Source organism: Lysinibacillus sp. NPDC097868 (genome assembly GCF_044761135.1).
In the GTDB taxonomy this organism is placed as follows: Bacteria; Bacillota; Bacilli; order Bacillales_A; family Planococcaceae; genus Lysinibacillus.
Genome location: NZ_JBIWBS010000001.1, coordinates 874,055 through 989,397, shown reverse-complemented (window position 1 = coordinate 989,397; position 115,343 = coordinate 874,055). Strand labels below are relative to the sequence as shown.

The 115,343-nt window shown below is 35.7% G+C and carries 117 protein-coding genes, 2 pseudogenes, 2 riboswitches and 1 other annotated feature (2 of these 122 running past the window's edge); of the genes and pseudogenes, 32 read left to right on the top strand and 87 right to left on the bottom strand.

Annotated features, from left to right (window positions below; all coding sequences use genetic code 11):
* From ACIQXJ_RS04680 to ACIQXJ_RS04650, 7 genes and pseudogenes are all read right to left on the bottom strand, one after another.
* Nucleotides 1-445 carry the 5' portion of a sigma-70 family RNA polymerase sigma factor gene (locus tag ACIQXJ_RS04680; RefSeq protein ID WP_403050220.1) on the bottom strand. It extends 83 nt beyond the left edge of the window, so 445 of the gene's 528 nt are visible here — the first part of the coding sequence; its start codon is at nucleotides 443-445; its stop codon lies beyond the left edge, outside the window.
* Between the two features lie 221 nt (nucleotides 446-666).
* Nucleotides 667-1,092: a 3-hydroxyacyl-ACP dehydratase FabZ gene (fabZ, locus tag ACIQXJ_RS04675; protein ID WP_403050217.1), complete on the bottom strand. Its 426-nt coding sequence runs from the start codon at nucleotides 1,090-1,092 to the stop codon at nucleotides 667-669.
* 523 nt (nucleotides 1,093-1,615) lie between these two features.
* On the bottom strand, nucleotides 1,616-2,002 hold the full coding sequence (locus ACIQXJ_RS04670) for a hypothetical protein (protein ID WP_403050214.1): 387 nt from the start codon (nucleotides 2,000-2,002) through the stop codon (nucleotides 1,616-1,618).
* Nucleotides 2,003-2,172: 170 nt separating this feature from the next.
* A pseudogene (locus tag ACIQXJ_RS04665) lies at nucleotides 2,173-3,954 on the bottom strand (vitamin B12-dependent ribonucleotide reductase); the annotation flags it as partial.
* Nucleotides 3,955-4,156: 202 nt separating this feature from the next.
* Nucleotides 4,157-4,882 carry an LAGLIDADG family homing endonuclease gene (locus tag ACIQXJ_RS04660; protein ID WP_403050211.1) on the bottom strand — a complete coding sequence of 242 codons (726 nt, stop codon included), beginning with the start codon at nucleotides 4,880-4,882 and terminating at the stop codon, nucleotides 4,157-4,159.
* A 208-nt stretch (nucleotides 4,883-5,090) separates the two neighbouring features.
* Nucleotides 5,091-5,882: pseudogene (locus ACIQXJ_RS04655) on the bottom strand (ribonucleotide reductase N-terminal alpha domain-containing protein); the annotation flags it as partial.
* Nucleotides 5,883-6,084: 202 nt separating this feature from the next.
* Nucleotides 6,085-6,915, bottom strand: a complete 831-nt coding sequence (locus ACIQXJ_RS04650) for a lipoate--protein ligase family protein (protein WP_403050208.1) — start codon at nucleotides 6,913-6,915, stop codon at nucleotides 6,085-6,087.
* A gap of 124 nt (nucleotides 6,916-7,039) precedes the next feature.
* On the opposite strand from ACIQXJ_RS04650, the gene ACIQXJ_RS04645 reads away from it, so the two are divergent.
* The 4 genes from ACIQXJ_RS04645 (at nucleotide 7,040) to ACIQXJ_RS04630 (ending at nucleotide 10,869) form a co-directional block, all read left to right on the top strand.
* Nucleotides 7,040-7,423, top strand: a complete 384-nt coding sequence (locus ACIQXJ_RS04645; protein WP_403050205.1) for a rhodanese-like domain-containing protein — start codon at nucleotides 7,040-7,042, stop codon at nucleotides 7,421-7,423.
* A gap of 545 nt (nucleotides 7,424-7,968) precedes the next feature.
* A riboswitch (glycine riboswitch) is annotated at nucleotides 7,969-8,045 on the top strand.
* 166 nt (nucleotides 8,046-8,211) lie between these two features.
* Nucleotides 8,212-9,555, top strand: a complete 1,344-nt coding sequence (locus ACIQXJ_RS04640) for an amino acid permease (RefSeq protein ID WP_403050202.1) — start codon at nucleotides 8,212-8,214, stop codon at nucleotides 9,553-9,555.
* 558 nt (nucleotides 9,556-10,113) lie between these two features.
* A complete protein-coding gene (locus tag ACIQXJ_RS04635; RefSeq protein WP_403050199.1) occupies nucleotides 10,114-10,278 on the top strand; it encodes a hypothetical protein in 165 nt (54 codons plus the stop codon).
* 99 nt (nucleotides 10,279-10,377) lie between these two features.
* Complete coding sequence (locus ACIQXJ_RS04630; RefSeq protein ID WP_401017509.1) at nucleotides 10,378-10,869, top strand: hypothetical protein; 492 nt, start codon at nucleotides 10,378-10,380, stop codon at nucleotides 10,867-10,869.
* 382 nt (nucleotides 10,870-11,251) lie between these two features.
* Here the strand turns inward: ACIQXJ_RS04630 and ACIQXJ_RS04625 are convergent, their stop codons facing one another.
* From ACIQXJ_RS04625 to ACIQXJ_RS04585, 9 genes are all read right to left on the bottom strand, one after another.
* The gene (locus ACIQXJ_RS04625; RefSeq protein WP_403050196.1) at nucleotides 11,252-12,235 is read right to left on the bottom strand and encodes a glutaminase; all 984 of its coding nucleotides are present in this window, start codon (nucleotides 12,233-12,235) and stop codon (nucleotides 11,252-11,254) included.
* Nucleotides 12,236-12,334: 99 nt separating this feature from the next.
* Nucleotides 12,335-13,750: a M20 family metallopeptidase gene (locus tag ACIQXJ_RS04620; RefSeq protein WP_403050193.1), complete on the bottom strand. Its 1,416-nt coding sequence runs from the start codon at nucleotides 13,748-13,750 to the stop codon at nucleotides 12,335-12,337.
* Between the two features lie 20 nt (nucleotides 13,751-13,770).
* Nucleotides 13,771-15,000, bottom strand: a complete 1,230-nt coding sequence (locus ACIQXJ_RS04615) for an MFS transporter (protein WP_403050190.1) — start codon at nucleotides 14,998-15,000, stop codon at nucleotides 13,771-13,773.
* 435 nt (nucleotides 15,001-15,435) lie between these two features.
* Entirely contained in the window at nucleotides 15,436-16,758 is a 1,323-nt protein-coding gene (locus tag ACIQXJ_RS04610; RefSeq protein WP_403050187.1) for a hypothetical protein, read from the bottom strand.
* A 191-nt stretch (nucleotides 16,759-16,949) separates the two neighbouring features.
* The gene (locus ACIQXJ_RS04605) at nucleotides 16,950-19,826 is read right to left on the bottom strand and encodes a hypothetical protein (RefSeq protein ID WP_403050184.1); all 2,877 of its coding nucleotides are present in this window, start codon (nucleotides 19,824-19,826) and stop codon (nucleotides 16,950-16,952) included.
* Between the two features lie 445 nt (nucleotides 19,827-20,271).
* Nucleotides 20,272-20,598 (bottom strand): DUF5713 family protein, encoded by a 327-nt coding sequence (locus ACIQXJ_RS04600; RefSeq protein ID WP_403050181.1) that lies wholly within the window; start codon nucleotides 20,596-20,598, stop codon nucleotides 20,272-20,274.
* A 208-nt stretch (nucleotides 20,599-20,806) separates the two neighbouring features.
* A complete protein-coding gene (locus ACIQXJ_RS04595) occupies nucleotides 20,807-21,331 on the bottom strand; it encodes a hypothetical protein (RefSeq protein ID WP_403050178.1) in 525 nt (174 codons plus the stop codon).
* Nucleotides 21,332-21,618: 287 nt separating this feature from the next.
* Entirely contained in the window at nucleotides 21,619-22,266 is a 648-nt protein-coding gene (locus ACIQXJ_RS04590) for an SMI1/KNR4 family protein (RefSeq protein ID WP_403050175.1), read from the bottom strand.
* A gap of 286 nt (nucleotides 22,267-22,552) precedes the next feature.
* Complete coding sequence (locus ACIQXJ_RS04585) at nucleotides 22,553-23,227, bottom strand: hypothetical protein (RefSeq protein ID WP_403050172.1); 675 nt, start codon at nucleotides 23,225-23,227, stop codon at nucleotides 22,553-22,555.
* Nucleotides 23,228-23,644: 417 nt separating this feature from the next.
* Here ACIQXJ_RS04585 and ACIQXJ_RS04580 point away from each other — a divergent pair, with 417 nt between their 5' ends.
* Nucleotides 23,645-24,115 carry a hypothetical protein gene (locus ACIQXJ_RS04580; protein WP_403050169.1) on the top strand — a complete coding sequence of 157 codons (471 nt, stop codon included), beginning with the start codon at nucleotides 23,645-23,647 and terminating at the stop codon, nucleotides 24,113-24,115.
* 12 nt (nucleotides 24,116-24,127) lie between these two features.
* Here the strand turns inward: ACIQXJ_RS04580 and ACIQXJ_RS04575 are convergent, their stop codons facing one another.
* From ACIQXJ_RS04575 to comGA, 41 genes are all read right to left on the bottom strand, one after another.
* On the bottom strand, nucleotides 24,128-24,541 hold the full coding sequence (locus tag ACIQXJ_RS04575; RefSeq protein WP_403050166.1) for a hypothetical protein: 414 nt from the start codon (nucleotides 24,539-24,541) through the stop codon (nucleotides 24,128-24,130).
* Between the two features lie 95 nt (nucleotides 24,542-24,636).
* Nucleotides 24,637-25,032: a hypothetical protein gene (locus ACIQXJ_RS04570; RefSeq protein WP_403054917.1), complete on the bottom strand. Its 396-nt coding sequence runs from the start codon at nucleotides 25,030-25,032 to the stop codon at nucleotides 24,637-24,639.
* Nucleotides 24,960-25,370 (bottom strand): RHS repeat domain-containing protein, encoded by a 411-nt coding sequence (locus tag ACIQXJ_RS04565; protein WP_403054831.1) that lies wholly within the window; start codon nucleotides 25,368-25,370, stop codon nucleotides 24,960-24,962. Before ACIQXJ_RS04565 ends, ACIQXJ_RS04570 begins: the two co-directional genes overlap by 73 nt.
* Before the next feature lie 209 nt (nucleotides 25,371-25,579).
* Nucleotides 25,580-26,254 carry a hypothetical protein gene (locus tag ACIQXJ_RS04560; protein ID WP_403050164.1) on the bottom strand — a complete coding sequence of 225 codons (675 nt, stop codon included), beginning with the start codon at nucleotides 26,252-26,254 and terminating at the stop codon, nucleotides 25,580-25,582.
* Between the two features lie 92 nt (nucleotides 26,255-26,346).
* Nucleotides 26,347-26,502, bottom strand: a complete 156-nt coding sequence (locus tag ACIQXJ_RS04555; RefSeq protein WP_403050161.1) for an HNH endonuclease — start codon at nucleotides 26,500-26,502, stop codon at nucleotides 26,347-26,349.
* A 367-nt stretch (nucleotides 26,503-26,869) separates the two neighbouring features.
* Nucleotides 26,870-28,096 (bottom strand): PoNi-like cognate immunity protein, encoded by a 1,227-nt coding sequence (locus ACIQXJ_RS04550; protein WP_403050158.1) that lies wholly within the window; start codon nucleotides 28,094-28,096, stop codon nucleotides 26,870-26,872.
* Nucleotides 28,097-28,123: 27 nt separating this feature from the next.
* Nucleotides 28,124-28,990, bottom strand: coding sequence for a hypothetical protein (locus ACIQXJ_RS04545; protein WP_403050155.1), 867 nt, complete (start codon nucleotides 28,988-28,990; stop codon nucleotides 28,124-28,126).
* Nucleotides 28,991-29,459: 469 nt separating this feature from the next.
* The gene (locus tag ACIQXJ_RS04540) at nucleotides 29,460-29,882 is read right to left on the bottom strand and encodes a tetratricopeptide repeat protein (protein ID WP_403050152.1); all 423 of its coding nucleotides are present in this window, start codon (nucleotides 29,880-29,882) and stop codon (nucleotides 29,460-29,462) included.
* An 11-nt stretch (nucleotides 29,883-29,893) separates the two neighbouring features.
* Nucleotides 29,894-30,310 carry a hypothetical protein gene (locus ACIQXJ_RS04535; RefSeq protein WP_403050149.1) on the bottom strand — a complete coding sequence of 139 codons (417 nt, stop codon included), beginning with the start codon at nucleotides 30,308-30,310 and terminating at the stop codon, nucleotides 29,894-29,896.
* A 13-nt stretch (nucleotides 30,311-30,323) separates the two neighbouring features.
* Nucleotides 30,324-31,607, bottom strand: a complete 1,284-nt coding sequence (locus ACIQXJ_RS04530; protein WP_403050146.1) for a hypothetical protein — start codon at nucleotides 31,605-31,607, stop codon at nucleotides 30,324-30,326.
* A complete protein-coding gene (locus ACIQXJ_RS04525) occupies nucleotides 31,607-33,136 on the bottom strand; it encodes a contractile injection system protein, VgrG/Pvc8 family (RefSeq protein ID WP_403050144.1) in 1,530 nt (509 codons plus the stop codon). The genes ACIQXJ_RS04530 and ACIQXJ_RS04525 overlap by 1 nt, the downstream gene beginning before the upstream one ends.
* A gap of 33 nt (nucleotides 33,137-33,169) precedes the next feature.
* The gene (locus ACIQXJ_RS04520) at nucleotides 33,170-33,577 is read right to left on the bottom strand and encodes a DUF4280 domain-containing protein (protein WP_403050141.1); all 408 of its coding nucleotides are present in this window, start codon (nucleotides 33,575-33,577) and stop codon (nucleotides 33,170-33,172) included.
* Nucleotides 33,578-33,667: 90 nt separating this feature from the next.
* Nucleotides 33,668-34,225, bottom strand: coding sequence for a serine protease (locus ACIQXJ_RS04515; protein ID WP_403050138.1), 558 nt, complete (start codon nucleotides 34,223-34,225; stop codon nucleotides 33,668-33,670).
* A gap of 24 nt (nucleotides 34,226-34,249) precedes the next feature.
* Nucleotides 34,250-35,380 carry a pentapeptide repeat-containing protein gene (locus ACIQXJ_RS04510; RefSeq protein WP_403050135.1) on the bottom strand — a complete coding sequence of 377 codons (1,131 nt, stop codon included), beginning with the start codon at nucleotides 35,378-35,380 and terminating at the stop codon, nucleotides 34,250-34,252.
* Between the two features lie 23 nt (nucleotides 35,381-35,403).
* Complete coding sequence (locus ACIQXJ_RS04505) at nucleotides 35,404-36,828, bottom strand: hypothetical protein (protein ID WP_403050132.1); 1,425 nt, start codon at nucleotides 36,826-36,828, stop codon at nucleotides 35,404-35,406.
* Entirely contained in the window at nucleotides 36,825-37,511 is a 687-nt protein-coding gene (locus ACIQXJ_RS04500; protein WP_403050129.1) for a hypothetical protein, read from the bottom strand. The genes ACIQXJ_RS04505 and ACIQXJ_RS04500 overlap by 4 nt, the downstream gene beginning before the upstream one ends.
* Before the next feature lie 27 nt (nucleotides 37,512-37,538).
* Nucleotides 37,539-38,312 carry a DNA and RNA helicase gene (locus tag ACIQXJ_RS04495; RefSeq protein WP_403050126.1) on the bottom strand — a complete coding sequence of 258 codons (774 nt, stop codon included), beginning with the start codon at nucleotides 38,310-38,312 and terminating at the stop codon, nucleotides 37,539-37,541.
* 46 nt (nucleotides 38,313-38,358) lie between these two features.
* On the bottom strand, nucleotides 38,359-41,007 hold the full coding sequence (locus tag ACIQXJ_RS04490) for a molecular chaperone (protein ID WP_403050123.1): 2,649 nt from the start codon (nucleotides 41,005-41,007) through the stop codon (nucleotides 38,359-38,361).
* A 24-nt stretch (nucleotides 41,008-41,031) separates the two neighbouring features.
* Entirely contained in the window at nucleotides 41,032-41,727 is a 696-nt protein-coding gene (locus tag ACIQXJ_RS04485) for an iron-dependent peroxidase (protein WP_403050120.1), read from the bottom strand.
* Nucleotides 41,718-42,995 (bottom strand): normocyte-binding protein, encoded by a 1,278-nt coding sequence (locus ACIQXJ_RS04480; RefSeq protein ID WP_403050117.1) that lies wholly within the window; start codon nucleotides 42,993-42,995, stop codon nucleotides 41,718-41,720. Before ACIQXJ_RS04480 ends, ACIQXJ_RS04485 begins: the two co-directional genes overlap by 10 nt.
* A 1-nt stretch (nucleotide 42,996) precedes the next feature.
* On the bottom strand, nucleotides 42,997-44,637 hold the full coding sequence (locus tag ACIQXJ_RS04475) for a serine/threonine protein phosphatase (protein ID WP_403050114.1): 1,641 nt from the start codon (nucleotides 44,635-44,637) through the stop codon (nucleotides 42,997-42,999).
* Nucleotides 44,638-44,663: 26 nt separating this feature from the next.
* On the bottom strand, nucleotides 44,664-45,503 hold the full coding sequence (locus ACIQXJ_RS04470) for a PP2C family protein-serine/threonine phosphatase (protein WP_403050111.1): 840 nt from the start codon (nucleotides 45,501-45,503) through the stop codon (nucleotides 44,664-44,666).
* Between the two features lie 6 nt (nucleotides 45,504-45,509).
* Nucleotides 45,510-46,037 (bottom strand): FHA domain-containing protein, encoded by a 528-nt coding sequence (locus tag ACIQXJ_RS04465; protein WP_403050108.1) that lies wholly within the window; start codon nucleotides 46,035-46,037, stop codon nucleotides 45,510-45,512.
* 39 nt (nucleotides 46,038-46,076) lie between these two features.
* Nucleotides 46,077-46,655 carry an FHA domain-containing protein gene (locus tag ACIQXJ_RS04460; RefSeq protein WP_403050105.1) on the bottom strand — a complete coding sequence of 193 codons (579 nt, stop codon included), beginning with the start codon at nucleotides 46,653-46,655 and terminating at the stop codon, nucleotides 46,077-46,079.
* A gap of 29 nt (nucleotides 46,656-46,684) precedes the next feature.
* Nucleotides 46,685-47,116, bottom strand: a complete 432-nt coding sequence (locus tag ACIQXJ_RS04455) for a J domain-containing protein (RefSeq protein ID WP_403050102.1) — start codon at nucleotides 47,114-47,116, stop codon at nucleotides 46,685-46,687.
* Nucleotides 47,117-47,207: 91 nt separating this feature from the next.
* Nucleotides 47,208-47,633 carry a membrane-associated protease 1 gene (locus ACIQXJ_RS04450; RefSeq protein ID WP_403050099.1) on the bottom strand — a complete coding sequence of 142 codons (426 nt, stop codon included), beginning with the start codon at nucleotides 47,631-47,633 and terminating at the stop codon, nucleotides 47,208-47,210.
* A gap of 241 nt (nucleotides 47,634-47,874) precedes the next feature.
* A complete protein-coding gene (locus ACIQXJ_RS04445; protein ID WP_403050096.1) occupies nucleotides 47,875-50,043 on the bottom strand; it encodes a transcriptional regulator in 2,169 nt (722 codons plus the stop codon).
* 460 nt (nucleotides 50,044-50,503) lie between these two features.
* Nucleotides 50,504-51,427 carry a serine/threonine-protein kinase gene (locus ACIQXJ_RS04440; protein ID WP_403050093.1) on the bottom strand — a complete coding sequence of 308 codons (924 nt, stop codon included), beginning with the start codon at nucleotides 51,425-51,427 and terminating at the stop codon, nucleotides 50,504-50,506.
* Nucleotides 51,428-51,716: 289 nt separating this feature from the next.
* Nucleotides 51,717-52,193, bottom strand: a complete 477-nt coding sequence (locus ACIQXJ_RS04435; protein WP_403050090.1) for a hypothetical protein — start codon at nucleotides 52,191-52,193, stop codon at nucleotides 51,717-51,719.
* A gap of 21 nt (nucleotides 52,194-52,214) precedes the next feature.
* Complete coding sequence (locus ACIQXJ_RS04430) at nucleotides 52,215-52,688, bottom strand: hypothetical protein (protein WP_403050087.1); 474 nt, start codon at nucleotides 52,686-52,688, stop codon at nucleotides 52,215-52,217.
* Nucleotides 52,689-52,705: 17 nt separating this feature from the next.
* Entirely contained in the window at nucleotides 52,706-53,518 is an 813-nt protein-coding gene (locus ACIQXJ_RS04425; RefSeq protein WP_403050084.1) for a hypothetical protein, read from the bottom strand.
* 239 nt (nucleotides 53,519-53,757) lie between these two features.
* Entirely contained in the window at nucleotides 53,758-55,221 is a 1,464-nt protein-coding gene (gcvPB, locus tag ACIQXJ_RS04420) for an aminomethyl-transferring glycine dehydrogenase subunit GcvPB (protein WP_403050081.1), read from the bottom strand.
* A complete protein-coding gene (gene gcvPA / locus ACIQXJ_RS04415; protein WP_401010357.1) occupies nucleotides 55,214-56,560 on the bottom strand; it encodes an aminomethyl-transferring glycine dehydrogenase subunit GcvPA in 1,347 nt (448 codons plus the stop codon). The genes gcvPB and gcvPA overlap by 8 nt, the downstream gene beginning before the upstream one ends.
* A 25-nt stretch (nucleotides 56,561-56,585) precedes the next feature.
* Nucleotides 56,586-57,689: a glycine cleavage system aminomethyltransferase GcvT gene (gene gcvT / locus ACIQXJ_RS04410; RefSeq protein WP_403050078.1), complete on the bottom strand. Its 1,104-nt coding sequence runs from the start codon at nucleotides 57,687-57,689 to the stop codon at nucleotides 56,586-56,588.
* A 280-nt stretch (nucleotides 57,690-57,969) separates the two neighbouring features.
* Nucleotides 57,970-58,062: riboswitch (glycine riboswitch) on the bottom strand.
* 145 nt (nucleotides 58,063-58,207) lie between these two features.
* Nucleotides 58,208-58,723 carry a shikimate kinase gene (locus ACIQXJ_RS04405; protein WP_403050075.1) on the bottom strand — a complete coding sequence of 172 codons (516 nt, stop codon included), beginning with the start codon at nucleotides 58,721-58,723 and terminating at the stop codon, nucleotides 58,208-58,210.
* 194 nt (nucleotides 58,724-58,917) lie between these two features.
* Nucleotides 58,918-59,346 (bottom strand): competence type IV pilus minor pilin ComGF, encoded by a 429-nt coding sequence (gene comGF / locus ACIQXJ_RS04400; RefSeq protein WP_403050072.1) that lies wholly within the window; start codon nucleotides 59,344-59,346, stop codon nucleotides 58,918-58,920.
* Nucleotides 59,343-59,657, bottom strand: a complete 315-nt coding sequence (locus tag ACIQXJ_RS04395; RefSeq protein ID WP_403050069.1) for a hypothetical protein — start codon at nucleotides 59,655-59,657, stop codon at nucleotides 59,343-59,345. The genes comGF and ACIQXJ_RS04395 overlap by 4 nt, the downstream gene beginning before the upstream one ends.
* Complete coding sequence (gene comGD / locus ACIQXJ_RS04390) at nucleotides 59,654-60,094, bottom strand: competence type IV pilus minor pilin ComGD (RefSeq protein WP_403050066.1); 441 nt, start codon at nucleotides 60,092-60,094, stop codon at nucleotides 59,654-59,656. Before comGD ends, ACIQXJ_RS04395 begins: the two co-directional genes overlap by 4 nt.
* Complete coding sequence (comGC, locus tag ACIQXJ_RS04385) at nucleotides 60,091-60,432, bottom strand: competence type IV pilus major pilin ComGC (protein WP_401010370.1); 342 nt, start codon at nucleotides 60,430-60,432, stop codon at nucleotides 60,091-60,093. Before comGC ends, comGD begins: the two co-directional genes overlap by 4 nt.
* 14 nt (nucleotides 60,433-60,446) lie before the next feature.
* Nucleotides 60,447-61,526: a competence type IV pilus assembly protein ComGB gene (gene comGB / locus ACIQXJ_RS04380; RefSeq protein ID WP_403050063.1), complete on the bottom strand. Its 1,080-nt coding sequence runs from the start codon at nucleotides 61,524-61,526 to the stop codon at nucleotides 60,447-60,449.
* A complete protein-coding gene (gene comGA / locus ACIQXJ_RS04375; protein ID WP_403050060.1) occupies nucleotides 61,501-62,523 on the bottom strand; it encodes a competence type IV pilus ATPase ComGA in 1,023 nt (340 codons plus the stop codon). The genes comGB and comGA overlap by 26 nt, the downstream gene beginning before the upstream one ends.
* A 325-nt stretch (nucleotides 62,524-62,848) precedes the next feature.
* Between comGA and ACIQXJ_RS04370 the strand changes: the two genes are divergently transcribed.
* Nucleotides 62,849-63,559: a helix-turn-helix transcriptional regulator gene (locus ACIQXJ_RS04370; RefSeq protein WP_401010375.1), complete on the top strand. Its 711-nt coding sequence runs from the start codon at nucleotides 62,849-62,851 to the stop codon at nucleotides 63,557-63,559.
* A 118-nt stretch (nucleotides 63,560-63,677) separates the two neighbouring features.
* Nucleotides 63,678-63,920 (top strand): DUF2626 family protein, encoded by a 243-nt coding sequence (locus tag ACIQXJ_RS04365; protein WP_004231035.1) that lies wholly within the window; start codon nucleotides 63,678-63,680, stop codon nucleotides 63,918-63,920.
* 115 nt (nucleotides 63,921-64,035) lie between these two features.
* Here the strand turns inward: ACIQXJ_RS04365 and ACIQXJ_RS04360 are convergent, their stop codons facing one another.
* Nucleotides 64,036-64,680: an MBL fold metallo-hydrolase gene (locus ACIQXJ_RS04360; RefSeq protein ID WP_403050057.1), complete on the bottom strand. Its 645-nt coding sequence runs from the start codon at nucleotides 64,678-64,680 to the stop codon at nucleotides 64,036-64,038.
* A 168-nt stretch (nucleotides 64,681-64,848) separates the two neighbouring features.
* Between ACIQXJ_RS04360 and ACIQXJ_RS04355 the strand changes: the two genes are divergently transcribed.
* Nucleotides 64,849-65,028 carry a DUF2759 domain-containing protein gene (locus ACIQXJ_RS04355; RefSeq protein ID WP_401010379.1) on the top strand — a complete coding sequence of 60 codons (180 nt, stop codon included), beginning with the start codon at nucleotides 64,849-64,851 and terminating at the stop codon, nucleotides 65,026-65,028.
* Nucleotides 65,029-65,215: 187 nt separating this feature from the next.
* Nucleotides 65,216-65,752 carry a TlpA disulfide reductase family protein gene (locus tag ACIQXJ_RS04350; RefSeq protein ID WP_403050054.1) on the top strand — a complete coding sequence of 179 codons (537 nt, stop codon included), beginning with the start codon at nucleotides 65,216-65,218 and terminating at the stop codon, nucleotides 65,750-65,752.
* Between the two features lie 555 nt (nucleotides 65,753-66,307).
* Here ACIQXJ_RS04350 and ACIQXJ_RS04345 read toward each other — a convergent pair.
* The 4 genes from ACIQXJ_RS04345 to rpmG all read right to left on the bottom strand — a co-directional run bounded on the left by ACIQXJ_RS04345 (nucleotide 66,308) and on the right by rpmG (nucleotide 69,503).
* Nucleotides 66,308-68,203, bottom strand: coding sequence for an LTA synthase family protein (locus ACIQXJ_RS04345; RefSeq protein ID WP_403050051.1), 1,896 nt, complete (start codon nucleotides 68,201-68,203; stop codon nucleotides 66,308-66,310).
* A 289-nt stretch (nucleotides 68,204-68,492) separates the two neighbouring features.
* A complete protein-coding gene (locus ACIQXJ_RS04340) occupies nucleotides 68,493-68,702 on the bottom strand; it encodes a YqgQ family protein (RefSeq protein ID WP_340823752.1) in 210 nt (69 codons plus the stop codon).
* A gap of 1 nt (nucleotide 68,703) precedes the next feature.
* Nucleotides 68,704-69,288 (bottom strand): 5-formyltetrahydrofolate cyclo-ligase, encoded by a 585-nt coding sequence (locus ACIQXJ_RS04335; protein ID WP_403050048.1) that lies wholly within the window; start codon nucleotides 69,286-69,288, stop codon nucleotides 68,704-68,706.
* Nucleotides 69,289-69,353: 65 nt separating this feature from the next.
* The gene (rpmG, locus tag ACIQXJ_RS04330; protein WP_008408521.1) at nucleotides 69,354-69,503 is read right to left on the bottom strand and encodes a 50S ribosomal protein L33; all 150 of its coding nucleotides are present in this window, start codon (nucleotides 69,501-69,503) and stop codon (nucleotides 69,354-69,356) included.
* Nucleotides 69,504-69,660: 157 nt separating this feature from the next.
* Here rpmG and ACIQXJ_RS04325 point away from each other — a divergent pair, with 157 nt between their 5' ends.
* Nucleotides 69,661-70,113 carry a hypothetical protein gene (locus ACIQXJ_RS04325; protein ID WP_401010388.1) on the top strand — a complete coding sequence of 151 codons (453 nt, stop codon included), beginning with the start codon at nucleotides 69,661-69,663 and terminating at the stop codon, nucleotides 70,111-70,113.
* 2 nt (nucleotides 70,114-70,115) lie between these two features.
* The gene (locus ACIQXJ_RS04320) at nucleotides 70,116-70,622 is read left to right on the top strand and encodes a hypothetical protein (protein WP_403050045.1); all 507 of its coding nucleotides are present in this window, start codon (nucleotides 70,116-70,118) and stop codon (nucleotides 70,620-70,622) included.
* A gap of 135 nt (nucleotides 70,623-70,757) precedes the next feature.
* On the opposite strand, the gene ACIQXJ_RS04315 is transcribed toward ACIQXJ_RS04320, so the two are convergent.
* From ACIQXJ_RS04315 to ACIQXJ_RS04275, 9 genes are all read right to left on the bottom strand, one after another.
* Nucleotides 70,758-71,339: an anthranilate synthase component II gene (locus ACIQXJ_RS04315; RefSeq protein ID WP_403050042.1), complete on the bottom strand. Its 582-nt coding sequence runs from the start codon at nucleotides 71,337-71,339 to the stop codon at nucleotides 70,758-70,760.
* A complete protein-coding gene (trpE, locus tag ACIQXJ_RS04310) occupies nucleotides 71,336-72,721 on the bottom strand; it encodes an anthranilate synthase component I (protein WP_403050039.1) in 1,386 nt (461 codons plus the stop codon). Before trpE ends, ACIQXJ_RS04315 begins: the two co-directional genes overlap by 4 nt.
* A gap of 74 nt (nucleotides 72,722-72,795) precedes the next feature.
* Nucleotides 72,796-73,007: a binding site (T-box leader), on the bottom strand.
* Between the two features lie 57 nt (nucleotides 73,008-73,064).
* Nucleotides 73,065-74,120, bottom strand: a complete 1,056-nt coding sequence (locus tag ACIQXJ_RS04305; RefSeq protein WP_403050036.1) for a mechanosensitive ion channel family protein — start codon at nucleotides 74,118-74,120, stop codon at nucleotides 73,065-73,067.
* A 117-nt stretch (nucleotides 74,121-74,237) separates the two neighbouring features.
* On the bottom strand, nucleotides 74,238-75,110 hold the full coding sequence (locus ACIQXJ_RS04300) for a hypothetical protein (RefSeq protein ID WP_403050033.1): 873 nt from the start codon (nucleotides 75,108-75,110) through the stop codon (nucleotides 74,238-74,240).
* A 310-nt stretch (nucleotides 75,111-75,420) separates the two neighbouring features.
* Nucleotides 75,421-76,080 carry a phosphate signaling complex protein PhoU gene (gene phoU / locus ACIQXJ_RS04295; protein WP_401010400.1) on the bottom strand — a complete coding sequence of 220 codons (660 nt, stop codon included), beginning with the start codon at nucleotides 76,078-76,080 and terminating at the stop codon, nucleotides 75,421-75,423.
* Between the two features lie 18 nt (nucleotides 76,081-76,098).
* Nucleotides 76,099-76,890 (bottom strand): phosphate ABC transporter ATP-binding protein PstB, encoded by a 792-nt coding sequence (pstB, locus tag ACIQXJ_RS04290; RefSeq protein WP_403054829.1) that lies wholly within the window; start codon nucleotides 76,888-76,890, stop codon nucleotides 76,099-76,101.
* A 54-nt stretch (nucleotides 76,891-76,944) separates the two neighbouring features.
* Nucleotides 76,945-77,823: a phosphate ABC transporter permease PstA gene (gene pstA, locus ACIQXJ_RS04285; RefSeq protein WP_401010401.1), complete on the bottom strand. Its 879-nt coding sequence runs from the start codon at nucleotides 77,821-77,823 to the stop codon at nucleotides 76,945-76,947.
* 1 nt (nucleotide 77,824) lies between these two features.
* Nucleotides 77,825-78,772 (bottom strand): phosphate ABC transporter permease subunit PstC, encoded by a 948-nt coding sequence (pstC, locus tag ACIQXJ_RS04280; RefSeq protein WP_401010403.1) that lies wholly within the window; start codon nucleotides 78,770-78,772, stop codon nucleotides 77,825-77,827.
* Between the two features lie 68 nt (nucleotides 78,773-78,840).
* Nucleotides 78,841-79,818: a PstS family phosphate ABC transporter substrate-binding protein gene (locus ACIQXJ_RS04275; protein ID WP_401010405.1), complete on the bottom strand. Its 978-nt coding sequence runs from the start codon at nucleotides 79,816-79,818 to the stop codon at nucleotides 78,841-78,843.
* Between the two features lie 232 nt (nucleotides 79,819-80,050).
* Between ACIQXJ_RS04275 and ACIQXJ_RS04270 the strand changes: the two genes are divergently transcribed.
* Nucleotides 80,051-80,245, top strand: a complete 195-nt coding sequence (locus ACIQXJ_RS04270; protein ID WP_403050028.1) for a hypothetical protein — start codon at nucleotides 80,051-80,053, stop codon at nucleotides 80,243-80,245.
* Between the two features lie 91 nt (nucleotides 80,246-80,336).
* On the opposite strand, the gene ACIQXJ_RS04265 is transcribed toward ACIQXJ_RS04270, so the two are convergent.
* The 4 genes from ACIQXJ_RS04265 to ACIQXJ_RS04250 form a co-directional block, all read right to left on the bottom strand.
* Nucleotides 80,337-82,541, bottom strand: coding sequence for a peptidoglycan D,D-transpeptidase FtsI family protein (locus tag ACIQXJ_RS04265; protein ID WP_403050025.1), 2,205 nt, complete (start codon nucleotides 82,539-82,541; stop codon nucleotides 80,337-80,339).
* Nucleotides 82,542-83,107: 566 nt separating this feature from the next.
* Nucleotides 83,108-83,713, bottom strand: a complete 606-nt coding sequence (locus tag ACIQXJ_RS04260) for a superoxide dismutase (protein ID WP_401010409.1) — start codon at nucleotides 83,711-83,713, stop codon at nucleotides 83,108-83,110.
* A 195-nt stretch (nucleotides 83,714-83,908) separates the two neighbouring features.
* Complete coding sequence (locus ACIQXJ_RS04255; protein ID WP_403050021.1) at nucleotides 83,909-84,388, bottom strand: DUF456 domain-containing protein; 480 nt, start codon at nucleotides 84,386-84,388, stop codon at nucleotides 83,909-83,911.
* Between the two features lie 64 nt (nucleotides 84,389-84,452).
* Nucleotides 84,453-86,084 carry a Na/Pi cotransporter family protein gene (locus tag ACIQXJ_RS04250; protein WP_403050018.1) on the bottom strand — a complete coding sequence of 544 codons (1,632 nt, stop codon included), beginning with the start codon at nucleotides 86,082-86,084 and terminating at the stop codon, nucleotides 84,453-84,455.
* A 194-nt stretch (nucleotides 86,085-86,278) separates the two neighbouring features.
* On the opposite strand from ACIQXJ_RS04250, the gene ACIQXJ_RS04245 reads away from it, so the two are divergent.
* The 4 genes from ACIQXJ_RS04245 to ACIQXJ_RS04230 all read left to right on the top strand — a co-directional run bounded on the left by ACIQXJ_RS04245 (nucleotide 86,279) and on the right by ACIQXJ_RS04230 (nucleotide 88,983).
* A complete protein-coding gene (locus ACIQXJ_RS04245; RefSeq protein ID WP_403050015.1) occupies nucleotides 86,279-86,788 on the top strand; it encodes a DUF1189 family protein in 510 nt (169 codons plus the stop codon).
* A gap of 53 nt (nucleotides 86,789-86,841) precedes the next feature.
* Nucleotides 86,842-87,186, top strand: coding sequence for a hypothetical protein (locus tag ACIQXJ_RS04240; protein ID WP_403050012.1), 345 nt, complete (start codon nucleotides 86,842-86,844; stop codon nucleotides 87,184-87,186).
* A 96-nt stretch (nucleotides 87,187-87,282) separates the two neighbouring features.
* Nucleotides 87,283-88,398 (top strand): flavodoxin-dependent (E)-4-hydroxy-3-methylbut-2-enyl-diphosphate synthase, encoded by a 1,116-nt coding sequence (gene ispG, locus ACIQXJ_RS04235; RefSeq protein WP_401010417.1) that lies wholly within the window; start codon nucleotides 87,283-87,285, stop codon nucleotides 88,396-88,398.
* Nucleotides 88,399-88,410: 12 nt separating this feature from the next.
* A complete protein-coding gene (locus ACIQXJ_RS04230) occupies nucleotides 88,411-88,983 on the top strand; it encodes a 5' nucleotidase, NT5C type (protein ID WP_403050008.1) in 573 nt (190 codons plus the stop codon).
* A 138-nt stretch (nucleotides 88,984-89,121) separates the two neighbouring features.
* Here the strand turns inward: ACIQXJ_RS04230 and ACIQXJ_RS04225 are convergent, their stop codons facing one another.
* The gene (locus tag ACIQXJ_RS04225) at nucleotides 89,122-89,250 is read right to left on the bottom strand and encodes a hypothetical protein (RefSeq protein WP_255313805.1); all 129 of its coding nucleotides are present in this window, start codon (nucleotides 89,248-89,250) and stop codon (nucleotides 89,122-89,124) included.
* Nucleotides 89,251-89,448: 198 nt separating this feature from the next.
* Between ACIQXJ_RS04225 and ACIQXJ_RS04220 the strand changes: the two genes are divergently transcribed.
* From ACIQXJ_RS04220 to ACIQXJ_RS04195, 6 genes are all read left to right on the top strand, one after another.
* Entirely contained in the window at nucleotides 89,449-89,934 is a 486-nt protein-coding gene (locus ACIQXJ_RS04220) for a hypothetical protein (RefSeq protein ID WP_403054827.1), read from the top strand.
* Between the two features lie 184 nt (nucleotides 89,935-90,118).
* Complete coding sequence (locus ACIQXJ_RS04215; protein ID WP_403050005.1) at nucleotides 90,119-90,538, top strand: MerR family transcriptional regulator; 420 nt, start codon at nucleotides 90,119-90,121, stop codon at nucleotides 90,536-90,538.
* Nucleotides 90,539-90,569: 31 nt separating this feature from the next.
* Nucleotides 90,570-91,898, top strand: coding sequence for a hemolysin family protein (locus tag ACIQXJ_RS04210; protein WP_403054825.1), 1,329 nt, complete (start codon nucleotides 90,570-90,572; stop codon nucleotides 91,896-91,898).
* Between the two features lie 159 nt (nucleotides 91,899-92,057).
* Entirely contained in the window at nucleotides 92,058-92,462 is a 405-nt protein-coding gene (locus ACIQXJ_RS04205; protein ID WP_172772022.1) for a hypothetical protein, read from the top strand.
* 174 nt (nucleotides 92,463-92,636) lie between these two features.
* Entirely contained in the window at nucleotides 92,637-93,089 is a 453-nt protein-coding gene (locus ACIQXJ_RS04200) for a helix-turn-helix transcriptional regulator (protein ID WP_403050002.1), read from the top strand.
* A 377-nt stretch (nucleotides 93,090-93,466) separates the two neighbouring features.
* Nucleotides 93,467-94,201 (top strand): metallophosphoesterase, encoded by a 735-nt coding sequence (locus ACIQXJ_RS04195; RefSeq protein ID WP_403049999.1) that lies wholly within the window; start codon nucleotides 93,467-93,469, stop codon nucleotides 94,199-94,201.
* Nucleotides 94,202-94,240: 39 nt separating this feature from the next.
* Here the strand turns inward: ACIQXJ_RS04195 and cyoE are convergent, their stop codons facing one another.
* Nucleotides 94,241-95,191, bottom strand: a complete 951-nt coding sequence (gene cyoE, locus ACIQXJ_RS04190; protein ID WP_401010428.1) for a heme o synthase — start codon at nucleotides 95,189-95,191, stop codon at nucleotides 94,241-94,243.
* 306 nt (nucleotides 95,192-95,497) lie between these two features.
* Here cyoE and proC point away from each other — a divergent pair, with 306 nt between their 5' ends.
* Complete coding sequence (proC, locus tag ACIQXJ_RS04185) at nucleotides 95,498-96,298, top strand: pyrroline-5-carboxylate reductase (protein ID WP_403049995.1); 801 nt, start codon at nucleotides 95,498-95,500, stop codon at nucleotides 96,296-96,298.
* Between the two features lie 58 nt (nucleotides 96,299-96,356).
* Here the strand turns inward: proC and ACIQXJ_RS04180 are convergent, their stop codons facing one another.
* The 6 genes from ACIQXJ_RS04180 to ACIQXJ_RS04155 all read right to left on the bottom strand — a co-directional run bounded on the left by ACIQXJ_RS04180 (nucleotide 96,357) and on the right by ACIQXJ_RS04155 (nucleotide 103,486).
* On the bottom strand, nucleotides 96,357-97,010 hold the full coding sequence (locus tag ACIQXJ_RS04180) for an alpha/beta hydrolase (RefSeq protein WP_403049992.1): 654 nt from the start codon (nucleotides 97,008-97,010) through the stop codon (nucleotides 96,357-96,359).
* 411 nt (nucleotides 97,011-97,421) lie between these two features.
* Nucleotides 97,422-97,979, bottom strand: coding sequence for a hypothetical protein (locus ACIQXJ_RS04175; protein WP_403049989.1), 558 nt, complete (start codon nucleotides 97,977-97,979; stop codon nucleotides 97,422-97,424).
* 99 nt (nucleotides 97,980-98,078) lie between these two features.
* Nucleotides 98,079-99,260, bottom strand: coding sequence for an NAD(P)-dependent malic enzyme (locus ACIQXJ_RS04170; RefSeq protein ID WP_403049986.1), 1,182 nt, complete (start codon nucleotides 99,258-99,260; stop codon nucleotides 98,079-98,081).
* Nucleotides 99,261-99,639: 379 nt separating this feature from the next.
* Complete coding sequence (locus ACIQXJ_RS04165) at nucleotides 99,640-101,811, bottom strand: bifunctional diguanylate cyclase/phosphodiesterase (protein ID WP_403049983.1); 2,172 nt, start codon at nucleotides 101,809-101,811, stop codon at nucleotides 99,640-99,642.
* Nucleotides 101,812-102,103: 292 nt separating this feature from the next.
* Nucleotides 102,104-102,805 carry a tetratricopeptide repeat protein gene (locus ACIQXJ_RS04160; protein ID WP_403049980.1) on the bottom strand — a complete coding sequence of 234 codons (702 nt, stop codon included), beginning with the start codon at nucleotides 102,803-102,805 and terminating at the stop codon, nucleotides 102,104-102,106.
* 201 nt (nucleotides 102,806-103,006) lie between these two features.
* On the bottom strand, nucleotides 103,007-103,486 hold the full coding sequence (locus tag ACIQXJ_RS04155; protein ID WP_403049977.1) for a thioredoxin family protein: 480 nt from the start codon (nucleotides 103,484-103,486) through the stop codon (nucleotides 103,007-103,009).
* Between the two features lie 191 nt (nucleotides 103,487-103,677).
* Here ACIQXJ_RS04155 and ACIQXJ_RS04150 point away from each other — a divergent pair, with 191 nt between their 5' ends.
* Complete coding sequence (locus tag ACIQXJ_RS04150; RefSeq protein ID WP_403049974.1) at nucleotides 103,678-105,975, top strand: YhgE/Pip family protein; 2,298 nt, start codon at nucleotides 103,678-103,680, stop codon at nucleotides 105,973-105,975.
* An 80-nt stretch (nucleotides 105,976-106,055) separates the two neighbouring features.
* Nucleotides 106,056-106,562 carry a PCYCGC motif-containing (lipo)protein gene (locus ACIQXJ_RS04145; RefSeq protein WP_401010444.1) on the top strand — a complete coding sequence of 169 codons (507 nt, stop codon included), beginning with the start codon at nucleotides 106,056-106,058 and terminating at the stop codon, nucleotides 106,560-106,562.
* Nucleotides 106,563-106,898: 336 nt separating this feature from the next.
* Here ACIQXJ_RS04145 and ACIQXJ_RS04140 read toward each other — a convergent pair whose 3' ends face one another.
* On the bottom strand, nucleotides 106,899-107,435 hold the full coding sequence (locus ACIQXJ_RS04140) for a hydrolase (RefSeq protein WP_403049971.1): 537 nt from the start codon (nucleotides 107,433-107,435) through the stop codon (nucleotides 106,899-106,901).
* A 242-nt stretch (nucleotides 107,436-107,677) separates the two neighbouring features.
* Here ACIQXJ_RS04140 and serC point away from each other — a divergent pair, with 242 nt between their 5' ends.
* Nucleotides 107,678-108,766, top strand: a complete 1,089-nt coding sequence (gene serC, locus ACIQXJ_RS04135; protein WP_403049968.1) for a 3-phosphoserine/phosphohydroxythreonine transaminase — start codon at nucleotides 107,678-107,680, stop codon at nucleotides 108,764-108,766.
* A gap of 338 nt (nucleotides 108,767-109,104) precedes the next feature.
* Nucleotides 109,105-109,440 carry a hypothetical protein gene (locus ACIQXJ_RS04130; RefSeq protein WP_403049965.1) on the top strand — a complete coding sequence of 112 codons (336 nt, stop codon included), beginning with the start codon at nucleotides 109,105-109,107 and terminating at the stop codon, nucleotides 109,438-109,440.
* A 67-nt stretch (nucleotides 109,441-109,507) separates the two neighbouring features.
* Here the strand turns inward: ACIQXJ_RS04130 and ACIQXJ_RS04125 are convergent, their stop codons facing one another.
* Genes ACIQXJ_RS04125 through ACIQXJ_RS04115 form a run of 3 tightly spaced genes read right to left on the bottom strand, consistent with a single transcriptional unit; the run spans nucleotide 109,508 to nucleotide 111,557 of the window.
* Entirely contained in the window at nucleotides 109,508-109,936 is a 429-nt protein-coding gene (locus ACIQXJ_RS04125; RefSeq protein WP_172772037.1) for a Fur family transcriptional regulator, read from the bottom strand.
* Nucleotides 109,933-110,796, bottom strand: a complete 864-nt coding sequence (locus tag ACIQXJ_RS04120; RefSeq protein ID WP_403049962.1) for a metal ABC transporter permease — start codon at nucleotides 110,794-110,796, stop codon at nucleotides 109,933-109,935. Before ACIQXJ_RS04120 ends, ACIQXJ_RS04125 begins: the two co-directional genes overlap by 4 nt.
* Nucleotides 110,797-110,810: 14 nt before the next feature.
* Complete coding sequence (locus tag ACIQXJ_RS04115) at nucleotides 110,811-111,557, bottom strand: metal ABC transporter ATP-binding protein (protein WP_403049959.1); 747 nt, start codon at nucleotides 111,555-111,557, stop codon at nucleotides 110,811-110,813.
* 108 nt (nucleotides 111,558-111,665) lie between these two features.
* On the opposite strand from ACIQXJ_RS04115, the gene ACIQXJ_RS04110 reads away from it, so the two are divergent.
* From ACIQXJ_RS04110 to ACIQXJ_RS04090, 5 genes are all read left to right on the top strand, one after another.
* Nucleotides 111,666-111,902, top strand: coding sequence for an endonuclease IV (locus ACIQXJ_RS04110; protein WP_172772040.1), 237 nt, complete (start codon nucleotides 111,666-111,668; stop codon nucleotides 111,900-111,902).
* Nucleotides 111,903-112,217: 315 nt separating this feature from the next.
* Complete coding sequence (locus ACIQXJ_RS04105) at nucleotides 112,218-112,610, top strand: hypothetical protein (protein ID WP_403049956.1); 393 nt, start codon at nucleotides 112,218-112,220, stop codon at nucleotides 112,608-112,610.
* Nucleotides 112,611-112,866: 256 nt separating this feature from the next.
* Nucleotides 112,867-113,751 carry an NADH dehydrogenase FAD-containing subunit gene (locus ACIQXJ_RS04100; protein WP_401010460.1) on the top strand — a complete coding sequence of 295 codons (885 nt, stop codon included), beginning with the start codon at nucleotides 112,867-112,869 and terminating at the stop codon, nucleotides 113,749-113,751.
* A 115-nt stretch (nucleotides 113,752-113,866) separates the two neighbouring features.
* Nucleotides 113,867-114,760 (top strand): NADH dehydrogenase FAD-containing subunit, encoded by an 894-nt coding sequence (locus ACIQXJ_RS04095; protein ID WP_403049953.1) that lies wholly within the window; start codon nucleotides 113,867-113,869, stop codon nucleotides 114,758-114,760.
* Nucleotides 114,744-115,343 carry the 5' portion of a hypothetical protein gene (locus tag ACIQXJ_RS04090; RefSeq protein ID WP_403049950.1) on the top strand. 135 nt of this gene lie beyond the right edge of the window, so only the first 600 of its 735 coding nucleotides appear in the window; its start codon is at nucleotides 114,744-114,746; its stop codon lies beyond the right edge, outside the window. Before ACIQXJ_RS04095 ends, ACIQXJ_RS04090 begins: the two co-directional genes overlap by 17 nt.

The following is a 115,343-nucleotide window of genomic DNA, read 5'->3' as shown; positions in this document are numbered from 1 at the left end:
CTGGAATGTCCAAAATTTCCGCAATTTCCTCAGTCTTTAACGAATCATAATAGTATAGATAAACGACTTCCCGATACACTTTCGGAAGAGAAAAAATCGTATCTTTTATTTCCTCATTTTTGTATTTTTCGATAACTATTTTTTCTGTTGATGGGTGGATTGACTTTGCGGTTTCACTTATAAAACTTTTTACCTGGACCATTTTGTAATGCCAACTTTTTAAATAATCCTTACATTCATTAATTGTAATCCGATAGAGCCATGTTTTTATTTGTGCATCAAATCGAAACGAATTTAGGCTTTTGTAGCATTTGATAAACGTGTTTTGTACCAAATCCTTAGCAGTCTCCGAATCTTTAACATAAGAAAATGCCAACCGTACCAACTCATTCCCATATTCAATCATTATTTTTTCTAGTAAGAAATCTTTTTCTTCTCTATCCACTCTACTCCCCTCCCTTTCTACTTACTTCAAATTCGGCTATTAGACGATACGCAAATCAAAATAGGTTCAATTTCCAAAAAATATTTATTTTTACAAGCATTTTATTCTTCTCGGCAAACATTCTTATAATTATAACTGACAAAAAAACCTGTATCTAAGATTATTAAGAAATCATAGTTACAGGCTCATAATTGTTTATTATTTAATTCACTCAAATGGCTTCAGTCACCAAAGGCAAATAGTATTTCTACTTCGCAAGCTAACTCTCCGTCCACTGTAGCGATACCTTTCCCTTTTCCAATAGGACCTTTTAATCGAGTGATTTCAACCTCAAGACGGAGTTGGTCTCCGGGCTTTACTTGCCGTTTAAAACGACAGTTATCTATTCCTGCTAATAGCCCTAATCGCCCTTGATTCCCTTCTTTCGTTAACATCACAACAGCGCTCACCTGAGCTAATGCCTCTACAATTAATACACCTGGCATAACAGGGTATCGAGGGAAGTGCCCGTTAAAAAATTCCTCGTTTACAGTTACGTTTTTAATTCCAACTGCACGTTTTCCTTCTTCTAATTCCAAAATCTTATCCACTAAAAGAAATGGATACCGATGTTTAATTATTTCTTTAATTTTTTGAGTATCTAACACAATTAATTCCCCCATAACAAATTAATTAAATTCCTATTCCTTAATTTTACCACCTGATACTATTAGTTGATACTATAATATTTTTCTTCCACTTTTCTGCCTCAATAATTTATGTAATACAGCGATGCGCATTAAACAATGGCGTCTTGTTGAAAATTCCAAAATAAAAAGTAATGACTGCATACATATGTTGTAACGAAGTAAACTAAACTAATAAAGCAAGCAACGATAATTTTACGCTTTATTCGTTTAGTTTGGCTCATCAGCAGTTGGGTATTAAAGATTATAGGTAGGAAATAGTAAGAAGAGAAGGAGGGATAAAATGTTTGACCAAGTTGCGTATTATATTTTTAGAGGGCTATTAATTCTAACGGTTTTAGTTGTTGTGATTGGCATCCCTCTTGGGGATACACTGATTAGAAAAAAATAAAACTGCATCCAAATGGGTGCAGTTTTTTGATTCGGATTGGTGAAACAAATAGTAGCATATAGAACTAAAACTCATCTTAGTTTAATAAATCACTTAATTTTGACCGTAATAATCGTTAGGATTAGTGATTTCATTTTCAATAAAAAAACGTGCTGAACTTTGAACCATTTCTATAAACTCAGCATCATTTAATGTAATCCCATTTTTTAATAAACGATTTAATTTTAATGTTTCTATACTTCCATTTACTTTTGTTTCTTCGGTTAAAACATTATATTGTATACGCATATATGTCTTTCCTTTATAGGTAACATAAGCAGTGACTTCACTATTTTCCAGATTAATAAGAGGGTAATCCACTTTTATACCACTAGAAATAAAGAGAGCTTTCCCAGCCAAACACTTTCGAACATAAAAAATCGAAAAAATAGCTAATGCAATACCTACCATCTTAGTTACATTACACGATGAACGCTTCATTACTTTCTCCCCCAAATTTTATGAAGAAACCTACTTTGTAGTTTGAGGTAACTTCTTCATAATCTTTACAATGATAGTAACATAAATATCCATCAAAAAAATCATCTCACCTCTAATAATCTATAGAGGCGAGATGATTTATTTCTACATCATCTTTATATCAATTCAATTTACAAACCACATTTTAATTGTGCCCCACAGTTTGTACATGTGTTACAGCCACCCATTTCTTCGACTGTTCCTTTACGACATACTGGGCATGTGTTCCCAACATCCGACCCAATAACAGTTGTAGACTCAAGTGCTTGAATCGTATCAACCAATACGACGGGGCGTTTTGTGTGCTCTTCTACTAATTCTTCTTCGAATGATAACTGATCCATATCATTTTCTTCTGCTTTTAGTGTAAGAACTTGTGAATCACGGCTACCATCAACATAGACCGTACCACCTTTAGCGCCACCATTATATAAGCGCTCGTATACTTTTTCTACTTGTTCAACTGTATAGCCTTTTGGTGCATTCACCGTTTTAGAAATCGAAGAGTCAATCCATTTTTGAATGATACATTGCACATCTGCATGCGCTTCTGGTTTTAATTCCATTGCAGTCACAAACCATTCAGGCAGTTTATCTTCTGTAGCTTCTGGATGACGGTCTAAGTATTCCTGAACAATTTCCGCTTTTACTTCAATAAATTTACCTAGACGGCCAGAACGGTAATAAGTAAATGAGAAGTACGGTTCTAGACCTGTTGCTACGCCTACCATTGTTCCTGTAGAACCTGTTGGCGCAACAGTTAGTAGATGCGAGTTACGGATACCTGTTTCTAAAATTTGTTCTTTAATGTGTGCAGGCATTTTTTGCATGAAGCCTGTTTCAGTAAATGCTTTGCGTAAACGCGCCGTTTCTTCCTCTGTCGCTCCAACTAGGAATGGGAAGCTGCCACGTTCTTTTGCTAGCTCTGTAGAAGCCTCATATGCTGTTTCTGCAATTGTTTTAAAGATTTCATCTACAAGTTCATTGCCCGCTTCTGAGCCATATTCTTTTTCACAATAAATAAGTAAATCCGCTAAGCCCATTACCCCTAAACCAACACGGCGCTCACCAAGAGCTTGTACACGGTTTTCTTCTAGGAAGTAAGGTGTTGCATCAATTACATTATCCTGCATACGAACACCAACACGGACCGTTTCACGTAATGCTTCATAATCAACTGTCTGGTTTTCTTTATTTGCAAATTGTGCTAAGTTAACAGCTGCTAAGTTACAAACTGAATATGGTGCAAGTGGTTGTTCCCCACAAGGGTTCGTCGCAACAACACTTTGGCCATACGCTTTTGCATTTGTCATTTCGTTGGCATTATCGATAAAGAAAATCCCCGGCTCTGCAGAGTATGTTGCACATACGTTGATTAAATTCCAAAGCTCTTTTGCTTTAATCGTACGATATGTTCGAACTTTGTAGCCCATTTTCTCCCATTCACGTACGTCTCCAACTTTATGCCATTCACTGTTGTATATAGCCATTTCTTCTTTTGAATATTCTTCAACGGCAGGGAAACGCAAATCGAATTCAGCGTCCGTTTCAACAGCTTCCATAAATTCTTTCGTTAACGTAACAGAAATATTAGCACCCGTTAAAAACTCTGGGTTATGCACTGTGTACGTACCACCGTCACGTAATTTATTTTCTGCTTCACGGATAATACCACTATCGAACCCACCTAAGCCCTCGATGCCTTTATAATTAACAATGCCTTGATACATCGCTTCTTCTTGCATTGTAAGCGGCTTAAAGTTTAATTTTTCTTTTGCTAGACGAATAATCGTCTCATCTGCTGTATTTTCCATTAGGTATCGTAGAATACGTGGATTTTGCATTTTTGAAATAATAAATTCCACGATATCAGGATGCCAATCTGCCAGCATAATCATTTGTGCCCCACGCTTTTTGTTACATAAAAGTATTTTAAAATACTTTTGCGATGCGGTCATTTCTGCCACATTCTTATGCTTTCACATAAGATCAGACTATATCATCAAAGAAGGATTTGATTTTTTCATATTTGCGATTGAGTTGAATGGAGCCGTACTTATATAACTGTTGAGCAATCTTTTTCACATCATCTTTTCGAGTAATGTATAAGTCTACTCAACCTTGTTTCGGATAAAGTTTGTGGACAGATAAAGCCAGTTGATTATTATGAAGAAATTGTAGCAATGACAGGAGCATATGACTATTTCCTGTAAACCCGAGTCTTCCACGACTTGATATATGACCATCTGCATCAAAAAAACCTCTTAAATACGCCCACTGTAAATCTTCTCTTCCAAAATTAATCCAACGTTCAAAACCTGTTTTTCGTGGTGTAATTCCTAATTTAATTAAATCATTACACATTTCTGTTGAATTGATTGGTAAAGCGTATTTATTTTGTTCATTCGGCGCTGTGCGTGGTCGGAATTTAATTGCGTCCAACATACATAATTCTTTAGCGATATATTCAAGTAGTTGTCGATCTTGCTCTGCGAGTGATAACACAAGGCGTTTTGATTTTCTGCGGTCAAAAATCGTTCCATCACCTGTAATATAACCTACTAAATAAGCCTTATTCGCTGTATCAACTTGTTTAAAGTAGTTTTCATTATAACGATATTTCTTATTTTTCAGCTTACCAGCTTCACCAGGCGTTCTTGGTTTAAAAAGTTCTAATTCTTTATTCCATCTAAGAATTATTCCTCTACCTATACGAAGTGTTTTCGCAATATCTACTTGGCTCATTCCATGCTCATGTAACTCAATAATCTCTTTAATCAATCGTTCTTTGTCTCGCGCCTCGTAAGGACGTCTCCGTACATTACGATTTACTTCTTCCATGCTTCCACCTCCTAAGTGGCTTAAAAGTTTAGGAAGGTTCAATAGTCGTTGAACGTTCATCTGCATTTCCACAGATGCTTCGCTGCTGATTGCCCAATCTTTTCTTTTTTCAAGCATTCACGTTTAACTTCACAGTTTACGTTGTAGCAAGAAAAGCTCTAAGGGTGTTCCAGCAATTCACGAGATTTTAATCCCGCCGTTTTGGTTAACGGGATCCACCTTGCTCGACAAGGTGAGTCAGTTTTGCAATGTCATCTAGCCATGAAACCGAACCAGAAGATTTACCATTAACACCACGTGCTAACGTATTGCGTGGACGAAGTGTTGAACCATTCGTTCCTACACCACCACCACGGCTCATAATTTCCATTACTTGCTTACGGTGATCACTAATACCTTCACGTGAATCCGCAACAAACGGCATTACATAGCAGTTAAAGAAGGTTACATCTGTTTCAGAACCTGCTCCATAAATGACACGGCCAGCCGGTACAAATTTCAATGATACAAGCTGTTTATAAAATTTCTCAAACCACTCTTGGCGTTTTTCAGCTGTTTTTTCAACTGAAGCAAGCCCTGTTGCATTTCGTTTTGCGATTTGCTCATAAAATATTTCAAGAGGCTTTTCTAGCACGTCAATTGAACGTGTAATCACACCTGTTTCTTGCTCTTTTGGATCATCTAATGCGCTACGGTAGTCTTCCTCAATCAAAATGTCTGCTGTTTTTGTTGACATATCGATATGTTGTATTGTTCCTAAACCACGTGCAGGGAATTTTGGATCTGCCTTAACTGTTAATACGACGAAATCACCAGCTTTTAGCGTTTTCTTTTCCGTATCCTTAAATGAGTAGCGATCGATCATCACAAGTCTTGATACACCTTTATGCGTTATGTGCATATCGGGCGTAACAGGGTGAACCTGTGGGAATTGCTCAATATCTTTGTTTAACTGTTCAATTTGTTTGTTTACATCGGGTTGATGATTTGTGAGTACCATCGTTTTGCCTCCCTTATTTTAAGCCTTACAATAATAAATACACAATATCATGTGTCGGTAAACACTACATATTGTGTATGTTTCTTTTAAAAAGATACTATATATAGTTTTTTAATTCAACTCTTGCAATTTCAAGTAGATTGGTTACCGCTTGCCATTACAAGGTTTAAACGGTGAAAAAATTTTTTTCTTATACCATATTTTACTTTTTAAAGTTCCAATCATCATGTGCGTATTTTATTTCTTCTAAATCGCGCACATATTTTAATTGCTCCTCAGAAAGTGTAAATGGTTTTAATTCAATTTGCAACGATTTTGCAAAGCCATCTCGAAACGCAGTTACACATTGTTCGATAGAAACAGGTTCTTTAACAAGGCTATTAATAGCAACCGCCTTCTCTGGTAGTTTTTTGCGCATACGCTCTTTTGCCTCTTCACTAGAAAAATTAAATACAGATAATAATTTCTCTTCATCTAGATCAAGTAAAATCGCACCATGCTGTAAAATAACACCTTTTTGACGTGTTTGTGCACTACCTGCTATTTTTTTGCCTTCTACGACAAGCTCATACCAACTCGGTGCATCAAAACATACGGCACTTTTTGGCTGTTTCAAATCTGCCTTTTTTTCTTCCGTGTCAGGTACGCTAAAATAAGCATCCATCCCTAAATTATGAAAGCCTTGTAATATACCTTCACTTAATACACGATACGCCTCAGTCACTGATTCAGGCATATTAGGATAGCTTTCAGTAACAATTACGCTATATGTCAATTCATGTTCATGTAAAACTGCTCGACCGCCTGTTGGTCGACGAACAAAACCTATTCCTTGTTCACGTAACGCTTCTAAATTAATATCTCTTTTTGCTTGTTGAAAATAACCAATCGACAATGTCGCTGGCTCCCACTCGTAAAAACGAATGACTGGGGGAATTAAACCCTCACTATGCCAATCAAGCAATGCCTCATCTAGTGCCATATTAAAAGAAGGACTACATTTTCCTGAATTTAGAAAATACCAAGTTGTCATTACGTCATCTCCTACATCTATAGATCATTTCTAGCCACAATCTAGTTAATTTTATCAAACTCATTGGACTATCGCTAGCGCATCTTTTATAATAATAAAGAAGATAGAAAGGGGTAAGAAGAAATTGGATATACTTATCACAATTGGTGTTATTTTAGTAGTTCTAATTGCATATATCGGTATTAATGCAATGCGTCTAAAAAAAGCCGTAACCAACTTAACACAAGAACAATTTATTGAAGGCTACCGTAAAGCACAGTTAATCGATGTGCGTGAACAAAAAGAATTTGATGCAGGTCACATTCTTGGAGCTCGTAACGTTCCTTCTACAGCATTACGTCAACGACATAAAGAAATCCGCCCAGATTTACCAGTATACTTATACTGTCAAAATACAGGCCGTAGCGCGCGTGCTGCTCTTTACCTAAAAAAACGTGGTTACAATCAAATCTACCAGCTTGAGGGCGGCTTCCGTAATTGGACTGGTAAAATTAAAACAAAAAAATAACAATCAAAGCGAACTTAATAAGGCAAAAGCGACTATTTCAAATAGTACTTTTCTCAGTAAAGCATGTATTTCGAATAATCGACACCAATGCTTATATTCGCGCAAAAAGAATCCATTCCAACTGCCTTGGTAATGGATTCTTTTTGCTAAAATGCAGAGTTTCTTCTATATAATAGTAGTTGTCTAACGACTAACCATTTCGCCACATACAGTGAACAGTAAAATGTCAAACTGCTCTGAAGTATTGTCGAGCCCATTTACCAAAAAGCTCTTTTTGTCGTAAATGTGAATTTTCCATAGCCTCCATAGTTGTTCTAAATCTACTCTCCTCCTTTGTTGTATGCCATCTCCCATTGCAAGAAAAACATTATGTCTAAAATAACTATTTTTCGTAACAAATATATCAGCATGTACCGAATTCTTCTTTTTTTGCTGAAAACAACTGAAATTTACCCTTGAATTATTTGCTAGGCATTGATAGGATAAATAATATCTTAAAATAATGTATAGATTAAAGCTATGAATGCTATGGATCAAACTATAGCAGGAGCATTTCTGGAGAGAGCGCAATTTGCGTCGCCGAAGGGTTCACTATCTCAGGCAAAAGGACAGAGGAGTAATATAAACTTTCATCACGAAAGCTATACCACACGAATGTTGAATTTATTTTTAACTACCGAACTTTCGAACATGGTAATTGTTATTCTGACGTTTACGAGACTAGTGTCGCTACTAGTCTCTTTTTATTTTCCAGTCACAGCTTCTACGCATCTTATGGAGGAATGAACGTGGAACAACAACAATTAAAACGTGATTTAAAAAATCGCCATGTGCAACTTATTGCGATTGGCGGAACTATTGGTACTGGTTTATTTTTAGGAGCAGGTAAAGCCATTGCTTTAGCAGGGCCTTCTATTATATTGGCTTACCTTATTGTCGGAACCGCCTTATTTTTCGTTATGCGGGCGCTTGGCGAACTATTATTATCGAACGCTGGCTATACTTCATTTACTGATTTCGCCACAGAGTATATTGGCTCTTGGGCTGGATACGTCACTGGCTGGACCTATTGGTTTTGCTGGATTATGACCGCAATGGCTGATATTATTGCCGTCGGTGTCTACATACAATATTGGTTTAATATCCCACAATGGGTACCTGCAATTGGCTGTCTAGTACTTTTATTATTGTTAAATTTACTGACTGTAAAACTATTTGGGGAACTCGAATTTTGGTTTGCTCTCATTAAAGTTGTAACAATCGTTGCGCTTATAATTATTGGATTATTCATGCTATTCACTGGATTCCAAACAAGCTCTGGAACAGTAACAGTAGAAAATCTTTGGGCTCATGGTGGGCTCTTCCCTAACGGCATATACGGTTTCCTGATGGCATTCCAAATGGTTGTCTTCGCTTTTGTTGGGGTTGAATTAGTCGGTGTATCTGCTGCAGAAACCGCAGATCCCAAAAAAAATATCCCCTCTGCGATTAACAAAATTCCACTACGGATTTTATTATTTTATGTAGGGGCATTAGTAATCATCTTATGCATCAACCCTTGGTATGAAATGTCTGGAACAAGCAGTCCCTTCGTACAAGTATTTACATTAGCTGGCATACCTATTGCAGCTGGGATTATTAATTTTGTAGTCCTGACATCTGCCGCCTCAGCAGGCAATAGTGGTTTATTTTCGACAAGTCGCATGCTGTATAATCTTGGTCGCAATAAGCAAGCATCCGCTTCATTTGCAAAGCTAAATAAAAACAGTGTACCAAGTAATGCACTTATCATCTCTGCAATCGTTGTATCAGTGGGGGCATTACTTAGTAAGCTAATGCCTGAAAACGCCTTTAGTGTTGTGACAACAATTAGTGCAATCTGTTTTATTTGGGTATGGAGTATTATTTTAATCTCTCATATCATTTATAAACGCAAAAATCGCGCCTTACATGAAGCATCGATTTTCAAAGCACCATTAACACCGTTTGTGAACTATTTAGTACTCGCATTCTTTGCGTTTTTATTAGTTGTTATGTTGATTTCTGAAGAAACAAGAACGGCTCTTTTACTAACACCTATCTGGTTTATCGGACTTTTCCTTCTATACAAACGCAAAAATCGTCAACAATAAACTCCACTGTTTCTATCATCATTCGTGACAAATACACAGCAAAGACGCAATCACTAAGCATTGCGTCTTGTCTTTCATTATTATAGATGATTACACTGCACTGCCTCATTTCTCCAATTATCCAACACTACAATGTGTAGCTGTACATCTGATATTGCTATCTCAGCCGTACCCCATTCTCTTATTGACTGTACATTTAACTTTGTATCTCCTTTTTAATGCTAAACTAGCGTTATGCGTTCTAGATGACAGTCGATAATTGTGATAACAAATAAAATCTTTTCAACAACAGGCTCCCCTCTCGCATACCTAATGTTTCCAATGTAAACATATTATTAATCAAAAAAGTAACTTCCTTTTTAGACTGATTAATAGGAAGAAAAAACAGTGTAATTTCATTTATTTTTATATTGAAAATTTTTAGTTATTTTTTTATAATGTCACTAAGAAATTGGTAGCACATGTTTGAATAGTTGATGTATGTAGGTGTGGTGCAAAATTATACGAATTTGATATTCAAACATCCACTATTAATACAAAGGGGTAAAGACAATGAAAATGAAAAATCTATTGATTACATTAGTTAGTGTTGTCATTGTATTTTTCATAATAATCTTAGTCCAAGCAAGAATTACATGGCCATTACTACAAGTATTAATGATCATCGGTTTTATTATCAATCTATGTATGTCTTTATTGTCTGAAAAGAAAAAAATACAGTAAATATTAAAGGATGTTTATAAAGTTTCATATTTATAGTCCGTTCATTTTGTAGTGAGTATTAATTTGAGTAAAATTATTTCATGAATAGGGGAGATTTTAATGTTGAAGAAAAAACTATCTTTTATATTAACTACTTTACTATTAATGTTTAGTATAATAATTTTGCCACACAATACTGCAGTAGCTGCAAATTTAACATTAGACGAAGTAAGTTATATAGTTACTGAATATTTAAAACTAGATGAAATTAGCGAAACAGTTTTCATTGAAAGAGAGCAAGAATTAAAAGCACGAATCGGTGATGATTATTTTAATGAATTGGTTCAAACAATGGAAAAACTAAATCAAGTTATCGCTAGTCCAGAAGGTAAAAAGCTGAAGGATGATATTCTAAATCAAGCAAATACAACTGTTGTGATGGCAAGAATTAGTGGATGTGGAGCAGCTGCTCTTGCAGCTACAGCACATACAACAGCATTTACAGGACTTATGACACTTGCAGGTGTTAGCGGTCCAGTAGGATGGGCTCTCGGTGCTGCTATTGGAGGAGTGTGGTTAGGAGCCTCCGCAGCAGGTGGATGTTTAAATTAAAATAATAGCCTTTTAGCAGATTGTGAAACTATGTTTCAATTCTGGTGCTTTTTAGTGAAAACTTTCACTCCGCAAGCATTCAAATCAAGCTTGGCATAACTCAATGAAACACTACAAAAGAAAAAGTCATTGATTAAACAAGACTTCAAAAGGCATATGAATTTTAAAAGTACCATCCCTCTAGTACAACTAAAAAGCATGGCGATTCATTTCTATTGTTAATCAATTAAAGCTATTTTCAAAAAAATAGCCAGCGGCTTACTTGTGTGCCCACAGAAAGCGCACGCACGTAACGGAAATCAATGGCAGTAGTTCATTACTTTTAAATTTTATAAAAAAAGACTGTAGATAAAGCTTCATGCTAATCTACAGTCTTTTATCATTAAAAAATATTCATGTTCCACTCAGTCGCTACATGCTTTAGTAATTTTACTCCGGCGACACTATTTCCGATTTCGTCAATAGCAGGTCCATAAATGCCAATACCACAACCAGCTGGGAATGGCGAACCTAAACTTGCGTGACTTGGAACAGCTGCAACAATGGCGCCTGAGACACCACTTTTAGCGGGTAAACCAATAAATGCAGCGAATTTACCTGATGCATTATACATACCACACGTCACCATCAATGCCTTTGCTAGTTTTGCCACTTGCTTTGGAAAAAGCTGTGTTTGTAATAAAGGATGATAGCCATCATTAGCGATGACTAGACCGATCATTGCTAAATCTGAAACATTTACTTCAATTGCACATTGCTTCAAATATACTTCCAATGCCTCTTCTACAGGGCAATCTAAAAAGCCTGAATCCATTAAATAGTAAGCTAAAGACCGATTGCGATGAGCAGTGTGCCATTCAGATTGAAAAACCTCTTCATTCACCTTTAATTTCTTCCCAACAATTTTCTCTAAAAAATATAGAATTTTTGAAACTTTCTCTTGTGGGGAATTACCAGCAAGCATCGAGGAAACTGTAATTGCTCCTGCATTAATCATCGGATTAAAAGGTTTTCCAGGCTGATGACTTTCAAGACGAATAATTGAATTGAAGGTATCACCCGTAGGCTCAACATCTACTCGCTCTAAAACATAAGATAATCCTCGATCCATACACGCTAAAATAAACGTTACAACTTTCGAAACACTTTGAAGCGTGAAAAGTTCAGTTGTATCCCCTCCATTGATTTCGTCATTATTTGGTCCGATAATCGAAATGGCCAATTGATGAGGATCTTTTTGAGCTAATGCTGGAATATAGCTAGCACATTTACCTTCTTGTGCAAATGGTCGAAACTCCTTCACCCACTCAGCTACAAGAAGTTGATGCGGATTATCATATTTGTTGTTTGTATGATTTGTAAGCATTTTGCTATTCTCCTCTCTTGGATGAATGCTATCATCCTTTCCCTAACTAGGGAAAAACAGAGCCTTCTTAGTAAATTCTACGAAGACTCCATTTTCTATTTAACGCTTTGGAGGATTTGTTCCTTCAGGGATTAAAGAAACATAAGTTTCCCCATCTAGGCGTTCCTTCCATTCTTTTTTAGCTTCTGCAATAAGCGCAGGATTATTTATTAATTCAACTGCTGTGCAAGCCATAATTTTGGCAGCCTGTAGCATTCCTTTATGAGCAATCGGCATGACGCCCTGTGATACAACCTGCCAAGTATGAAGCGGTGTACCTAGTGCCATACAGACAGTTGTACATTGAACAGTTGGAACAATCCAGCTAACATCTCCTACATCTGTTGATCCGCCCATGATAAATTCTGGTAGGACACTTGGGATGTGATCAGCAATGACTTTATCTTTTAACTGCATCGCATCTTCTTTTTTTAGACCAACTAATGATGATGCTTGAATTTCAGGGCTAAACGTATTAAAAATAGCTTGCGCATGCTGCTCATCTTCTATTGTATAAGTTGGCATACCAATTTCAAGTATTTGTTTTTGCATTGCGTCATACAGCGTTTTGTTTGAAATAAGATTGGATGCAGCTCCCTCAAAGGCAATCTCCACCGAAGTTCCTGTCATCAACGTTGCGCCTTTCGCAATATTTTCAACACGTTGATAAATCTCTTGTACTTGTTGTTTTTTAGGTGCTCTTACTAAATAAGTTACCTCCGCATATGGTTGGACAACATTCGGAGACGTGCCGCCTGAATCTGTAATCGCATAGTGCAAGCGCGCCTCTGGAATAATATGCTCACGTAAATAGTTTACCCCAACATTCATTAGCTCAACTGCGTCTAACGCACTTCTGCCAAGATGTGGTGCAGCGGCAGCATGTGCACTTTTCCCCGTAAACTTAAAAGTTACTGCATAGTTTGCTAGAGAGCTACAAGTCATGACCGATGTAAAAGTACCCGGGTGCCAAGATATCGCAATATCGACATCATCGAAAATACCAGCCTTCGCCATATAAGCTTTACCTGAACCATTTTCCTCTGCTGGACAACCGTAGAATCGAATCGTCGCCGACTGATTATTTTGCTCTAAGTAATCCTTCACCGCAACAGCAGCAGCAAATGCACCTGTTCCTAATAAGTTATGTCCACAACCATGACCACTTCCTCCATTCTCTAATGGCTCATAATGTGTAGCACCACCTTTTTGACTCAAGCCTGGGAGTGCATCATATTCACCTAGAAATGCAATAACAGGCTTTCCAGAACCGAATGTTGCTACGAGTGCCGTTTCAAGCCCAGCAACGCCAACTTCTGTCGCAAAGCCCTCTTTTTCTAATGCAGCTTTCATATACTGAACAGATTTTTTCTCTTGAAAGTGCAGTTCAGGCACCGCCCAAATCGCATTGCTCAATGCTACACTCGCTTCACTTTTTGCTTCAATTAACGAAGATATTTTTTCATGATTACTCATATTTTCTCCTCCAATGACGTTTATAAATTCAATAGTTTTCCTTTTTGATCATTTAACGTTAGTAGTGAAATAATACAAATTCCTGCAAATCCTATTAGCATCCAAAAGGCTGCGTCAAAAGAACCGTCAAACGCATCAACCATAAAGCCGATAGCCATTGGTGTTACAAATCCTGCTAATTGACCGCCAGTATTGGCAACCCCCATTGCCGAACCTGTAATAGATGATGGTAATTTTTTTAATACTATAGCAGGTAGTAATGTAATAACAAATGCAATAAATATCGACACAACAGTTTGATAGCCAATAAATAATGTCACAGATTCTGCTGTAAACATTAAATACAATAAAATTCCAATAACTGCACAAGAAATGGAACCTAAAATTTTGTCCATTCCACGTGGTAGCTTATCAATAATAAAACCACTACCATAAACACCAATAATTGTTGTAATCGCTGGAATTGTTTGTGCCCAACCAATCGACATCAAATCAAGTCCACGATTTTTTTGAAGATAAGTTGGAATCCATGATACTAATCCCCAATTCACTGCGTAAATACAAAAATAAGCAATAATTAAATTCCACATAAGTGGCGTTTTAAGTAGCTCCTTAAAGCTAACTTTAGTAGTAACTTTCCCATCACCAACATTACCTGTTGATTCGGTTTGCTCTTGTGGAAGTTTAATGTATTTCCAGTACAGAATGGCGATAAATGCTCCTATTAAGCCGATAATAATGAACATCATACGCCAGCCAATTGTTCCTAATAAATAAGCAGAAAGAAGTGGAACGATTAACGATACAATTCCTCCAGAGGTAAGCATAATCGACATTGCTCTCCCTCTTTCTTCTTTAGGGAAAACAGTTGCAATGATTTTAGAGCTAGCTGGCTGGAAGCCACCTTCACCAATTCCGAATAAAAATCGAATAACAATCATTGCCGCTAAAGACCATGCTATAGCAGTTAAGCCCGTAAAGATGGACCACATAATGACAGCTATTAATAAAATTCGTTTCGCACCAAATTTATCTGCTAACCAACCACCAGGAATTTGCATAATCGCATAGCCTAAAAAGAAAGCGCTTAAAATAATTCCTGTAGAAGACGCATCTAAGCTTAAATCCCCTGTAATTGCTACAACTGCGTAGTTCATAATGTAACGATCTAAATTCCCCAACGACCATCCTAAAAATAATAGCGCCAGTATAATATTTCTAGATTTTTTTGTCATTTCATTTGTTGTCATCCATATCCCTCCCATGTTTCACGAAACAAATACCAGTTATGCTGTAATCGATAGTATAGGCAAAAGGTGTGTAATTTTTTATATTTCCCATACCACAATTTTTTGCTATTACTACTTTTCCACCTCTCCCTATCTATTAAAATAACTATCCCCTTTATATAGCGACATTTTCGTTATATATTCGTATAATAATCAAAATATTAAGATCTGACAATATTTTTTTGAAAATTTCTAATAGATAGTCGAGGGAGAAATCGGTACAAAATGGATTTGTCAAAACAAAGAAACCGTTGATTTATCTACATTTTCAGCATGATTATCGGAAAGAAAAATCATTAAAAATTTTTTATTGTTAATTAACTTGTAGTATCTATTCTCAAAAAAAAAAATGTCCCAAAAACCATTAATTGGTTTGGGACATTAATAAATATAAATTTAATAAGTAGACTGTTGCATGACAAGCTGATAGATTTTAATTGGTCGGCCACGTGTATGCTGTAATTCCTCACCGCACATTTTTGCTAAACCGACATTACACAAATCAGCAACGATACGCTGCGCATTTCGCTCACTCATTTGAAGCTGTGTAGCTAAATCCTTTGTCGTAAAATGCTTCCATCGCATTTTTTGGACGAGTGCCAGTATTTTTGTATAGGTTTTAATGCCGACACCACCCCTTTTTAATTTTTCAAGTATTTCAGGATCATCTGCTCGATAGGAATAGGAGAGCTCTTCGGTATTCCCAACGGATTCAATAATAGTTCCATCTTCTTGAATCATCACAATATCGATGGAATCATTTTCTTTCGTTTGTCGTACAGCTCGATGCGCATTTAATTCCGCATTAAAGACAGTCTGTGCAAAACCAATCCCCGCTGTAACCTTGGCATCCAATTCAATAGACAATTGATACATTTTTTCTGTAATAAATTGTATGTGCCCTTCAATTGCTCCCCTTGTACTAAAGATTGTATACCTTCCATTCCCTTCCTCAATTAGAGAGCCGTCAATCTGTTCACATAATTGCAGAAAGTTTTCCTTCATTCGTAATTCTAGATACTGTATACGATAGCCTTGCTTCATTCGTTCCTTCAATGAATCGAAATCTTTTATTTCGAGCATCACAGCACCAATTTGTGTTTCTTTATAATAGGACGTTTTGATTTTCTCGGTAAACAACTGCACTGTATGATAAATTTCAGTCTTTGTAGGTGAAACCCAATGTGAAGGAACGCCCATTTTTTGCAATTGTTCATCCACCGATGGATAACATGTAATCGCAAAATCAATTTTTCCATCTTGCCATAGCTCATAATGGAAATTAAATAATTCCTTTGGATCTATAGCGACATCAAATTCTTTTAAATACATTTTTTTCACGCTTTTTTCAATTTCTGCTAATCCTTCTGATGCCATTTGTGCAGGCGAAGGGATAATATCAACACTTACATGCTCAATAAATTTCTTCATTTTATAAGTTTGCTCTAAAAAGCCTTTATAGATGGCCGCCTCAGAAAAGATAATATGCGCAAGCTTATCCTTTGAAATGCTTGTCTGATTCGCAATTGTATAAGGTATGTATCCTGAAAATAGCCAAAAATCAACATCTTGATTATGAGTCTCTACAATGTGCTTTGTTTCAGTAGCAACGACATAAATATATGGAATAAACTCCATATCCTGTTCTATTTCTTGTGCCATTTCGATGATTTTTTCAACAGATTTAATTGGTCCAACAACACCTATTTTATACATCATAACTTCCTACTTTCTATTAACAAACTGCACTTTTTCTTAAGGAATTCTCGCTGCTTAAACCATTTAACTGTAAATAGTATAGCGAAAATTAGATTGTTTGGACAAATGATAGCAATATTTTCAGTGTAATACGCAAATTTTCAACTATACGAAAACCCCGAATAATAGAAAATTATCCGGGGCATTGTTTATTATTTATCAGTTGTATACATTTTATTATAAAGGATTTCTAATTTCTTGGAAAGCTTAGCATACGCATTTTGCCATGCTTTACGAGCAGCTTCATTGCCTTCAGTAGCAGGTACATAGAGCGCATGTACATCTGCAACCTTCTTCAAGTCACTCTCTGCCTGTGTTAGCTTTGAATAATTTTTTACAATATTTTTTTCAGAAGTACCAAGAGCATCATATGTTGTACGAATTTCTTTTACCTTCGGTTCTAAATCATCAATATATTCGCCATTAATAAGTAGTGAATTAATGGATTCAATTAATTTCAAAGCAATTTCATTCGATTGTTGTTGTCCTTGTTCTTTATCAATAATGGCTTGTCGGATTTCTGAACTAACTAAACTCATTTGTTTTGAAGATAGCTTGGCAAAAGCCTTAATCACTGTTGTTGGATTACTAATAAATGATTTTTCATACTGCTTTATGAATGTCTCTACTTTTTTTACATCTGAAACTGCCGCAGTTAAAATCGAAGCATTCGTAATACGTTTTTTATCATTAGCGCTTAACTTATTATATTGTGAGGAAAGCTCCATTATTTTTTCTTTTGAAACTGTATATATATCGTTAGAGATGATATTAGCAATTGCCTTATTCAAATCCACTATGTCTGGTGCATTGCCATCCACTAAACGATTGTTGAGTAAATCTTCGTATTGCTGTTTCGCTAAATGCTGCTGGTTGGCAGGTAGTTTAGCATAAGCAGTTTGTACGGTTTGAATTTTTTTAGCTTGTTTTGTAACATCTGTTTCTTCTCGTGCAGTTTGAACTTTTTTATGGAATGACTTTACTCCAGAAAGATCTTTGCTAGCAGCTGTTAATAAATAATAGTTTGTTACATACTTTCGTGCTGGAGAAGATAGGCTTTTATATGTCACGGTCGCTGCATTAACAGCCGATTCATATTGGGCAAATGTAAAGTTTGTAACGTCAGCAAGCTTTGCAACGTTTGCTTTCAAAGCTTCTGCGGCATCCTTATCAGCAGGTACCTTACCGTTTCCATCAACCGTAACATTTGGTGAATTTAATAAAAAATCATCTGCACTATAAACGAGTGATTGTTGCAAGCTAGTTAACTTATTATAAGCTTTCAACGTACTAGTATAGCTTGAATTAAGCTTGTTTTCGGCAACACCAGAAACTTCGGAAAGCTTTTTATAAGCATCCATTTCTTTTATTACTTTTTCAGCTGTTTTTAAATCCTTCTGCAACGTAACAATGCGGTCATAACCAATAATTTTTGCAGCAGAAGTTTTCGTTAGCCCTTTATATTCATTAATAATTCGGTTTACATTCGTAACATGACTTTGCCAAGAATGTACGGACGGATCGATTGGGTACATGTCTTCTGCATCACCAACGTAGGTGTCGATCTCAGCGTTTAATCTATCAATTTGGCTGTCTTCTGCGTTTTCCGCTTCAAGTAATGTCGTGACATAATTGGCTGGTACTAACTGTAATTGTTTATATGTTAGCTTTTCATAAGCTGTACGTATTGATTTTGCTGTCGTCACTTGCTTGCTAGGTGTATTATTGGGTGACAGCTTATCAAAAAGTTTAATAAACTGCTCAACCTTTTTAATATCCTGCTTCGCATCACTTAAAATGGTTTGATTTTGAACAGCTGAACGATAATTTTGAGATAATTTGGCTATATCTTTTTCTATTGCTTCCACTGCTGTTTGTAACGATTTTATGTTCGTTGGTACATACTTAACAAGAGAATTTTCATATGCTAATAATGCAACAATTTCCTGGTTTAATCGTCTAACTTCCTTAAATTCATCGATATCAGTTGGATTTTTCAATATATTTTTAATACTATTATATAAAGCATCATTGATATCCAAACTGCGTTGTAATAAATCCAACTTATCATAAGTCTCTTCAATTTCTTTTAAATATTGTGTTTGGTTCTTTTCATCAACGTCATTCAACTTATCAACTTTCTCATTTAACTTGCTCAATAGATCTATATCAGCAAGTGCTCGCTTCAAAACATCATAATTTGTCACATTAGCCTTTGCAGGTGCTGTTAATGCCTGATACTTAGCCTCTAACGCCGTAACATCCGCTTTAAATGAAGCTAGGCTTGAGATATTATATTGATGGTCATTTTTAAGCAACGTTTTAATCTCATTAATCATTGTGTTTGTTGGTTCATTTGATACTGTAATCTCATCAGAAAAATCTGATTCTACAATAGCTGTACCAACTTTTGCTTTGACCCTAACCATAATATCTTTTATATTTTCTTCTAAAGCATTTTTTGGGACTGTATATGTACCACTAGTTGCTCCATCAATAATTGTGAAAGAATCACCAACTTTATAGAACCATTGGTAGCTATATGTAATTTGACTACTTTGTAATTTTGCTCCTGCACTATCAGTAACATCGACTGTAACTTTTACTTCTTCCCCAGGCACAATATACTTTGAAGCAATTAAAAATTCTGGTTTTGTAATCGCAAGTTGTAGTGTATTTATAGTTCTTGTTGCACTCTTATATCGATTATCTGTCGTTGTGATCGCTTCTACAAATATTGTTTTCCCTGCAGCATCTACTGGTACTGTGAAGGATGAAGTAGTTGCACCCGAAATCGGTTTATTCGTAACATTATTCGTTCCATTTTCGCCCGTTGCCTTTTCAACATAATACCATTGATAACCTTTAACAATTGTATTGGCTGGTAAATTTTCTATAGAAGCTTTTAAAACTCCATTTACCATATTTTCACCTGTCACTGTCACTTCTGATTCCGCCGCTCCCGCAACCGTCGGGACAATAAGAACTGCAGGAATAGCTGCTACTGTGATAAATAATTTTTTATTCAATTTTATACCTCCTTCATACATCTATTATGTATATCGGTTATATTTCAATAATTTCTTTCGTTTTATTGAATATTTCTAAAAGGTGTAAATTCTCCTTATTAAACATTACTAAATAATAATATATTGATATTTCATTCACTAGGTTCGCTTTTCAACAAATTCTTTAGCATTAGTTAGAGGGACCCCCTCTTCAGTTTCAGAAACATTAAAATGTACAAAGTGGATTAATTTAAAAACAAGAGTATTGTCGGGCGTCTATCTTAAACATTAAAAAGCACTTGTTGCTTATTAGGCAAGCAAGTACTCTTTACTTTTTTATTTCTTTAGGAGAAATTGATTTAATTGTCAGAGGAAGGCTAAAATATATTTGGCCTTCTACCCAGGTAAAAAACATAGATAAAGAAGATGTTTATAACCTATGTTATATCTCATGTAATTTGTTTTTTCACCAATCTCTTTCTCTTAAAGCTTCTTCAATATCTATATCAACCTCAAAATATTGTAAAATTTCTTCTACTGTTATTGCGATAGAATCTCGTGCAACAGTTTCAATTTCACTATCATTTTGATAAAACTCATCCTGGAGTTCATTGATTGCTAAAGTCATTTCATCTAACTTTTCCTGAACCTCCTCAACCGAATGATTGCCTTCTTCAATAAAATGAATTACATTAATAATATTCAATTGAATTTTATTCACTAAAAACGATGGGTAATAAGAATCTTCGTACATATCCGATAAATATTTGAATTCAGAGTCAAGTTTTTTCACAATAATTCCTCCTTTGATTTTGATTATGATTATGATTATGAAAGTTTGATGCTACTCTTTTTAAGTATGATACCCAAATTAAAATTACTACAATCCTAGGTATAATATTTTTGTAAATAGTTCAGCACTTAGATAAGCAGCAGTGCTCCCTTCTGATTTACCCCTCACTAACAATTTTCTAAAGCTTCTTTTATTTTAAATAGTATTGTTAGTATATTTTCAATACACCTTTCGTAAGGTCTATTGGCGCTCCTGTATAATCTTCTTTAATTTCTCCTATCCAGCCACAAGGAATATTCCCCACCGAATAAACATCAACTAAATGCATAAAAAAGATGGGTATTTTTTTATTAATCGATAGATAATGATTTTCCATAGCAGCGCTAAGAACTATCCATGAGACATCATCTACAAACGGTTTTCCTAGGTCATGTTTATCAGCATAGCTCTTTATTGTTTCAGTTAATGTTATTAAATTTTCCTTATAATACTTTGTTACTTCATTCCAACGTTGGTATTCATTCATGTTATGTTTGTGTAAAAAAGTTGTTAATCTATTTCTTGCTTCTAAAGTTAGATCTTCCCATGACGTTGATGAAATCGAACTTTTGAGATCCTCAACTGAACTAACGATTTGAATATTTACAGGAAATTCTGCAAGAAAAAAATCCTTCCCACAATTATTAAACCAATCAATATTTTGTAATCTGTCGATAAAATTTGAATTATTCATTTTTTCTCCTTACCTACATCTAGTTATAGAAAACGAATAGTATCATATTAATCCTTAACTAATAAAATTATATAACCCATCGGCCTTCTCTTTATGAATAACTTCGAGCATATTAAATAACTTAACATTGTTACTTTTATCTGTATCAGTCAAAATGGTATAGATATAGTTATGAACTGAACACCAAAACTTATGATTTTCAGAGAGGACACAATAGCCTTTATTATCATTTTTCTCTACATGCATCCATTTCCATCCATATTCTTTTTCTATAATAGCTCCATTTATTAACCATATAAGTAATCAATAAAATTATCAGCATATTCCTCTTTTTTCAAAATACTACTTAAAGATGACTTTAACATATCAATAAAATCATCGTAGATATCGAAAGTTTCTTCATCCATTATTTCTCCTTTGAATTTATTATGTATTATTTCTAATGTCACCGCAATTGCATCTAGAAAGGCCGAAAAAGAATCTGCAATTGGAAATAAATGACTTGTTTCATAACTTGCAAAAACTGGTGAATTTTCTTGATTTGTGACAACTACAATTGGATCATCATCCTTATCAGCAACTACAAGCCAATTGGGATCCCAATTTGGATTTTCACTTTTTTCGTTTCCAATCCATCGAAATCCTTCTTGCCTTCGAACTAATTTATCTGCTGGATACAAATAAAGTGGGCTATTCCCTAAATCAATATCTGTACAATCTAATTGATAGCCATCAGGACGGATTTTACAAATTATTTCACAATGTTGATAAAAGAATATTAATTCCGGAGATAGATAGATTTTTTCATCGACATGAAGATTTGCTAATTTTGGCCTATAACGTACACCACCATTTTTTTTAACTGTGGATTCTTCTTTTGGATATTCACCCATTGCCTGTATGAATTTTAATACTGAATTTTCTAGTTGTTTCATAAATAATTCTATCCTCTCGTTTCTATTTGATATATTGCTGCCTCATTTTTGATGGTCCATGAACATAACACTCTTTAACACTTGCCATGCCTATATGTATATTCATTAACAGCACACCTTTTTATATAAATAAAAAACATATGTAATGAAAGCGTTATTTAGCGTTTTCTTTACATATGCCCAAAATAGTTATCCTAATTTTACCATAATATTAAAAAACTCTCTATTTGTAAAATAATGTTTTATTTCTTTGTACAATTGCTCTATATTAACTCAATCTTTAATACTAGCTATTTTTCCCTGGACTAATTAAAATAACATTCTTTGAATTGCGAACCTCTAAACAATTGTATTTTTGATTTATTACCTCAATTGTTTTGCCATACTTCATAAGTGTGATATCTTGGATGATCAAATAAGGTAAACTATTCAATTTTTCTCTCATATCGCGAATCGAAAGTTTCAAATTAAAAAATTTTCTTATTTCCATAATAAATTTATTTGCTTCAATTGGTTTTCTGACTACATAAACTTTTACCTCATCTATCAATTCAAGTTCGTCTGAAGTCAAATTATCTTCATCTATTACAGGATCATCTTCTAGCCAACTAAAAAAATCAATATCCAAAGAATAAAAGGGCAATGACAATGCCCCCAAATCTTGATAGTAAACGTTTAGGTCGCTATTCTTTTTTAAAAACAATCCTTGCCCTCCTCCATCATCCCCTATCAAAATATATTCTGGTGCGTAAGTACTTACTTCATACAACCGGTTTCTTTCCGTTGCGATATCAATGCCATAAATATTTATTCCGTTTTCAAACGAAACTTCATTATACGATTTCCAAAACTCAATCAATCTTGAAGGTATGATAGTTTGAAAATGACTATGGATTTTATGTTCCTCAATGTTTCTTTCTGCTCTATTGATTAAAGGTGTCGACTTAAAATTTAATATCATTTATTTCCTCCAATTAAAAGTGACCTAGCATAATAAATTGTAATAAGCTTCTCTTGCTAGCTTTTGTACTTGCTTTTTGGATACCCTTTTTGCCTCTATTCTAATTTAAATAAATGATTAAAACCCTAATTGGCTATAATAAATCTTAATTTTTACAATTTCTTCGATTAATTTCAGCCTAGATTACTGTTCTATATTTAAATAAAAAATTTGATAGACAACTATTCTATCAACTTTTCCAAATATTATCCATAAAAAAACTGAGGTGGTTTTTTATCCATTCCTTTGCAATTTTGGATTCATAACTCTTGAATCGATTTTTTAAAAAAGAGGTTGTTAAATCGATTCAAAATTTCCCTTTATAGAGTGTTAGTGCTAACAAAACAAAATTTATTATTAAAATGGAGGAATTTAATTATGGCAACAGCTAAATATTCTCGTTATGAATACAATGCAACTACTTCTATTTCTCGAGTAAATGTTACTGATATGCATCGAGCTCAAGAGGCATTCATCAATTATTGGAACGGTAAGGTTTCATCGGCAGCAACAACAACATTCCTAGGTGGACTTGCTACTGCTGCTTTAGAAAAGGTTTTTAATAAATCAGCATATACAGCTATTCCATCCCTTCTTGTATCTGCATTAACAAGTGCGAATGAGTGGGAAAAAAATGAAGTCTTACGAGTAGCAGAAGAAGGCTATAATCAAATAACTAAACTATTACGAATTTTCATTGATAATAAAACTTATGTTTCTATTGAATTTAGTGTTAACTATTTGGCATTCAAAAACCTTGCGACAGGGAACACAGACTTCACTATTATTCAAGGTAATATTATTCCTAAAAAAATTATTACATCAAGTGGCGGTTCTATTCCTTTGTAAAAAAAGCACCCTTTAGTGGGTGCTTTTCACTATTTCAAAGAATTTATCAAATACCTGTTTATTTTGTATTTCATAAGTTTTGTGATTAAAAGTTAATAGTCCGTTTTCACTGAGATAAATAACATGCAAATCGTTGTTGTGATAAATAATCATAGAGTATCCTTCGTAAGTAAAATTAGAGCTAGTTCGTTTGATTTCTAGTTTTTCAAGTGAATTTATGAAAGTTGGAAATACAGTACTATCTTTTTTGATAGTTTTAACGTTGCGCTCTGTATCTATGATACTAATATCATGGGTTTCTTCTGCTAAAGAATCTGTATCGAAAAAATCTTGTACAAGATTTTTTGTTTTGTATTCATTAAAAATATATAGTGAGACCATTGCTATTAAAAAGAAAGCCATAATAAATTTTATTTTTTTCTTCATTTGTAACAACCTCCTATATTAAAATTTTAAAATTTTAAGTTTTTTTTGTCAAAGTAGGTTGTTAAATTTCTTCGTTTTCATATTAGTTAGGTTGTTTAAGAGCATTGCCAGAAACCAGCAATGATCTCTCCTGTTTCATTATGTTTATATAAATATAATGAACCGTACATAAACACATAATCCATATTATCACTATAGCCTTCCTCTTCTATTTGCAGAAAAAAGGAATAATTATTATTTTCCAACCCGTTATAATAATAACTTTTAGGTTGAATAAGACGTGGTTCTCCAAGAACTTTAATAAACAAAAAATTATTCCCTTGATTTTCAGAATAATCGCTGATCGAGTTCATACCTAAATCTAAAATGCTTTTATCAGGATTGCTTCCCATTTCTGAGTATGTATGCTCTATAACCCTCACTTCAATTGAAGGATAAATATTTTTTTCCAATAAAGTATCAAAATCCTTATGAATAATAATAGAAAGCATAATATCATCCTTTTCTGGATGAAAAGCGTAGGATTCCCACCAGCCAGCCCAATCGGGTCAACCTGCGTATAATTCCCTTGCTCTGGGTCGTAGTATCGGAATCGGTTATAATACAAGCCTATTTCAATATCTTCATACTGCCCTTGATATCTAAATGGAATGAAATCTTTTTCACCAGTGAACTCGTTCACTCGTTCATACACATCAAGCTCAGCCGACCAAACCTTATGACCTTGTTCATCATAGTCTTCGACGGGTGTTCCTAGATAATCACTATTCTTACTTATAATCCTAATGATACAGCCTTCATGAGTGAGTTCTCTATTCTGAAAACACATCCTTGTTCTCACTTTATCCAACTACCTTTTACGCTCTAAAATATCATTTTAGTATCTTTTCTAACAGTAAGCATTTTCATGTGTCATAGCTGACCATCATTAATGAAATATACGTCCCATCACTTTTTCGTATAAGTAAATAACCTTGAAAGGCATATAGCCAATCAAGGTTAAATAGCTACTCAACATTGGGTAACCATAGTAGTGGTCTACTTATCCCAATTTACCCCAATCTCTTCAAACGAAACCATACTTTCACTCAAGCCTTCAGAACTTTCAGTTCCAATTAATTTAATCTCATTTTTTGTCAAAGTGATGGTTCCATGAGAATTATTTATTTTTCTATTATATATGGACTTTAACAATTCTAATTGTTCGGAAGTCATCTCATAATAATCTCGCCAAGCTCCAATTGCAGCGTCACTATCCATAAACTGCTTTTCTAATAAATATCCTCCACATTGAACTATTTTAATGATATTATCATTTGAAGTGATAGTATCATTATCACCCCAAATTCCAGTCGTGATAAATGGTGAAATTGTGCCTTCTTCATCCTCTTCAAGAAGATATTCTAAAGTTTCATTCTTAGCCAACTCAATGATATCTTTTGGTGCACCTGTAAAAAAATCTATAGCTGTAGGGATATCAATTCGGGGAAAATTTTCATTTCGAAATGCCCCAACAAAATAATTATCTTTGAAAGTAATAGTTCCTCTTCCTCCCGAATCATCGACAACACTATAGTTATCACCATCCCATGAATGTTCATATGATAATTCAGGATAATGAGCAACCATTATTGCATGTGCTACCGATGCAAGTATACAACCACTCCATAAATTATTTTTATTTAATTGACTATTTAGTATTATAGGCTTCATTTTTTTCTCCTTTTTGTTTTAGTTGGTGATGTTATCGTACTTGACTTATCAAGTTCCGAGGGTAACTTATTTGATTTTTCTCTATTTTCTTTTCAAGATAATACTTGTGCATTACTGTAACTGTTAGTGCCACCTTTATCTCTAGGTATAACATGATCGATTTGCCATTCATTCGGATCAGGTGTACACCTTTTTTTACTTTTTTGAGGTTTAGTTAAAATTTGACCTGTTTGATCAGATTTAACCACCCCTCCGTTTTGTTTCATATTTTCATCAATTATCTTTTTCTTTTGAGCTGCAGTAAAATTCTTCCCAGAACCTACATGTTTGGAATCTATAAGATGTGAATAAGGTCCACTTCCTATTTGTGGGTTACTTTTCTTCTCAGCTTGATGTTTTTGTGGTTTTTGAGGTTTACCCGTACCCTTAAATTACAGAACTAAGACTCACTAAAAATGGTGGTAGTTGGATTATCCAACTACCACCATTTTATCATTCACTCAAATTAACTTACTTAACACACTTTTATCTTCAGATCCTTAACAATACTCGATTGAGTCAAAATTATTGTTAAAGTCACTAAAATAGATTTTCACTGATTTCTAATCAATAAATTTACTTTACATCTTTAACAGTAACTTCATACATTTCTTTAACATTTTCATTTACTGGTATCAATGCGAAATAATTCTGATCATTATTTAATATAAATTGAACTAACTTTGTTTTTGTGTTCCACTCATTTTTCATACTCGAAAAGTAATCATCTAAATCTTCTTTATAATCCAATTGCAATATATATCCTTTTACGACCATTGCAAAAACAATTAAACTTCCCAAGAGATTTTTTTGCTCATTCTCTTCTTTATAATCTTGAATTAAGAACCAAATTTGGTCTAACCCTATCGTTTGTTTGTATTTTTCATAGAAACTACTATCATCCATAACCTCATAATCATGTATCAATTCATTGACAAATGAGTGCCATATTGGTGGAATAACCTTTTCCAATAAAGGATTATTTTCAATTCCTTCTATTATTTCAAGTTCCTCAATCTCTTGTTCATTGTCGTAGTCACTGAGAAAAATCTGCTTGAATTTCATTGAATTCTTGTAATGTGCCAAGTAATATGGATAGTGATTATTATTTATTAGGCTTGTATCATCAAGTTCTAGTATCTTCGCTAGTGCTGCGGATTCAAAGCTCCAAAACCCTACATATCCAGGCTCTTTATGTGCATTTTTCCATTCGTAATCATAATGACCTTTAAACCATTCTTTCTCCATATACGTTTGTAATCTTTTAGATGCTTCTTTCTTATCGGTTTGCGCAAGTTCTATAATTTCTTTTGTTTTTGAATATGGATTTTCTTTATAATAATCATTAGTGATTCTAGTATGTCCGATATTACTAGCATATAATAAAAAATCAATCACTGAATCGCTTATTTCTTTTTTCTCAACCACCTTACTTAATCTTTCTATATTCTTTTTATCCGTTTCTAATAGGATTCCTAAAGAAATCGTCCAAAGAATACTTAAATATCCAACTTCCCTAGTCCCTGTATGCTCTAAATCATAAATTGCATTATGAAAGTCTTCTTCTATTGCACTAATATCTTCTCCTAAAGAATATTTCGCCCTAATATCTTCCATCTCATATTTAAAAGTCCTTAAATAACTCGCTTCTATACGACTTTTATTGTCTTTGGATTTTCTTTGAATACCATTTTTGGTATCCTCCTCTAAATTTCTGATATCCTCCCTATTTTCAGCTATAAATTCTTTATGATATTCAATTCCTTCTCTACATTTTTCTTCTATACATAGATGATCCCTCATTATTTTTATTTCCTCCTTGCCTCTAAATCAAGGCCATTCTCCAATTATTTCACCCTTAGCATTTAACCTATATGTTATTACATTTCCACTATTATCGACTTTTGATAATACTCTTTCAACTTCATCTTCATCCAATGCTTTGGTGATTTTATTTGCTAGTTTTTGATCACCACCAACAGCTTTCAAAATTCTACTTTTTTCAGTTTTCGCACCTGTCAACCAATCGTTTGACATTTGTGGTCCATCTTTCGTTTTGCCTAATTGGGAACTACCAAACTTCGCCTCATCAATAACATATTTGATACTTGAATTCTTATTCGCATTTTCATATAATCCGTCAATCCCTTTTACTATTTTATCATTAATGCTTGTTGGTGCCCCTCTACCTATTGGCTTTAAATCATATCCAGCGGCTTTTATACTTTGGTTGTTTAATAAATTATCACTTGAAATTATTTCACCAAAATTACCTTTTTGTTTGTTAGTAGCTTTATCTGCATTAAATTCGTCGACACTTACTTTTTTAGGTTCAGCGTTGGAGCTATTCGATGGCTTTGGATTTGACGATGGTGTATTTTTCCCTGCTGTTCCCGCAGATTTATTAGCGTTTTTAACACCTTCGGCTATATCCTTCGTTGCATTAGCACCTTTATTTATCCACTTTCCAGCTGTTGCTGCATTGCCCGCCACTGGAATCATTGCTACAAAGGAGAGGCTAGCGTTCAATTTGTCGCCCCTTGCCGCATAAATAATGCCATACAAGCCATCCGCTACTTCTCCAACAACCGGGATGAGCCCTGCGAGATCTAGTCCTACTTGGAGCGTATTTAACAGATTTTTAGGTTGTACGGCATTTTTTATTGCTTTGGTCGTTGCTTTTGCGGCTTTTTTCATAGAAAAGCTAATCTTGTAGCTACAAAAAATTTAAACCATTTATTTTGGGATTCAGTATGTCTCATTAAAAAACTATATAAACTTTTAGTATTAATCTTAAATCTCTCAGATATCATAACTAGTGTTCTTCTTCTCGTTAAAATAATTATTTTCACTCTAATTAAAAAATGCAACGTACGGAATATCTAATAAATGTGTAGAAATCAAGTTGAAAACAAGCAAAATTCTGTAGTAAAAAATAATCAAAAGACAAGTATAAAAACGTAATTTATAACTTTTTACTCCAACAAATGTTTATTTAAATAAAAAAAAGGTGAACTTATCTCTTCTGTAAGCTCACCACTTCAATTTCTAATGCTCCCTAATTCAGTAAATATAAACTGGTTCTAGTTATCAAATATTCTTATAATATTAATATCCTTAATATTTAATAAGTATTCAAGTGTTTTAACCTATACCATTTTTCACTTTAACTTTTAAAAAATTTGAGATACTTAGTATTCTTCGGATTTCCAAAACATCTACCCTCTGATTTATTATTAGCAATGGTAAAAAAATCTTTTGCGGTTTCTAAATCACCTAATTCAAAAGCAACTTTTCCTGCTATAAATTCCTTATCACCAGAATCTATTCTTGCAAATCCAGTTAAAAATATTTTTTCTGCCCACTCTTTTGCTTTTGTTAAATCATTTACCATAAAACAAGTCGCGATTAAATCTTTAACTAAATGGTAACTCTCTTCACAATAAATACCTTTTGGATTAGGTATTATATCCCAAGCCTTTTCTAATGACACAATTGAATCATTATATTGCCCATTATGAAATTGTTCATTGCTTTTTTCCAAAAGACTTTCAAATTCTTCTTTTTCAGGTGATTGTAAAATAGCCATATAAATCCTCCTTAAATCATATCTTTTATCAATTCAAAATATTTATCATCTTCATTAAAAAATATTTTATATCCATCTAAAATGTAAGCTCTTAACAGATACTCCTTAGCTTTATCAAGCTCACCGCATTCATATAAACTCTCTCCAAGTCTCAATAAAATAAATGGATTTGAAATACCATCTGGACAGTTTAATGCATTAAATAAATTGCTTTTTGCCTTTTCATACTCACATTCTAAAAAATAAGTATCTCCTAATGCAGTATAAATCCATGTACTTGTTTCCCAATTGTTCTTCGGTAATGGAACCAAATCCAGAGCAGCTAAATAACTACCTAATGCATTAGTAATTTGTCCACTTTTAACAAAAGTATTACCCTCATTACATAATTGTACGATTTGGTCATACACTTGATCGTTAAGTTCCAATATAAATTTCCTCCTAATAATTATTTATTGGTGGCAAGTAAGTTTCATTTAACTTTGCCCCTGCGGATCTATTTAAACTATAATGATCTAATACATAATTTTTGGAATTTAACATCCATTCTCTAACTTCTGGTGACTTCGCTCCATAATATCTTCCTGTACTGTTCCACCATGAAACCGCATCAGTTAAATGAGCCATATCTGCCTGATCTATAGGATACCACTTATCATCACTTGCCATAAATTCTTTTTCTCCATCACGTGTTGTACGGATTTTGGGTGGGATTTCATCTTCCATTCTCTTTATTACTTCTTTACCCGTTTTGGAGCCTTTTCCAGGTGTACTACCCATATATTCCAAACGTCTAGAGATGTCCTTTGGTTCAGGTAAACCCATTTCTTTGTTACTTGCATACCCTCCATCAGGACGATGCCATTTTCCATTTGCATCTTGATAATAGCCTTTAGGATCTTTACCCGTACCCTTAGTCGCCTCAGCAGGTTTACTATCTTTTGCAGGTGGTTTGGAACTATTCGATGGCTTTGGATTTGACGATGGTATATTTTTCCCTGCTGTTCCCGCAGATTTATTAGCGTTTTTAACTCCTTCGGCTATATCCTTCGTTGCATTAGCACCTTTATTTATCCATTTTCCAGCTGTTGCTGCATTGCCCGCCACTGGAATCATAGCTGCAAAGGAGAGGCTAGCATTCACCTTGTCGCCCCTCGCAGCATAAATAATGCCATTCAGGCCGTCTGCTACTTCTCCAACCCCCGGGATGAGCCCAACTACATCTAATCCAACTTGTAACGTATTTAACAGATTTTTAGGTTGTACAGCATTTTTTACTACTTTGGTCGTTGCTTGTGCTGCTTTTTTTACTGTTGGCAGTACTTTTTCTTTTATTACTTGCTTCGTCTGTTTGACTGCGGTCTTTATCTGTTGTTTGGCTTGCGACACAACCGCCTTTGTTTTCTGAACAACCTTTTTGGTTGTCAGTACAGCTTTTTTTATGGCACTCTTTGCCCGTTTGACTAATTTACTCTTAGACAAACTATTTTTCAGCTTGCGTGCTTTGGTAAAAAATTTACCCCACTTTTTCTTTTTCTTCTTTTTTTTCTTTTTCTTCTTTTTATCAGATTTTCGTTGTTTCTTCTTCGTTGAGCCTTTCTTATTGGAGGACTTTTTGGAACTCTTTTCTTTTGACCCTCCGCTCTTTCCTTTTTTCTTACTGCTCGGGGAGCCTACTTTTGGAATCATCCCCAGCAAACTCCCCGCTAATCCTAATAGACCCATTAGGCATCACCCCCACCAACAGGAATCATGCCCATCACATCTAGGGCTGATTCGAGGTCTGCCTCCTCTACCTGTGTAGCGACTGACACAGGGGCTTTGCTGGATCCTTCCATTGTGACAACCTGTCCCTGTATATCCGTATTGCCATCAAAAACAATACTACTTGAGCCGCATGTGAGACGCATCGATTCAGCTGCACTCATGGAAATACGCTTTCCCGAAAAGGTGATTGTATCATTCGCCTTGACTAGCAGGGATGGAGTGCTTTGCACGGTGATGCCACTATCTTGATGGAGCTGAAGAAAAACCGCCCCATCCTTGGCAGTAAATGTCACGGACTGAGGGTCTAGCTTCATTTCCTTTCCTTTCGGCGTCCCCCAGTAAGACGTTTTCGGATTAGCCGTTTTTGGGTTGCTATCGCCACCTTTACGTACACTATGCCGAACAACCGCTTCTTCCTCCCGATGTGTCGGGAAAGCAAGGTGGACACAATCGCCTTCCTCTGGCGGACTATAAAAACCACTATGTCCCTCTGCAGAATAAGATGTCGCTAGGGGAAACCACGTTGCCTCTTCCTTTTTTTGTGTTTCATCAATACTAAGGTGTAATCGTACTTGATCCTTTTTAACATCTAATACTGTTCCTTCAATCGCTGTACCTGGCAATAGGTGAATACTTTGTCTGTCTTGACGTATGCCTTTTTCGAACAGCAGATGATATTCATAAGTAAGGATGCCTTGCTTCATGCGGGCGATGGACTTCGCTATGACAAGCTCCTTGCCTTGAAGCTGAACGCAATCACCAAGTTTCAACGTTTTTCTAGATTCTATGACGTAAGCTACTGTTTTCTGTTCCACAATGGGCCACTCGATGTCATTATGCTTTATATGTAAAAACTTAGAGCGATCCTTTAAAATTGTATAATTGGCCACCGACAACTTTTCTATGCGACCTTCCGGTAAGCCGAACCAAAATTTTGGGTTATCAGCATCCACTGCTGCGACTAACACAGTACGGAAATGGGAAGCCATACGCTGTAAAAATTGCCAATCGGTCTCCTTATATTGTAATATAAATTGCTTGATTGGAGTAGCATTCGTCACAGTATCAATAGCATCTGCACCTGAATAACCCTCTAATACCTTTTTTAACATAACCTGATACGTCATCTTATCATGTTGAAAAGAGCGGTATTTTTCTTTACAATCCATGGAAAATGTTAATGAAACTGCTTCAAGTTCAATTTGATATACACCCATTACCATGCGTATAGCCAGTTCTGTTACCTGCCCTTTAAAAAGTGCCTGCTGTCGTTGCCCTTTACGCTTTTCATAGAGCTCAATTCGATCTGTACTACTGGCAAGCTGCATACAACTATCTTTTTGTTGTGCAGGGATAAATCCTGTTATTAATAACCTTGCATGGTCATTCACCGTTTGGGTTAACGTGAGATTATGCAATGTTTGGATTTCATAGGGGGATACGAGTTCAAGCTCACCGTATCCGATTACTTCCTCGTACGTGTTCACATGAATTCCCTTCTTTCCTCAGGGGACAATGGCTTATTCTTGCCCATCATCTTCTACTTTTATCGTTCCACAATACATACACATATTAATAGATTGACTAATTAACGCTGGATGATTTTCGATTAATTGATCATCCTTCCCATTAATCCAAGGCATCGTGATTACAGGTGTACAGGGCATTGGCTTTAAGACTCCGTTATTGGCGGCTGTGGCTGCTGCAACTATAGGGTTAGTTAATGTTTGACATAAACCAAATGGTTGAATATTGATATTGGGCTTAAAATCCATCGTATTCATTTGAGCTTTATTTTTCGTATAAACGCCATGGCTAACAGGCATTTTTAAAATACTTGTTTGATCGCCTTGTGAGCAGGATAATTTGGCACCAGCGACAACATAGCTCCGTTGGTCGCCGCCCTTTGTCTGCATTTCTTCCGACATTGGAAAACCCTCCCTTTCTATGCGTAAGGTGTTGCAATTTTTACTAAATGTGACTCCCATACAAACACATTTACTTAAAAAAGATTTAAACTAATTACCTACAGAAAGTATGTCGTTCCATCTACCTTCCGTTTGTATTTTTTGTAATCGTATTCCCCTCAAATCTCTTCGAAGAATACTCTCTGCTAATTCAATATTGACCACGATATAATTCTCTTTCATGCCCTCTATTTGAAAGAAGGTATAAGGAGTAGCTTTTGCCTCATCTATAACAAGCTTCTTCAACGTTCCATCCAGATGGAATTCAGTCTGGGATGAAAGACAAGGAACTTTTGGTGGAATCACAAGCCAGTATAACGTTTGCATTGATTTAGGCATATCCATGAGTACAACAGCTTTAAATGGCGTACGTGGCTCATATTTCTCCACTAACTTTTTTAGAGCATCCGAAAAGAGCGCTATTGGTTTTTCTATAAAATCGATATACAGCATATCGTTCTTTTCTAGCACTGGAAATTGGCGTTCTAGTTCCTCTAATTCTTCCATTCTATCTAATGTTAATAACTCTTTTTTTATCACTTGAGCTATACCAACTGGTTCAACAGCATTTGAGATTCGCTCATCCTGAGCTAAAATAAAATAGTTCATCTTTGAGTCTCCTTTTCGCCACGTCTACTTCCAAATAACACTTGCTGTCTGAAAGGGATCTAGAGTTAAATGTTCTTTTGACTCCATCGAAAAAATAGCCTTTTCTAAATTAGCTCCTGCGAATTGTGTATTCCTTACATTTGCTCCAATAAAGCAGGCTCCTCGTAAATTCGCTAGCTCAAAATTAACTCCTTCTAAGTTTGCATCTGTAAAGCGTACTGGTAAATAACCTGGTATTTCCCACTTTTGACGATTTAGAAGACCACTTGCTCCTTGAACCTGCTGGAAATTAGCTCCCTGTAATTGACAATTGCTAAAATCTGCCTCATGGATTAAGCTAAAGCTTAAATCAGTACCTATAAGTTGACTATCTCGCAAATTGGCTCCAATCAGTAGACAATCACGCATTTGGCAGTTTGTTAAATTCGTTTTCTGGAAAAATGCATAACGAATGTCTATACCACTATAGTTGCCGTTCGCTAAATTTAAACGGCTAAATACCTCATATGGATATTCATCATCTAATTTTTCTTCTAGCCATGCTGTTATTTCTTCAATATCCTTCGATGTGAAGTCCTCGCTGTACACGACTTCATTAATATCCATAAACTCACCTATACGTATTTCGACAGCCATATCCCGCTCTAGCGCTATATATTCAGGACAACGTATAATATCCGGAAGCGCATATCTAGCAAGGCTCAAGACATATTGATGAAAATGATGGGCATCTTGAAGCTTTATACGCTCAATATCTGCTTGTGAAATGGCGCCCATGAAAGTTTTACTGTATAAACTTAACTCTTGGATGTACTGCTCTAAAAAATAATGAGCCCAGCCCGCATCATACGTATTTAAAAGTGGACGAAGATCAAAAAACCATTCATCGTCAGTTCCTTCTACTAGGTAATAATGACGACCTTCTAGTAACTCTGTGCGAAGCATTGAAAACGTGATATGTGCAATTGGCCCTTTTTGATGTAATGATTGCTGCTGTCCTAGTTCAAGACATACTTTTTGAAAAGATTTTCTAAATTCCTCGGCAAGCTTATCTTTGGAATCTTGAAAAAAATCTTCAAGCAGTAAGAGATATTTCAACCGTCTTTTTTCTACTTCTGTATCATAAAAATGCTGTAAAACTCCCTTTGTCTGCATAAAATACTCCTTCCTATATTCTTCTAATTTGCCTTTACTTCTTTCCCAAAAATTTGCACACTACCATTCATTAGTATTTTACTTTCTTTGCATTGCAACGAAATTTCTTCCTCCGCAGACAAAAGAATGTTTTTGCTAGCATTCACTGTAATATCCGCTTCGGATATGAGCTTAATTTCTTTTTTACTATAAATTTCTATACCACTCTCTTCATTTAAACGAATATAAATATCACCATCCTGTGCGGTGATAAGTATTTCAGTTGGACTTAATTTTATTTCTTTGCCAAAGGCTGTCCGATAATATTTGGTCGATGGATCGTCTAGCTTGTTAGTGGCTGTTGTCTCTAAGTTTTTTCTTATTGAGCTGTTGGCAATGCCCTCTTCCTCACGCTGTGAAGGAAAATAAATGTGAACAAAGTCATTGATTTCAGGCATACAATACCAGCCACTATACCCCTCAGCTGTATAGCCAGTTGAATAAAGAAACCAATGGGCCTTTCCTTTATCCTGCTTATCATCAATTGCTAAATGTACCTTAATATGATCTTTTGCGACTTCTAACACTTTTCCTTCAAGTGATAATCCCGAGATTGCACTGTTAAATATTTCACTTTGATTCATGCCATTTTTCGTTGAAAGTGTATAGCAATGTTTCAGCAATCCATCTTTCATTGCTGTATAAGCTTCATAAATATAAAGCGTTTGATTATTAAAAGTGACATGATCCCCTATCTCTAGTACTTGATCGGTTTCTACCTCATAGTAAAGGAAATCATGCTCTTCCATTCCTTCATTTCCATTCTCTGTATAAACAAGGTAGTCTGCTAGTTTTTTTCGAGTAGTATAATGATAATCTTCTAGCTTACCTTTAGCTCTTCCAGCAGGCACACCAAAATGAAACTTTGGCTTATCGAAGTTTACGGCTGGAACTAGGCCGGTATTAAAGCGGGAAGCAAGCCTCTTTAAAAATTGCCAATCCGTTTCTAAATATTGGAGAGTGAATTTCGCCAATTCCCTTCCATTAGTAGCTTCATCTATAATATCTAGACCTGGATAGAAGGGATTAAAGAGTTTAAAGAGAGCTGAGTAGGTCATTTCCTTATCCTGGTAGGAGCAATTTTTCTTTTTAATGTCTAGCTGATATGTGTTCGAGGCTGCCTCCACCTCAATATAATAAATGCCACGAACTGAATGTACCTGAACATCCAAAATAACACCTTTAAAAAGTGGTGTAGGGACACCGAGTTGACTAAGCTGATTTACCTCAATGGCAGTTCGTACCTCGGTCATCACTACATATGTATCTCTAGATTCTTCAGGCACAATACCAGTAAAACGTAATGTAGCATGTTCATTCATTTTCTTTACAATGGTTAGGTCTTGAATACTGATAAGATTAAAAGGTTGAATTTGTACATTATGATAAGCTGTCACTGCAACACTCATACCAATGCCCCTCCATTTCTTCTAATAGGAGCAAATTGCAAGGATTCCATCATAGCCCTCGCAATCGGACGCCAAGTTTCAAGATCATCCTCCATACAATTGAAGGTTCCAATAAGTGCTAGTCCTTCGATAGAGGTAAAAAACATTAAGTTAAAAATATCGCCATCTATAGCAGGTGTTATAATCTCTAAAAAGGCAACTGTCTTTTCGTCAATTGTCAGGACGTCCGTGTCTAGCCAATCTGCTGAAGGTTGAGCTTGTTCAAGAATATCAATCATATTTTCTTGAAAAGCAGCAACTCCCTCTTCCTTTAATCGATGTGGAGTCAAGTTGAAGGCAAGATTAATCGTGGAAGATTCATCTGTATAAATAAGATTTGGTCTTCGCTCTGATGGGTACTTTAGGGATGCAATTTCAGTAGACATTATGAAAAAAAGATTTGGCATACGTATCGACACTTTGCCATCCAATAATGACTGGACTATCACCTCTACCTTCTCATCATCAATTATTATGGAATCTTGATAGATATTTACTTTTTGTAAATCCTGTTCCACCTGCTCAGAGGCTTGCTCAGGCTCCTGTTCCTTTTTTAATGCTGCTTCTTGCTGAGCTACCTCATGTTGCTCCTGCTCTCTCATTTCATTTCTAAGTGCAATAATTTTTTCATCTAAAAATTTCATCCCACTCACCCTCCAACTGAATTTTAGTTAATCAACTATCATACGCTTCGGTCGACCTGGACTCTGTCCTACTAAACGACCCCCATTCTTTGATTCAGATAATATACGGTTCAAGTATTTATGAATTTGACTATTCGTTAGCGCTTGATCGTCTAGCTCTAGACGATTGCAAATATAGAAATCAATCGTATCCCGTTGCACCCGCTCCTGATTGATGCACTCCATGGCGAAGGCAATATCATACGTATTGGTTGGTCGATTTTTTAACAGCTCACGTGCAAAATATTGCAAAATCAATGGGTGGTATGTGCTTTTTTGTAAGCCTGCATATTGGCAGTGAAGATAATTCACTGTGTTGAATTCAGTGGCAAAGTCGAAAAAATCGGTATGCTGTGAGCGCAGTTTAGCACCTAACTTTAATTTAAAGCGCGCTAATTCTAGCTCATTATGTGCAAGCTCAAGCGAATCGTCTAAGACAATCTGTGATTTGTGTTTGCTAAAATCTAAGTCATTTACTTCTTCTGCAAATCGTACTTTTAAGATCGTCTCATTTCCTGTTGCTTCATAAGGAAGCTCAAAGCTATTCGTTAGCATATAAAGTCTGCCATTATGCTTCATAATGCCGTTTGAAATGATTAGCAGTGTATCCGCTACAACGATATTGACTCCAGCAATAATGCCATTTGAATAATCTTGGAAATAAATATCTAAAAACTCTCTTGGGTAATCTCGTAAATTTTCCAGCATTTCTCGCTTTAAAATGCGACCTTTTTGAAAATGTGGATATTGATTGGCAAACAAGCTGTCATCCACCTCTATTCTTGTTTTTCACTTTTGAGCACTTTCTTTACTTTAAGCCGTCAAAGAAATCCAACTCTGATAAATCGGTTTCAAAGGCAAAGAATTCCTTTTTGCCGATATACAGTTGTTCTTCACGTCTAGCAACAGGGACGACATGGAAACCCCAGTGATCTTCTCCTGCGAAGACAAAAAATTTCACTTCCCCATTCATAATGGAATCTGTCTCGTCCTGTGGAATTTTATGTTGATAATTAGTCGCTATATTGTCATAAAGAACAGGCACATACTCTTCCTGGCGATTAACGTAATTGTATTTATAGGATGATTGATTGTCGGTACCTGTTAGGAAGAATTCAACTTCCGTTACACCCCATGGACGGGAAATCGTACCGTGAATTTGATTGAGTCTTTCTAAGCTACTAATAAGTAATTTTTCCTGACGATTATGGGTAAAGGCACTTACTGCATAAGGTACGACAGGTGCATGATTCGTCACGGTTGTTTCAATCATGCCTATCTTCTTGGCATTTAAATAGCGAAGTGCCCCTCTTAGGCAAGCTAGCTTTAACTCTGGCACTTTCCCAATATTTTCAGCCTTCTGTCTAAATTCAATGCTTCGTCCTGGTACAAACTCCTTTAAAGCCTCGCGAAAAGCATCAATTTTACACGATTGGCCTGTGAGCTTAATAATGGAATATTCGCTGAGTAGTCCGTTCTCATAAAACTCTTCCAAAAACTCTCGTACAATATCATAAATATCAGCTTTAATCAGATGGTTAATTTCCTTAATATTAAAAAAGACGTTCGGATAATCATAAACATCTTTGAATTGATTGTTTTCTACTAATGATAGGCACCATCGATCAACTGCCGTTACATTCAAGTCACTGTCCTGTTGCAGATCGTTTTCTGAATAAAAACGGCTCCGTAAAATACCTGTTTTGCGGAAAAACTCTTTCTTCATTTCCTCTGCCATTTCCCATAAGAAATAATAATTATTGCGGACACGTAGGTATTCATCTCGTGTGCGATTTTCATATTCCTTAAAGCGCGTCGGAATAATATACTCGGCATCTGAAAAAGCTTTTTCAAATTGCTCGTAAACAGCTTCCACACCGTGATCGTCTACATATCGATAAATATCCTTGCCTGGAATATCAATTAATGCATCAATGTCATAAGCATTTTTCCCTCGGCTATAATAGTTTGCAAAGACAATCTTCATAAATTGGAAAATACGATATGTAATATTGTTGCCACCAAAATTGGTATCACCATTTTCATAGGTTGTATGAATATCGATTTTGTATGAAATATGCCCGTCCTCTATTCGGAACTTACAGGAGGAAAGATCTGTTGTGCCACCACCACAGTCAATGACGAGTGCTTTATATTCCTTTTCATCCAAAAAGCTATTATTCTCTATTTGATTGGCGATAGTATTATAAAGAACCGCCATCCCTTCATCGAGTGCATGCTCTGTTTCGATAGTGTATTCAGGTAAAATCGCCTGGAACATATCTAAAAATTGTGTTTTCAGCTTTACAGGACTGGATATATGTAAATGCTCAAAGCGACATTTAAATTGATGCTCTGCCATGCGAATAATATAAAGCATAAATTCTCTTAAAATTTGGCTTCGTGGTACAAGTACTGTATTGCCGTTTGCATCCATTATCTCTTCTGATTTTGTATAGTTACTTACCCACCGTTTAATGCCTTGGAATTTCGTTGCTAATGACGTATAGCTATTTTTTTTCATCATTTTTAATGCTTCATAGCCGTAGTAATAGCTCACTTGGTCTTGATTTGAACAATCTGCCACTGTCATAACCGTCGGAACAACTTCAATCCATTCATGTTGGTGTAGCGGGTCTGGAAATTGCACAAAATTGATGCTGTTTAGCTGAATTCTGTTATTTAATAAATCATGGCTACAAGGTGAGGAGACATAATCACTTTCTAAATAGACACCAGCGGTTGTATTCGTCGTGCCAAAGTCAATAGCAAGAATAGCATTGGTTGTTTCTAGCTGTTTAATCTCTAAATCTTGTATTGGTACTTTATAGTAGTGAAGGTTAGTTGGCGGAAGTGGGGTCTCCTGGTAGTAAGTTTTATAGATATACTCTGAATCTTGCTTTCTTAAAAAAATAAAACTGTAGTTTTTATTTTTTGTCTTTTGAATCCCTATTGCTTCATCTGCAACAAAATAATATTTGTTAGGGCGCTGGTCATCTTTAATGACATTCAGGATGGCGCAAAGATCCATTTGATCATTTACGAGCAGTACATTCGATTCAACAAGAAAACCTCCTGTTTCAACATAATACTGATCTGGCTTATCCATTTTCATACCGCTATATAAACTCATTTTGGCAGGGATTTTTATCTCACCGTTGTCTGACATCGGTGTTTTTAAATAGTTTTGCATAGCTGCTTCGACTCTTTCAAAGCCCCCATCTTTGCTTTCTTTAATTAGCAGGTTTTCTTCCGCCCCACGATATCTTATAATCTTGTCGATTAACTCATCTCTCGTTAGTGTATTAATAAGCCCTGTCACAAGTTTTTCCTTATAACAAATATTTCGAAGCTGAAATGTGGTCATCTCCATTAACTCTACACGTGTAAATGTCATATACTTCTTTTCTGCGAAGCGATTATTAACATTCAGCTTATATGAATATTTAGTCGTCATTCCGAAGCCCTCCTTTTGCTCTGTTTAGTAAAGAGCTATCCGATCTAGCTGCATTGTTTGCTCAGCATCAATAATGCCGAAGTGATATTGCCAAAAAACCTCTAATTGAAAACCAATCGGCAAAAAGATTTCTTGTATGAGCTGCACTTTCTGCTCATTTTGTTGTGACTTCTTTTGACTGATATAAATAAGGAGCTCATCCTGTTCCTCCGATTTTATATAGATCAGGCAACCTTTAAATAGCCTTCTAAACGTGTCCTTTAATAAGTAAATTTCTTCACCTGTCTGGTACAGCTTTAGCATGTTTAGTACAACTAGTTCTTGCTCTTTTTTTGAAAAGGCATGAATATTATGGCGCACCTCATTGCCAAATACATTGGATTCGATATCTCTTAATATAAATCGAATGTAAAATTCTTTTGTGTTCATTCCTTGCATCCGATCAATTTCAGCTAAAAAATGCAAGACGATGTCGAAAAAGTATTCTCTAAACGCTATGTCTTTACGATTATCTGGGTGAAAAAGGTTGTTAAAAATGCCAAAATAGCGGTAATACGGATTCACATCAACGTGCTGTTCAACAAACTGAGCATTTAATAATGGAAGACTAAGCTCCATATAGGGCGAATACGTTTCAGCAAGGTAAAAATAGATATCCTTTTTTGAAAGGCCTTCATCCTCTGCTTTAATAAGCAAATCCCAAATATAATTCATTGCCATACACCTACACATTTAAATTCGAAGAAATGTCGTTGTACTTCTGATACTAAGAAGCTCAAAATATCATTTGCTATGAAGTCCTTTTCCACCTTCGCCTTAAACTTTAAAAGCATTATTTTTTTGTAGCTATTCTCCCCTAACATTTCTGTTATGAAAGGATTCGCAGAGTAAGTAAAGCTTGCTTCTAAAAACGAATCTACTATTTCAACATCAACAAGCTCAAATCTATTTGCCGCCTCGAAGGTGTTAACCATCCTAATAATTTCACCCTTCGTTTTGACATTTGCAGAATGCTTCCGAGCGAATTTGGACATAAAATGCTCTATTCGTCGATTAGATACAAGCTTATAATGTAACTTGCCAATCTTCTCTTCTTCCATTTTTACAATTTTTATTAGCTTCCAAACTCCTGACTTATCTTGTGGTGAAACAACTGTTAATTCATTGTCTGTCCGTTTTATGTAGCGAACATTCTCCTCATCAGCTTCTACAAGATAGCCATGTTCACTTCCCATTTTCCGAATGGAAAGGACATGCTCATAATTGACCTTATCGATGGCAGGAACAGGGAATCCAACATTTTTGACCTCATGACGTTCGATATTCCATAGTGGCACCATATTCAGTCGTTTTTTTGGCTCATATTCTTGTAAATCAACAATAATATCAGTAATTTCAGCTTCCCCGTTTAGAGGTGGACATTTCTCTAAATTCACATCAAAAAACTTATAGGCGAATGGATGATTAATAGTTTTCCATGGCAATCCATTTACTTGAAAGATCGGATATAGCTTGTTGATTTCTTGCAAGTAGTCCGTATTTCTTGTAAGACTAACCTGAATCTCTATTGGTCCTTCTGTCGTAACAAGGGTTCCATTAAACAGCCGTTCTTCAGCTAGTAACTGCTGAATTTGTACCGAATCACACGCCAGAAATAATGTATACAGTACGGCTTGTTCATTGCGTTCTAGCGATTGAAGCAATTTATTTATTTGAATAGTTTTTCTTTCTAAATCAACTGGTCGCATCGGAAATAAATATTGATGAATCGGATCAATATCCTCCTTAGAACTTAGCGTTACGTATATATCAAACCGATTCTCCACATCTTCAATTTCATTAAAAACACGCTCTTCAAGCCTTTTATTCATTTCCTCTTGATAGTCGATTAAATTTACAAAAACGCCACTTACAATGTCTTTTAGTAGTTGACGTTGCTCCAAATCCTCAATTTTGCGTAACCGTTCAATCATGAGCTCTTTTATCAATTTATTTTCCCTCTTTCATCACTTCAGCATCAGATGGCTCACCGCTTGCTGCCCCTCCCTCCGTAGGAAGTGCTGCTTCAAATGACGGGTCGATATCAGCAGTTTGAGGAGTAGGATTTAATTTATCATTGGCATTCATAATTTTTCGCTCTAGCCCTAAAACCTTTGCGATTAGTTCTGTTTCCTGATAAATTTCCTGAGCCAAGGTGTAGGATTCAATTGCTTTCTCGTAATCTAGACGCGCATAGCTTTGATCGCCATTTTTTTCTAAGCCTTCAGCCTGTAATTCTTTTTGTGCTTTTTTCAATTCGGCAATTTTAGCTTCTGTTTCTTCAATTTTAGACTTTATTTGAGGCTCGCCAGTATAGGCGATTGTAAGAGCTTTTTTTCTTGCTTTTTGATAGTTTGCAAGGGCTCCATTGTAATCTTCTGCATCAAATTGAAAATCTCCATCCTTCACTGTTTCAGCAATTTGTACAATGGTATCCATATTGGCTATTCTTTGTTCAGTTACTTCTTTTCCAAAGTTTTTAATGAGCTTGCCTTCTTTTTTAGCCTTTTCGTATTGCTCAAGGGCTTCAGTAAATTTCCCCGCTTCGGCTGATTTATCTCCATTGATGATTAGGTCCGTAATTCTTAATTTTTTAGCGAGTAAATTTCTATGTATTGTATCCTTCAATTTTTTGGCCGCATTTCTACCTTCACTGTATTCCAGAAGCGCCTTTTCATAATTAGCGTCTTGGAAATAAAGGTTTCCACTCTTTTCATGATCCTTCATCTCAACGGTTAATTCCGCCATTTTTTTCACTTGCTTTGCCTGATAAAAAATAGTACCGCCACCAACGACTAAAGCGACGACTAATGCAGCAGCAACCATTTTAATGTATTTCATCTTTTTCTTATTCGTTTCCTGATAAACCTTGTTCACAAATATAGCAGCGATTGTGTAATTATTTACTACTTTCCTTTGCCTACTTAAAAGCACCTCTTCTAATAAATCAGTGTATTGCGCAGGATCTTTCGTCTCCTCAAGAGCATCTGCCATTTCAACCTCACTGACATCTTCCCAAAAGCCCGCTGTACTAAGCACTAATACATCGCCATCAATTAACTTCATTTTCTTAGAGACAAATGGTGTAAAATCATTCGGCTTACCAAGATAATTGAGTAAGTTGCTTCTTTCCTCATGCTGGCTTATATCGAGCGAACGATCCCTACTATTGACGATTTCCTGTGCTAAACTTTGGTCAGTGCTTTTATACGTTAAAGTGCCATTTCGAAAATGGTAAAGCCGCGAATTTCCTGCGACGGCAACGATCATTTTTGAATAATCTGATACAACCATTACGATACTAGCCTTCAATCTTACCCTTAAGCTTTGAGCTTGAAGAATAGCTTGGGCATTTTTCAAATACTTATTAATAGCTCTTCTGGACATTGTCGGCTTTTCCATAAATTTTTCGAGAATACCTTTGACTGCTAGTTCTGCACTATTGATTTCTTGATCTGAATCCAACCCTTTTACCGCAACCCAACAAGCAACATCATCTAGCTCAGCATAGGCAAAGTAATCTTTATTTTGCATAAAAGAGCCTGCTTCCGATAGAAAGCTTGTTTTAAAGTCGCTGTTTTCCTTTCTCATCATTCCACCTCCTTAACATGAACCGATTACCATGTTTTTTCTAAAATTACGATTGTTGCATTGTCTTGATTTTTTAAACGTTTTTGTTCAACAGCTTTAATAATATTTTGAGCTATATCATAGGGAGGGGCATGCGAAGAGAGCATTTTTTCCATTTCTACTTCTGTTAACGTATCGTAGACACCATCACTAAATAAACAGACCTTGTCACCATTTCTTAGCTGAATAGGTTTCTCCCCAGTATCTAGATTCTTGAACCCTTCATATCCTAAATAGTTGATCAGTCTCTTTTTAAGTGGGTTTTCTTGCACCTCTAGCTGAGAAATTTCCCCTGAAATATAACGCTCCTTTAATACTGATTCAAAAATATGCTTTTGATTGATTGCGATGAATTCGCCATTTCGAAATATCGAAATAACGCTATCTCCAACAGCTCCCCAATGTAAGTAACCATGCTCATCAATAACGGCTGCTACTAATGTAGTTCCGCCATTAGAACCATTTAAATTTTCGAGGATCATTCCATTGCTTGTTAAAGCGGTTTCCTTAAAATAAGACTGGATATTCGCTATACTAGTAAGCTTCATAAATTTATGAATAAATGTCGTAACAGCAACCGTACTAGCCATTCTGCCATTTGCTAATCCACTGATGCCATCAGCAAGAACGGCCATCGTGCCAACGGGTGTTTCCACAGTCGAAAAATAATCATCCTGTTCGTCTCTTCTGCCAATCGTTTGTCCATTTCCTATTGCAATCTTGTTAGTTTCTTTTTTTTGCATAAGTATTTTGCGCAATACGAGCAAAGCGATGATAACAATGATGAAGGCAAGTACAATCATGTAAGATAGTAGTGTCTGATCCATTTTTTATCATTCCCCGCTCTGGTTGTTTTCCCATTCAAAATGAACACCACATAGAGGAATAAATAAAAACATACTTGTACCTAGTTGGATAACATCGTATGCTGCTAACTCTGTTGGTGTATAAACCGCTTCATTATTTAAATAAGCTAAACCTGATGCATCTCCAGGTAGCAAATAGAAGTTTCTTTTTTTAGGATCATAGACAATGACTGCATGATTGCGTTTTGAAATGCTATTATCGCCAATGATGCGAATATGCATATCTTCTGCTCGTCCGATAAAGTTCTTTTCAGATAAAATTCGATAATCTCGTCCCATTGGAGGACCTTCAATGCAAACTAACCACCCTGTTACAGGGTCAATCCCATCCATTTCCCCAAGATAGGGCATCGTTTTATCATCTACTTCTGCAACAGCAGTAGCCGTACTCGTTAATCTTGGTTCTTGCTCTACCATGACATTACAATAGGGACAAACATTTCTATGTCTTCTCGAACTAAACATGTGACCATTCGTACATCTAATCAAACTCATATTGTTATCCTCCGTCTTTGTTACGAATTTAGCTTCTCTTTATTTTGCTAAAATTCTAGTATTTGCTATGTATATAATATCTCCACTATTTAAACGATAAGGGCTTTCCTGTTTTAAACTACTTTTCACTCGCTTATGCGCTTTTTTAACGCCAACCCCATTAACAGAGTCAATGTCTTCTATGTACCACATACCGGATACACAATTTAAAACAGCATGCTCGTAATTAATTAGCGATTCGTATTCAGTGCCATTTAAATCTATATCTACATCTTGTTCGGTTGAGCTTTTCCCAATCAGCAATGAGGTTTTCCCTTCTAACAACCATTCTTCTATTTCTGCGCCACGTTCATTGAGTAATACAATTTTTCGAATGTTCGTATCTGTAAATTCATAAATTGTCTCTTTTGCTTCGTATTTTATTAATCCATAAACAAGGGCAAGGATGACTATCATTGTCCCAATAATCGTTTTCAAAAGAAAATTCTGATTCATAACAAATACATATAAAATAAAAAAGAAGGCGATTATCACAATGATGATATCGATAATTTTTATCATCATTTGGTTTTTTGCATTGTGCGTGTTTACTTCCATTGCATTTTTTATGTCATTCACGAAAGCATTCTCCTCCTCGCTAACTTGCTTTACTTGTTAAAAAATCGTTCGAATAAATCAGTCGTATCTAGCGGATTTTTCTTTGCATTTTTATGAAGGGTTGACGACGTTTCCTTCGTTTTTGGATTAAATCCAAAAAAATGCTCAAAGTTTTTCTCGATATCGTTCATATTAAACTCTTGCTTATGGGTAGTTGTTCGATCTTTCGTTTTGGTTGCCTGTTCAAATGATTGCCCACCACTTTGTGCTGCACCATCAAGGCGTGCATCATATGCCTCTCTAGAAGACGTGTCCTTTAATACTTTATAGGCCTCTTGCACTTCTAAAAAAATTTGCTCTGACTCTTTATTGCCTCCACTTATGTCAGGATGATGCTTTTTAGATAATTTTCTGTATGCGAGCTTAATTTGATCTTGTGTTGCTTGTCTGCTGACACCTAAAATTTCATAATGATTTTTCACTAATTTCATCCCCTGTATTAGGATTATTCAAAATTATCTAAGGAACTAAATAGTCCCTTAGATAATGTGGTGTGACCTATCAAACTTCTACTTAAACAGCATAGCCGCCTTCGATCTTCGCAAGATCTGTTTTGTCTTTCTTCTGCTTAATGAATAAGTAGAATTCTCCGATACCTTCTGTGTCGCCATATCTTTCTGAATAGTCAACAACGAAGGCATTTGGGAATTGGATTTTTCTTACTACTTGATCAGCTGAAATGACTTCTAGTGTTACTTTACGGTAACAGTCTGCCTTTTCAGCAGGTACTAGTGACCATAAACCTAATTTCATCGTATCATCCGAATTGTCGCCATCTGTTGCAGTAAGGATTTTTCCCTTTACTTTTAAAGTTGCTCCTACATCTGTTGAGCGAGCGTTCGAGTCATTTGGTGTATCTGTTTCATACTCAACTGTCATAATGCTCTCTAATCCTAATTCAATTGCTTCTGATCCTTCTACTTTTAATACAAAACCCATTCTTATTACCTCCTAATATTTTTTGAACGCACTCGTAATACTGAACTTGATAAAATGTCCATGTTTCTAGATGACTTCATTTCTCGTGTAAATTTTGAAAGAATTTCAACGAGAAATATGTATTTATTTCATCAAGTCAGTACGTGAAGATCATTCATATTTATGTTAAAAGATTTATTTAAAAACAAATCTTAAACATACAATTAAAAAATCGTTGTATGCAGGCTGTTATTGATACTTTTTAAGCTTTCACAGCACTTGTTCCTTTAGTAATCATCACTTCAAGATTCTTCACATTGCCGTTAAATACGAGATCAATTTGGCATAAGCTTGTTTTTTCATCAATAATGTAGCCAATGTCATCACCATCATGAATAACTGAGTTTACATAGCCCTTATCATTCAGCCACTTACTTTTTTGGCTACTTGGATTATTACTAAAGAATCGAACAATATTTTCGTGCTTAAAGTCTCCTGATTGGAATCTTAGAATTCTTTCAATGTACGTACTCACTTGTGTTTTGTAGATTGAATCAAATCCGTCTTCTTCCATCGCTAAGCTTCTTGCTTTATACACTGTAATGCGTTTAATATCTTTATCCTGTAGCTGTGCATTTTCTGATGAAAATACAAAACCAAAGCTTCTGCTATTAATCGCATCTTTAATATTATTCGTGAACCCAGAAATTTCTTTAGCCATCGTTGTCACAGCTCTTAAGGAGTTATCGCCTGCTTCAATGTCAAAGCGTACGCCCGGATAACTTCTCTTTACATTTCGGAATGATTCCTTTAAGTACTCAGGACATTGATAAGCAGACACAATACCTGCTGCTACATAGCTCGCCCCTACATATACGCCTTCTATCCAAAGCTTGAGAATATCTTCTTTTTCTTTCGAAAGGCGCGCACCATTTTCGGTTGTTTGCATCCTTGTATCAATGACTACTCCAGACTTGTCTTTCGGGATAATTGTAAAATTCGGTAAGCAAGGAATCGCAAATTCACTGTAATCTTTTCGAAGGAGAACCGAACATTTATCGATGAGACGATCAATGCCTGCTGTTGCAATACCATTGAAAGTTGTTTCTTCTTCGGTCATAAAATTAAAGAATATTTGGACTTTATAATCTTTTACTGTATCTAGAAGACTAGATAAGGATTCCATCGTATTGCCTTCTTGCTTTGCAACCTTTTCATTTCCTTTAAATCGAGATCTGCTAACTTTCATCTTTCCTGATGCTTCAAGTTCGATTGCTGGCACGATTCCATACCATACTGTATCTGAGAAATCATTTTTCGAATTGACTGTATTTAAATACGTTCGTAATCTTGGTAAATTATTACTCTTAACAAGCATATCTAATTTCGCATTTGTGACTAATAGCGATGGTTGCATCCCTTTATTTTTTGTTGCATATTGATCGAAATACATTTTGACACCTAGTAGCTTTTCAACTAATGGCTTCACTGTCTTTACAAACTCATCCTTAGCATCCTTATAGAATTCTAGGTATGTATTGTAATTTTGCACCTCAGTTTCAACATCAAATTCAGCTCTTACAGATGGTAGTGGCGAGAATGTTCTTACTACTAAATCCTTTACATAAGAAGATGGGGATTCTGTAATCGCCTCATAGTCTTCCTCAAAAACGGTACTTAAACCATAGTTACTATTGTCCTCAATAACCATCAGCTCAGAAGTATTCGTTTGAGGTGCCTCAATAATTTTTAATTCACCTGTATCACCAATTGTAAGTGTCCCGATTTGCAGCTTTTCGGATTCATTTTCCTCTTGATTAGCACCTAGTAATAGTCTTGTTTTGATATCCTCGATTGCTAACGGCAACATGGCCATTACATTGTTATAATTTCGGCTAGCTACTTCGAACATAAGATTTAACTTATCCCCTGTGTCCAGCTTTTTGGGATCCCCTTCGTCTAACTTGTCATATTCACCATATAAGTAATGAATCTCTTTTCTTACTTGGCGAATATCATCCATCACCTTTTTAGGCGAGATCATATCTAGTAAATTTTCAAATTTAAAGTCTACATTCGTAATTCCTTGGCTTCGTTTCGTATCAATGAGGGTAAATAGCATCTTTAAAAAATCATTGTTTTGATCGATTGCTATTTCGGAAATACAATCATCTTGAATGCCTTCAGGTTTTTTAAGCGTATACATTACTTTCTGATTTGCAGCATTGTAGAACGAATAGACCGTTGGAGAGAACTTATCTAAAAATTCATCAAAGCTTTTGACAAGAAGGTATTGATTGATTTCTTTCACTTTCTCATCGCTTAGACTGTCAATTCCTTTTACATCCCCCACTAGTGTAATCAAATCCAGCTTTTCTGGATTGATTTCCTCAAAGAGCATTGTTCTGTTTGTTTGATTAATAATCTCCATTTATTCGGCTGTAAACCTACAGCCATCCCTCCTTTGTATAATAAATTTCGAGTAAGCATAATCATAAGTGAATACAATCTTTAAATTTACTTTTAAGTAATAAAATTCCAACTAAAGTAAAATAAAATACAGTTTTATTAAAACTGAAGTTGTATTTTTATAACTCCTTTTTCTACATCACAAATGACAATATGTATCACAAAGTAACTATACAATATCTAATTTTATTGTCAATATTTACAATAGAATATTATGTAAAATATAGGACATTTATGGGTTGCCGATAAAAAAGCGACATTATAAAATTTATGATATTTCTTTTTAAAAAAGGCAGTTATTCTTTTTTATTTATTAAAAAAACAGCCTAAGGTGTATTTTTAATACGCCTTTAGCTGTTGGGTTTCGCTTTTAGCTACAATGTAAAAATGATAGTATCGGATTACACATCCTAATTTATTGGTTATTTTGTATTATTTACCTTAAAATAGTTCCTTATTCTATTGACAAATTCTTCAAACAGAAAAATGACTTTCATAACTTTTAAAGAAGGACATCTTTTTTTTGCCTGCATTGCCATTCCCCACATAATGGTATGGGATAAAAGCATAGTTACCCTTTTGTTATATTTTCTTATATTATCCATATTATCCTCAATTAGCCTCTGTGAAATATCAGGTGGAGTCATATTTGTTAGTAAATAATAAAAAGTTGCTGCTAAACTATACATATCGGTATAAACTCCTTGTTCAGATACATTCGAATATTGCTCAAGAGGGGTGTAACCAGGGCTTATAAAAATTTGATATTCTGTAGCATTTTTATAAACTATCGCTGATCCAAAATCTAGTAAAAATGGATTACCCTCTAAATCTATCATAATATTACTCGGCTTTATGTCTCGATGTAGAATACCCTTGTTATGTATATAGCTTAATGCATCAATTAACGGCAGAAATATACTATTGTATAAATCGACCCTATTAGTAAGTGGAACATCCTTTATATATTGATCTAGCAACTTTCCCTCATAAAAATCCATAATGATATAAATCGATCCATTTTCCTCAAAATGATCAATATAATGGACAATATTACGATGGTTTATTTGCTTCATTATGATTGCTTCATTTAGAAATGTTGCTTTTAAATCCTCAAATTTTGGCTTTGTTGATGGCAGACGGTTAATCACTGTTATATTATCTAAATCCCTTATAGCCATTTTTTTTGGAAAGTACTCTTTAATTGTTACTTGCTTTCCTTCATTAATTGTTTCCCCAATATATACAATGGATAATTTACTAGTAGCAATAACTTCTTTTATTTTATATGTATCATTGAGCATACTATTTACCGGTAAGCTCACTTCATATTGAGCTACATCCATTTTTACTTTTCCTCCCTTTCATCAAATTTGGTTTCTCTTAAACCTAAAATCATTACGTAGAATGGCATCTTAATATGTAATAATTTTAACTAAAATACAAATTAAAGCAATTATATAAAAATATAGCTTATAATAAATAATCGTTGGATGTGAAACTTCCACCCCCATAACATGCCTTTTCTATCCTATAAAATAAAAAACGTCCGATAAGTAACGATCGGACGCTTTTTATTCAATTCATTATTTTCGCTATCGAATCTAATTTTCATTTTTTGCTTATCTCTCCAAATTATTTTGCCCCTACCATAGCTTCTAATGCGGCTAATCCTTGGCTCAATAACTTAAAGTTTGGACGTTTCAGATTGTTTGGCTCTTTTGCTACCATCGCCTGTAAATATCGTTTCAGCTCCTTTGTATAAGCCTTCGTAAATTCCATAAAATCAAATGTATATTGCCATTCTTGTGAATCCGAAAACGCATCAAAATTTGTAATGACTATATTTTTCCCCTCTTTTTTATAAGTATAGACATTCGCATTACCAAAAGTATCAAGAACTCGCTCCTCACCCGTTTGATATAAATCAAGTAATAGGTGATTAAATTCAATCACTATTGTACTGTGCAACGTTGTAGAGAAGAGTAAAATTTCTTTATTATTTTCAAGTACAAATACTTCTAAATAGCTGTCGAGATAATAATCTGCATGGACGGTTTTATTTTGAAGAACCGATGCATCATCTTCTTCTAGATCAAATCTAATTTTCATTTTAATAGTATCTCTCCAAAATTATTTCTCTTTTACAATTTTTTCTAAATCATTTAATCCTTGTCTAAGTAAAACAAAGTTTGGACGTTTCATAATGTTAGCTTCTTCCATTACCATCGCATGCAAATATCGTCGCAGCTCTTTTGTATAAGCCTTCGTAAATTCCATAAAATCAAATGAATATAGCCATTCTTCTGTATTAGAGAATTCATCAAAGTTTGTAATCAGAATATTACCTCCTTCTTTTTTAAATGTATAGATATTGGCATTACCAAAAGTCTCAAGAGTTTGCTCCTTGCCAGTTTGATGCAACTCTATTAATAGTTGATTGAAATCAATAACAATAGTACTGTGCATTGTTGTAAAGAAAAGTAATACTTCCTTATTTTTTTCGATAACAAATACTTCCAAATAGCTATCAAGGTAAAAATCAGCATGAACATTTTTATTTTTAAGCACAGATACATCATTTTCGATATCGAATCTTATTTTCATTTTAAGTCTCCTTTAGTTTATTTTCTTATTACTGATGTCCCACTTCTTGGATAAGATGTTTTAATAATATTATCCTTTGTAACAATTGTTGTCATCTCAGAAATGCCATACTTTTTCGGATGATACGTGTAAACTTTAGTACCATCATTACGAGTGCTTTTTAAAGTTCCTTTTTCTAATGATTCCATAATTAAATTTTTAATCTGTGCATCTCCGAGTGCTCTAGGGAATAATGTTGTACCTCTATTTGCAGTAGTGCCCGCAACATGTCTTTTGTAAATGTGCTCCCAACCTGTACCGCTATTTCCATCTAATAAAATCCCTTTGGCATTAAACTTCTGAATTTTACCTAGACCTGCAAAGGCATCAATTTCAGCGGATTTCCCTGCTTTCTTCAATAGTGCGAATAATTTACCTGATTTAACCACTTTTCCCGCTGGAAAGAGAGAAACTAAAGCTATTCCTTTTTCTGTAATACCAGCATTCGGGTTGAAAATCGTTCTAACATCATCCAGTACTAAGAAATCTATGCCTTCTTTAGCTGCATCTACTGCAAATTGACCAGCTCTTTTAAGCCAACTAACAGTAGATTTTGCCCAGTTCAATGCTGTATCCACCCATGAGGAAGGTTTTGCAGAAGCACGAGCTGCCAGGAGCATATTTCTTGCTTCACTGGAAATAGCAACGGTGTCACGCTGTGGCATGGCAAAATTTTTAATGCTTTTATCATTGTTTTGGTTTGATGTAGCAATTAATGGATTAGTGCTACTAAATCTTTTCACAGATACATGAGTAGAATGTTGCTGATTAAAGTTAGTATTAATTGACATATAGACCTCCCAATGAAAGTATTAAATTTTACGTATATTATACAATGGTGGTTTTTTCTATAAAATAATAAATTTTTTTCGAAATTTCACTACATCCGAGATATTTTTATCAAAATATTCTACTAGAATAAGTTTCATAGAAATAATATTTTTCTCTTTTTCTAGTAACTTCAATTTTCCTCAAACACAAAAAAATGCCCGATCAGTATAGTAAAATACTGGTCGGGCATTGCGTATTATTATGCTTTTTGATAGCGAAGCACTGGTGTACGAGCAGCGCGTGTTTCGTCTAAACGAGTTACGACTGTTGTATGTGGTGCTTCTTGTACGATAGAAGGATTTTCTTCTGCTTCTTTCGCAATTTGAATCATAATGTCGCAGAATGCATCTAATGTTTCTTTTGATTCTGTTTCTGTAGGCTCGATCATTAATGCCTCTTCCACGTTTAGTGGGAAGTACGTTGTTGGTGGATGGTAGCCAAAGTCTAACAGACGTTTTGCAATATCTAATGTACGAACGCCAAGTTTCTTTTGACGACGACCAGATAGCACAAATTCATGTTTACAGTGACGGTTATATGGTAAATCATAGAATGGCTCTAGGCGACGCATCATGTAGTTTGCGTTTAGTACCGCATATTCTGTGACAGCTTTTAAGCCATCTGGACCCATCGTACGAATATACGTATATGCACGTACGTTAATACCGAAGTTACCATAGTAAGGTTTTACGCGACCGATTGATTGTGGACGTTCGTAATCGAAATGGTATGAACCTTCTTCTGTTCTGACAAGTACTGGTTTTGGTAGGAACGGAATTAAATCAGCTTTTACACCTACTGGACCAGAACCTGGTCCACCACCACCGTGTGGACCTGTAAATGTTTTGTGTAAGTTTAAGTGTACACAGTCAAAGCCCATATCGCCAGGACGTGCTTTACTCATAACCGCATTTAAGTTAGCGCCGTCATAGTATACTTTACCGCCAACTTCATGAATAAGCTCCGCCATTTCGATAATATTTTCTTCAAATAGACCAAGCGTATTTGGGTTTGTTAGCATTAACGCAGCTGTATCTGAACCTACTACTTTACGTAGATCCTCGATGTCTACTAAACCATTTTCATCGGATTTTACTGTAATAGTTTCAAAGCCTGCAACAGTTGCTGATGCTGGATTTGTACCATGAGCTGAGTCAGGAACAATCACTTTATTACGATGTCCTTCTCCATTTGCTTCATGGAAAGCACGAATCATCATTAATGCTGTCCATTCACCATGAGCACCTGCAGCGGGTTGCAATGTCACTTCATCCATACCTGTAATTTCTACTAATGATGTTTGTAGTTCATAAAGAAGCTCCATTGCACCTTGTACCGTTGATTCATCTTGTAATGGATGAACATTAGCAAAACCAGAAAAACGTGCAACTGACTCATTAATTTTTGGGTTGTACTTCATCGTACATGAGCCAAGTGGGTAGAATCCAGAGTCTACACCGTGGTTACGACGAGATAGCGCTGTATAATGACGCATAATATCAAGTTCCGAAACTTCTGGTAACTCAGCTGCTTCTTCACGAATACAGTTTGCAGGAAGTAAATCTGCAAGATCGACTTCTGGTACATCTAGAGCTTCTAGGCTATACCCTACGCGGCCTTCTTTTGTAATTTCAAAAATGAGTGATTGATTTTCGTTATGCATTGAGAGCCCCCATTTCTGCAACAAGTGCATCAATTTCTTCCTTCGTGCGTAATTCTGTTACAGCGATTAGTACGTGTTGCTTAAGTGAATCATAAGTTTGACCTAATGGATAACCACCGATAATGCCTTTTTCAAGCAAACCTTTATTGATTTCTTTCACGCATTTATTTGTTTTTACAACGATTTCGTTAAAGTGCGCACCTTGGAATGCAACGGTAAATCCTGCCGCTTCAAATGCATTTTTTGCATAGCGAGTTTTCGCAATATTTTGCGTAGCCATTTCTCGAACGCCTTGTTTGCCTAAAGCTGTCATTGCAACAGAAGCTGCAAGTGCTAAAAGTGCTTGGTTTGAACAAATGTTAGATGTAGCTTTATCACGACGGATATGCTGCTCACGTGCTTGTAGCGTTAATACATAACCACGGCGACCTTCCCCATCTACCGTTTCACCAACAAGACGGCCAGGAACTTTACGCATTAATTTTGTTGTTACCGCGAAGAAACCACAGTGTGGACCACCGAAGCTTTCAGCAATACCAAATACTTGTGCATCACCAACACAAATATCAGCACCAAGCTTACCTGGAGGTGTTAAAATACCAAGCGCAAGTGGGTTAGATGATACAACAAATAAACTTTTTGCATCATGTGCAATATCACCGATTACTTGTAAATCCTCTACTTGACCAAAGAAGTTTGGATATTGAGCAATAACAGCCGCTGTATTATCATCAATCAGCTCTTTTAAAGCTTCTACATCTGTCACACCATCTTTATGAGGGATTGTTACGATGTCAATTGATTGACCGTATGCATATGTAGCAACGACATCACGATATTCAGGGTGAACCGTTTCAGATACTAAAATTTTCTTACGTCGTGTATGTCCTGCAGCTAACATACCTGCTTCAGCAAGTGCCGTTCCACCATCATACATAGACGAGTTTGCAAGATCCATGCCTGTAAGCTCAGCAATCATCGTTTGGAATTCAAAAATTGCTTGTAATTCCCCTTGTGAGATTTCAGGTTGGTACGGTGTATAAGCAGTGTAAAACTCTGAACGAGAAATGACATGGTCTACGATAATTGGTTTATAGTGATTATAGACACCTGCGCCTAAGAAGGATACGTTCGCATTCGTATCTTTGTTTTTTGCAGCAAGTGCAGATAACTCTTTTAAAAGTGCTGATTCTGATTTCGCTTCTTTAATATCATAAAGGCCTTTGAAACGTACTTTTTCTGGAATATCCTCGAATAACTCATCGACTGATGATACACCAACTACGTCTAACATTTCTTTTTTGTCTTGCTCCGTCATTGGTAAATAACGATGTTTCATAAATGTAGGTCCCTCTTTTCAAATTTTATTTTGAACGCTTGTAAAACGGTGTTTCAACTGTCACTACTTTTAATTGCTTACCACGAATTTCAATTTCCAATTCAGTTCCGATTGTTGCGAATTGGCTGTCAATTAATGCGTTACCAACATTACGTTTTGAAGAAGGAAGCTGTGTACCTGTTGTCACTTCACCGATTTCTTTACCATCTTTGAACACTTTGTAGCCATGTCGTGGAATCCCTTTATCGATCATTTCAATACCTACTATTTTACGCGCTAATCCATTTTCTTTTTGCTCTGCTAACGCGTCATGACCAATGAAGTCTTCTTTATTTAATTTCACAGCAAAGCCAATGCCCGCTTCAAGTGGTGAAATCGTTGCTGAAAGTTCTTGCCCATAAAGAGGAAGTCCTGCTTCAAAGCGTAGTGTATCACGGCAGCCTAAGCCAGCTGGCATAACGCCTTTGTCTTTTCCAGCTTCTAGGATGATATCCCATAATGCTTTAATGTCCGCTGGAGCCCCATACAATTCAAAACCATCTTCACCCGTATAACCACTGCGAGAAACTAATGCTTTATGCCCTGCAATTTCAACATCATCTTGGAAGCGGAAATATTTAATTGCACTTAAATCCGTTGCTGTTAATGATTGAAGAAGTTGTTCAGCTAATGGACCTTGTAGAGCGATTTGCGCATATGATTCAGATTGATTGTCAATTGTCACATCATATTGATGTTGATTTTCCATCATCCAGTCATAATCTTTTTCAATATTTGCCGCATTGACACATAGTAAATAATGATTGTCTGCTAGTTTATAAGTTAATAAATCATCGACAACGCCACCATCTTCGTAGCACATCGCATTATATTGCGCTTGACCTGTAGCAATTTTCGAAATGTCATTTGACAATAGATTTTGTAAAAAATCTAAAGCCTCAGGACCTGTTACTAAAATTTCACCCATATGTGACACATCAAATAAGCCTGCACGATTACGCACTGCATCATGTTCTTCTTTAATAGAAGTGAATTGCACTGGTAATTCCCATCCACCGAAGTCAATTGTCTTACCACCATACTTTGCATATTCGTCAAACAGAGGTGTACGTTTTAATTCATTCGTCATTACTTTTGCCTCCTTATTGTTAGTATCATTTTTACTGGTAGTAGTTCGCCTGCTTTTTCGACATCTTAAAGCGCATATGTCTATGTACGTAGCAAGCATTAATATTGCCCGATTGTACTTTTGACAAATGTCTAGACATAAAAAAAGACAGACGAACCCCTTTTCGGGATTCTCTGTCCTTGCACCTGAAAGTTACACCAAACTAACTCGCATTACGAAAATGCCAGTAAGTAGGCTTTCCCCTTTGGTGGCTGTTGTATTACAGCTCTCTCCAGAGTTGCGTCTTGTACGAGTCCTTTTACCTGAGAGATTCATAGCCCTTTGCTACTTGCTCCTTCGGTGGCGTCTACACGCGCTCTCCCCGTACAATCATCCGCCCAAGAATACTCTTGGTACTATTTAGTATTCAATGTACAAAAAGTTACCTTATTAGTCTATATCCTAACATTGATTGTATTGAAAAGGCAAACATTTTTTAAATTAACTTAAAAGACGAACGTTAATGTAGTTTATTTTATTCATTGTTCGCTTTTCAATCTTTTTACTTGAAATACTAAATACTCGAGAATATGTCGAATTGTTCTACCTTCTGTAAGCACCTGAATATGTCCTGCGTCACGATAGAATTTTCTTCTGTAATGATACAGCTCCTCTAACTCTTCCTTCGTTGAGCTTTGTACAATTGGTCGATTTGGATCATGCTGTATTCTTTTATAAATATCTTCGAATGTCGCATCTAAAAAGAATACAAGTCCACTGCGTCTCATAATTTTCCGGTTTTCCCCATTTACAGCTACACCGCCACCTGTAGAGATAATACATGCCTCGTCGCGGAAATTTTTCAAAAATTCCGTTTCTATTTCTCGGAAACGAGCCTCTCCATATTTCTCAAAAATCTGTGGAATCGTCATCCCCTGCTGTCTGACAATTTCATGATCCATATCATAGTACGGTAACTTTAATAAATAGCTTAACCTTCTCCCTAACGCACTTTTCCCGCAGCCCATAAAGCCAACTAAATATATTTTTCGCATTCGAATCACCTTCTTACTACGATTCTACACTGTCTGACAAAATTTGTCCTAATAAATTTATCGTAGATCGAACATTCATTTTTTCCAATCCCTCATATGTTCGAAACTGAATCTCATAAGACATGCAATACGCAAGAACAAAAGTAGTTACAAAAAATAATAATGCAATTGCGATTAAAAATACAGTCCCTCTATCATTTTTCAAAAATTGGTACATAATAGGTCCGCTCCTTTTTTAGACCGCTTGGAAATTCGACAACTATTGTGAGTTCATTATTGTTAAATTGGAACTGACATTTATTAATCCCAATAAGCATTGGGACATGGCCACCATTCACCTGATCTCGAATCATATTGCGATAGCAATCAAAATGATGAAGTGTATTTGACGCTTGCAGCGTAATTCTTTTTTGATCTCTTCTGATCGTTATTGGCGTTGTAGCATTTGTTAAATACGTATTCATTTCGAAAACAAATAACTCCCATTTTGTTTGTTCATCTGTCATCATAGTTGTTTTCATATTAGCAGCCCAAAGGATAATCAAAATAAATACATGACAAACTAGCACAAATACGATTAATTGAAACAATGCTTCCAGTAATGTGTAGCCTTTTTCATTCATCGAATTTCACCTGTTTGTTGAATGCACTTTTGACGTTGTTCTTTTGTGTTTTGAAACGTTACACATATCCCCTGTCCATCAAACAGCCAGTGATAGTTTACCTTATCAACTGTCCTTGTCCCTTCGACTTGCTGTAAAAACAAATATTGCTTCAATCCTTCATAGGCTGTTTCAGCTGCAGCAACCTCAAGCTTTTGATTGTATAAATTTGTTTTCAGAGTGTAGCTAATAGGAATTAAAGTTGAGCAGAGTACCATGAAGATAAAAATCGATACGATTGTCTCGACAAACGAATAGCCTGTTTCATTCATTCAACTCTTGCTCTCCCTCGACCTAAAGTTATAATAACCTTTTTAGTTCCCTGCGGTGTTTTAAAATAAACAGTTCCCGGGGTCATGACATTCCCTTTAAAATTAAATCGTATCGTTTGGACGGTACTCCGATCAGACAATAATTCAACCCCCTTTGGAAAAGGGCGAATATAAACATTCGTATAAAAATCCTTTTTTATACTATAACTATGGGATGAACTTTCAAATTTCATAAATATATAATCCTTATGCTGCATGCTATATGTTTGCAAATATTGAAGATCTAATTGAATTTGGCTAAAAAAGCGTTCCACTTCTTTTGCTTCTGCTACTTTTAACGTAAATTTTGTCACAATAGCTGTTAACATCATCACAACAAACAACACAATTATTATTTCGACTAATGTATAGCCTCGCTCATTTTTTTGACAATTCATTGGCCATCAGCCTCTGATATGGAAGGCTGTTTGGCTAATCGAACCTCTCCTTTATTCGTAATGATAATTTCTTCTTTATTTGGACAAGTCTTTCCCTGCTCTTTTAAATAACCCTTCGATACCAAATCATCTAATGTAGGATACTCCATAAAATCTACTCGGTATGCCTCTACTTGTCCTTGTACCATAGCTATATAGGCAGCGCAGCCCTTTTCATCAATTGTTGCAAAATGTTTTGTTACATTTGGAATTGTAATTAGTATAAGGATCGAAATAATCAACAAGACGATTAACATTTCAATTAGTGTAAATCCAGCTTCTTGTTTAAAAAGCTTCATTGAAGGTCCTCCTCCTATACTAGTTCTATCATGTGATATATTGGCAATAACAAACTTACATAGGCAGCAACTATACACAACGCAATGAAAACAAAAAATGAAGGTTGTACAAAGGCAAGCATTCTCTGTAATAGGAATTCCTGCTTTTCTAACAACAGTTCACTATATAATGTTAACTCTTTCCCTAAATATCCACTTTGCTCACCATGTTCTACGAAAGTTAAAAAATCGTTTTGCCACGCTGTAATAAACATGACAGCCTGTGTTAACGTATCACCATATGTAACTCTTTCCTTTATACGACTCGCCAAATATTGAACATATGGTTGAAATTGTTGCTCTTCTAAAATTTGCAGGCTAGCCTGTAGAGAAAAGCCACTTTGAAGCAGACTACCCAAATATGCAGCAAATTGCCTTGTTATCGTTAATCGAAAATATCGATTAATAAAAGGTATTTTCAATATTACGTAGAGCCTACGAGCAATCGATTGTCTTAATAGCAAACGCTGAAAAACAATACTACTACATGTCATGACAAAAACGATTATCACAAATGCGTCGGGCACATGTAATAAAAGTTTTGATAGTGCAATACTTATCTCTCCCTCTGTCCCAATGTTACGGCTTATAACCATTGTTTCTATGTTAGGAAAGAACACTGTACGAAATACTAAAAACAGTAGAAGCAAAAACACAATGAGTACTACTGGATACAAAAGTAGCTTTATAAATTTTCGCTTTGTCTCTTGGCTCATAGCCATTTGCTTTGCAATAGCATTTAATGCTTCTATCATATGTCCATTATTTTCAGCAATAGAAATGGCTATTAAATAATGATTTGCTAGTTGTAATGTTTCAAATACACCTATAACTCCTTTACCTTGCCTAAGTGCTTCATCTACAAACTGTTGTACCTCCTCATGCTTGGTTACATGATGCGGCAATAGCATTGTAACTGCTTGTGGAAACAAATAACCTTCCTGTATTAATACACTTAAGCGACTGATAAACTGAGCTTGTTCCTTTAGTCGCCATATTGTAGCTCTTTTGTAGTCCAATATAAGCCGATTAAAAAACGCGCTGAGCTTTGGCATAACGTTGCCTCGCAATTTCTTCTTTTTGTCCAGCAAGCGTTAGATCATAAGGCAATTCATAGACGGCATTTTGCTTTAGCGCATCTAAAGCAAAATCAAGATTGTCTTCACTTAATATTTCAAACAATGCTCGCCGCTCATCTTGTTGTTGTGGTATTTGGATAAGAACTTGAGCCACAATACCAATTACTGTTTGACGAAGCTCTTCTTGTGAAACACCTAAATCAATGAGCCGATAGAGACAGCTTACAGAATCTTTAGCATGAATGGTAGAAAGTACTAAATGACCAGTTAATGCCGCTTGGATTGCAATTTCAGCCGTTTCTTGATCACGTATTTCACCGATCATAATAACATCTGGCGAATGGCGTAAAATCGCTTTTAACCCTGTGGCATAGGTAATACCCGCGCGTTCATTTACTTGTATTTGTAGAAGATTGACCTGATTATTCTCCACTGGATCTTCTAATGAAATCACATGGCGATGAAGGACAGCAGTACAATGGTGAATTAAAGAGTACAGAGAAGTAGTTTTACCAGAACCCGTTGCACCGCAAAATAATAAAATTCCTTGCTGATTTTCAACGAGCTTGGTTAACTTATGTGCTGCACATTCGGAATAGCTTAAAGAAGTAAGTGGAAATGCGTGGTTTTGAAGTAAAAGCCGAATGATGAGGCTTTCTTTTAAATAAGCGGAAGGAAGTGTAGAAACTCGAAAAGCAAAATGGTTTTGCTCAACTATTTTTTGAAATGAGCCACTTTGAGGTTTACGACGCTCACTAATATCTAATGCTGCTAAATATTTATAATATGACACGATTCGCTCAGCAATTTCGTTCGGGAGTTCCCCTGCCTGCAGCAACTTATCATATTTACGAAAATAGATGATATATCGACTTTCTTCCGGTATAAGTAATAAATCGGAAGCACCAAAATGGTAGGCCTTTACTAAAAGATGCTCACTTTTTTGTTCTATGACAGATTCAAAAGTTTGCATATTTACACCTTCTTTCTAGTTCATTCGAATATGACCGCTCTATTCGTTATTTCCTAGTATAAGGATGTCTACGTTACGAGAAAAGCCCTTTTTCTAAAATAAAATCTTGAAACCCATTTCACTATGAAATCTAGATTTTTCAAAAAAAGTTGTGGATAACATACATTTTTTCACAAAATATGAACAAAACACATGAAAAAGATAATAATTATGCCTAAAGAAACTGTAACTTTTCCAATAATACAATATAATAGAATCAACATGATTTTTTTCCTAGCTTTTGACCAACTACAATTTTCCAAAAAATTAATTTGAGGTGATGTAAATGATCCATCCATTAAAAATTACTAGTACATTAGCCGATGAAACAAGGTACTCCATTTATGAGTATATTTTAAAAGAGAAAAAAACAGTAACGGTACAAAATATTGCTGATAAATTTAGCATTCATCCTAACGTTGCTCGTCTTCACTTAACAAAGCTCTCTGAAATTAATATTATTACGGCAGATTTCGCAAAAACTGGTAAAGGTGGAAGGCCTGGTCGTGTTTATAAGGCTTCTGAAAAAGGAGTTTCACTAACCTTCCCAAGACGTGACGAAGAGCGCTTATTAAAATGGACAATTCAGCTAGTAGAAGAATTAGGGCCATCCGCGCTAACAAAATGTCAGGAAATTAGTTATCAAGATGGTTATCAGCAAATGAAAAATTATGTTAACGCGGAATTAAAATTAAATAATATGCTTTCCTTTGAACAAAAGCTTCAGCTATTGACAGATAATGCCGCATTAATTGGCTATATTCCACAAATACAACAGTCGGAAAAAGGTAAAAAAGTGATTTTCTCCATTTTTAATTGCCCGTTCCAAGAGCAGCTTAATACCCACTCTGATATTGTTTGTACATTACATGAATCTTATTTAAAAGGGCAATTAAACGCATTATTTTCCAATAATGAATTTGTTCAAATCGAAAGTATGGTACATAACTGCGATTTATGCAAATATGAAATTAACGTGACAGAAATCGATAGCTAAATTAAAAATCCATTTGTTTGTCACAAAGAAGCAGAAGTTCCAGTTTACAGACACCTTTCATATCATTTATAATGAGTAAGAGATTATTGTGTCGTGGGCAAAAGGAGGGGAAATCTTCATGGATAATATGTATAAAGTTATGGCATTCTGGACAGGTATTTTTGCAGTTATGTTCTACCTTGGTGGTATGAACGAGGTATCGCTATTATTCTTAGGTAATACAGGTTTATTCTTATTATTAGGCTTCTTAAACCTTTCAGAGCGTATGTACATGTACATTTTCGGAGCATATTTAACTGTATTCTTCGCTGGCTTCACGTACTATACAACATTCATACACGTACCTGGCGGCGGTCATTAATACAAAAAATCGCGTGTCTCAAAACAATTTTGAGACACGCTTTTTTTAATTCGTATACATACTTATTTCACTTTAACACTATTGTAAAACACACATCATATCATGTCGATAACAATTAAAATCCATTTAAAAATGGGTTTGTTTCCATTTCAGCACCAATTGTCGTGTAATTACCATGGCCTGGGTAAACAATAGTATCTTCAGGTAATGATAATAATTTATCATGAATGGATGTAAGTAATAGTTTTGTCGACCCTCCAAGCAAATCCGTACGCCCTACACCTTGCTCAAACAGTGTATCTCCAACAATGGCAAATCCATCCTGTTCAAAAATATATGAAATACTCCCTGGTGAATGTCCAGGTGTAAATACTGCCTTGAAAACGAAATTACTTATTTCAAAAAGTTGTTCTTGTTTAATAATATGTTCATCCATAGGAGCTGCAACTGTATAATCTGGTAGCGCCGCATATTTACTAGAGCCATTTTTTGCTGGATCACTTAGCCAGCTTACCTCTTTTTCATGAATCCATAGCGGGATATTAAAAGTCTCCCTTACTTCATCCACTGCACCAATATGATCAAAATGGGCATGCGTTAAAAAAATGCCTAATGGCTTCAGTCCATTACTGCGAATCTCTTTCATAATTTTTGCAGCTTCTTCTCCTGGATCAAAAACTAAACATTCTTTCTCTTTATTCGATACGATATAACAATTCGTTTGGACTGGTCCAAGGGAATAGCTTCGTACGTTCATCATACTTATCACCTCAACTTCATATTATACATTCTTTGCCACAATTTGACGATAAAAGTTCATACTTTGCTCTATAATAGTCCTCGACAAAAACAGGTAGAACGTTTACAATTAAGGAGGAATATTGTTTACGACATTCATTTTCTGATGTCGAAAGGAGTGTCTTTTTTAATGAACTTATTAATGGTTATTTTTGGTCTAGTAGCGATTTTAGCTGTCGTTGGTACATTCCAAGCAATTAAAGAAAAGAACTTACTAAGTATTGTTTTCAACTTAGCAAGCGCTGGGGTATTCGGTTGGTTCGTCATCATGACAATCATTCATAGCGGATATCCTCCAACATTACACTAAAATTTAGACAGAAAAAGAGCAGTCTCTATGTGAGACTGCTCTTTTTTTATAGCGTCATCTGCATACGATAAATGTTTAAAATTAGGAGGTATCTTTTTATAAATTACGATATGATATAAGTAAGGATTTTGAAAAAATGGTATATCCATTTTTATTATCCTCTAACATATACATAAAGGAGATTATCATGAAAAGAAAAAACATTTTTATCGTCATTTCATTAGTAGTAGTCTTGTCACTCATTGGCATTACTGTGAAGAACGAAATATTCAAAGAGGACGCGCCAAAGTTAATTGTAGATAAACAAAGTGGTTCAAAGTCGGTTAACTTTGACACGTCATTAACTCTTTTAGATGAATCAACGACGACGTTCAAGGATTATAAAGGTAAAATTCTTGTTATTAATTTTTGGGCATCTTGGTGTGGTCCTTGTCAGGCGGAAGCGCCAGATTTAAATACTTTTTATGAGCAAAAGCCCGCCAATGTTGAGCTACTTGCGATTAATGCAACTTCTAATGACAGTCGTGAAAATGCTATCAAGTTTCAGCAATTATACGATTTGAAGTTCCCTATTTTTTTAGATTATGATAGATCACTCGGTAAGTCATTTGAAGTTATGGCCTACCCTACTACCTTTATTATTGATACTGAAGGTGTGTTAAAGCATACAATCGAGGGGCAATTAACTCAACAACAATTACAGCAATTAGTAACGAATCTTTAAATTACTAAATATTAGTCCGTCATTACATATTGTAAATATCTATCTATCAAGCAGCGTCATAAGCATTTTGGTTATTTGCTATCACATTCGGTCGCTCTTACTTTCTATGTTGTAAAAATCCACTTCGCTTTCCGTGGGTACAAACGTAAGCCGCAACCCTCGCTTTCGCGCGGCCTGTTGCGTCTTACATTTTGTATGTTCCCACAGGAGTCTACGTGGATTTTTACTTCGGGATAAATAATACGTGCTAGCAGTGTCCTACTTTTTTTATATATTTTCTATCTAATGGGGCCACTTTCTTCCAAAGAGTTTTTACCTTCCTAAATCCTAAAAATCCACTTCGCTTTCCGTGGGTACAACCGTAAGCCGCAACCCTCGCTTTCGCGCGGCCTGTTGAGTCTTACATTTTGTATGTTCCCACAGGAGTCTTCGTGGATTTTTACTTCGATATCTCTACTGGCAATACTTAAGTATTCAAAATTGTTTGAGTGCCTGGCACTTCATAAACTAAAAAAATGGTGTACTAGAAATATTACTAGTACACCATTCATCTTTTTACTTCACAGCATTTTGTTTTAAATTACCTGTTTTTTCATCATAGAATCGGAGTAAGTCTCCATTGATAATGGCATCTGAGTTTTCCAATTCGGTTGTTGCACGATCTGCATATGGTTGGCAAGGCTCAACATCAATTTGTTCACCTGTTGCTTTGTCATAGCATGCTTCACCAGCATAAACATATTTATCTGTAATGAATCGTCCGTCACGGAAAATAACGAAATCCTCATGCTCTGGTGAGAATAAATCTGCACCAAGCTGCATATCTTTTGACGTTTCAACACCCAGTAAATGTAAAATTGTTGGACGTAAATCTATTTGACCAGAAACCTCTTCCATTTCTTTCCCTTCCCCATCACCAGGGATGTGGATGAATAAAGGTACCTCTTGTAACAATGCATTATCATATGGTGTTATGCCATCTTTACCTAAATATTGTGCCATTGCTTTATTATGGTTTTCAGAAATACCGTAATGGTCACCATACATAACGATAATGGAATTATCGTAAACACCTTGATCTTTTAAATCTTGGAAGAAGTCTTTTAAAGCTTCATCCATGTAACGAACTGTTTGGAAATAACGATTTAATGTTCCTGAGTTTGACGTGTACTCAGGAATCATTACGTCTTCTGGATCCAATGTGAATGGATAGTGGTTCGTTAACGTAATTAAACGAGAGTAGAATGGCTGTGGCATGTCTTTCATCAATGCAGCTGATTGCTCCATAAACGGAATGTCTTTCATTCCCCAGTTGACAGCTTGCCCTTCTTCTACAGTATATGAATCTACATCATAGAATTTATTGATTTTTAAAGATTGATACATCATGTCACGATTCCAGAACGATTTGTTGTTCGGGTGCATAACATTTGTAAAGTAACCATTTTCCCCAAGACGCTCTGCCATTGAGTTATACGTATTACCACCATGTGTGAAGAATACTGCACCACGACCAAGTCCGAACATAGAGTTTTCTAAAATAAACTCTGAGTCAGACGTTTTTCCTAAACCTGTTTGGTGATAGAAATTACTGAAATAATACGTATCTGAATCTTTTGTTAAAGAATTCAAGAACGGCGTAATTTCGTGACCGTCCATATCATTATTAATTACAAAGTTTTGTAACGATTCAAGTGAAACAACAATTAAGTTACGATCTTTGTATTTGCCAAACATATTTTCGTCGCTAGCTGCTTGATTAGAGCGAATGTAGTTGTTCACTTCTACTAATTCACTGCCATCCGCTAATGCGCGTTGTGCAGATGATTTAGACTGAATATAAATATCATATAAATGATAGTTGTACGTACCGATGTTTTTTACAAGAAGTTCACGGTCAAAGCTTCGTGTTAACAATTGAGGACGCTCAGTTTCAGCTAAACCTAAGTTTAAGAAAGTCATTGCAATCGCTAAAACGAAAAATGCTCGACGGAATTCAACGTTTACTTTTACCGCTTCTTTCATTCTTGGTAAATATTTATTTGCAATAATTAATATAAATACATCTGCAAAATATAAAAGATCCCAAGGGTTGATAATAGCTGCAGCTGATGTTCCTAAATCACTAAAGTTACTTGTTTGGAATAATACCGGTAATGTAATAAAGTCATTGTAGAATCGATAGAACGCAACATTTCCATATAAAACAATAGATAATAATACACTAATAGTAATTATATAACGATTTCGTATTTTTGGTGTTTTAAAGAATAACGATAATCCATAAATAAACAGCACAAAACTTAATGGATTGATAAACAATATGAATTGTTGCATCGCATTTTCTAACTTCAACTCAAAGCTTGTGTGGTAAACAATGACCGTTTTTATCCAAGTTGCTACGATTGCTAGTATCATAAATGAATGTTTAGGCCACTTTGTTAATTTCATTCCTAACATCCTCCCTATTCCTTACAAAAAAATAATAAAATTAATCAAACTGTTACAAATTGTTACTGAAACAAAATATATCTTAATCCTTTTTTTACAGATAATCAACAGATATATTTTTTGGGAAGCCCTCACGACTACCCAATTATACACTTAACATTAATATATACGTTCTGGATTGTAAAAAGTTTCGTAAAATCATAAAAACAGTGGAAAACCACTGTTTTTGATAATTTTACATACATATTACAATATTTTTACGATACCCAAATTATGCGCAATTAAAACATTATTGCTTATTTTGTTCAACTCGAAGTCTTGTAGCTTCTTGTCGAATTAATAATAAAGCCATTTGATAATCTTTAATGTCCAGGACATTCGCCTTATACAACTCACGAATTTCATCCTCCATTAACATCAAATCGCCAATTGGATCCCGAGTATAAATATAAGTGCCATATGTTTTTAACAATTCATAAATATCTAACATTTTATCCATTTTATTTCGCTCCTCGTTGCGCTACACAATCAATACGTTTTGTCGGTGTTATAATAAGATCTACGGGACAATCGTGCGTCTCAATAGGCACTTGTTCATAAAGTTGCTCATCAAATAGTAGAGACATCAGTTTACCTTTTTTATAGTGTAATACATAGCGATCGTAATAACCACCGCCGTAGCCAATTCGGTAACCTTTCGTATCAAAAACAACACCCGGAACAAGTATGATATCCATTTCATTTGCGTCAACGAACTCACAAACTGCAGGAATTGGTTCACGCAAATGCATATAAACAGTTTCTAGCTGTGCAAATGACTCTATAGCATAAAATGACATTTCTCTCGTTTTTGCGTTACATTTAGGAACAGCCACTTTTTTACCTAGTTGCCAAAGTGCTTCAATTAAATGAATAGTGTCAACTTCTGGCTTATTGGAAATTGTGATGCCAATCGTATTTGCTTCTATTATATATGGTTCCTGTAGCACTTTTTTTGCTATAGCAAATGATTGATCACGATACGTTGCTGCACTCAGATTTGCAAGTGCTTCACGTACTTCGTTGCGTAATGTTGTTTTATCCACGATAGGTTACCTCCTATTAAAATGTAGAAAGCCAAAACCACATGTGGTTTTGGCCTAATGAGCGATTACTTTGTTTCACGGTGAAGAGTGTATTTCTTCTCGCGAGAGCAATATTTTTTAAGTTCAAGACGCTCTGGATTGTTACGCTTGTTCTTTTTAGAAATGTAGTTACGTTCGCCGCAATCTGTGCAAGCTAAAGTAATGTTTACGCGCATCATTAACCCTCCCACTCTATATCAAGAATTAAAATTTTAAATTTGAGCATGATTTATACGACTAACCTATTATAACATAAACTGAAAAAAAATCTACCTTCATTTCATATTAAGTTTGCATGTGGTAAAATACCTTATAATTACATAATTTAACGGGGTGAAACTATTGGATTTATCCATCATACTTATGATTGTCGGTATCGTTCTTATCGTTTTATCGTTCTTTTTCAAAAATAGCGCGAAAAAAGTCGAACAAGATGTCGAAGAATTATCTATCTCTATTTTCCAAGAAACTAATAATTTAAAGCGTCGTCTAAAAATTGTGGAAGAGGAGCTTTTACTAGAACCAGAATTCCAAGTTAAATCACCAGTAACTAAAAATCAAACGCTACACAATCCAAAGGTTCAACAGGTTATGCAGGCTGTTCAACAAGCAACACAAGCAAAAAAGTCAGAGCCGATGCCGCACAACCTTAAACCAATTCACGATATTATTATCAGTCAAGTGCTTGAATTGAACAAACAAGGTCTTTCTATTGCTGATATTAGTATTCGCTCCAACTTAACAGAAGAGCAAGTGCAACAAGTGATTGCAAACGGAGGTCGGTGATTATGAACAAATCCTCTATCCGTGCATTTGGGGTCGCCCTTTTTCTAGTCGGCGCGTTACTATCCATAGCAGACCGCTTTGATTTCAATATTGGTCTACCAACAGTTGCCTCTACAAATGATAAAGATGTGGAGGAGCTACAAAAAAAGCTTGAACAAGCAACGAAAGAAATTGCTTCATTAAAAGCGCAATCTACTAAAGAAACTGTTACAGAAAATACGAAGGAAGAAAATGCAACTGACGCTACTGCTGAGAGTGAGCATGCTGAGAGTAGTACACCTGATTCCGACGATGAAGTAACGATGACGCTTCAAATATATAGCGGAATAACGCCTTATATAGTGGCTCAGAAGCTAGAGGATGGTGGCATTATTACAAATAGTGTCGAAATGGAACTACTCCTTGCCAATGCAAAATATGCTCGAAGCTTACAGATTGGATCCTATGAGGTCAATTCTTCTATGACATTAGAGGAAATCGCTAAGTTAATTACAGGTAAAAAACAATGATAAAATTCAGAATTGTTTGAGTGACTGGCACTCGTAAATTGAAAAAATCCACTTCGTCTTCTGCGGAAACTCGTAAGCCGCAGAAGCCTGAGTGGATTTTTCACTTGGATAATTTACTAAATTATCAGAATTGTTTTAGTGACTGGCACGATATTGATTTAGGAAGGCTTGCACGATATTGTTACCTGCTTCAGTTCCTATTGACTCGGGATGGAATTGTAATCCGACTAGTGGATGGTGTTTATGCTGAATAGCCATAATTTCCCCATCATCTTTAGAAGTTGCAGTAATAATAAAATCCTCATGTAATGTAGTCGGCTTTATTATTAACGAATGATAGCGCATTACTTCTACTTCTCCATCTAATTGTGCGAAAATCCCTGTTTGTTTGTAGTTTAATTCTGATAACTTGCCGTGCATAATGTTTTTTGCTTGTTCAATCGAGCCCCCAAAAGCCTGCCCTATCGACTGATGCCCTAAGCAAATCCCTAAAATTGGGTACTTTTTATATAGCTCTTGTACGACTTGCACTGTAATTCCAGCCTCATTCGGCGTTCCTGGACCTGGGGATAATATAATCGCTTCTGGATTTATATCTTTTATTTCTTCAATTGTTATTTTATCATTGCGTACTACCCATACTTCCTTACCAAGCATACTAACTTGCTGAAATAAATTATATGTGAATGAATCATAATTATCGATTAGTAAGATCATTTTTTTACCTCCAGTAGCGCACGAGCTTTATTAAGTGTTTCTTCATATTCTGATAAAGGAATTGAATCATAAACGACTCCGGCACCTGCCTGCACATGGGCATACCCATCCTTAATAACCATTGTACGAATCGCTAGCGCTAAGTCCATATCTCCTGTAGCCGAAATATAGCCTACTGCACCTGCATAAACACCGCGCTTAACTGGTTCCATCTCATTAATTAGCTGCATCGCTCGAATTTTGGGTGCTCCAGATACTGTCCCAGCTGGCAGACATGCACTAAGGACGTCTAATACGTGCACTTCATCTCGAATCTCACCTACTACCTCTGATACGATATGCATGACATGCTTATAGCGTTCAATGTTCATATATTTAGTAACCTTTACTGTGCCAACCTTGGCAATTCGGCCAATATCATTACGCCCTAAATCAACTAACATTCGGTGTTCAGCGATTTCTTTCTCATCCGATAATAAACTATCTGCAATAGCCTCATCCTGCTGTTGCGTTGTACCACGGGGCTTTGTTCCAGCAATTGGATTTGTCGTGACTTTCCGATTTTTGACCTTTACAAGACTCTCAGGAGAAGTTCCTAAAATAGTGTAAGCCTCAAAATCCATATAAAACATATATGGCGATGGATTGGATGTTCTTAACTGACGATACAAGGCAAACGGATTGCCCACAAACGGGGAAGAAAAACGTTGAGATAATACAATTTGGAATATATCTCCCTTTACAATATGCTGTTTTGCGCGCTCAACAATGGTAATAAATTCTTCCTTCTGTATCATTGGCTGGAAATCTAGTGTACCTAAATCCATCAAACCAAATGTAGTACCAGCGCATAGCTGATTCTCCATTTCAACGAGTTCGGCTTCCATCGTTTCAATTGTACGTCCTTCATTAAATAAATCAATTGCCGCTAATGTAACCTCTTGCTTTAAATGATCGAATACGATAAATGTATCATAGAAAAAAATATGGACATCTGGCATATTTAAATTATCATGTAAATACTCACCAATTTTTTCTGCATAAAAGGCCGTTTCATAACCAAAAAAGCCAATCGCGCCCCCGAAAAAGGCAAATGGATAGGCCGCTTCATGGAATGGCATGACTTCTTTTAATTTTTTCAACACATTATCGCTAGACTCGTCAATCTCGTCACCCTTTGTAAATTGATACCCGTTTCTATCCCCGATAAGTTCAGCTATTGGGTTAACAGCGATAAAGGAATAACGACCACTTTCCTCATGCTTGGCTGAAGATTCAAATAGCATCTTATGCTTTCCTGTAAGAGATTGATACACCGAAATGGGCGTCATCATGTCCCCTTGTAATACCTTCATGGCAAATCTGCTAAGCTCAACTGTCATACTTAATCTCTCCTTCGCTATGCTCTACTCTGCTCTGCTACACCAAAAATCCATATAAAAAGGCCTTTCCATCACAAAAGGACGGAAAAGCCGTGGTGCCACCTTCATTGGTCTTATTACAAAGACCCTCTCAATGCCTTGTAACGTAGGCAAACGCTAATCCATACTACCCATTTCTGAATTAGAGCTCCGAAGTCCATTCACTATTTATTTGTACTAGCTTCCACCAACCGCTAGCTCTCTAGAACAAATCATAATAGTTACTACTCTTCATCTAAGCTGATTACTAGTTTACATTGTAATGTAAAGTATCAAACAATTCAAATTATATTTCACCATATCCTCAACAATCATCGTCCGTTTCCTCGGCAAGGACAATGTCATACTCGTGTACTACCTGTCGAATAGCAAATAAAACATCCTGTCTGACACTTAGCATAACTGCCGTATCATTTGTAGCAACATAGAAGCGAACAAGAACACGATAAGATGTTTGGTGAAACTCATCAATATAAACATGGATCATTTCTTTTTCAGTATTAGCATGCAAATAAATTTGCTGATGAATCGTACTTAAAGCACTGCGCAATTGTTCCTCTTCATTTTCTGCGGCTACATATAAAAACAGTTCACATTTTCGTTTTTCTCGTTTTGATAAATTATAAATCGGACGATTAACTAAATAAGAGTTTGGCACATATACAAGCCCTTTGTCGCCTGTTTGAATGAGCGTACTACGAAGATTGATATCTTCAATTGTGCCTTCTATTTTTTGGTCCTCTGTTGCAATCCAGTCACCAATTTGAAAAGGATTGTCTAGTGCAACCGACATCCCACCAAAAACATGCGCCAACGTATCGCGTATACCAAAAGCAATCGCTACTCCTGTTAGCCCAATCCCTGTTAAGAAGCCATTTATATTAAAGTTCCAAAATGAAGCTATTGTAAACATGGCTAATATCATCACAAGCACTTTACCGATACGAAGGAAGAACGGTAGAAGAACATTTTGCTCTTCATCGTTATTTAACTGTAATGGTTGCTTTGTATAATAATGAAGCACATCATATATACCTTTAAATGCAAAAAACACCATAATAGATAATACGAAATTTTTTGTTGCAAAATGTGTAAATAAAAATATTTTAAGTAAATTTGATAAACTAAGTACAACTACTGCTGACATAAACGCATAACGGATTGCGTTATTAAATTGTGCAAGTACAGTCGCTTGAAAATTACGTTGTCTCTTTTTTAAAAACGTTACACTGCTCGTAATTATTTTCTTTAGCACAAAATGCTGGAATAGCCAACCAAATACACAAAACGCGACTGCAATTGTAATATCCATCCATGTTGGTGCAGTCAAGTTCGGTAATAACCATTTCATTGAATCCATGTAATTCTCCTTTTACTTACCTATGTACATTATTGTAAATTGTTTTTATACTGTCAAAACGATATGACTGTTCAGTAAAAATAAGCCGACCAAAAGCTCTCTGGTCAGCTGTACATTTTATTGAATCGCATCGGCTGCAAAAATAGCCTTATTTGCAAACCAAAAATGATGCTCATTAAAACGTTGTTCATTCATTGCAATTACTGAAAATTCGGCATGATAACGCTGCTTCATTTCCTCTATCATAGTCTTTGCACGCTTCCCTAATAAATATTGCCCATCAACAGGGTTACCTTCAGTAAAAATAATAACATCTGTTTCTGCACATTGCTGATTTTCCTGGAGCAATCCTTTCACAAACTGTAGAACAGGCAAAATCGCCGCTTCCCCTTTTGCCTTATATTCAATAAAATCTTTAAAATCAGATAGATTTAAATGTCCATTTTCAAAGCGATAATGGACATGAATTTGACAATCATATGGCACGATATATAAATCTCTTTGCTCCTGATGCGCATCCATAAATAAGGACAAAATCATGCTTTTACACAGCTCTGAATATTTGGCCATTCCAGATGTTTGTTCAAGACATATAACCATTGGACCTTGCTCTTCCTTGTAGTCAACAAATGGAACGTATAGAATATTCCCATTTTTTGTCGTTTGTTGTTTTAGTTTTTGTCGTCTAGCTTCTTGCCACTTTTGCTCATAATACAAGCGTTGCTCTTTTCCATTCGCTAACTGCTCTGCCTGTTCAATAGTTGGAACGTTTTCACGAATCTCATGCATGACATCCGCTAGCTCAAGTGCAAATGCTGCCATATTACGTAGTGTCTCACTCTTGTAAAAATAGTCAATAAAAAAATGTTGTTCCTTATCACTTAACTCTTCTAGATGTAAATTTTCATATAGAAACCCTAAGTATTTGCGTTGTTCTATTGAAATTTCTAGACCAAATTTCTTAATAAGTGATTCTACACTGTCTTTCATGCAGCAGCACCTCCTAAGCACCTATTTTTTCGGGATAATGTCTATAGTATAACCAAATTATTTTTTTGACAATACAATAACACCCTACAGATTTGACGCATCGGCAGAGTGCAATGTTGCTGCAATTTTGTTTATTTAGTTATTTAATGCAGAAAGCAACCCAAAGTGCCAGGCACTCAAACAATTTAATGCTTCGATGTTAAGGTAATAGATGGACGTAAATATCTATTTTTAAAATAAAAAAAGACTATAGCCAATTCGAAGTTTTTCGAGTTAGCTATAATCTGAAGGGCCTCAATGCAACCCTCTTTTAATTATTCAATTCATAATGTTTACCTTTGATTAAGTAAAATAAATGTTCAGCAATATTAGTTGCATGATCAGCAGAGCGTTCAAGATAACGACAAACAAACGTTAAATGTGTTATTTGCGAAATATGTGCTGGATTTTCAGCACCTGCACGAAGCAATAATGTAACCGTAGCTCCGTATAAATCATCTACGTAATCGTCTAGCTCAGCAATTTCCTTGGCACGAACAGTATCTTCGTCCTTAAATGCGGTAATAATGCTCTCAAGCATTTCTACTGTTTTATTACACATTGTTTGTAAATTGGTTGTCGGAAAGACTAATGGCTCTTTTCCTATACGGATTGTCTCTTTAGCAATATTGACCGCATAATCGCCCACTCTTTCCATATCGGATGCCGCTTTTACAAGCACCATAAGACGACGTAAATCTGTCGCAACGGGCTGCTGCTTGGCAATCATTAAAATAACTCGATCATTAATTTCCTCTTCAAGGCGATTAATAATTAAATCATCCTCAAGAATTTTTAACGCCTTCTCTAAATTTTGCTCTTGTAATGCCTCAAATGATATTTTTAACGCATTAATACTACTTGTTGCAATTTCCACAAACTGTTCTTGGATTTCTTTTAGCTCTTGTTCAAAGCGTTCACGTACTGCCATCTATCGTTCCTCCTATGCTTAGCCGAAGCGACCTGAAATATAATCTTCTGTACGTTGATCAGCAGGTGTTTGGAAAATCACATCTGTTTTGTCATATTCAATGACTTCGCCGCTAAGGAAAAATGCTGTACGGTCCGAAATACGTGCCGCTTGTTGCATGTTATGTGTAACGATAATGATCGAATAATCCTTTTTAAGCTCTTGTACAAGCTCTTCTACCTTTAATGTAGAAATTGGGTCAAGTGCAGATGTTGGCTCATCCATTAAAATAACATCTGGCTCTATCGCTAAACAGCGAGCGATACAAATTCGCTGTTGCTGTCCACCTGATAGCCCATATGCATTTTGATTTAAACGATCTTTTACTTCGTCCCAAATTGCCGCACCGCGCAGAGACTTTTCAACAATTTCATCAAGAATCTTTTTGTTTTTTATGCCATGGATACGAGGACCATAAGCAATATTGTCATAAATAGATTTTGGGAATGGATTAGGTTTTTGGAAAACCATCCCCACACGAGTACGTAATTCCTCTACTGTATAGCTTTTATCTAAAATATTACGCTCACGATACAAAATCTCTCCTGAAGTACGGACAGTTGGTACTAGCTCTACCATTCTATTCAACGTTTTTAAATAAGTTGATTTCCCGCAACCTGAAGGACCGATAATGGCTGTTACTTCATTTTCATAAATACTTAAATTAATGTCTTTTAAACCATGATGATCCCCGTACCATAAATTTAAGTTACGCGTATCATACACTACTTTTTTCGCAACTTCAGCATTAGCCTTTACATTTATATTAATCGATTTAACAACTGATTTTTCCTCTTTAAAATCTAGTACCATAAGGTCACCTCATTAATAACGTTTTTGGAATTTATTTCGAATAAAGATGGCAATCGAATTCATCAGTAACAGCACGATCATCAGTACTAAAATTCCCGCTGCCGCTACGTATTGAAATGCCTCTTGCGGACGTTTTGCCCAATCGTAAATTTGCATTGGCAATGCAGTAAACTGACTTAAAAGATCGTTAGGTAAAAACTGTAAAATAACAGGAATCCCAAGTACTACTAATGGAGCTGTTTCACCAATCGCACGGGACAACGCTAAAATACTACCTGTTAAAATTCCCGGTATAGCTGCTGGTAATACGACACGTAAAATTGTTTGCCATTTTGTCGCACCCATACCGTAGGATGCTTCACGTTGTTCATTCGGTACAGCACGAATTGCCTCCTGTGCTGCCACGATAATCACAGGTAAAATTAACAAACTCATTGTTAAACCTGCAGCTAAAATACTTTTACCAAGTCCCAACATACGAACAAAAATTGTTAAGCCAAGTAAACCAAAAACAATTGAAGGTACACCTGCTAAGTTTGAAATATTCATACGAATAAAATCGTTTAGTCTATTTTTCTTTGCATATTCTTCTAGATAAATCGCTGTTCCTACACCTAGAATGATTGACACGGGAGCTACAACCGCCATCAACCAGAGCGAGCCAACTAATGCCGCTTTAATTCCCGCCTTATTCGCAAAACGCGAAGCAAAATTTGTTAAGAAATCAAAGTTTAAATAGCCAATTCCTTGCGTCACAATACGGTAGAGCAAAATAGCTAGCATCACAAGTGCAAATGTAGTTGCCAAGAAAAATAAGAACTTCCACACTTTATTGAATGTAATACGCTTTGTCATTCGTTTCTTGACGACTGTATCATCGATATAGCGCATGCTAGTAAACCTCCCTGAAGCGTTTCGAAATATAATGAGCAAGTAGATTCATTACTAAAGTAAAGATAAATAAAGTGAATCCAACTGAGTAAATCGAGTAATAAATCGTCGTTCCATAACCAGCATCACCAGTTGACACTTGTACAATATACGCTGTCATTGTTTGAATGGAATCTGTAACATCAAGATCAAATTTCGGTGTTGATCCCCCAGCAAGTGATACAATCATCGTTTCCCCAATTGCCCGGGAAATAGCCAGTACTACCGATGCTATAATCCCTGATAAAGCCGCTGGTAGCACGACTTTTATAGCAACTTCAAACTTCGTTGCACCTAGGGCTAACGCCCCCTCACGCATACTGTTTGGTACAGATGACATCGCGTCCTCTGATAGTGATGTAATCATTGGCAAAATCATAATGCCCACTACAATCCCTGGACTAAGTGCATTAAACAACTTAAGTTGTGGAATGATGCCTTGTAGCATTGGTGTTACAAACGTCAATGCAAAGAAACCATAGACGATTGTAGGTACACCTGCTAACACTTCTAATATTGGTTTAACTGTACGTCGTATTTTCTCACTTGCATATTCACTCAAATATATTGCTGAAGCAATCCCAAACGGTACAGCTACTGCTACTGCAATAAATGTGACTTTAAGTGTCCCTGCGATAAGTGGTAATATCCCAAACAAAGGCTCCTTGCCAGAAAACGGTAGCCACTGTGTACCAAATAGAAAATCCGTAATCGAAACACGTTTAAAGAATTCAAACGTTTCAAAAATAAGGGTGAAAACAATGCCAAATGTCGTCAAAATCGAGATAAGCGCTGCAGAAAATAATAAAGCTGGCATGGCTTTTTCCACTATTTTCTTAGTTTTATGATTGCGCGAATTTGCAATTAATTGTTGCACAGATGATGTCTTATTTTCTTTATGAGAAACCATTGGGTACTCCTTTCCATTAAGCAAGGGAAAGAGCATACGTCTCTTTCCCTCTATGCATGCATGTTTGCTTATTTTAAACCTTCTAAAGTTTTTAAGCCTTCAGCATATTTTTCGTCAGGTAGACTTACATAACCTACTGCCTCTGCCATATCCCCTGCATTTTCAAGTGTAAATTTGATGAAATCATATGCTGCAGCATTATCTTTAATTGCACTGTTTTTCACATATGTGAACAACGGACGGGAAAGTGGCGTATACTCCCCAGCTTCAATTGTGTCATGTGTTGGTTCAATGCCATTTACTTTCACAATGTTTAATTTATCTTTATTTTCTAAGTAGTAAGCGAAACCGAAGAAGCCAATAGCATTTTTGTCACCAGCAACACCTTGGACTAGCATATTATCATCCTCTGATAATGTTGCAGCACTTACTAGATCAGCACCATCTAAAACTACTTCATCAAAGTAATCATACGTACCTGAGTCAGTACCTGGTGAATAGAATACGATTTTCTCTGCTGGCCATGATGGGTCGATATCTGACCATTTTTTCTCTGTGCCATCTTCAGTCCAAATTTTCTTTAATTGATCTATCGTTAAATCCTTTGCCCAATCGTTATCAGGGTTCACCACTACCGATAAACCATCATATGCTAAAGCTAACTCAGTGTAAGCAATTCCTGCTTGCTCTAGTTTTTCTTTCTCTTCAGTTTTTATAAAACGAGATGCATTTGAAAAGTCTGTCTCACCTGCGATGAATTTTTCAAAGCCGCCACCAGTACCAGAAACACCTACCGATACTTTGACATCCGGTTGTGCACCTGCATACTCTTCAACAACTGCTTCAATGATTGGTGCTACTGTTGATGAACCATCACCAGCAACTGAACCTTGCAGTTTCTCGTCAGCAGCTTCTTGTCCTGAGTTCGCTGGTGCGTTCGTTTCTGCATTGTTACCATTTTGCGCTGAGTTGTCTCCACTACATGCACCTAGCATTAATGCTGAACCCATTACAGCTGTCATCGTTAAGTACTTCCACTTTTTCATCTCATTTGCCTCCGTCACTAACTTTTTTATTTGTTGTTTGCCTTACAATCTTTACTATAATGACTTATTGTTGAATTCGTATAAATCGTTCGTAAAAGACACGTAAAGGAATGTAATGCTTTGTAAAGGATTGTAAAAAATCATTTACAATAGCATTCTTACTTGCTTCCTTTAGGAAAAATGCTATAATAAGCATTTGTGTCAGGAAATACTATAAGAGGAGTTTGACTTTGTGATTAAGCATGCAAAAGTACAAAATGCCGATTACTTCAAAACATATTTAACACTTATCATGGATCATCGGGCGTTTTCTTTACAGGAGGCTATTGATTTTATGGTGTCATCTTATTTCTTTAATAATATAGAGCTCTATGGAAATAAACCAAAGCAGCAGTTTGAATTAGCCATTCAGCAACTTTCTGTATAGTAATCGCCGCTAGAAAACCAGCTGCGGAAATTATACGCTTTGACTATAAATAAAAAAACCGCTAGGCATTTAAAATGCGCTAGCGGTTTTTTTATTCTTGTTCATCCTCACCAATTTTATCATTTGTAATAGCAGGTAAAATTGGTTGCTCTACTTTATTATCTGTCACTTTTGTCGTGTCATATTTTTCTTTTAGCTCATAGTACTTATCTAAAGCACGTCTTGCAATAACGTTATTATTTGATAAATGTTGATCTAGGTTAGTAGTTGCCCATGGAATCACAACCGCATAGGCAATTTCAGGATTTTCATATGGCGCATAGCCAACATGCGTCAAATTAATCGTATTTGTACCATAACGTTCACGTAACGGTCCATAATACACAACTTCTGCTGTCCCCGTTTTACCGGCAGCTGTATACGGCGCATTTGCAAATGCTGATCGTGCAGTACCACGAGTGCCTGTATAAACACGACGCAATCCTTGTTTAACATAATTAATTTCATCATCAGTATTATCAATATGATTTAAAATTCTCGGTCCTACTTCTGTCACTAATTGCCCTAGCTGCTGACCATCTTTTGATGGATCACGCACTTCTTTCACGACATGGGGCTGTATACGATAGCCACCATTTGCTATTGTTGAAATGTATTGTGCTAGTTGTAGCGGTGTATACGTATCATACTGCCCAATTGCTAAGTCGAGTGTTTTACCACCCATCGTCGGACCTGAAGGACCTTCCACACCACTAAATTCATTTGGTAAATCAATACCTGTATTAACACCTAAGCCAAATTGTGCATAGGAATTACGCATATTCGGGAATGTTTGATCATTTAATCGTAATGGCATCATATAACTATACGGTGTGCCATTAATAAGCATTGCTGTTTTAAACATATAAACGTTAGATGATTGTTCAAGTGCACTTAAGCCGTCCATTGAAATATACCCATTACGGTTAAATATCGATTTTTTTACTGGTGTACCAAGTAAATGAATCGGTTCATCTCCCAATACTGTACTCGGCGTAATGGCCCCTAGTTTATAGCCTGTCAGCAACGTTGCTGCTTTTACTACAGATCCAGCTTCATATGCTGTTGTGAAAGAGCCGTATGCATAATCCACAACTACATTTTTACCAGTTTCCGAATCTTTTTCGATTTTTTTACCGACCATTGATAATACGTCACCAGTGTTCGGATCCATCATGACTAAGAAAGCACGGTCTAATAAACTAGAGCCAGACATCGCTTTTAATTTAAGCAGTTCTTCTTCTACAATTTTTTCATTAGCTGCCTGTAATTCACTATCAAATGTTAATACTAAATCTTTTCCAGGCTCGCCATCATATGTTGTAACGGTATCGACAACTTGCCCTTTTTTATTCGTAATATTTTTGACAACTGTTTTTTGCCCTTGTAAAAGTTCTTCATATTGCGCTTCAATATAACTTTCTCCTACGCGGTCATTACGTGAATAATCCCGTGCCAAATAATAATTCAGCTTATCTTTCGGAATCCCCTTCGTTGGAACAGTTGTGCGGCCTAGCACAGAAAGTGAAGATAGCTTGACACGCTTCCAATCTGTCGTTGTGTTGACTCCTGGCAACTCTGTTAAACGCTCAGAAACACGTGCAAATTCATCAGCTGTTACATTTTCACTTTTAATGATTTGTGGTGATAAATTATAGCCTGATACCATCTCTCGGTAAATTGCTAGTACTTCTAAATCATCATCAGTTAATTGTGCTAATTCTTCGTCGGTAATGCGCTCACGCACAACCTTATCAATCTCTGCATTTGCTTGACTTGTCGTAATATTTTCTTGGGTTTTAATTTTAGTTTGCTCTGCATCAGAAATTTTTGCGTATGCCGCATCATGATTTTTTAAAATCCAAAAATCATATTTATCACGTAGTGTAATACGGTCTATCGGCTGTTCAATCAGCTGCGCAAGCTTTTCAGCTATTGCTAGCATATCCTCAGTTTTTGTCGTCTGCATTTTCGTATATGTAATTGCATTTTCCGGTTGGTTATCAACTAAAATTCGCCCATAACGATCATACATCCTACCCCTTGGTACACTTGTATTAACAGGTACTTCCTCTGTCCGCTCTAAAATACGAACATAATCTTCCCCTTTTACAATTTGCATATAACCAAGCCTAAAAATTAACATCGAAAATACGATAAATATTGCAAAGAAAAGGACATTCATACGAAATGTTAAATTAGAGTGATGCTTTGCTTTAACACTCGCTGCGCGATTTTTCCCCGGTGCTTTGCGCATATGTATTACCCTCCTCATCTAATAACTGTTTAAATACACGATACCTAGTATACCATTCGATGTTAAGTCAGAAAAGCATACACTTGAATCAATTCCATAATTGTTGTTTTCCATTAAAGGAAAATATTGAAAAAATATAGAACAGGATTGTTTACACCATTATGCAACAGGCAAACGCTTTCCTTGGCGAGCATCGAGCACCTTCCTATGCTATGCTCAGTCCAGGCTTGCTTATCCCACTGGAATCTTTGACCTTCGCTCCATTAAAAATCGTTATTTTCCCTAGAAAAAATCCTTATGAAATTAACTCACTTTAAATTCCTTACTAATAGCTTCATTTATTTGACGGTACTTTGCAAGAAAAGTTTCCTTCAATATATATTGATTTCTTTAAAACAGTAAACGACTATAGTAAGTTTTCACTTGATGCGATAAATTCATTTAAAAAGGGCTATGCCCAGGTGATTTTTCACCCTTTGCATAGCCCTCTACTTGAAAATTAATTTTTATCGTTCCACTTTACTGACGTCAGCTTCGCAGAAACATCATTGTTTTCTCGCAAATGATTATTTTGCAGCTTGGAATTTAGCTTCTACTACATCCCAGTTTACTACGTTCCAGAAAGCACCAATATAATCTGGACGACGGTTTTGGTAGTTTAAGTAGTAAGCGTGCTCCCAAACATCTAATCCTAAGATTGGTGTTTTACCTTCCATAATTGGAGAGTCTTGATTTGGTGTAGATGTAACAGCTACTGAATCACCATCAACGATTAACCAAGCCCAACCTGAACCGAATCGAGTTGTTGCAGCTTTAGCAAACTCTTCTTTGAAAGCATCGAAAGAACCAAATTTAGCATCGATTGCTTTTGCTACTTCACCAACCGGAGTTTTTGAACCGCCTGGAGCGATTAATTCCCAGAATAGTGTGTGGTTAGCATGTCCGCCACCGTTGTTACGAACTGCAGTTTGTTTGTCAGCTGGAAGTGCGTCGATATTTGCGATTAAGTCATTAATGTCTTTTTCAGCAAATTGAGTTCCTTCTACTGCTGCGTTTAAATTTGTTACATAAGTATTGTGATGTTTAGAATGGTGAATCTCCATTGTTTTTGCATCAATATTTGGTTCTAATGCGTCATAAGCATAAGTTAATTGTGGTAATTCGTAAGCCATTTTTAAGTTCCTCCCTAAAATAAAGAAATAATTAGTACATCCTTAGATTATCAAAATTGGTCAAACCATTCAATGAAAAATACCTCAAATCAAAGATTTCAGCCTTTTGACCGAAAAAACAATCCAATCTCTATCATACCCACTTCTTTATTTTGTTAAACTTTATAATTACACCCACAAAAGTGCACGAACAAATTATATGGCAATAAAGAAAATGACAATCATCACAATTTGAATAACCGCTTTCGCTACCGTTGATGTTAAAAAGCCGATAAGGGAACCCACACCACTTTTTACTGCTTCCCCAACTGTTCTTCGCTCTACTAGAAGTTCCGCAATAACCGCTCCTAAAAATGGACCTACTAATATTCCTGCAACTGGAATAACAAATGGACCAATCAATAAGCCAATTGTACTTCCCCACATTCCTGCTTTTGAGCCGCCAAATTTTTTAATACCAAAAGCATTTGCAACCGTATCAGCACCAAATAGCAGGATAACAAATAATATTTCAATAGCCCAAAACCACCAGCTTAAATCGGCGAATGAGAAAAATAATCCATACAGTAAAAAACCACCGAGTAAAAATAAAACGCCAGGGATTATCGGATACACTAAACCTACAAATGAAATAATAAAGCAGGCAATTACTACGATCCAGCCAATGACTTCCATAAACATTCTCTCCTTTTGTCGTGCATTGCCTTTAATACGAAACATATTGCCAAAAGTTTCATACCTAATGGCGAATACCTAATATAGAATCTGCAATATTAACAGCATGATCCCCTATTCTCTCCAAGTTACTCACAATATCCGTATACACGATACCCGCAGCGCCACTACATTCATTAGTATTTAAGCGTGCGATATGCTTTTGTCTTAGTTTATCCTCCATATCATCAATTAAACTCTCGAGCTCTGTTACTTCTTGTGCCAAACTAAGACTAGCTGTATCAAGCGCTTCTATGCTTTTACGTACTGCCTCAATTGCGAGACTAAACATACCAATTAAATCTTGTCGGGCTGATTTACTTAAGCTTACTTCATGGTGATCTTTATATTGTAAAAGCTCTAATATATTTTCAAAATGATCGCCGATACGCTCAATATCACGTACATTTGTTAAAAGAGTATGGTGACGAACCGAATCAGCATGAGAAAGTGGCTGCTTTGAGACCATAACTAAATAATTTGTTATTTCTTTATCTAAGTGATTGAGTCCAACTTCCAATTGTAATACTGTCGGAATATGTGCAGATTCCCCAGTTTTCATATATAAAAATGTTTCTTCTAATCCCCTAAGTGCATGCTCGCCCATCCGCAAAACTTCCTCTTTTGCCTGGCCTAGCGCAATGGCAGGAGAAGAATCGATAAATGCTGGATCTAAATGCTTCGTCGTAACATCAATATTACCATCATTGCCAGGTAATAATTTAGTTACTAGCAACGACAACCCTGCAATAAATGGTAGCTGAATCATCATATTAAAAACATTAAACGAGCCATGTGCTACAGCAATTTGCATACGCGGCTCCAAGTGAAACAGACCACTAATCCACTGTACATAGTTTATAAATGGGGTAAAAAGCAACATAAAAATAACTGTCCCAATAACATTAAACAACACATGTGCTGCCGCAGCACGCTTTGCATAGATTGAAGCACCTAATGAAGCTAAAACAGCTGTAATCGTCGTCCCTATATTTTCACCAAATAAAATCGGTAGCGCACTATCTATGCCAATTAAATTCTCGGCATATAAGCCTTGAAGTACTCCGACTGTCGCTGTCGAGCTTTGTACGAGCAACGTAAAAATAGTGCCTAGAAATATGCCAATTACCGGCTGGTTACTTAGATGAATGGTTAATGATGCGAAATCCGCTAATTGATGCAGCGACTGCATACTTGCACTCATTAACTCTAGCCCTAAAAACAAACCACCAAAGCCGAATAAAATTTGCCCAATATGATGATAGATTGCTTTTTTAAAGAAAAACAAACATGCCGCACCAATCGCAAGTAGTGGATAAAAATAAATACCAATATTAATACCGATAATAAATGCGGTTATTGTTGTACCAATATTAGCCCCCATGATAACGCCAATAGCTTGACGAAGTGTTAAGAAGCCTGCACTTACTAGGCCAACAGTAATCACTGTTGTTGCTGAGCTTGACTGGATACAAACCGTTACGATTATACCAACTAACACACCCATTAGCGGATTTGTCGTAAATCGATTCAACCATTCTCGAAGTCTATCATCTGCCGATTTTTGTAAACCTTCCCCCATATATTTTATGGAAAATAAAAAGACCCCTAATCCGCCTAAAAATTGAAATAATATGCTTTGCCAATCGATTGTCAATGGTTTTCGCTCCAATTCCTACGTCTCTACTACTCTATTCCTAATCATTAAATGAAATTGTACAAAAAGTAAAGAAAACCTTTAACTTCTTTACACAATGTTAACATTTTAGCATCGTATTCTCAGATAAAGTTACTAATGTCCATATCTAGTCATTCCTGAACATGTTAGAATATCGTTTGGAGGAGATATAAATGAAACACTCACAATTATTTATCGATAGCTTAATACATCCTAAAAAACTAGCAGCCTATCGTTTACTACCTATTGGAAAAGTTATTCAATATACCTTTCTATTAATTACGATTGTTACAGTATTTTCTTTTGGGCGTTTTTCTGCTGATATGTCTACCAATACGATTGACATTAGCGGTATAACCGAATACATAGAACAAATAAAGTGGCTCTTATACCCTGTCACATTCATTATGTTGTTTGTAATGACAACAATGTTGATTTTTGGGCAAATTGCTCTCTATGCGTTAGCAGGATTATTTATTTTAAAAATCATGAAACGCCGAGGTGAATACCGCCATATTTGGCGTACAACAACATTCGCTATTACATGGGCCACTATTTTAAGTATGCTAGCAGAGTACATTCCAAATGCCGCTACGATTATCTCAATATTGTCATTACTTTTAACGATAACTCTATTAATTGTAGCCTTTACAAAATATCCAAAACAACCAATTTCAAAATAATAGGCATGATTCCCCTCTCTTCTCAATATAGTGTAGAAAAAGGAGGGGATTTTTTGCGTGCATTCTTATTAACCGTTGCAATCGTGCTTATCGCATTTGTCGTTAAAGTAGATTTAACAGAGGGAACATTATCTCTTGCTGCCTTCTATCCTAAAGAAAGTCAAAATGCATTTTGTGAAGACCAACGCGAACCTACCTACATCAGTGTACAAACGATTCAAGGCGATACGATACATAGCTTATTTGCACTACATCCTGCAAAAGTGCCGATGACCTTTCCTGAACGACTGGAGCTTTTTTATCAATTAAATCCACATTTACAAATACAAGCACTTGTACCAGGCGAAAATATTAAGCTTCCCCTCTCTTTTGAATTCGAAAATAAATGCGGAAAATGAAAAGTTAACGTTTCTTCCTTGTCCTTATTTTCTTACACTGATAAAATAAGTGTCAGTGACGGCTGAAAGTAGTGGCCCGAAAAGGAGAGAAAGTTAATGAGTGAAATTTGTCACCGTTCAAAAACACGTCCAGTACGTGTCGGTAATTTAACAATTGGTGGTAGTAATGAATTATTCATTCAAAGTATGTGTACAACAAAAACACATGATGTCGAAGCAACAGTAGCAGAAATTCTTCGACTTGAAGAAGCAGGCTGTCAAATCGTTCGCGTTGCAGTCCCAGATGAGCGTGCAGCTGATGCAATCGCAGAAATAAAGAAACGTATCCATATTCCATTAGTAGCTGATATTCACTTTGACTATAAATTAGCTTTAAAAGCAATTGAAAATGGTATTGATAAAGTTCGTATTAATCCAGGTAATATTGGGCGTAAAGAAAAAGTTGAAGCAGTTGTTACAGCAGCGAAAGCAAAAGGTATTCCTATTCGTATTGGCGTAAATGCTGGTTCACTAGAACGTCATATTCTTGAAAAATACGGCTATCCAACTGCAGATGGCATGGTAGAATCTGCATTACACCATATTAAAATTTTGGAAGACTTAGATTTCCACGATATTATTGTGTCAATGAAGGCATCAGACGTTAATTTAGCTATTGAAGCCTATGAAAAAGCTGCAAAAGCATTTGATTACCCTCTACATTTAGGTATTACAGAATCAGGTACACTTTTTGCAGGTACTGTAAAATCAGCTGCTGGGCTAGGCGCCATTTTGTCAAAAGGCATTGGTAATACTCTACGGATTTCTCTTTCTGCAGATCCTGTGGAGGAAGTGAAAGTTGCACGTGAGCTATTAAAATCATTTGGTTTAGCTTCTAATATGGCCACATTGATTTCTTGTCCTACATGTGGACGTATTGAAATCGATCTTATCTCTATCGCTAACGAAGTTGAGGAATACATTTCAAAATTGAATGTTCCTTTAAAAGTTGCTGTTCTAGGCTGTGCAGTAAATGGTCCTGGTGAAGCACGTGAAGCAGATATCGGTATCGCTGGTGCGCGTGGTGAGGGTCTCTTATTCATGAAAGGCAAAACGGTCCGTAAAGTGCCAGAAGAAACAATGGTAGAAGAGTTGAAAAAAGAAATCGATAAGCTAGCTGCTGAAATGGCAGAAAAACGTGCGGCTGAAGAAGCTGCAAAAGCGAACGCCTAAGGAGGTGCTTGCATGACAAAGCCTCGTTTTGGAATCGATATTGATGGAACAGTAACATGTCCGAGTACACTCATTCCTCACATCAATAAGCAGTACAATGTGAATATTACTCTGGATGATGTATGTGAATATGATTTTTTATCAGCTTTCCCGCATCCAGTAGATCGCACAGCATTCAACGCGTGGTTTAAGGAAAATGAGCCTTATATGTATGAAGTTTCTGAGGCTGCAAAAGATGCCAAAGACATTTTAAGTGCTTGGCAAAATACTTATGAGCTATATTTCATTTCTGCACGCGGTCAAAATGTATCTGATATTACGATGAACTGGTTTAAGTCACAGGCTATCCCTTTCGATCATATTGAACTTATAGGTAGCCATGATAAACTAGCTACAGCGAAAAAGCATAGTGTAGCAGCTTTCTTTGAAGATAAACATGATAATGCTGTGATGCTCGCTGAAGAATTAAAAATACCCGTGGTGTTATTCGACACACCATACAATCGACTTGCTGTACCTGACAATGTTGTGCGCGTTTACAATTGGCAAGAAGCAAATCAATTTATCACTAATTACTTTAAGTAATACTTATTAAAAAAATCTTAAATAAAAGAGTCGTGTTTCCTTTGTGAAACACGACTCTTTTCAGATTGTTACAATGCAGAACTTGTCTAAAAATCGCCCATGGCAATACAATGGGTGTACGAAGAAATTTTTTGTACTTTAAACTTCAAGAATCCCCCGTAACCAACGCTCCACAAAATTTTCAAAAGTTATCCCATAATTATCATATACTGCGTGATAAACAAAATATGTTCCTAAACGGTCGAGTATTTCATCATTAATTTTCATCCCAAAACGCTCCCCTTTCAAATGATAATTATTTAAAAATTCAGTCTATTAATTCTTACAATCAAGCATACTCTGGAAAAGGCAGTATCGTTGAAAAAACGTCACAATCTGCCTCTTACATACCCTTTCTTCATAATTTTCTTTTCGTTAATATAGTAGTAACAACTAGTGGAACTGGGGGTACTCCTTGTGAAATGGATGACAAAACTCGCTATTGTTACATGCCTTTCTGTCTTACTTGCTGGCTGTGGTGATAGACTAACTGAAATTAAAGATGCCTTTTCGGGCATTAACTCAGCAGCTGATGCAGCAGCTAGCGCAGTTAGCCAAGATGTGCATGCAATAAGAGCACTTACAATTAATTACAACGACGAATCCTTTACTATTAATGACCTATTTAAAACTATTTTACGTGACATACGCTGGGAATATGACGGCGAAAAAAACGAGCTTCATGTACAAGGCACTTGGCAAGCACCGTTATTCTCTGAACAAGCTTGGGATGATCATATGCAAAAACAGCTTGCTGAAACGGGTTTGGTAACTGTTATTTGTGTAATGCAGGACGATCAAATTGATAGCTCACAGACAGAAGTAACGCTTGTGTACAATCAAGAGAAGATACTACAATTAAGTGGTGATGATGCCCTACATCATCTATATGATACATATTTAAAAAAATAATTCTTATAGCTTTTCTGACGGTTATCGTTAAGAAAAGCTATTTTTATGTAGATTAACGCCATTTGCAAAACCTTACCTCTACAAATTCCCATGACACAAAGTAATCTTACAATTTAGAAATATTAAAGCTTATTATTTGAATGCTAGTAAACCATCACGTTATAATCAAAGTATCACGTGATGGTTGGGAGGTCATTGCATTGGGACAGAAAAACTAAAAATTGGTGAGCTTGCTCAAAAAACAGGCATTACAAAAAGAACAATCGATTATTATACAAATTTAGGCCTGTTGGAGGCAGAGCGTTCCGAGTCAAACTATCGCTATTACGACCCTGCCATGATTGATCGACTTTATTTTATTGAACAACGTAAACAAGAAGGGCTTTCACTAGTAGAAATACAAAACGCACTCAATATTACTAGTTATGAAGAAATCGATGTTCAAATGCTACGTTTAAAAATGCAAGATTTAGAACATGATGTATCATCTTTACTTGAACAAATGAACAATCAAGACAATAAAAATATCCAATCAATTAAAAAAAATGTTTCACCTGAAAGTATTGCACTTATGCAATCTTTATTATTACTTATTAATACCTAGGAGGTGACGTTCTGTTTTGCAGAACGACTATTTGGAGACCATACTGAATTTATCAATTTTCACGATATTATTAGCGTTAACCGCGTTTTTCGTCGCAACGGAATTTTCAATTGTTAAAATGCGTTCCTCTAGACTTGACCAATTAATCGCAGAGGGCAATAAAAATGCCATTCCCGCGAAGCATGTTGTCAATCACTTAGATGAATACCTATCCGCCTGTCAGCTCGGCATAACGATAACAGCACTTGGTATCGGGATGGTAGGAGAAAAAACCTTTGAATTTATGCTGCATCCATTATTTGAAATGATCGGAATTGCTGATAAGTATATACCGATTTTCACAATTGGTACCGCTTTCGCTATCGCTACTTTTTTACATGTTGTCGTCGGTGAATTGGCACCAAAAACAGCAGCTATCCAAAAGACGGAAAAAATTGCATTACTTTTTGCTAAACCGATTATCGCTTTCTATAAATTGATGTACCCATTCATTTGGTTTTTGAACGGATCAGCTCGTATTCTTCTAGGCTTTTTCGGCATGAAGCCAGCAAATGAGCACGAGATATCGCATACGGAAGAAGAATTGCGCTCATTGCTATCTGAAAGTTTTAAAAGCGGTGAAATTAACAAAACTGAGTTAAAATTCGTCAATAATGTCTTTGAATTTGACGAGCGTATTGCTCGTGAAATTATGGTTCCCCGAACTGAAATTGCAGGCATTGAAAAAAACGAAACCTTCACCAATATTATTCATTTTATCGCCGCTGAAAAATATACTCGCTACCCTATTTATGATGGTGACCGAGATAATATTTTAGGATTTATTAATGCAAAAGAGTTATTTACCCATGGTCTACTTGAACAATTAACGGATGATTCTTTTGTGCTTGAAGATTTTATTAACCCTGTTATTCGAGTAATAGAAACGACACCTATTCAACAATTACTTGGCCGCATGCAAAAGGAACGCATTCATATGGCCATTTTAATGGATGAATATGGTGGTACATGTGGACTTGTAACGGTTGAGGATATTTTAGAAGAAATCGTTGGAGAAATTCGTGATGAGTTTGACGATGATGAAGTTGCTGAAATTCGAAAAATTGGTGACAATCATTATATTTTGAATGCCAAAATGCTTGTTGAAGATGTAGAAAATTTACTACAAATTTCACTAGATACAGATGATGTAGAAACACTCGGTGGTTGGTTCTTAACCGTGAATAATGGCATTAGGGCTAGTAAAAACATCGAGCTGGAACAATATGTATTTAGCATTTATGAACAACACGGTCATCAGCTTCACTATATCGAAGTACGTCCGCTCCATAAAGCTGCCCCTGTTACAACAGAAAGTTAACTGGACAATTTCCCTTCGTTAGAAGCATCAAATGGCAATTAAAACTTAAGATAAATAAAGGCTATACTAATATTTCTATATACTTTTCAACCATTCCATTATTAGCCATATTTATATATAATGTTTATATAAATGATTCTATTTTCAGGGGGCAATGTTATGAAACTTTTTAAACTTTATCATTCTGACGGTATCCACATTATTACCGATGTCAAAAAACACAAGACAAATATCGAATTAAAAACGATTACAGGAGAAATTTTATATATTATCGTTGTAACAGACGAAAACTATACAGTATACGATGACCGCTTCGCTGGTGCTTCTAAGCAGTTAAATTCTGTTGAGGCATTTGATATTGACGGAAGTTTCAGAAGCCTTGACTTCGATAATATGCGCTCATTATTCAAAGAAGCATTTACGAAACTATTACAGGAAATCGCTGAGTGTGTAAATGATGGAGACGAGCTAGTCGATCTTGATACTTTACGCCATAAAGTAAGTGCCCAAATTAAAGGAATTCATTTCCGTGTTATTTCTGACACAAAAAAATATGAATATTAATTGCCTGTTATCACAATCAACAGACTGCTCAATGAGAAAGATTCTTCTTTGAGCAGTCTTTTTCTTTCGCTCCGTATTCTATTACCATTTCAAATGCAAGCTCCCCAAATCTCGCACTACCATTTTGACTTTCATGTATAATGGAGCGTAACAACCTGATGAAAGGATGTTTGTATGAATCGTGAACAACTAATTTCCCTCATTTCAGAGAAACTAAAATTAATTCGAACAGAAAAAACATTAACGCAAGATCAAATGAGCAACCTATTAGGTCTTTCAAAAAAAACACTCGTGCAAATTGAGAAAGGGCGCATTACAACCGGCTGGACAACTGCAGTAGCTGTATGCGCACTATGTCGTGAAAGTTCAATTTTACAGCATGAGCTAGGCGGTGATCCCCTTGAGGTTGTTGACTTAATCGCTAATAATGGTACATTACAACCACAGGAAAAAACGATGGGCGGATACATATGGTGGAAAAATGTAAATGAGTGGAAAGGCTATCGTTTACAACAAAATGTCATTAGTCAACATTATCGAATTTTAGATACCTACAACTACCGCTTGCTTTCAACCTTTGACGAAAGTATCGCGGAGCAAGAATGGAACAAAATTAAAAATAGTTAAATTATAATTTGAATATAAACCCCTAATCCCAAGGAGGTTTATATTCAAATTATTTATTTCTCAACAAACATCTAAGGAACATCTAGAATACTTCTTATTTCCCTCCAACACTTACACTACTACAATTCCTCCTCTCATTTATTGCAAATCTATAGACAAACGATTAAATGCTCACACTCTCTCTGACATAAGATAAAAGAAGGCGATAATTTGTAGAAGAAGCGTTATCGTATGAACATAAACCTCTAAAATGGTTACTTATCTAAAAATGTTTCAGGTATTTTTGCCGTCATTAATAAATGAGAAAAGTCGAATTTTGTAAGATTCTTCTCTATAATGAAAAGTAACGCCTGTTATACTGGAAAGGATGCTTTTTTATGACACGTATACTAGCAATTAGTGATATACATGGGGAACTAGAACTTTTGGAAGAATTATTGCTAAAGGTAAAGTTCGATGCAACACAAGATGAGCTATTTTTACTTGGGGATTATATTGATCGAGGTCCTGCTTCTTGTGGCGTTTTAAATATAGTTGCAGAACTACAAGCAACTGGGGCACGGGTTCTACTAGGAAATCATGAAGCTATTATGCTAAAAGCTTGTCGTTCAGGGACTCCAAAAGCTTGGAATCATTGGACTTCGCTCTGTGGCGGAGATGCAACACTTGCCAGCTATGGCTATCATGTGGAAGATTTTGAAGACGCTATTGTCAGCAATACATTACCTAGTTACATTCAAACATTACCGAAGCTCGAAGAACATTTACAGCTTATAGAAACTTTTGAAACTTATATAGAGTTAGAAGATGCCATTTTTGTACATGGCGGCGTTGTGCCTGGCCTAGCATTGACGGACACAGACCCTTTACAACTTATATGGATTCGAGAAGAATTTCATACAGGCTATGATGGAGAGAAAACGGTGATTTTTGGGCATACCCCTACTTATAAGTTGCATCAGGACCCAACAAATTACGATGTTTATTTTGGTGACAATAATATTATCGGCATAGATGGTGGTGCTGTATTTGGAGGGAAGCTTCACGCACTCGAATGGCCGCATCGCCAAATTACATCTGTTGAAAGTGAAAAGCCAACAAGCTTAGAATAACTTGTTGGCTTTTCTATTTAGTTTCACCTATAACTACAGTTAATATAGTTTAAATATAACCCCAGCTAGCGAATAAATAATAACTGTTGAGAAGAGAATTGTCATATGCAAAAGTGAGAACACAAACATTTTTGTCGCCCACTTCTCTTGATTTTTATTGCTATGATAGCCGTAAATACTCATTGCAAGCCATGCGACACTTAATATAAGTGCTACTAGCATAATACCCATACTTAACGAACCAAATAAAAAGCTAGATAATATTAGCAATATTAAATAAAAGTTCGTTTGGTAATAAGTTCGACGCATCCCTTTTATTACAGGTAACATCGGAACATTGGCCGCTTCATAATCTGCATGCTTTCGAATAGCAATCGCATAAAAGTGTGGCATTTGCCATATGACCATGACAAAAAAGAGACCCATTAAAGCTGGGTGTGTAATATCTGAAGATACTGCCGCCCAACCAATTAAAGGTGGTACAGCGCCTGATATACTCCCTACTTCGGTATTATAAATTGTGCGACGTTTTGTCCACATTGTATACGGTACAACATATAAAAAGACACCAATAAAACCAAATAATGCTGCTAGTGGTGATGCTAGTGCTAATACACCTATTCCAACAATTAGCATAACGATTGCTAAAATCATCGTTGTTTTTGCTGACATTTCACCTGTTACTGTAGGACGATTTTTCGTACGTGGCATAATGGCATCTATATCACGGTCATACACATTATTAAACGCACCGGCAGCACCGATAACAAGTGCTGAACCAACTGTTGCAAAAATGATTTCTGGTATATTGTCCAAAAGCGTCATTTTATTTTTATACATCCCTAGCGTCAAGCCAGCCCACATAGGAATTAAATTGGATTTTATAATACCTGTTTTAACTGTTTGTGCTAAAACATTAGAGAGTGAGTGTTTCTCTATTGTCTTTTCTACAGTTTGTGGATTTTGATCCGTTTTTAGATTTTGTTCCATTCCTCTTAATTCCTTTTCTATTATAATTTCTATATGCGTCCTTCGATAGAAAGAGACATTTTTTGCATTCAACATATCAAATTATTATTTTACCCCTTTTAGGGCAGCTATGTCTCAAAGTTCACATAAAGTACATGATTTCATGAATGAAATAGGTTTAAGCCAAATCACAACTTCTTCTATGATACCACCGACTAGCATGAATTTGAACCTAATTGCCTTCTTTCCTGCATAATGCTATTCAAGAAAAACAATCTGCTCTATACTAATAGGTATGTTCTATTTAATTGAAGGAGTGTCTAACACGTGAAATACGGATTTATTGGTCTAGGTAATATGACCACAGCCATTATAAAAGGAATGTGCAATAGCGGAGATTTTGATTCCTCTTATATATATGGCTATAATCGTACAAAATCTAAAACAACTAAACTTGCAACCTCTTATGGCATACAAGCGACAACTTCCATCGAGGAACTGATGGTAAATTGTGATGTCATTATTTTAGGTGTAAAACCACAAATGTTACCTGATGTTTTGCCAGAAGTTAAAAACCATTTACAAGAAAAGCATATGATTGTTTCCATTGCTGCTGGTAAAAATCTCAACTACTTCCAAGGCTACCTTTCAGAGTCCACACCAATTATTCGCGTTATGCCAAATATCAATGCCCTTATTGGCGCATCAACAAGTTGCTACACTACAAATGAGCAGGTGACAGATTCACAACTTCGACTCATTACAACATTATTTGAAACAATTGGCACGATTATTGAAGTACCTGAACACCTATTCTCCATCTTTACGACAATTGGTGGGGCTTCCCCTGCTTTCACCTATATGTATATTGATGCATTAGCTCGAGCAGCTGTGCGTGAAGGTATGCCTAAAAATATGGCACTTGATATAGCAGCGAACGCTGTATTAGGCAGTGCGAAAATGATCTTACAATCAAAAGAACACCCATGGGCACTTGTCGATCAAGTATGTTCTCCAGGAGGAACGACAATTCAGGGCGTATCTTCACTGCAAAGCAATCATTTCGAAACGACAATCCACGATGCAGTTGCGGCTGTAACGGATAAGGACCGCAGTCTTTCTATATAAAGCATAAATATTAAACGGCATCGAGAAGTTTATTCCCGATGCCGTTTATTTTCTATCATTACTGCATGTTCTCTTGTAATTGTTGTGTTAAAAACATCACTAAATCTTGTCTGTTTTCCGGCGTAACACCATGTCCATCTGGATATTGTTTGAATGTAACAGATGCACCGAATTGTTCAAATAGTTCCTTGCTTTCAACGCCCCATTGAGATGGAATAACATAATCATAATCGCCATGAGAAATAAAGGCATGTAGATGATTAACTGTACGAATTGCATACTCCTCAGTGACAAATTTTGGCGTGTATCCGCTTAATGCTACAATGCCTGTAATTAAATTGCCCATAACAAAAGCTAATGACTGTGCCAAAACCGCACCTTGACTAAATCCAAGTACATATACTTTGTGAGGGTCAATTTGAAACTCTTCAATAGCTTCTAACATAAAGCGTTGAAGAGCAATTAACACTTTGTCAAAAATAGCTCGATCTGGTTTTCCAACTTCCTGAATTGTGAAAAAGGCATAGCCAGGTTTTTGTGTAATAGGACCTCTTACGCTAATTATATGACATTGGTTTTGAAATTCTTGTACTAATTGCGGTAGATCATCCTCATTACTACCCATGCCATGCAATAGAAAAATAGCTGGATATTTTTTAGTCGGGTCCAGATTTGTTGGTTGTGTATGTTTAAATGTAAATGGTGTATTCATGGACATAATTCCTTTCAAGTAAACTCAGTCCTATTTTATCATATTGCCCGATTATCCTGCACAGATGTTGTTTTTTATAAAGGTTAATTTCTAGCTTTCTAAAGCGTAAAAATCCACTTTGCTATCCGCGGGCACACACATAAGCCGCAACCCTCGCTTGTACGTGGTTTGCTGTCTTATGCTGCGTGCGTTCCCGCAAGAGTCTCCGTGGATTTTTACTTGGTTATATATTCATTTATCTATTAGCCATGGGATGGAATTTAAAATTGTATCCAAATTGTTTGAGTGACTGGCACTTCAAATAAATAGGAAAAATCGACTTCGCTTCCCTCGGGCACACACGTAAGCCGCAACCCGTGCTTGTGCGCGGTTTGTTGCGTCTTATTCAGAATTGTTTGAGTGCCTGGCACTTTATTTTAAGTTTGTTTTTGATATAAGACCGTCCGTATGATAGGCTATATAACCGTTAATGATGCGCAGTGTTTCCTGTGGATTAGCGTCAAATAATACTTTTGATTGCGCAGGCGTTGATACTAGTACTGTTAGTAAATCCATGCGCATCGAATGTCCAGCAGAGCTATATGCGTAATCATAGATAATATCTTCTTCTGATAAGCCATCTGTTTCATATTGTTGATGGAATAACTCTTTTGCCATCTCCATCCGTTCAGCTACTTGCTGACGAATCCGCATTTGATGCATAAGCAATTCCTCTTCCAGAACTGCTGGTTTTAACCATTGTTTTTTCTCTAGCATATTGATAAGCTCATTTTCCCAAACTTGCTCATTATCAGTGAAATACAGCATATTTACCATCAGCATATCCCAAAAATCCGTTTTAGATGATGCTGATTGACGTTGCATTTCAATCGTCTGATTAAAGTGTTGCTCGACCTTTTCAATATTCATATTACGTACTAAATGGTGACATACATTTTCAATAAATTTATTCGCTACTTCTTGTGCCATGATAAAAACCCGTCCTTATCTCAACAAATCATTTCTTCTCTATCATACCATGATTGTTGAATAGAAAGAAATGGACAACGTTTAGGTTTGGCTATGAGGTTATTGGAATAATACTGATACGCCTGACTCAATTGCTGCATCACTAACAGCTTTTGCGACAACACTTGCTACGCGCTCATCCATTGATTTTGGGATGATGAATTCTTCTGATAAATCCTTTTCAGATACTAATGATGCAATAGCATCTATTGCTGCTATCTTCATTGCCTCGTTTATATCTGTGGCGCGCACATCCAATGCCCCTCTGAAAATCCCAGGAAACGCTAACAAATTATTCACTTGATTAGGGTAATCCGAGCGACCAGTCGCCATGACACGAACGCCCCATGCTCTCGCATTATCATAAGTGATTTCTGGATTAGGGTTTGCTAGGGCAAAAACAATCGGATTTTCGTTCATTGACTCGATATGACCTTTTGTTAATAAATTGGCTACTGATACACCAATAAAAACATTACTATCTGCAATGGCATCCTCTAATGTCCCTTTTAAATTTAGCGGGTTTGAGATTTTTGCAATTTGGTCTTTGATGCTATTCATCCCTTCTTTACGACCATTATAAATAATCCCCTTTGTATCACACATTACTACATTTTTATATCCCAGTTGTATTAACATGCGTAAAATCGCAATTCCCGCAGCACCCGCCCCATTAATGACTACCTTCATGTCCTCTGGTTTTTTGTTAACAATTTTCAATGCATTAACTAAGCCCGCTCCTACTACAATCGCCGTCCCATGCTGATCGTCATGGAATACAGGAATATTACATTCTTGACGAAGACGATTTTCAATTTCAAAGCATCTTGGTGCTGAAATATCTTCAAGATTAATGCCACCAAAAGTTGGAGCGATTGCCTTAACAGTCCTTACAATTTCATCAACATCCTTAGTTGCGAGACAAATAGGAAATGCATCAATATTTGCAAAACGCTTTAGCAAAATTGCTTTCCCTTCCATTACAGGTAATGCCGCTTCTGGGCCGATATCACCTAAACCTAGAACTGCAGTGCCGTCCGTAACAACGCCAACTAGATTTCCTTTAATGGTGTAATCGTATACTGCTTGAGGATTTTTTTGGATTTCGATACATGGTTGTGCAACGCCAGGTGAATAAGCAAGACTTAAATCATATGTATCCTGTACTGGCACCTTAGCAACAATCTCCATTTTCCCTCGTGCTTCCTTGTGCAACTCTATTGCTTTTTGCATAATATCCATCGTCAAAACTCCAATCTTTCATTCCTTATCCTGCAATAAATTTATCTCGTAAACGCCGCTATAATTTTACAAATAGCATTCATTATAGTTCTAACCAAAATTATATTTTTAATACAAAACGCATTAGTTTGCTCTTTATGCCTTTTGTTGAGTTGATTAAAGCTTAGGGGGTGTGTCCTGCTTAGAACAGATAGGGGTACCTCGCACAGGTGTTCCTGCGGAAAGCATTTGCCGTAGCGGACATCAATAACAAAAAAGTGCTAGATTGATTGCAGTCAATCTAACACTTTTTGTTCCAGCAGCATGTTGTTTGAAGTATCGCACCTTCCTCTTCACACAACATGCATAGTCTATTAATATGTTTTTATTTTACGCCAAACTACACATGTAATTTCTCTAAAATATTTTGTGCATTATGTTGAAGCATTTGATAGTTTTCTTGCAAAAATGCTGGGTGTAATGGCTTGCTAAATAAAAAGCCTTGTACTGTTTCACAATGACCAGCTACTAAATAATTAAGCTGCTCTACTTCCTCAATACCTTCGGCAACTACCTTTAAACGGAGATGCTTAGCCATAGATAATATCATATCGACTAAAGCCTTATCAGTATCATCGCTTTGAATTTTTTGGACGAAGGAACGATCAATTTTTAAACAATCAATTGGAAAATCCTTTAAATAGGATAACGATGAGTAACCTGTCCCAAAATCGTCTACAGCAATTGTTACACCAAGTGCCTTTAATTGATGTAAAATCATTGTCATATGATCTATATTGATCGTCATACTTTCTGTAATTTCTAATTGTAAATATTTTGGATCTAATTCTGTTTGTTCAAGGACATGCTGAATCATCTCCACTATATTTTGTTGAAACAATTGACCTAACGAAAGATTGACCGCAACTTTGATGGGCGGTAACCCTGCTCGCTCCCATTCCTTCACTTGCTGACACGCTGTTTCTAACACCCATTGCCCAATCGGAATAATTATCCCTGACTCCTCCGCAATTGGAATAAAGACGCCTGGTGAAATCATCCCCTTGCGAGGGTGTTGCCAACGGACCAATGCCTCAACAGATAGAATTTGTCCAGTCTGCAAATCAACCTGTGGCTGATATTCCAGCAATAACTCATTATTTTCAATTGCATGATGTAAATCATTTTCTAAAATAAGTTTCTCGGTAATATCGCTCGACATTGAAGTTTCATAAAATAATATGCGTGAAGGCACTTTACTAGCTTCATGCATCGCATAAACAGCAAACCTTACGAGCTCCTCTTCCTTATACGCATCTGTGGGGAATAAAGATATCCCGATATTTAAATTCCCATTCAATGAAAAATGTTGGATTTGGAAAGACTCCAACATGGCCACCTGCAGTTGTTTACAAAGCTGCATAATACGTTGTGTATTTTTCGCCTCATCAATAAAAACAATAAAACAATCTTCTCGTAGCATGCTTAATAAATATTTTTCAGGTAAGGTATCCTTCATCCTTTGTGCCACCATACTGAGCAATCTATCTGCATATGAACTACCCAGTGAAGCTTTAATCGCTGAAAACCGTTCGATTTCTACAGCCAAAATAGCCTTATTGCCTTTGGTTTTGTATAAACTTTTTTGTAATGATTCCATTAAAAAACGTTCATTTGGTAAATTTGTAACTTCATTATGATAAGCCATGTGATGCATCTTTTCTCTAGATTTCTCTAGATGTTTTTGCATTTCTAATAATTCCCGAAACGGCTTTTCTATAGAGGAGAAATAAACTGCTTTAAAAAGAAGATAAAATGAACTCAATTGAAAAATATGTCCTAAAAAGTTTTTAATATCGTAGACGTCTCGATATATTGTAAAAAGAATATCACTAATTATTAAATAAATAGCACTCCCTAGTAATAGAAAAATGATTTTAGGCGCATTGTTGAATTTTTTTAATAATAGGAACATGATAGCGATATGACATACAATTGCTATATACTGCAATGAATTTTTCAAAGCTGTTGGACCAACACCATCAATAACAAGTGGCGGTAGTATAGGATTCGGTGCGTAAATCAGCATAAATAAAGCAACAATCACAAATAATGGCGTACAATAAATAAACCATCGATAAGTATTTTTTTGAATAGGTCTATCCTTTAGACAAAAAATGACTAGGATTCCACAGGACAATACTAATCTACCAATTATATAAAACCATGTTGCGGCATAACTAGAACTCTCCGTAATAAAAAATGGCATCCCTTTGTAAGCAAGTGCGTGTGCCACTTCAATAAAACTACAAGTTAAAAATAAAGCACCTATGTATAAAGTCTTCTTAGATAAAATATAAGGTGTCGTTAACCACGACTGTATTGCAATTGTCATTGTTACAACAATAATAAGGATTTCCATTAGTAAATGAATTGAAACATAATTATGCTTTCCGAAAATCGCGTAAAATTCTTCACTCCAGTAACCGATAATTAGCAAAATAACAATGGAGTATATAATGTATTGAATCCCTTGCCTCAAAAAAGAATATTGTTTATTTACTTCCCACAAGATGACCCCTACCTTCTCTTTGCCCATAAGTAATTCATTATTTATATATAATTTAAAGCTAATATTCTACTAATAGATTACCATGATATACCTAAATTTCAATCAAAAGAAAATTTTGTTTATAGTCTCTATTGAGTAACGATGAAAATTTAATGGAATTACTAAATTCCTATTATAACCCTCTTCCATATTAGTATTTTTCCATTAAAAATAGAAAGACCGAAGGCAACTCGAATTTTTCGAGTTTGTCTTCAGTCTTATTAATTAAAAAACAATGTAATTATGCATCAGTTTATGAGAATACATAACTATCCATATTATCAATTGTATTTTGAATAGCATCTTTTAAAGAACGCTGGTGCTCGTCGCAAGAAACAATCGCTTCTTCTAATGCAATCGCCGCATTGGCCATAAAGGGAGCCATCTGTAAATCTTTTGCAAGTTGAATAAGTACAAGTGCTTTATTCCACTTCCAGCGTGCATTCGTTGGATCTAAATTAATGGCTTGTTCCAAATAACCAAGTGCATCAAAAGGCATCCAGCCAAAACGATGCATTGTTTGACCTGTTATTCCCCAGTATAAAGCCTTGTTCGGATTTTCTTTCACTGCTTGTTTGAAGCAATGGACACTTTCATTATAATGATGTGCAAATAAAAACAGCTCACCCTGTGTGAAAAACGATTGTGCTTTTTCAATTGCTGTCCCTGTTTTAGCTATTTCCTCAAGCTCTTTAACACGCTTCGAAAATGCAGCTTCATCTTTTAGAGCACGTATTTCTACAACGGCATCGGATTCAGGGTAACTTTCATTCGCACGTTCCTTATGCTGTATTTCTACTAAAAGTGTTGGCTTAGGGAATGTAGCAAAGTCGTACTCCTCTAGTAAAGTTATATATTTAATAGCTAATGCCTTTTCTGGGCTTTCTGTTACTTGCAGAGCTGCCTCATAACATTTCATCAGCTCTCCATTATAAAAGTAATCATCCATTGTCATACAAATTTCCTCCAGTTTAAAACTTTACAGTCTTTATAGTATACATTATACATATTCCGTATCGTAAACAAACTACGTTTTATGTGAAATGCCCACTTCCATCACTCAGAGTGTTCGTGAGCTCACCTTATATTAATATGTACCAATCCTATAAAAAAAGAGACTGTCCAATATTTCCTTTGGATCAGTCTCTTACAAGCGTTATTTTTTTAACACTTCTTTATCTAAGAAAGAGCGTAAATCTTGTTCTGCTAAAGCACCTACAAAGCGTGTTACTTCCTTACCATCTTCAAAACGAATGAAAGTTGGTGTTGCTTCAATACCATACTTATCCCATAGATCTGTATATTCATATACGTTTAATTGAGCAATGTTTACACCAAGTTCATCTGCAATAGGCATTAACACTGGGGTAAACGCTTGGCAGTGTACACAAACTGGACTAAAGAAGTATGCGTTCACATCTTCTCCGTCTTTAATTTTCTTTTCTAGCTCATCAGGCAACATAATATTTTGGTAATTTTCATCATCTAATTGATCGATTGTTTCTTGTGTTAACTTTTTGTCACCATACGGATTATTTGCACTAGCAAGTTTGTTTTTGTTCGATACATTGGTAAGCACAATAATTGCTGCAAATAATACAACAATAACCGATCCAATAATTAGTAATTTTTTCAATTAAACTCCTCCAATTTAACACAAAAATGTCCTACTTTTAGTGTATTTGGGATTGATTATAAAGTGTTTTTAGAACCTAGTAAACTAATTAGTCTTTCATATTAAATTTTCCAACTATTCAAACATAATTCAGTGCATTTATGGAAACATACTACTATAAGCTCAAAATGAATTTGGAGTGAAATTTAACTATGAAACACACTTTCCAACATGTCTTTCGAATTTACAAAAGTGATATCCTGAATATTTTATCAAACTGGGTAGTTGCTGTTATCGTTGGTGGTCTCATTTTTTTACCTTCTCTTTATGCATGGCTTAATATTTACGCTTCCATGGATCCATACGCTCACACTGCCAATATGAAAATTGCTGTAGTAAATGAAGATGACGGGACAACTGTTAAAGGAGAAGATCTAAATATAGGAAAGGAGTTAATGACTAATTTAAAAGAAAATAATAGTTTTTCCTGGTATTTTACCCCTAGGCAAGAAGCGCTCGATTCATTAAAAAATGGAGACTATTTTGCAGTACTTATCGTTCCTAGTGACTTTTCCGAGAAGCTAACATCCATTCTGACAGATGAACCGACAAAAGCGCATATTGACTACTATGTAAACGAAAAAATCAATCCCATTGCCCCTAAAATTACGAGTAAAGGCGCTGGCGTTATTACCCAACAAGTTTCAAGTGAGTTTATATCAACGGTAAATGGCACCCTTTTTTCGATGTTCAATACAATTGGTATTGAAATAGAGCATGAACTTCCAGACTTTAAAAAATTTGAACAGTATATTTTTACGATTGAACAACATTTACCTGATATTGAGTCCTTTTTAGCAAAAACTGCAACAGGTGGAAAAGATGCTGAAAAATTGTTAGACACTACTATTAGTGAAATTCCTAAAATAGAGAAAATCACGAATAATGGTCTTACAACTATTCAAAGTGGTTTAAAGCTAATCAATGAAGCAGATACACTGTTCAATCAGCTCTCGCCAATCGTTAAAAAGGATTTAGAAAGTGCGCAAACAATTGCACAGCAATTCACAAATCTTTTAGAAAAATTGCAAAATGTTACATCAGATACATCGACATTAGAGCAGTCTAAAGACGAACTGCAACAACAATTAACGTCTTCGCTAGATAAAGTTAACAGTAGCATTCAGACTTTGGAGGCTTTACAAAAACTCACACAGGCAGATGCAACATCTCGTAAACAACTTGAAAATTCGCTTCAAAATGTTATTACATCACTTCAACAAAACAGCTCTAACGATGATAATAAAGCTATTATTCAGCAATTAGAGTCTATACAAGGAGCGTTACAAGCTAATCCTACAATTACCGACTCTTCGACGGGTGCGCTCTCTTCATTGCGTCAACTAAATGCTTTATTAACGGATATAACAAGTAAAGTACGGCAAATAAATAATATCGATGAGGAAAAGATAAAAAAAGATATTGCTGAAGTCCAAAAAATTGCCCAAGATGCTGCCGACAATTTAAAACAATTTCTTAGCTACTATTCAGAAAATCTGGAGCCGCAAATTCATACAACTTTGAATGGTGCGAAAGATACTTTAACGAATGCATCAACAATGCTAACGAAGGTTCAAAGCTCACTTCCACAGGCTCAACAACGGTTAAGCAATGCTAAAAATACGCTCGTAACAGCCAATAAGGCGATTTCTACAATTCAGTCAGACTTTCCAACGCTAAGCAAAAAAATTACCGATCTTGCTAATAAGCTTCGAACACTAGAAAATGAAACCGATATTTCTGAAATTGTTCAATTACTAAAGAACGATGTCGATGCTGAACGGAATTTCTTTGAAGAACCTGTACAACTAGAAGAACATAGAATGTTTCCAATCGCGAATTATGGAACAGCAATGACGCCTTTTTATACGGTGCTATCTATTTGGGTAGGTTGTTTGTTACTTATCTCACTACTTGCGGTCAATATACACGACAACCAACAATATAGTATTCGTGAAATTTACTTTGGGCGATTACTGACATTTGCAACAATCTCATTTATCCAAACATTGATTATTACAATTGGCGATGCTTTATTATTAGATGTTTCTATTAGTGCGCCCTACTTCTTTATTATTTTTGGTCTAATCATTAGCTTTGTCTTTATAACTGTTGTCTACACGCTAGTATCCGTATTTGGAAATGTCGGAAAGGCGCTAGCAATCGTTATGTTGGTCTTGCAAATTGCTGGTTCTGGAGGCACCTATCCAGTAGAGTTATTACCAAAGTTTTTCCAAGTAATCAATCCGTTTTTACCGTTTACTTATGCAATTGAAATGATGCGGGAGGCAGTCGGTGGCATCATTTGGCAGAAGGTATGGGTAGATCTCGCATTTTTGTTAGGCTTTTGGCTAATTTTTATACTGTTTGGCTTTTTCTTAAAAAAATTACTAGGCGAAAAAATGGAACTTTTAATGAACAAAACACGTGGTTTAGATATATTTCATTGAAAATCGTCCTTGTCTGCTATAAATATTGACAGGGACAATGTTATAATGGAAATATTGTAAACATGTAGGAGGCGTTTGTTTTGAAAAAACTTGTATCCATTTTTACGTTGTTGTTACTCGTACTAAGTGCTTGCGGGACAGATAAAGCAATTAAAGAAAATCCGAATGATTCACAAGATGAGGCTTCACATGATGGACATGCTCACGTTTCAGGAGACATTCAGGAAGAAACAGCTAGTGCCGATGTATTACCATCATTTTTAGATAGCCAAACTGAAAATATTCGCTTAGTTTACCAAATTGCCGGGCAATCAACAGACATTTTAGAGTGGATGCCTTGCTACTGTGGCTGTGGAGAATCCGCAGGTCATAAAAGCAATTTAAATTGCTTCATTCAGGAAAAACGTGAAGATGGCACAATCGTCTGGGACGATCATGGTACACGTTGTGGCGTTTGCTTAGAAATTGCATTACAATCAGCAAAAATGCATAAAGATGGCATGAGCTTGAAAGAAATCCGCCAAACTATTGATGAGACGTACAAAAATGGTTATGCGAAACCAACACCAACTGAAATGCCTGCTTAAATATTTGAGGCTGTGATAAAAGGGAAAAGTGTTAGATTGACTAGGAATCAATCTAACACTTTTTCCTGCGCCGTTGATGTCCGCTACGACTTAGTAAGACGCAAGCCTCGCAAGCGCGCGGTTTGTTGCGTCTTACGCTGCGTGCGTTCCCGCAAGAGTCACCGCCTCTGCTACCATCAACTTATTATTTGCTAAATTTGATCTATTGTAAAAGAAAGAAGCTAAATTCTTCTTCATTATAAATAGCAAATTTACAAACACCTTTGCCCCCTGCTTCAAATTTCATCCTAACCTATGTCGACACTCTAAAACGCATCGTCTTGTTGTGTTTTTTTGTTATTTAATAAGTTGTAGCACCGTTTTAAAATGTGTATGATCTGCTCTTTGTAAAAGCTCATATAATATCATCTCAGTGCTCGTTGGTAAAATGCCTAATGCCTTCATTTTATCTATTGCTATTTCCTTATTGGCTTTAGTACGAGAAGATACGGCATCAACAACTACCTCAACTTCAAACCCCTGCTCCTTCAATTGTCTTGCTGTTTGATAGACACAAATATGCGTTTCAATACCCGTTACAATAAATTGCGTACGTCCACTCGCTTTAACTGCCTCAATGAACTCTTCTTCTTGGCATGCACTAAAAGCCATTTTGGCAATTGGATTCCCTTGAAGATGCTTTGCGATTTCTAGCGCAGTGCCACCTAATCGACTTGGATTTTGTTCCAACCATAATACCGGAACATCCAGTGCTTGCATACCTTGTACAAGTTTTGACACATTTTGAATAACTGTTTCGCTATCATCTACAATCGTTGCCAATTTTCCTTGCACATCCACGACAATCAGACTTGCTTGTTCTACTGTAAACATAAAAACAACACCCCTTTTCATTACTTAACGATAGTATACCGAAATTTTTTTGTCTATGTAGTATTTCAGAAAAATGCATCATGCCAAACATGTATTGTGTGCGAATTGTGTGCGTGCCTGACACTAAAATGCTCATTTTCATCCTACATAAATAAAATATTGAGAATTTTGTTTTTTCTCTTGAAAATTAAGTTATAATCCAGTAAAGTGCTTTTATTAAACAAAACAAGGAGTGTACCACTTTGACACAACGTGCATACAATTTTAACGCAGGCCCTTCTGCACTACCGCTAGAAGTTTTAGAAAACGCTCAACAACAATTAGTAAACTTCCGTAATTCAGGTATGTCTATTATGGAAATGAGCCACCGTAGTGCAATATTTGACGAAGTACATAATGAAGCAATTGCTCTATTAAAAAAACTTTATGCAATTCCAGAAAACTATGAGGTACTATTTTTACAAGGTGGGGCAAGCCTGCAATTCACAATGGTGCCGATGAACTTCCTTCAAGCAGATAAAAAAGCAAGTTATGTTTTATCTGGTTCATGGGCTGAAAAAGCATTCAAAGAAGCAAAATTATTCGGTACTCCTGTCGAAGCAGCAAGCACAAAGGAAAATAAATATCGCAACATTCCAGCATTATCAGATATTCAGTTTAATGAAGATGATGCATACGTGCACATCACATCAAACAATACGATTTACGGTACACAATGGAAGGAATTCCCTGAAACAGGCAATGTTCCTTTAGTAGCAGATATGTCGAGTGACATTTTATCTAAACCTGTTGACATCAGCAAATTTGGTATCATTTATGCTGGTGCGCAAAAAAACCTTGGTCCTTCTGGTGTAACTGTCGTTATTATTCGTAAAGACTTATTAGAAAAAGCTAACAAAGACATTCCAACAATGCTAAAGTATACAACACATACTGATGGTAACTCGTTATACAATACGCCACCAACATTTGGTATTTATATGTTAGGTGAAGTATTAAAATGGGTAGATGCTAAAGGTGGCGTTGAGGCAATAGCTAAACTTAATGAAGAAAAAGCGCAATTAATTTACGATGCGATTGATAACAGTAATGGCTTTTACACTGGTCATGCAACGCCTGAAAGTCGTTCATTAATGAACATCACATTCCGCGTCGCTGATGAAGAACTAGAAAAACAATTCCTTGCAGAAGCAAAAGCAGCTGGATTTATTGGACTAAATGGTCACCGCTCAGTAGGCGGTTGCCGTGCATCAACATATAATGCTGTTCCATTAGAAACTTGTGAAGCACTACGCGACTTTATGGTAGCATTCCAACAAAAACACCAATAATAATATTCAACGACGAATGATTGCTTAAAATAGCATCATTCGTCGTTTGTTTTTTTGAAACAATGGCATGATTGCTCCCCTCTATAATTTATATGTATTGTCTTCTTCTAAAAATTCTTTCTATTTTCCCAATGATAGACTTCTATCTTTATGACAATGCTATTGGTACAAACATACATTTACAAAATAAAATAAACTTACAAAGCATTTTTTTAAAGAAAAAAATAGTTTTTTTAGTGTCTATCGGACATATTACCAACCTCCTTGCTTTTACAAAACATAGATTATAAGTGTAAGGCAATAGCTTTACATTAATTATAGAAAGGAGGTAGTATCAAATGGAAGATAGAAGATATGTTACACACATGAATTGGGCTCCTTGTAAATGCCAAAAACCTTGCAACTGTCACCAAAAGAAACAACATGAGTGCAAAGAAGAAAAAGGTCATAGAGCAATGAATCACTGCAGAAGCTGTATCTGTGAGCAATTAAAATGTTTAGAAGTTGGCACTGTAGTAGATGTTTTCTTAACAGGCGGCCTTAGTTTCCTTGGTTTGACTTTCGTGAGCTTTAATGCAAGAAATTGCTGTGCTTATTTCCTAGAAGCAGGTTCTACAACACCACTTATTATTGACTGTAAAAAAATAGATGCTATCCGTATTGTAAGAAGATAGTAGTAGTCTTCTTATGCCCTTTCCTTCTAACATTACTCCTTCACAATAAATAAAACCCTGTCAAATATTAATTTGACAGGGTTTCATGTTTACAATCTGGACATTTACCGTATATTTCAAATTTATGATTTTCGATTTCATAATCAGGAAGCTTTTCACCAAGCATCTCCATTGGACAAAGATTGAGCTCTTTCACATTGCCACAATCCATACATATGAAATGATGGTGATGATGTTCAGACTCACAATGCATGCGAAAATTTCGTTCGCTGGATAACTCGGTTTCTTCTAATATGCCAAGCTGTACAAACGTTGAGAGATTTCGATAAATCGTATCAAAACTCATACCAGGAAAATCTTTTTTCAGCACATCTAATAAATCTCGAGCGGTTAAATATTTATCCGTCTCTGCAAACATATTTAAAATTAACTCACGTTTATCTGTTTTTTTATAGCCGTTTTCTTTTAAAATTTCCCACGCTCTTGAAATATTCACTGTGCTGCCTCCCCTTGTTTTGCTGATAGCTTTAACATCGTTTTCTTACCTATAATTACAAGTAATAAAATAAGAATTGAAGTTACAACAATTGTACCACCTGGTGCTAAATCTAAGTAAAATGCACTTACTAATCCAATTAACACAGCTACCTCTCCAAATACAATTGCATAAATAATCGTTTGCTTAAAGCCCTTTGCAAGACGCATTGCTGCAGCAACTGGCAATGTCATTAAAGAAGATACAAGTAAAATACCTACGATGCGCATACTTGCTGCAATGACGAGCGCTGTCACGATCATAAATAAAAGATGGACCCAGCGTGCTGGTAGACCACTGGCTTTCGCATATTCCTCATCAAATGATAGCACAAAAAGTTCTTTAAAGAATAAAAATAAAAAGACAATAACTACAATGGCAATGCCAATGACAACCCATAAATCTTGTCTAGAGACAGCCGAAACGGAGCCAAATAAATAACTCATTAAATCGGTACTAAAGCCACTGGCAAGCGATATAAAAATGGCGCTAATTCCAATACCGCCGGACATAATAATCGGTATGGCAAGCTCTTCATAGTGCTTATACAGTCGACGTAAGCGTTCAATTAATATTGAACCACTAACTGAGGCTATAATACCAAGGTAAATAGGATTTAGCATTGCAAATGCAGCAAAAGATTGACTTACATACAAGCTACCAGCAATACCCGCAAGTGTGACATGGGATAAAGCATCTGCAATTAGTGATAGTCTGCGAACGACTATAAATACCCCTAGAAGTGGTGCGATGATGCCAATCAATAAGCCAGAGAAAAAGGCATTTTGTAAAAACTCATAGTTAATAATTGCTTCAATCATTGTGCCTTCTCCTTCTAATGAATCTTTCTCACGGAATGGCCGTACCAAGCGTCAAGCGCATCCTGAGAAATAGAATCAAATTCGTCTTTGTAACCGTGGAAATGAATCGTTTGGTTGAGGCAAGCAACATGGCTAATTCGGTTTGAAACTGTATCAACATCATGTGTGACAAGAATCATCGTAATTCCTTGTTCCCTATTCAAATTCGCCAGCATATCATAAAAGGACTGCACATTCTCGTGATCGATGCCGACAGTCGGTTCATCCAGAATAAGTAATTTTGGCTCGCTTACTAAAGCTCGTGCAATAAAGACACGCTGTTGCTGTCCACCAGATAGTTCACCAATATTTTGATTCATAAAGGCATCCATTCCTACTGCCTTTAAAGCCTCATATACTTTGTTTTTGACTTCTTTTGTAGGACGTTTAAATAGCCCTAATTTTTTTGTTAATCCACTGATGACTACCTCTTGTACAGTTGCTGGAAAACCTGAATTGAAGGCATTGGATTTTTGGGAAACGTAGCCTATCCATTCACGATGTTTAAATGTTGCACTTGGCTCTCCAAACAACTTAATTTCGCCAGACATTGGTTTCAATAAACCTAAAATAATTTTTAATAATGTTGATTTTCCTGAACCATTAGGTCCGAGGAGTGCTAAAAAATCTCCTTCTTCCACACGGAATGAGATATTTTTCAATACTTGTGTATAGTCATATTGAAATGACACATTATCGATGTCAATTAATGTTTTTTTCATGCATGATCGCTTCTTTCTAATTCAAAATCATTACGATTTACAAGTTGTAAGTATAAATGAATGTTCAATATTTGTAAAGAAAACAAAACTTAAAAGGAGGGATTGGTTGTGAGTATTCATTTTTTGCAGCAATTATCTCAAAGTACTGATAAAGAAGTAGTTGCCATTGCGCGTGCCGAAGGTTTTGAAATTAGCACGTCAGAAGTGAAGAAGCTTCGACCTTATCTTGAGCAATTCTCATTTTCTTGGCTCTTTTTAGGTATTCCAAAAGAAGTACTGAGTGAAGTGGAAGCCGTTCTCGGAAGAAAACGTTCTCGCCAGCTTATTGCACTATTTACTAAATAATATAGTAAGCCCGAAAGTCAGTTTTGACTTTCGGGCTTTTTTTATGTATTAGGGAAAATTGTTTCCTCTTATCCTTACATTGACAAACATCCTCCAAAATCTACCTATATTTTTAATTTTTTTTGAACTTTTCAGTAAATTAAATTCGATTTTTCTTTACAAAAAAATTGAAAATAGAAAGTTTGGAATTTTATAATAATTGATAATTAGAGAATGAAATACTCTTCTTTCTCTATAAATATGTTTTTTGTTGCTTCGTTGTTTTGTTGCTTCTGGTTTATTCTCATCAAAATACAAAGAAGGAGTTGGATTGACATGAAGAAAAGACTAGCAACAACAGTTTGTGCTTTAGGATTATTGGTTAGTGCGGGTGTAGTAAGTGCAGGGACGGATGCTATCACCTATGCGAAGGAATTGCCGAGGTTTTCTGCGAACATATATTTAGCAACAGGGACAAAGGACAATAATAGTCAATCAAAAGTTGAAAACTCTATAGTTGGCGGTAATTACACAGCAAGTATGTGGATTAGAGATGCTAAGGGGAAAAAGGTCTCTTCAACGGTTACACAGGTTAATGATAATACTACACATTTCTTTACAGTAGATCAAAGTGCTGTAGGTAACGATGTAAATCTTGTTGCAGAAAATAACAAAAGCGTACATGTTAAAGTAGAAATTGCAGGAAGCTTTTATCCAGACACAAGATAAAATGCACATGCTTTCCGACAAATAGGAATTAAAAATAGGTAAAATCACTTCCGTTTAATAGAAATTAATAAAAGTTAACCCTAACGAAATAACCGTATAAATTTTACTGATTACGCATGAAAAACTATTAGAAAGAAAATTCATTGTGGTTTATTGTCTTTTGATAAAACATCATTGTAATTCTTTAATCTATCGTCTAGATGGGGTTGTCTATTCAAGGATTAGGACAACCCTGTCTTTGAATAGGAGGATATCAATGCTTATTGAGTACAAAAAACTATTTAAAAATAAAAACTTTTATCTTAGTGGTTGTACATTAGTCCTTATTGTTGTGAGTGCAGTGCTTATAGGTGTAACAGAACATAACGAAGAGTATCGATTAACAGAGAGGATTTATAATCAACACTATGAAAAACATATTGTAGAGAATGTGCTAATTTTTGTTTCTCCACATAAACAATGGCTAGGTTTTACTAATAATTTCGCATCTCAATTGTATTATTTAATATTTCCATTGTTGATTTCTATTGCACTTGCGGACTCAATTTTTCGTGAAAGAAAAAGCGGCTATCAACATTTTATCTTTATGCGGATGGATAGACGAAAATATTACATAGCAAAGTTTGCTACTACTTTTTCTACTGCTTTTTTTATGTTCGTACTACCTCTATGTTTGGGAGTAATACTTGTTAACTTGTTTACAAATCACTGGGATTATACATCTTATGCCACTAGCTATAAAGGTTTAGTAAATGGAACAATTTATCTTCCTGATACTATATTTCAAGGAGATATCCGTTCTCTTTTTTCGGATTTATTAAGCATATCACCCTATTTATACACTGTAGTTTTTTATATTATAGGAGGATTATTTGCTAGTGCATATGTTTGCATGGGGCTAGCGTTTTCCATGTTTATTAAAAATTATTATTTACTAATATTTACGCCGCAAATAATCTATACAAGTCTATGGTTTTTAGCTGTAGAAGAACCCGCATTAGCTCCATTTTTCTTTATAAGTCCTAGCCCTGGAGTTGTTGGTGTTTCTCTCTCGATAATAGTTAGTGAATTTTTGCTTCAAATATTATTTACACTTGTAATTTACTTCATTGGTATTAGGAAACACGCTGATGTTTTATAGTTTGATAATTATCCAACTAGAAAATAATCCATTATAATACACATCATTGATTTTCTAAAGTCTAGATATGGTTGTCTTCTCTATGGTAACCCTGTTTTTGAGTAGGAGGATATCAATGCTTATTGAATATAAAAAACTATTTAAAAATAAAAATTTTTATCTTAGTATTTGTGCATTATTACTGCTTGTTGTGATTGCTGTCGTAATAGGTCTGAACGAACATAACGAAGAGTATTTATTAACTGAACGAATTTATAGCCAATACTATGAAGAAGATATTGTAGAAGATGTGCTTATTTTCATTTCCCCGCATAAGCAATGGCTTGGTTTTACAAACAATTTAGCATCTGAATTGTATTATTTACTTTTTCCGCTGTTGATTTCTATTGCACTTGTGGACTCCATTTATCGCGAAAGAAAAAGCGGCTATCAACATTTTATTTTTATGCGCATGAATAGACGCAAATATTACACAGTAAAGTTTGCGACTACTTTTATCACTGCCTTTTTTCTTTTCATACTGCCACTATGTTTAGGCGTATTGCTTGTTAATCTATTTACGAATCATTGGGACTATACTACCTATGCTAATATTTATAAAGGGTTTGTAGAAGGGACATTGGCAATACCAGATAATGCTTTAAGTGTTTTTAAAGGCGATATTCAACCTCTTTTTTCGGATTTACTAAGCATGTCTCCATATGCATATGTTGCTGTATTTTATATTATCGGTGGATTGTTTGCTAGTGCGTATGTTTGTATGGGACTAGCCCTATCTATGTTTATTAAAAATTATTATTTATTAATTTTTATGCCGCAAATTATTTATACTAGCCTTTGGTTTTTAGCTACCAATCACCCAAAATGGGCTCCATTTTTCTTTTTAGCTCCGGAAGGTATACATGGAGACAACTCCATTTCCATTATGTTTATCGAATTTTTGTTGCAAATCTCACTTACATTTTTCATTTACTTTATTGGGATGAGGAAACATGAAGATGTTTTATAAGTACTGCACCTATTGTCTACAGGATATTCGCTTGAAAAAATTGCTCTTTTGGATTGTGGCATGTTTTATGATAGCGGTACATTTACTTGAGGTATTGCCTTTTATGTCAGTGGCAACAAGATGGCATACGGTGAAAGACTTTATATTAGCCTCTCTTTATGAGTATTTCTATATTCCTATTTTTTTAATATTATTAGCGCCTTTTTCATCTAAAAATAATGATTGGCTATTGCTTAGAAGATTTCGTCACCGACAGCAATTTGCCACTTATAAAATTTGCTTTGTGTTTATCGTGACTGCCTTTTTTACTACAGTCGTTTTCGGAAGTAGTATGTTAAGCACAGCGCTAGCGAAGTGGCTATTCTACCCCTCTATCACAAATTACAGTGCTCTATTATTATATGTGCCTGAGCCTAAAGAAAACGGTTCATTACTTTACTTTATCTATATGTTTTATTGTATTACGGCTATTTTTGGTTTGCTTTATATCGTGTTGCAACAACTTTTCAAAAATAACTTCATTAGTGCAATTGTAGTTATGATTCTTGGCATGTTGGATCGATATATAGAGCACTTTGTGTAT

Excerpts from the sequence above, each read along its gene's own strand:
- ACIQXJ_RS04670 (WP_403050214.1), bottom strand. The coding sequence starts at position 2,002 with ATGAAGCGTTCATCGTGTAATGTAACTAAGATGGTAGGTATTGCATTA.
- ACIQXJ_RS04660 (WP_403050211.1), bottom strand. The coding sequence starts at position 4,882 with ATGGAAGAAGTAAATCGTAATGTACGGAGACGTCCTTACGAGGCGCGA.
- ACIQXJ_RS04650 (WP_403050208.1), bottom strand. The coding sequence starts at position 6,915 with ATGACAACTTGGTATTTTCTAAATTCAGGAAAATGTAGTCCTTCTTTT.
- ACIQXJ_RS04635 (WP_403050199.1), top strand. The coding sequence starts at position 10,114 with ATGAAAAATCTATTGATTACATTAGTTAGTGTTGTCATTGTATTTTTC.
- ACIQXJ_RS04630 (WP_401017509.1), top strand. The coding sequence starts at position 10,378 with ATGTTGAAGAAAAAACTATCTTTTATATTAACTACTTTACTATTAATG.
- ACIQXJ_RS04625 (WP_403050196.1), bottom strand. The coding sequence starts at position 12,235 with ATGCTTACAAATCATACAAACAACAAATATGATAATCCGCATCAACTT.
- ACIQXJ_RS04620 (WP_403050193.1), bottom strand. The coding sequence starts at position 13,750 with ATGAGTAATCATGAAAAAATATCTTCGTTAATTGAAGCAAAAAGTGAA.
- ACIQXJ_RS04615 (WP_403050190.1), bottom strand. The coding sequence starts at position 15,000 with ATGACAACAAATGAAATGACAAAAAAATCTAGAAATATTATACTGGCG.
- ACIQXJ_RS04610 (WP_403050187.1), bottom strand. The coding sequence starts at position 16,758 with ATGATGTATAAAATAGGTGTTGTTGGACCAATTAAATCTGTTGAAAAA.
- ACIQXJ_RS04595 (WP_403050178.1), bottom strand. The coding sequence starts at position 21,331 with ATGAATAATTCAAATTTTATCGACAGATTACAAAATATTGATTGGTTT.
- ACIQXJ_RS04590 (WP_403050175.1), bottom strand. The coding sequence starts at position 22,266 with ATGAAACAACTAGAAAATTCAGTATTAAAATTCATACAGGCAATGGGT.
- ACIQXJ_RS04585 (WP_403050172.1), bottom strand. The coding sequence starts at position 23,227 with ATGATATTAAATTTTAAGTCGACACCTTTAATCAATAGAGCAGAAAGA.
- ACIQXJ_RS04580 (WP_403050169.1), top strand. The coding sequence starts at position 23,645 with ATGGCAACAGCTAAATATTCTCGTTATGAATACAATGCAACTACTTCT.
- ACIQXJ_RS04575 (WP_403050166.1), bottom strand. The coding sequence starts at position 24,541 with ATGAAGAAAAAAATAAAATTTATTATGGCTTTCTTTTTAATAGCAATG.
- ACIQXJ_RS04570 (WP_403054917.1), bottom strand. The coding sequence starts at position 25,032 with ATGCTTTCTATTATTATTCATAAGGATTTTGATACTTTATTGGAAAAA.
- ACIQXJ_RS04565 (WP_403054831.1), bottom strand. The coding sequence starts at position 25,370 with ATGTGTTTTCAGAATAGAGAACTCACTCATGAAGGCTGTATCATTAGG.
- ACIQXJ_RS04560 (WP_403050164.1), bottom strand. The coding sequence starts at position 26,254 with ATGAAGCCTATAATACTAAATAGTCAATTAAATAAAAATAATTTATGG.
- ACIQXJ_RS04550 (WP_403050158.1), bottom strand. The coding sequence starts at position 28,096 with ATGAGGGATCATCTATGTATAGAAGAAAAATGTAGAGAAGGAATTGAA.
- ACIQXJ_RS04545 (WP_403050155.1), bottom strand. The coding sequence starts at position 28,990 with ATGAAAAAAGCCGCAAAAGCAACGACCAAAGCAATAAAAAATGCCGTA.
- ACIQXJ_RS04540 (WP_403050152.1), bottom strand. The coding sequence starts at position 29,882 with ATGGCTATTTTACAATCACCTGAAAAAGAAGAATTTGAAAGTCTTTTG.
- ACIQXJ_RS04530 (WP_403050146.1), bottom strand. The coding sequence starts at position 31,607 with ATGGGTCTATTAGGATTAGCGGGGAGTTTGCTGGGGATGATTCCAAAA.
- ACIQXJ_RS04520 (WP_403050141.1), bottom strand. The coding sequence starts at position 33,577 with ATGTCGGAAGAAATGCAGACAAAGGGCGGCGACCAACGGAGCTATGTT.
- ACIQXJ_RS04515 (WP_403050138.1), bottom strand. The coding sequence starts at position 34,225 with ATGAACTATTTTATTTTAGCTCAGGATGAGCGAATCTCAAATGCTGTT.
- ACIQXJ_RS04510 (WP_403050135.1), bottom strand. The coding sequence starts at position 35,380 with ATGCAGACAAAGGGAGTTTTACAGCATTTTTATGATACAGAAGTAGAA.
- ACIQXJ_RS04505 (WP_403050132.1), bottom strand. The coding sequence starts at position 36,828 with ATGAGTGTTGCAGTGACAGCTTATCATAATGTACAAATTCAACCTTTT.
- ACIQXJ_RS04500 (WP_403050129.1), bottom strand. The coding sequence starts at position 37,511 with ATGAAATTTTTAGATGAAAAAATTATTGCACTTAGAAATGAAATGAGA.
- ACIQXJ_RS04490 (WP_403050123.1), bottom strand. The coding sequence starts at position 41,007 with ATGACGACTAAATATTCATATAAGCTGAATGTTAATAATCGCTTCGCA.
- ACIQXJ_RS04485 (WP_403050120.1), bottom strand. The coding sequence starts at position 41,727 with ATGGCAATGAATTATATTTGGGATTTGCTTATTAAAGCAGAGGATGAA.
- ACIQXJ_RS04475 (WP_403050114.1), bottom strand. The coding sequence starts at position 44,637 with ATGAGAAAGGAAAACAGCGACTTTAAAACAAGCTTTCTATCGGAAGCA.
- ACIQXJ_RS04470 (WP_403050111.1), bottom strand. The coding sequence starts at position 45,503 with ATGGATCAGACACTACTATCTTACATGATTGTACTTGCCTTCATCATT.
- ACIQXJ_RS04465 (WP_403050108.1), bottom strand. The coding sequence starts at position 46,037 with ATGAGTTTGATTAGATGTACGAATGGTCACATGTTTAGTTCGAGAAGA.
- ACIQXJ_RS04450 (WP_403050099.1), bottom strand. The coding sequence starts at position 47,633 with ATGGGTTTTGTATTAAAAGTAGAAGGATCAGAAGCAATTGAATTAGGA.
- ACIQXJ_RS04445 (WP_403050096.1), bottom strand. The coding sequence starts at position 50,043 with ATGGAGATTATTAATCAAACAAACAGAACAATGCTCTTTGAGGAAATC.
- ACIQXJ_RS04440 (WP_403050093.1), bottom strand. The coding sequence starts at position 51,427 with ATGGATGTAGCTCAATATGAAGTGAGCTTACCGGTAAATAGTATGCTC.
- ACIQXJ_RS04435 (WP_403050090.1), bottom strand. The coding sequence starts at position 52,193 with ATGAAAATTAGATTTGATCTAGAAGAAGATGATGCATCGGTTCTTCAA.
- ACIQXJ_RS04430 (WP_403050087.1), bottom strand. The coding sequence starts at position 52,688 with ATGAAAATAAGATTCGATATCGAAAATGATGTATCTGTGCTTAAAAAT.
- ACIQXJ_RS04425 (WP_403050084.1), bottom strand. The coding sequence starts at position 53,518 with ATGTCAATTAATACTAACTTTAATCAGCAACATTCTACTCATGTATCT.
- gcvPB (WP_403050081.1), bottom strand. The coding sequence starts at position 55,221 with ATGCATAACGAAAATCAATCACTCATTTTTGAAATTACAAAAGAAGGC.
- gcvPA (WP_401010357.1), bottom strand. The coding sequence starts at position 56,560 with ATGAAACATCGTTATTTACCAATGACGGAGCAAGACAAAAAAGAAATG.
- gcvT (WP_403050078.1), bottom strand. The coding sequence starts at position 57,689 with ATGACGAATGAATTAAAACGTACACCTCTGTTTGACGAATATGCAAAG.
- ACIQXJ_RS04405 (WP_403050075.1), bottom strand. The coding sequence starts at position 58,723 with ATGCGAAAAATATATTTAGTTGGCTTTATGGGCTGCGGGAAAAGTGCG.
- comGF (WP_403050072.1), bottom strand. The coding sequence starts at position 59,346 with ATGAATGAAAAAGGCTACACATTACTGGAAGCATTGTTTCAATTAATC.
- ACIQXJ_RS04395 (WP_403050069.1), bottom strand. The coding sequence starts at position 59,657 with ATGAATGAAACAGGCTATTCGTTTGTCGAGACAATCGTATCGATTTTT.
- comGD (WP_403050066.1), bottom strand. The coding sequence starts at position 60,094 with ATGAATTGTCAAAAAAATGAGCGAGGCTATACATTAGTCGAAATAATA.
- comGC (WP_401010370.1), bottom strand. The coding sequence starts at position 60,432 with ATGAAGCTTTTTAAACAAGAAGCTGGATTTACACTAATTGAAATGTTA.
- comGB (WP_403050063.1), bottom strand. The coding sequence starts at position 61,526 with ATGCCAAAGCTCAGCGCGTTTTTTAATCGGCTTATATTGGACTACAAA.
- comGA (WP_403050060.1), bottom strand. The coding sequence starts at position 62,523 with ATGCAAACTTTTGAATCTGTCATAGAACAAAAAAGTGAGCATCTTTTA.
- ACIQXJ_RS04370 (WP_401010375.1), top strand. The coding sequence starts at position 62,849 with ATGATCCATCCATTAAAAATTACTAGTACATTAGCCGATGAAACAAGG.
- ACIQXJ_RS04365 (WP_004231035.1), top strand. The coding sequence starts at position 63,678 with ATGGATAATATGTATAAAGTTATGGCATTCTGGACAGGTATTTTTGCA.
- ACIQXJ_RS04360 (WP_403050057.1), bottom strand. The coding sequence starts at position 64,680 with ATGATGAACGTACGAAGCTATTCCCTTGGACCAGTCCAAACGAATTGT.
- ACIQXJ_RS04355 (WP_401010379.1), top strand. The coding sequence starts at position 64,849 with ATGAACTTATTAATGGTTATTTTTGGTCTAGTAGCGATTTTAGCTGTC.
- ACIQXJ_RS04350 (WP_403050054.1), top strand. The coding sequence starts at position 65,216 with ATGAAAAGAAAAAACATTTTTATCGTCATTTCATTAGTAGTAGTCTTG.
- ACIQXJ_RS04345 (WP_403050051.1), bottom strand. The coding sequence starts at position 68,203 with ATGAAATTAACAAAGTGGCCTAAACATTCATTTATGATACTAGCAATC.
- ACIQXJ_RS04340 (WP_340823752.1), bottom strand. The coding sequence starts at position 68,702 with ATGGATAAAATGTTAGATATTTATGAATTGTTAAAAACATATGGCACT.
- rpmG (WP_008408521.1), bottom strand. The coding sequence starts at position 69,503 with ATGCGCGTAAACATTACTTTAGCTTGCACAGATTGCGGCGAACGTAAC.
- ACIQXJ_RS04320 (WP_403050045.1), top strand. The coding sequence starts at position 70,116 with ATGAACAAATCCTCTATCCGTGCATTTGGGGTCGCCCTTTTTCTAGTC.
- ACIQXJ_RS04315 (WP_403050042.1), bottom strand. The coding sequence starts at position 71,339 with ATGATCTTACTAATCGATAATTATGATTCATTCACATATAATTTATTT.
- trpE (WP_403050039.1), bottom strand. The coding sequence starts at position 72,721 with ATGACAGTTGAGCTTAGCAGATTTGCCATGAAGGTATTACAAGGGGAC.
- ACIQXJ_RS04305 (WP_403050036.1), bottom strand. The coding sequence starts at position 74,120 with ATGGATTCAATGAAATGGTTATTACCGAACTTGACTGCACCAACATGG.
- ACIQXJ_RS04300 (WP_403050033.1), bottom strand. The coding sequence starts at position 75,110 with ATGAAAGACAGTGTAGAATCACTTATTAAGAAATTTGGTCTAGAAATT.
- phoU (WP_401010400.1), bottom strand. The coding sequence starts at position 76,080 with ATGGCAGTACGTGAACGCTTTGAACAAGAGCTAAAAGAAATCCAAGAA.
- pstA (WP_401010401.1), bottom strand. The coding sequence starts at position 77,823 with ATGCGCTATATCGATGATACAGTCGTCAAGAAACGAATGACAAAGCGT.
- pstC (WP_401010403.1), bottom strand. The coding sequence starts at position 78,772 with ATGGTTTCTCATAAAGAAAATAAGACATCATCTGTGCAACAATTAATT.
- ACIQXJ_RS04275 (WP_401010405.1), bottom strand. The coding sequence starts at position 79,818 with ATGAAAAAGTGGAAGTACTTAACGATGACAGCTGTAATGGGTTCAGCA.
- ACIQXJ_RS04265 (WP_403050025.1), bottom strand. The coding sequence starts at position 82,541 with ATGCGCAAAGCACCGGGGAAAAATCGCGCAGCGAGTGTTAAAGCAAAG.
- ACIQXJ_RS04260 (WP_401010409.1), bottom strand. The coding sequence starts at position 83,713 with ATGGCTTACGAATTACCACAATTAACTTATGCTTATGACGCATTAGAA.
- ACIQXJ_RS04255 (WP_403050021.1), bottom strand. The coding sequence starts at position 84,388 with ATGGAAGTCATTGGCTGGATCGTAGTAATTGCCTGCTTTATTATTTCA.
- ACIQXJ_RS04245 (WP_403050015.1), top strand. The coding sequence starts at position 86,279 with ATGAAACACTCACAATTATTTATCGATAGCTTAATACATCCTAAAAAA.
- ispG (WP_401010417.1), top strand. The coding sequence starts at position 87,283 with ATGAGTGAAATTTGTCACCGTTCAAAAACACGTCCAGTACGTGTCGGT.
- ACIQXJ_RS04230 (WP_403050008.1), top strand. The coding sequence starts at position 88,411 with ATGACAAAGCCTCGTTTTGGAATCGATATTGATGGAACAGTAACATGT.
- ACIQXJ_RS04225 (WP_255313805.1), bottom strand. The coding sequence starts at position 89,250 with ATGAAAATTAATGATGAAATACTCGACCGTTTAGGAACATATTTTGTT.
- ACIQXJ_RS04220 (WP_403054827.1), top strand. The coding sequence starts at position 89,449 with ATGACAAAACTCGCTATTGTTACATGCCTTTCTGTCTTACTTGCTGGC.
- ACIQXJ_RS04205 (WP_172772022.1), top strand. The coding sequence starts at position 92,058 with ATGAAACTTTTTAAACTTTATCATTCTGACGGTATCCACATTATTACC.
- ACIQXJ_RS04200 (WP_403050002.1), top strand. The coding sequence starts at position 92,637 with ATGAATCGTGAACAACTAATTTCCCTCATTTCAGAGAAACTAAAATTA.
- ACIQXJ_RS04195 (WP_403049999.1), top strand. The coding sequence starts at position 93,467 with ATGACACGTATACTAGCAATTAGTGATATACATGGGGAACTAGAACTT.
- cyoE (WP_401010428.1), bottom strand. The coding sequence starts at position 95,191 with ATGGAACAAAATCTAAAAACGGATCAAAATCCACAAACTGTAGAAAAG.
- ACIQXJ_RS04180 (WP_403049992.1), bottom strand. The coding sequence starts at position 97,010 with ATGAATACACCATTTACATTTAAACATACACAACCAACAAATCTGGAC.
- ACIQXJ_RS04175 (WP_403049989.1), bottom strand. The coding sequence starts at position 97,979 with ATGGCACAAGAAGTAGCGAATAAATTTATTGAAAATGTATGTCACCAT.
- ACIQXJ_RS04170 (WP_403049986.1), bottom strand. The coding sequence starts at position 99,260 with ATGGATATTATGCAAAAAGCAATAGAGTTGCACAAGGAAGCACGAGGG.
- ACIQXJ_RS04160 (WP_403049980.1), bottom strand. The coding sequence starts at position 102,805 with ATGACAATGGATGATTACTTTTATAATGGAGAGCTGATGAAATGTTAT.
- ACIQXJ_RS04150 (WP_403049974.1), top strand. The coding sequence starts at position 103,678 with ATGAAACACACTTTCCAACATGTCTTTCGAATTTACAAAAGTGATATC.
- ACIQXJ_RS04140 (WP_403049971.1), bottom strand. The coding sequence starts at position 107,435 with ATGTTTACAGTAGAACAAGCAAGTCTGATTGTCGTGGATGTGCAAGGA.
- ACIQXJ_RS04130 (WP_403049965.1), top strand. The coding sequence starts at position 109,105 with ATGGAAGATAGAAGATATGTTACACACATGAATTGGGCTCCTTGTAAA.
- ACIQXJ_RS04120 (WP_403049962.1), bottom strand. The coding sequence starts at position 110,796 with ATGATTGAAGCAATTATTAACTATGAGTTTTTACAAAATGCCTTTTTC.
- ACIQXJ_RS04115 (WP_403049959.1), bottom strand. The coding sequence starts at position 111,557 with ATGAAAAAAACATTAATTGACATCGATAATGTGTCATTTCAATATGAC.
- ACIQXJ_RS04105 (WP_403049956.1), top strand. The coding sequence starts at position 112,218 with ATGAAGAAAAGACTAGCAACAACAGTTTGTGCTTTAGGATTATTGGTT.
- ACIQXJ_RS04100 (WP_401010460.1), top strand. The coding sequence starts at position 112,867 with ATGCTTATTGAGTACAAAAAACTATTTAAAAATAAAAACTTTTATCTT.
- ACIQXJ_RS04095 (WP_403049953.1), top strand. The coding sequence starts at position 113,867 with ATGCTTATTGAATATAAAAAACTATTTAAAAATAAAAATTTTTATCTT.